We start from the raw sequence: 114862 nt of genomic DNA on the forward strand, positions 1-114862 counted from the left end.
ATAAAGATCTCTTCCAGGGATAGCGGGAGCATATCAAGCACGACAGGATTTTGTGCTGCAAGTATCGCTTCTGCTTCCTGACGCTCCGCTTTGACGATCAGCAGATGAATACTGCCTCGTTTTTCCTGATGAAGGATGTGGAGCTTATCCAAAAAGCTCATATCCTGACCCTTCCGTAATGCGAATTGGACCTTCTGCACCTCTGTTTTCATATCATCCAGGTTGCGCTCCAGCACCATTTTTCCTTTATGTACGATACCGACATCATCACAGAGATTTTCCATTTCCCGCAGGTTGTGGGAAGAGATGATCACGGTCATTTCCCTTTCCGCAACATCTTTGATGAGCAGTCCTTTTATCCGCTGACGCACGACTGCGTCCAACCCATCCAGTGGTTCATCCATGATCAGATAGTCCGGCTTGGCTGCCAAAGCCAGGCAGAAAGCAACTTGCCGCTGCATTCCTTTTGAAAAGGTCGCTACTTTCTTGTTCTCCAGCTTGAATTGGCTGATCAGCTGATCGTAACGCTGCTGATCCCACCCTGCGTACATTTCCGCATAATACTGCCCCATTTGCTTCACTGTATATTGCGGGAAAAAGTAAAGGATGTCCGGCATGAAAATGATGCGCTGTTTCAGCTTCACATTCTCAAATACAGATTTGCCGTCAATCAACACACTGCCTCTGTCCTGCTTCAGGATGCCGGCAAGGATACGCATGATGGTTGTCTTCCCAGCACCATTCGAGCCAAGCAGGCCGTAGATCGTCCCTTTTCTCACTTGGAAACCGACCTGATCCAGCACTTGCTTGTGATCGAACTTCTTACTGATTTCCACTGCTTTGATCATGTGTCGCTCCCTCCCCCATTACGCAGCTGCTGCTCCACTATATCCCGAATTTCATCAGCCGACATCCCGATATACAGCGCTTCAGTCAGCAGCTTTTTCAATTCTTCCTGCATTCGCTTCACTTTTTGCGGATCGACCTTTTCGTTAATCGCATTCACGAAACTCCCCCGTCCCTTCACGGAATAAATCAATTCCTGATTTTCTAATTCACGGTATGCTTTTTGGATTGTATTCGGATTGATCGTCAGCTGCTGGGCAAGTTCCCGTACCGAAGGGAGCTTCTCGTCTGTTTCCAGCACCTGATTGATGATCAATTCCTTGAACTTATCCACGATTTGTTCATAAATTGGTTTGCCGCTTCGCAAGTCAAGTTCGAACATGAATTCACCTCATCCAGGCTTCTGTATTAACTGTATTAGTTATAGTAGTACACATACACCGAAGTATACACTAACGTTCACCAATTGCAAAGAACTTTTTTCCATAAACAAAAAGCCAGATCACATCAATCTGGCTTTTCCAAGAAATCAGCCCTTATAAATGCATGCCTCCCCATTGCGGGTGGTCATTTTCAGATATATAAAAAACCCGCACCAATCAAACGATCAGTGCGGGTTTAAAAATAAATCAGCCGATGCCGATGATGTTGAAACCAGCATCCACATAAACGATTTCACCAGTCACGCCTCGGGATAATGCACCTAAAAGGCCGACAGTCATGTCGCCTACTTCCTCGGCAGATACATTGCGGCGAAGCGGTGCCGTTTCTTCCACCTTGGAAAGAATGTCATTGAAAGATGGTACACCTTTTGCGGCCAATGTACGGATTGGACCTGCAGAAATGGCGTTGATACGGATATTATCCGGGCCAAGGTCATTGGCCAGATAGCGCACGCTTGCTTCCAAGGCAGCCTTTGCAACACCCATGACATTATAGCCTTGAAGCACACGGTCAGCTCCTAGATAGCTCATCGTCACGATTGAACCGCCTTCTGTCATCAGCGGGCGGACTGCTTTCGCTACAGCTACAAGCGAATAGGCACTTGTATCTTGCGCAAATGCATAGCCATCACGGGAAGTATCGATGAAATCGCCGTTCAGATCCTCTTTGTGAGCATGCGCAACAGAATGCACCAGTCCGTGGACAGTTGTGTATTTTTCCTTGATTTCAGCAAATGCAGAAGCAATGCTGTCATCATCATTGACATCACATTGGATGACTGCCGCTTCCATCTCATTTTTCTCCAGCAGCTTGTTCAGCTTTTTGGCGGAACGCTCCTGACGGTATGTAAAAATCAGTTTCGCACCAGCAGCATATAACGATTGCGCAACGCCCCACGCAATGCTGCGATCATTCGCCACACCCATGATCACGATGTGCTTATCCTTTAATTGTAGAAAATCCTTCATATTCATTCTCCTTCTATATGAACAGCCTCGTTCACGTTTTCTACCGCCTATCATAACAGAAAACCGAAATGAAAGGAATGACGCGTCTTTTCAGACAAGTCACACTTCTATATAATGAGATGTGGAAATTAAAACCATCTCATCGTGGGGGTGAAAAAATGGATAATACGCCTCCTGATAAATCCGGGGATCTATTTGAACAGAAGCTCCAGGATTTATTCGCGCAAGGCTACATATCTAAGGAAACATACGGAAGTGTTTTGACAGGTTACCGAACCAAACGGATTGGGGATGCCTCAGCTCAGGCTAAAAAAGCTTCGCCGCCTGAGCAGCAGACAGCTGCAGCCACGGAACAGATGCAAGTTTTGCGAAAACCTGCCATGACAAGTCATGCATCCGTCAGCCCAAAGCCTATAAAACAAAAGACTCCCGAGCAAATCCGGGAACGCAATCTGACAATCATCCTTGTCCTTGGAATCATCATGCTGTTTTTCGGCGGATTATATCTTGGCACTTCCAACTGGGGGAACTTCTCTTCTTTAGGAAAAGTGCTCTTGATCAGTTTGATTCCTTTCCTGTTCGCAGGGCTGAGCTATACCAGCTATAAGGTTGCCATCCCGCAGACTGCCTTCGCCTTCTTGATGCTGGCAGCACTGTTCGTGCCGATTGTTATTTTCTCAGCTTCTTATTATCAGCTGTTCGGCAGCTATTTGTCCTTCGGCGGTGATGGGGCAGCTTTGATAGGGACAATCGCGGCATTCGGCTGTACTGCCTTGTACTATTCCGTGGCAGCGCGTACAGGTTCCAAAGCATTCATTTGGGTGACCTATGCCGGTTTATCGACCACATTGATCTCGGCATTGCTGTATGTGACGACCACGTACAGCGCCTTCTTATTTTGTTTACAGCTGGCCAATATCTTGCTGCTTCTATTCGAGCGAAGGATCCGCAAATCATTCAGACTGGAGGCACTGCAGCACTATTGGCCCTATTATCTGCAAATGAAGCTTGGAACGGAAGCAATCATCACCATCCTTCTCATGAGCAGTGCCATCACTTATGACCTGACTTTGCTGCTGATCGGAATCAGCGCTTTGATCCTGGCTGCCAAGAATTTCAGCAGGCTTTATCATTTCGGGTTCATGGCTTTCACTTTGATTTCAGGTATCCTGCTCCTTCTGGAGATTGATTCTTATTTCAACATGTTTCTTGGTCAATTCCTTTCCATCGGATTCATTTTAGTGTTATTGACTTGGAATTTACCAAGATGGATGCAAATAGTCTATGAATGCTTGATCCATGCTATAAACGGTTTTCTTTTCATTATTTTCACGGTTCTTATCTATTATTTCACTTTTGATTGGGCGTACTTGATCGGAATCTTGTTCCTGCTCCTCCAATATACAGTGTGGACGGCAGCATCACGGAATGTCCATTATAGCTATCCAAGTGTCGGGCTATTATTAGTTGTCGTTTACTGGCTGCTTTATATGGTCGGGGCACCGATTTGGCTGCGCACAAGCATATTTGCAACATTGGCTTTCATCGGGCTGGCATATTGTTATATATGGCCGCAAAAGACGATTTTGAAACCATTCCAAGGAAGCCTCATTTGGACTTCTGTTGGTCTAGTCATTCCTTTATTCCTTGTGAATCATCAGCATGGCTTTTACGAGGCAAACAGCTATCTCCTCTTACTGATGGCTGCAGCCGGCTTCTTTTGTTACAGCAAAGAGAACAACGAAATCGTTCTCATCAGTAAAATCATTACACCTGTCAGCTTGATTGCCGCCCTGTATCTTGGCGGTTACAGACTGTATACGGAAAATGAATTCTATCAGCAGCAATTCGGTATTTCCGGTCATGCAACTTTGATTGCGATGATCGCTTTGGCCATCGCTTTCCTATGCCGCAAATACCAGTATCGTCCCTTATTTCTGTCATTCTTCCTGACCGGTCAGATCCTGCAGGGCTTGGCTGCTTTGATAGCCATCTTATCATGGAATCTGCCGTCCATCACAGTCACGGCGGTCACTCTGGTCAATGTCGGCATCCAGTTCATTGCCCTTGCCATATTCCGCAAGCATCCATTGTGGGCAGCTGTGCTTTGTTCGATGATTGTGTCTTATGCATCCCTTCAGAACTTACTTGGAATCGAAGGTCCTAATGCTGCCGCCGGTTCTATAATTGCATGCGCCTTGCTTTTGTTTGCTGGAAGCTTCTTCATTCAAAGACGAACGCTGATCGGAGCTGTGTATTTCTTCTGGTGCAGTCATGCTGTCGCTGTATTCGCCATCATGTGGGTATTCCTTGCGCAAAGTCTTGAGCTGATTCCGCCAGCCTGGCTGTTCCTACCGCTTGCCCAGTTTGTTTTTTCTGCACATCGGGCACCGAGAGTTGCGGAGAAGTTCATCTTTGCCAATGTCAGTATTTTCATGATCTTCATCCTGGCAATCACACACTTGTATCAGTACACGAGTTTGACCCATCCGATGACATTAGCTGCAGCACTGACAGCGATTTGCACAGCCAGTGTGTATGCACTGCTGCCAAAGTGGCGCAATTTCCTGAGACTCAGCCTTTTGGCCATTTATAATTCCATGCTGCTATTCGCTTTGATGGAGCTTGCCATTTTGTTCTCCTGGCAAATCATTTTATTATCCATCATCGTTGGTTCGATTGCAGTTTATCAGCAGTACAAGTGGCGGTTGGACCTCGTGTCTTCCTGCACATTGTTCCTGCTTCTAGCCATCATCCTTTTGTATGGCACAATAGGCGAGGGCATCCGGACAGCTTACTTACTGCTTGCTGGCGCAATAGGCTTGGCTGTTGTCAGCTTCAGCAACTACCGATCCTTCGTTGCCAAAACTGATAAGGACTCTGTCTGGAATAGAGTGGATATTTACCGGATCTCAGCCATCGTTTATGCATTCATCGGCAGCCTGGCTGGCGTCATTGCTTATGAATCAGGCTTGGCAGATACGTTATTTGGTTTGACCGTACCAGCATTGTTATTTGCAATCGGCAGATACACGGCACCTGCAGCCGAGAAGCGCTATATTCGGCTGTCCGCCATCATATCCTGTCTGTATCCATATATACTTGCGCTTCAGATTGCGGATATCAGTCCATATTTAACGACAGAGTTATACATTGTACCGATTGCCTTGCTAGTGCTGATCATTTTGCGTCTGTTCTTTTATGATCCGGCTGTGACGCCGCATATTGAGCTGATTTTGTTATCCATTGGCTTTGGTATTCTTGTGATAGATGGATTGTCTACAATGACGATTTATGATGCACTGTCCCTTGGCAGCCTCTCCTTGGCAGCAGCTGTCACCGGATTTTTACGGAAATATCGTGCATACTTCCTGACAGGGACCATCACCGTTGCATTTAATTTATTCTTCAACACCCGTATGCTCTGGGGCAGCGCACCTTGGTGGCTTTACCTTATCGGGGCAGGCTTACTCCTGATTGCTTCTGCCAGCTACATGGAATACCAGAAACAAAAGCATGACAAAACCGCTGAATCCTTGCTGAAAGCCGTAAAATCAAAGTGGAGACAATGGCTGAAACAATACAAATAAAAAATGAGCAGCTGTCTGCAAAAGACAGCTGCTTTATTTTGATCAGAAATCAAATTCATCCGGGTGCGGTCCGCTGCGCGTACCATCATCCAATTGGTCCAAACGCTCCATATCCGCTGGATCAATCTCAAAATCAAAGATATCTTTGTTTTCGATGATCCTTCTATCTGTCATCGATTTCGGGATTGTGATACCACCATGCTCGATATCCCAGCGAAGAACGATTTGTGCCGGAGACTTGCTGTATTTTCCAGATAGCTCCTGGAGCAATGGATGTCCTAGGAGTTCACCGTTCATAAGCGGAGACCACGCTTCCAGCAGTATTCCCTTACCTTCCATATACGCCCGAAGTTCTTCTTGGATCAGACGGGGATGGAATTCTACCTGATTGACTGCAGGCACGATGGATGCGGTACTTAGCAATTCTTCCAAATGATGCACTTGGAAGTTGCTGACGCCGATCGCCTTCACTTTCTCATCTTTGTAAAGTTCCTCCAGTGCTCGATAAGGCTCTTTGAACTTATCTTTTCCCGGCCAGTGAATCAAATAAAGGTCCAAATAGTCCAGCTGCATCTTTTCCAGACTTTCGTCATAAGCTGCTTTCGTCTGGTCGGACGTCAGGCCTGCATTCCACACTTTAGAGGTGACAAACAACTCATCCCTTTTCACAATCCCTGCTTCAATGGCCCGATTGATCCCTTCCCCGACACTTGCTTCATTACCATAAATCGCCGCTGTATCAATGCTGCGATAGCCTTGTTCGATGGCAAAATAAACCTTATCAGCCAGTTCATTTCCATCTTTTACACGAAAGACGCCGTAACCTAGCATCGGCATAGAATTGCCATTATTGAGCTTTACTGATTTCATGAGATATTTCTCCTTTGTTTTCCAATTTCCTCGAAATTGCCGTTAAACCGACTGCTGCTGCAACCATGATGGCCGCTACCCAGCTTGTATGGAGGAGATCGAATTGATCCGTGATTACTCCACCCAAATAAGAGCCAAGGGCAATACCGGCATTGAAAGCAGCTATATTCCAAGCAGATGCAACATCGACTGCCTGCGGTGCAAGCCGCTCCGCAAGCACAACGATATAGGATTGCAAACCTGGAACGTTCATGAACGCGAATAATCCCATCAGCAATATAAAGATCAAACCGACCCATTTGACCGGCAGCGTGATATACAAAGCTGCCAGCACGACTGCTTGTATGATGAACATATAAAATAAAGCATGGACGGGCCGTTTATTGGCAAGCTTACCTCCAGCAATATTTCCGATGGCAACTGCCACACCGTACACCAGCAGCAGCCACGTCACTGTCTCTGGCTGGAATCCGCTTATTTGCTGCAGCAGTGGTGACAAATACGTAAAGACGACGAATGTACCACCATAGCCTAGCGCCGTGATGATAAGAACGAGCAAGATAGGCACCGATCGCAAAAGGCTCCCTTGATCTTTCAGATGTACTTTTACACCTTTAGGAAGGTTATTCGGCAGCAAAGCCAAATTAGCCAGCCCAGCGAAAAGTCCAATCACCACTATAAATAGAAATGCCAATCGCCAATCCAGCTGCTGCCCGATGAATGTACCGAATGGAACTCCGGTGATGGTGGCGACAGTAAGTCCTGTGAACATGATACTGATCGCTCCAGCCCGCTTATCCTGCGGAACCAGACTGGCAGCAATCGTCGAGCCGATCGACATGAATACGCCATGTGCCAAAGCTGATATGAAACGCGCCGCAAGTAAAATGGACATACTCGGAGCGGCAGCGGCTATACTATTACCTATCAAAAAGACTAGCACGACCAAAAGAAGCTGCTTCTTTTTCGGTATGCTGGAAAGCATCGGTGTCAGGATCGGAGCTCCGATAACGACCCCGATGGCATATAGGGATACGGTAAGTCCGGCCGCCTGCACTGATGATTGAAAGTCATCCGCAATCAGCGGCAACAGACCGACACTGATGAATTCTGTTGTGCCGATCGCAAAAGCTGTAATAGCCAAGGCGATCAAGGCAAACGTTTGTTTTCCTTTCATACTACGTTTCCTTTCCGTTCTTTTATCTCCCGCTTTTGCTGGAGTAATGATATTATGTCGTATAAGGTACAGCTTGAACAGTACGTACTTTTTTGTGCTATAGGTACCTTTTAGTACCTATTAAAGGAGGAAATAGCTTGAAGAAAAAATATAATATATCCGTGGAAGCAACGCTGGAAGTAATCGGCGGGAAGTGGAAGACTGTCATCCTATGTCATCTGACGCATGGAAAGAGAAGAACGAGCGAATTGAAGAGGCTCATGCCGAATATCTCCCAGAAAATGCTCACTCAGCAGCTTCGGGAATTGGAAGCAGATGGAATCATCAACCGAATTCAATATCACGAACTTCCGCCGCGAGTCGAATATGAGCTTAGTGAATATGGATGGAGTCTGAAAGGAATTCTCGATTCCTTATGCAGCTGGGGGGAATCACATATCGTCAAAGTGTATGGCAATAAAGAGGACTATCTCGAAAAAACATATCTGAACGAATAAAAAACAGCTATAGCAAGAACGCTATAGCTGTTTTATTTAGAATGTATCGATATTCACTTTGTTATGCTGCTCTGCTTTGACTTGCTCGCCTTCTTGGAAAGCAACCCTCTCGGCAGCCCCTAGATTCGTGAATACTACTGGTGTGAGCAAGGAAGGCACTTGTGTTTTCAATTTGGGAATATCCGCTTCTAAAAGCTGCTGGCCTGCAGTGACCCGGTCTCCCTCTTTCACGAAGACCTCGAAACCTGCCCCTTTCAGATTAACTGTTTCCAAACCGATATGGATCAGCACTTCACGGCCGTTATCTGACAGTAGTCCAATCGCATGCTTCGTCGGGAAAACATTGATCACTTTCCCATTCACCGGAGAAACAACCGTGCCATCAATCGGCTCGATGGCGAATCCATCGCCCATCATCCTCTCCGAGAACACCTCATCCGGCACATCCTCCAAGGAACGCAGCGTCCCGGACATCGGGATGACAAAGACATTCGCTTTTGGGTCGAATGGGAGCGGGTCTCCCATGCCGCTCTCGACCTGCCGGCCGCCTTCTGCCGCAGAAGCAGCCTCGATTTGAGATCTTGGTATCTTTCCAAGCATGATATCCTGCATCTGTTCTTTCAGGCCTTCCGATATCGGTCCAAAAATCGCCTGCATATTGTTGCCGATTTCCAGTACTCCTGTGGCACCAAGTTTCTTCAATGCATCTTTATCGACTTTATTTTTATCATTCACTGTTACCCGAAGACGTGTGATACAGGAATCCAAATGTTTGATATTTTCTTTATCTCCCATCGCCTCGAGCACGTGATACGCCAATCCTCCAATATGGGCGTTATTCCCGTTTGCTTCTTCCCCCGTTCCTTTTTCACGACCTGGCGTCATGAGATCGAATTTACGGATGGCGAATCGGAATACGGAATAGTAGATTACCGCAATAGCCAGACCTACTGGAATGACCAGCCACCAATCCGTCCTGTTCGGGAGGATTCCATACAGGAAGAAATCAATGAATCCACCGGAGAATGTCATTCCGACTTTAATATCCAGCATGTACATCGTCATATAGGAGATTCCAGCCAATACACAGTGTACTGCGTACAATAGTGGTGCCACGAACAGGAAAGAGAACTCAAGCGGTTCGGTGATTCCTGTCAAGAAGGAAGTCAGTGCCGCTGAACCCATCAAGCCAGCCACAACCTTCTTCCTTGCCGGGCTTGCTTCGTGATAAATAGCCAAAGCTGCAGCCGGCAAACCGAACAGCATGAACGGATATCTGCCAGTCATGAATGTACCTGCCGTCAGCTCTGCTCCATCCCTGATTTGCGCCATGAAAATACGCTGATCCCCGCGGATCAGCTCTCCTGCCGTATTCGTATAGCTGAAGAACTCATACCAGAACGGCGAATAGAAGATATGATGCAACCCAAATGGAATCAATGCTCGCTCGATAACACCGAAAATGAAGGCTGTAAGCGTCATATTGGATGATAACAGACCGTTTGAGAAGCTATTCAAAGCCTGTTGGATCGGCGGCCAGACAACCAGCATCCCCAGACCGAGAGCCAACGAGGCTATCGATGTGACAATCGGGACAAAGCGTTTACCGGCGAAAAAGCCCAGATACTGCGGCAATTCAATCTTATAGAATTTATTGAACATGATAGCTGCCAGCACCCCGACTATGATACCGCCGAATACCCCGGTGGCGAGCGTCGGTATCCCGAGCATCGTTGCATAGGCTGGATGATTTCCCGTGAAAAATTCTGCCCGTTCCACAGTATCCGCCGGAATGCTCCCATTAGCGATGAGCACCGCACTCATCGTCACGTTCATGATCAGATAACCGATGATCGCAGCAATACCTGCTACGCCATCACCATTGGCAAGCCCGATGGCAACTCCAACCGCAAATAACAGCGGCAAGTTAGCAAAGACGATATCCCCCGCACTTTGCATGACAGAAGCAATGAGCTGGACCCATGTGCTATTAAGGATTCCGATATTCCCTATCAAGTCAGGATTCTGGAGTGCATCCCCCATTGCGAGCAAAATACCGGCTGCAGGCAGTATCGCAACAGGAAGCATGAGTGCCCGGCCGATTTTCTGCAAGATACCAAAAGCGTTTTTCATCCTATTCATCTCCCATCTCCCCAGAGTCATGACAACGGTTTCACCCAAGGTCAATAAAAAAAGACACGAGAGATAAAGATGGTAACACAAAAAGAATGAAATTCTTCTTGCGCATCCTTAATCCCCATGCCTGATCAAATCAGTTACACGTACATTTGCAATGCACATTATATTTTATTGGTCAAACGGTACAGATGCAAAGTGAGATAGACTGCCTCTGCTTCTGGCACTGGACGTTTTAACGTATGCTGTAATATTTTGACTAGCTTCCACGCAGTATTATAGCACAGCGGATATTCGGTTTTCAATAGATTCATGATCTTTTCAGGCTCCCGGACCTCCTCTTCCCGTTTTATCCGGTCGATTGCAAAACGGAGATGGCGGACAAGCCTTATATAATTGATGCTTTCCCGATCCACTGTAATATCCAGACTCGCTTCGATGACCTTGAACATCTGTGCAATCAGCCTTGTATATTGACTGAGCTCCCCTACCGGCTGGTTGATACAGGCACTGTGGATATGCAGGGCAATAAAACCGATTTCCCCCTCCGGCAGGTGGATACCGAGCCTTTCATTCAAAAGGGATACCGCCTCACTGGCAACGCTGTATTCCTTGGGATAGATGAATTTTGTTTCAACAGCAAAGGGATTCTTGATACCCAGCCCCTCTTCCAGACGTTTCATCGCAAAAGCCAAATGATCCGTCAATCCAATGTGGATATGCTCATTCAGCGGCTGGTCCATCCGCTCTGCAATCAAATGGATCACATCATTCATCACCGCAACCAATTCTTCATCGATATGATCCAGCATCTTCTTGTAGCTGTTCTGTTCCTTCTCATCCTGAAGCACAAACAGCTTTTCAAAGTCGCCTTCTACCAGTGTGCTGCCTGCTTTCTTTCCGAAACCGATGCCTTTACCGATCAGCACGACTTCTTTTTTCTCCTCATTTTCGGCAATCAGTACATTATTATTCAATACCTTTTGGACAGAAAAGGATTTCCCCATAGACTTTCTCCTTTTTTATTCATACCGACATTGTAATAGATATTTAGTCCTTTGTGTAACTTTTTTGAATCCGCTTTCTTTCCTATATAGAAAAAATGCATAGCTATTTTCTGCTATACACTTCTTTATACTGGCTCAGGTATCGATGTATGCAATAATAAATCCGCGAAATTACGCGTTACTGGCAAGGCATCATCCAAGCTCCGGGAAGTTCCGTATGCATAAAGGAAGGGACTATGTTTCTTTTTCCTGATTGCAACCCTAAAGCTTGCTTCCTTATATTTTTCCCGGATATCCATACAAGCCAGCAGCTGGTCGAATGTCAGAATGGCGATTTCTCCCCCAAGAAGGTCTTTTTTACTGCAAATCAGGACGAAAAGCTGTTCCCGATCTTCATCGGACCATTGCAGCAGCCGCTCCCTTTCCTCTTCCGAAAACCGAAAATTCCATGTATTGGTCGTACTAGTCGCGTACTTGGAGTACACTTTCATCCGATTCGAGCGTGTCTCAAGCTGGTAGACCCGCCTTTCCTTACTTTCCTCGATCAATGCCGGCACAATCTGCATGGATACCAGTTTGGATAGGAAGGCACCATAATAATAATCATATTTATTCAGCATACTATCATTGCTCCTGTCTACGTTGTTTCAACAGTATAGCATGACAGCAATATATTTTGCAGATCAGTCTGTTACAAATAATAACTCGCTTACGAATGAGCATTTTGTTTGCTACCTTTTTCACAAGTCTCTAGAATAAATTCCATACAAAGGAGGAATAGTTACCAATGAATGAAAAATACGCTTCTCTATTCGAAAGCTTGACATTACCAAATGGCGTTACGTTGAAAAATCGCTTCGTACTCGCTCCGATGACTCATTACTCTTCGAATCCTGATGGTACGATTTCCGATCAGGAGCTTCCATATATCGCACAACGTTCCAAGGATATCGGCATGGTCATCACTGCTGCATCCAATGTATCCGACAGTGGCAAGGCCTTCCCTGGACAGCCTTCGATCGCTCATGATACAGATATTCCCGGCTTGAAAAAGCAGGCGGAAACCATCAAGGCTGAAGGTGCCAAAGCAATCATCCAGCTTCACCATGGCGGACGCGAAGCTGTGGCAGACCTTGTTCCTAACGGAGACGTTGTGGCACCAAGTGCAGTTGAAAAAGAAGGTGCTGCCACTCCGCGAGCACTGGAAACAGCGGAAGTACAGCAAATCGTCGATGATTTCGGCGAAGCTGCCCGCCGTGCCATCGAAGCAGGCTTCGACGGTGTCGAAATCCATGGTGCGAACGGCTATATCATCCAGCAGTTCTACTCTCCATTCTCCAATCGCCGCAATGATGAATGGGGAGAGCGTCTGCGCTTTCCTATGGCTGTCATCGACAAAGTCACAGAAACAGTCAAAAAGCATGGCACCAAAGAATTCATCGTCGGTTACCGTTTCTCCCCGGAAGAGCCGGAAACACCGGGATTGACAATGAAAGAAACGCTTGAACTGATGGATGCCCTGGTGGAAAAACCATTGGATTACCTGCATGTATCTTTGATGGACTTCCATTCCACTGCACGACGCGGTGCTGATACGAATGCAAAACGCATCGATTTGCTTCAAGAACGAATCGATGACAGAATTCCTTTGATTGGTGTCGGTTCCTTGTATTCCGCTGAAGACGTAGCCGCTGCCAAAGCTACTGGTGTTCCGCTGATCGCAATGGGCCGTGAACTGCTGATCGATCCGGAATTCGTCACCAAACTCAAAGAAGGGCGCGAAGACGAAATCATCCGCCTGATCGACCCTGCCCGCGAAGACCGCCACGGCATTCCGGAACCGCTTTGGAATATCATCCTGCAGACAAAAGGCTGGGTTCCGACCAAAGCAGAGTAATAGCGAAGAACATCCTATTATGCTTTAATGGAATAAAAGCGTTCGAAGGAGAGAGCCCAATATGGCAAAAATATCAGCATTGGTACTAAAACCAGAAAGAGATTTCGCTGCCAAGTCCGTACCATCCGACCCGCAAGGCATTCAAAAATATGTAGGCGGCTCACCGATCATGACAAGATTGGTTGATGGTATCGTCGTTGTCAGCAACGAAAATGCTACGGAAAATGATCCATTGAATTTCACCATTTTCCAGCGTCACAATGATCACGTCCATGAATTAGGCAAGCTCCATGGCGATGCTGTTTTTGCAGCAGAATCCGATAAAGGGCTGACTAGTCTCGACAAGGAGCAGAAGCAGACGGTCAAAGGCTGGTTCCAGTTCGGCCGGGATAAATTGTTATTGAACGAATAATCAAAACCCCCTCTCATCGTGAGAGGGGGTTTCATTATGCTTGCCGCTTTTCAACGAAACGCTTGATTCGTTTCATCGCTTCGGTCAGCTGTTTCATGGAAGTTGCATAAGAACAGCGGATATGGCCTTCCCCGCTTTCCCCGAAGACACTGCCGGGCACAACGGCGACCTTTTCTTCCATCAGCAAGGCTTCCGCAAAGGCTTCCGAGCTCATTCCTGTTTCTTGGATGGACGGAAAAATATAGAAAGCTCCGCCAGGTCTGTTTGTCATCAAACCCATTTCTTCGAAAGCTGACGTTACAAAGTTTCGACGTTGGCGATAGCTTTTCTTCATATGCTCAACACTGGCCGATCCGCTGCGCAGTGCTTCAACTGCACCGTATTGAGCCATTGTCGGTGCACACATGATGGTGTACTGATGGATTTTCGTCATCGCTTGAATCAATTCAGCGGGTCCTGCGGCATAACCGAGGCGCCAGCCTGTCATCGCAAACGATTTGGAGAATCCAGAAATGAGGATTGTTCGCTCCTGCATGTGCGGCAAATTGGAAAAGCTGACATAGTCAGCTTCATAGCTAAGCTCTGCATATATCTCGTCGGATAGGACAAGTAAATCATGGGCTTCCACAAGCTCTGCGATCGGCTGCAGTTCCTCCCGATTCAGCATCGTGCCTGTAGGGTTATTCGGATTACAAAGGATGATTGCCTTTGTTTTTGGCGTAAGGGCATCCTCCAGCTCTTCCGGCTGCAGTTTGAAGCCATTTTCTGCCTTTGTGCCAACGGAAATGGGTACTCCGCCTGCCAATGATACAGCCGAGGCATAAGCTACAAAGCATGGCTCGACGATGATTACCTCATCACCAGGATTGAGGATTGCCCGCAATGCAATATCGATAGCCTGGCTTGCCCCAACCGTTACGATCACTTGATCCGCAGGCCGGTAAGATACCGAAAATGTCGTTTTGAGATATTCGGAAATCAATTCACGCAATTCCAGCAGCCCGGCATTGGCCGTATATGCTGTATATCCTTGCTCCAGTGAATGATAGCTTGCTTCGATGACATTCCACGGTGTGACGAAATCCGGCTCGCCGACCCCAAGGGAAATCACATTATCCATTGTCGAAGCCAAATCGAAAAAGCGCCTGATCCCGGATGGTTTCAATGCATCTACGTGATCTGCAATGAAGCGGCTTGTATCGGAACTCATGGACTCACCGGCATTCTGTGATCGTTATCGTCATCCTCACCAAAGATAATGCCATCATGTTTATATTTTTTCAGGATGAAGTGTGTCGTCGTCGAAATGACTGTGTCCAAAGTGGATAGCTTTTCGGAAACGAATCGCGCAACTTGTGACATTGTCTTTCCTTCGACGGATACAGATAAATCATAGGCACCTGACATCAGATAGACAGCTTTCACTTCAGGGAAACGATAAATCCGTTCCGCCACATCATCGAATCCCTTGCCGCGTACTGGTGTCACTTTCACGTCTATCATAGCAGTCACGCCTTCATATCCGCGTACCTCTGCCCAGTCGATCAATGTTGAATAGCCATGGACGATTTGCATCTCCTCAAATTTGCCGATGGCCGCTTCCACTTCCTCTGAGGAGAGCTCCACCATCCGTGCTATCGTATGTACATCCATCCTGCCGTTCTTTTCCAGCAGCTCCAGTATTTCTATCTCTTTCTTATCCAAGTCCCGTCACTCCTCTAATCCCTTAATATTGTACGTTCTATTTTATCTGAAATAAAAAGATTGAGAAACCGAAAACGGATACACCTTCGATTTTTAACCAATGATGACCCGCTCTTCCGGGTTCCTTACTGCTGTCTTCTTGATCCGGAACGCCAAAGCAAACGCAATCGTAATCGGGCCAACCCGCCCCATGAACATAAGGATCGAGAGCAGTATTTTGCCTGCTTCCGAAAGTTCCGGTGTCAGTCCCAATGTCATCCCGACCGTACCGAATGCAGAGAGCACTTCGAATGCAATATAGTTGAGCGCGGCCCCCTTTTCCGTAACGGCCAGCAGAAACACGAATACAGAGACGAGAAGGACAGAATACGTCGTAATGGAAAAAGCACGGAATACCAAATCCCCAGGTATCCGCCGATTCCTGATATTCACTTCCTGTTTCCCTTTTATCAGTGCCCATACCGCAAACAGCAAAATGGCAAAGGTAGTCACCTTAATACCCCCTGCCGTCCCTCCGGTCCCTCCGCCGATGAACATAAGCGCCATCGTCACCAGCTGGGAACCCAAAGTCAGGTCAGCTGTATTCAGCGAGTTGAATCCTGCCGTCCGGGGGACCACACCGTGAAAGTAGGAAGCCAATAACTTATCCTTCCATGGCAGATTCCCGATGGTGTCCGGATTCCCGTACTCCAAAAGAAAGATCAATATCGTCCCTCCAACAATCAGCAGGGCAGACATCCACAGGACGACCTTCGTATGGAGCATCAGGCGTTTTCTTGTTTTCCTGCTTTGGAAGATATCCGCAACCACAATGAAGCCGAGACCTCCCAAGATCAACAGACTCGTCAGTGTAAGATTGACCGTCATATCTCCCACGTAAGCAGTCATACTGCTGAAATCCCCCATGATATCGAATCCCGCATTATTGAATGCAGAAATCGAATGGAACAGCCCATAGTAAAATGACTTCGGATAACCAAACTCGTCTCCCCAATGCATTCCAAGGATGATGGTTCCGAGCAGTTCACAAATAACCGTGAAGAGGATGACAAATCGCACCATCCGGATAATTCCCTCATAGGAATCCTGGCTCAATGATTCCTTCACCAAATGCCGCTCCTCATAGCTGATGGTGCGGCGAAGCAGCATGGCGATGAATACAGTCAGCGTCATGAACCCCAAGCCGCCTATTTGGATGAGGCACAGCAGCACGATTTGGCCGAACAATGTAAAGGTTGTCTGAGTATCAACAACCACAAGCCCGGTTACACATACTGCAGATGTGGCCTCGAACAGCGCATCCACAAAGGATAGATGGTGCCGATCCGCAGTTGCAAAGGGCAGCATCAGAAGAAATGTCCCCAATGCAATCAAAACGAAAAATCCAAGCGCAAAAAATTGCGGAGGATTGATTTTAACGCGCTGGAATAGCTTCCTGCTTCTAGTCACCATATACATACAAGTCCTTTTATTAGATTTTCTTTTGCTTCTTCCTTATACTACATTATCTTTCGAATATGATACTGAAAAAAGCGCGAATATGCTATGGTATATTGTAGCTAAATGAAGAAAAGGATGTTCGATATGCATATTGCAATCATTGGAGCTGGAATAGCTGGATCCGTTACTGCTTATAAACTTGCCAAAGCTGGTATGCAGGTAACTGTGATCGATCGTTTTGATAATGGACAAGCAACAGATGCAGCAGCCGGGATCGTCTGTCCATGGCTGTCTCAGCGCCGGAATAAGGATTGGTATCAGCTCGCTAAAGGCGGTGCCGGTTATTACCCGGAGATCATCGAGGAACTTCGCCTCGACGGAGAAGCAGAAACAGGCTATGCCAAAGTAGGGGCCTTAAGCCTTCATCCAGATCCGAAGAAGCTTGATGCCATGCTGGAGCGGGCAGAGAAACGAAAAGCGGATGCACCGGAAATTGGTACCGTCACCCGACTTGATGAGGACGATGCACGCCGGCTGTTCCCTTTGCTTGCACCTGGATATGGCGCAGTCCATGTCAGCGGAGCAGCTCGTGTCGACGGCCGGGCTTTGCGCAATAGCTTGCATCGGGCAGCCAAGAAATACAACGCACGTTTCATCACAGCCGATGCACGCCTTTCCATGAAAGCAGGACAAATCTCCGTCATTGCCGGCGATGAGGAATGGACTCCTGATCAAGTGGCTGTCACGGCAGGCGCTTGGGCTGATCAGCTGTTGGAGCCATTAGGCTATTCCCTGCAAGTCAGCTTCCAAAAAGCGCAAATCTGTCATTTGCAGCTGCAAGCTGCCAAGACAGAGGAGTGGCCGGTGATCATGCCTCCAAATGACCAATACCTGCTCGCTTTCCCTGATGGAAGGATAGTAGCCGGTGCCACACATGAAAATGATGCAGAAATGGATACAAGCATCACTGCCGGCGGGGTGCACGAAGTACTGACGAAAGCCTTACAGCTTGCTCCTGGACTGGCTGAAGCGAGCATGGCTGAGACAAGGGTCGGCTTCCGGCCATTTACACCTGGCTTCCTCCCGGTATTCGGCCGCATGCCCAAGCATCCGAATCTCTATATGATGAATGGATTAGGTGCTTCGGGCCTTACGATGGGGCCATTTGTTGCTGATCAGCTCACAAAGCTGATGCTGGGACAAGAAACCGACATCGATATTTCCGCCTATGATCCAGAAGGCGCTTTAGCCTGAGACGGAGCCCATGTTCAACTTGGGCTCTTTGTCATAACCATGAATACCAATCCATCCGTTTCCCTCGCAAAACGTCCTGTTTCCCTGAATCCGGACTTTTCATAAAGACGTATAGCCCGTTCATTGAACAAAGCTACCGTAAGCCGGAAACGGTTCTTTTGCGTATTAGCTTCGATCCAACGCTGAATTTCAGCGAAAAACTTTCCTCCTCTTCCCTGCCCGGTCATTTCAGGCGCCATTCCGATCCCAATATCAAGATAGGAAGGATCGCTGTAATCACCGCCAGGCACACGGGCATCCTCCCCGAAACAGAAATAACCCAGCAAAGAACCATTTTCATATACCCCGTAATAGTCACCTACCATGAGCATCATGACCGCACCTTCCGTATAGGTGAGGTTATAAAGATCGTAAGGAGGGGCATAACGCCAATGTAATATTGTATACGCATCATCAGCGGTTAAAGATTTTATCTCATATCCCATCACTAGGACTCCTTCTATCACTTATTGCTTGTATTATAGCATTTCTCATTCAGCAAGAAATGGTATACTTGAATATAAGAAAGGACGGTAACGTTTATGGAATTACGGCAGCTGCGATATCTGGTCGAAATCGTGAAACAAAAAAGATTGACAAAAGCAGCCGAGAGCCTCCATGTATCCCAGCCGGCTCTCAGCAAGGCGATCAAGAGCCTGGAAGAGGAACTCGGCATCACTTTATTCAATCGCACGAACAAATCAAGTACCTTGACGGATGCAGGGAAGGTCGTCCATACCTACGCCCAGCAAGTGCTTGCTCAATTGGACGAAATGCAGACAACACTTCAAGATCTCACCGACTTGAGGCAAGGGGCGGTCACCATCGGGATCCCACCGATCATCGGCAGTCTCTTTTTCCCGAAAGTGATGGCGCGCTTCCATCAGACCTATCCGAATGTCACGATCAACATCACCGAATACGGCGCAGCTCGTGTCGTCAAGGCGGTGGATGAAGGGGAATTCGAGCTTGGGGTGGCAGTCCTTCCTCTTGATGAAACAGAGTTCAACTATTATCCGATCGTCGAGGAGGAGATGAAGCTGATGGTCCACCGCGATCATCCGCTGGCCAAACGGGAATTGGTCGAGCTCAAGGAATTGAAGAATGAAGATTTCATTTTCTATAATGAGGAATTCGCTTTGCACGATATCATGCGGAAACGCTGCATAGAAGAAGGGTTCGAACCGCATATCCTCTTCAAAAGTGCACAATGGGATTTCATCAGCGAAATGGTAGCTGCCGACCTTGGTGTCAGCCTGCTTCCGGAGTCCATCTGTAATCGGACCTATAATGCCGACATCCGGATCATCGATATAACACCCTCCATCCCATGGAACTTGGCAATCATCACAAAGAAAGATAGATATATTTCCTATGCCGGCAGACGATTCATAGAATTTTTCCTCTGACTCAATATAACTATTAGTTATATACAATATGAAATATATGTATTTTACGAATACGTGAGAGCGCAGTATGATGGAGTTATCAATAATATTAGTTATGGATAACTTCGTTAGGAGGAAGAAATATGGTACTAAAAACAATTACCATGCTTTCTCAGCTAGCGCTCATTCACGTTTTTTATTTTGCCGGAGTCGGCTTAGCACATATACTATCACTTCCGGTACCAGGCTCGATCGTAGGTCTGGTCTTGTTATTACTAAGCTTATTTACAGGCATCATCAAACTGGAGTGGATCGAGAAAGCAGGAGGCTGGCTGTTGGCAGAACTTCTGCTTTTCTTTGTCCCCTCCGCCGTCGGTATCCTGAATTATAAAGAGATACTGAACTGGCAAGGCTTGGAGACCGTCCTGCTCATCCTGATCAGTACCTTCATCGTGATGGCCGCTACTGGATTCACTGCTGAGAAGCTGTATAGAAGAAAAAGAAAAGGAGGACACACATCATGACTGCTGCGCTTATCATTTTAATCGGCACCATTGTGACCTATGTCATTTATCGCGCTTCCAAAGTCGTGTATAAAAAATGGCCCCTGCCGTTCTTCCATCCGCTGCTGCTGTGTCCGCTCATTCTGATTGCAATCATTCAATCATCCCATTTGGATCCCAGTGAATACGCCTTGTCTTCCAGCTTGTTGACCCATATGCTCGGACCAGCGACTGTTGCCTTTGCGATTCCCATCTATAAGCATGCTCACTTGCTGCGAAAGAATATCATGATCATTCTTACAAGTATTGCAGCGGGTACATTGGTTGCAATCGGTTCTTCGCTGCTGTTAAGTCTGGTCATGCGATTCAATGGCGATTTACTGATAAGCATCCTGCCACGGTCGATAACAACACCAATTGCGATCGAAGTTTCGAAGACAATCGGCGGCTTACCGACATTGACGACCGTTTTCGTCATCGTCACTGGTGTCACCGGCGGTATCATCGGACCTTATGTCATCCGTCTGATGGCACTTAAATCACCAGTGGCCCGCGGCTTGGCGCTTGGCATGGGCGCTCATGGCGTAGGCACCAACAAAGCAATGGAATATGGCGAGCAAGAAGGGACATTCTCCACGATAGGCATGATCATGGCTGCTGGTATGACATTGATTTGGGGCGGCTTGCTCATCCCTTCCTTGCTGCAGATCACCATCCTATGAAAAAAGCATTTGCCGTTGTCGGCAAATGCTTTTTCTTATGCATGTTTTTTACGAAGGATGAACATGCTTACTGTGATGATCACGAAAGCAGTGAATGCCAGCAGCGGAATCGTAATGAATCCGAGCCAGTTGATATAATAACCTGAACATGGCACTCCGCTGGAGCATAGACTCGCCCCCTGCAGCGCAGGTACTTTCTGATGCAAATAATGATAGCCCGATATGAGTATGCCGAGAATACTGAGCGGCAGCACATATTTATAGATCCGCACATCGTTCTTATAAAACGCGATGCCAAGGATGATGGCAAGCGGATACATGAGGATCCGCTGATACCAGCAGAGCGTACATGGAACGAACTTCATTATTTCACTGAAATAGAGGCTTCCCAGCATGGCAGCGACTGCTGTTATCCAGGCAAATAACAAACCCTTATTCATCAGTTCGCCCCCTGTGTTTCCTCATCCACCATCTCGATCAAATCGTTCATATCCTCGCCTTCGAACAGTTTCCCATTCACAAAGATGGTAGGTGTACCTGTGACACCAAGCTCATCGGCAAGCTCCGTATCCGTTGAAACGGCATCATCGGTGCCATTATCCTGATACACTTGCAGCACCTCTTCGGCTTCTTCGTCACTGACCACTTCACGCAGCTTGTCCATCAGGAAGTCATCGGTGAAACTCGTGTTCAAGTCTTCTGCAAAGAGAACATCATGGAATTTCCAGAATCCATCATCCCCAAGGACTTGGTAAACGGCCTCACTGAAACGTGCACCCTTCTCTGAGTCCGCATTGATGATCGGCATATTCATGAAATAAAAACTAGCTTTACCAGTTTCAATCAGTTCTTGATCGATCACCGGGAAGTTATTATCGTGGAACTCTTGGCAGTGGATGCATTTGTAATCGCCAAATTCAATTATTTTAACCGGGGCATTTTCATCACCGAGGAATGGCTGATTGCTGTAGTCGATGTCCTGTACCTCATCGCTGCCGGAATAGGAATTGATAAGGACCAGCGCCACAACCAGAATGACAATAGCCAGGACAACCCAGACGATGACCTTCGAGGCTTTGGAAGCAGCCTGTGATGTGTTGCCTGCGGATTTCTTCTTTGCCATTTAACTATCGCTCCTTTTACAGAAATAATAGGTTTTATCTATCACATAACATCATAACATTAAAAAGTAAAAATGGATGCCTTGCAACAGATTTGATTACAGGCAAATACTTCACCCGATTGAATTAGTTTGTGAAATGCATTACAATATAATAGTTCTGATTATGACCTTTTTTTATGGGTATCATGAAAGAAAAGAAGGGATTACACTTGAAGGAATATCATTTACCACAAGCGCCGGCGCGCCTGAGTCTGCGGGATGCATTGCGTGTCAGATCCGCAGCCTATCCCTGGAACCGGGCGATCGGATCTGGTCTTGCCACCTGCCTGCCGATATTGATCGGTTTCCTGTTAGGTGACATCACCCATGGATTCTCGGCCGCGCTTGGTGCTTTCACATTCTTATATATAGGAGCAGAGACGTATAAACAACGTGCCAAGAAACTCGCTGCAGTCGCTATCTGCCTTGCTGTATCCATGGTACTTGGAACCTTGCTTGCCCCTCATACGATCTTACTCTCTATTGTCGCGGGCATCATCGGCGTCATTGCCTTTTATGTTTTGAACACCCTGCAGCTCCTCATCCCTGGTCCGATGTTCTTCGTCTTGATATTCTCCATGGCCACAGGGCTGCCTCTGGACCCGCAGAGCGCCTGGGAAAGAGGATTCTACGTCCTGCTCGGAGGTGCACTCTCCTGGCTTTTGGCCATGTCAAGCTGGCTCTGGACAAAAAAAAACCACGAAAAGCAAATGCTTATCAAATCTTACCGTCAGCTTATGGCCTTGCTGCAGTCCATCGGTACACCGTCGTTTTATCAGATGCAGCATCTGACTGTCCTTACCTTGAAGCAAGTTGATCGAATCATCTATGCATCCAAAAGACAGCCAGCGACACTTCGCCTGCACGAGCTGGCTTCCGATATTTTCCAGACATTGACACAGCTCGGGAATAAAGGTTTCCCAATGGATATGAGAAAACCGCTGGAAGATCAGCTAACCGCTGTCATCGATGCACTCGAAGATGCAAAAGGCAATTGGCCTGCATATGCAGCATCTGAACAAACGATATTAAAAACGCTCCAATCCGAGCTGGAGCAAGCATATGATCTCGCCTCACAGCAAACGCCAGCAGCTCCTGTCCAAGTCGAGACCGAATCTGCTTGGAGCGTGCTTCGCAACGGCATTTCCCGGACAAACATCACCGTCCGTCACGCCTTGTTCTATGGACTGTTCATCATGATTGCATCCTTACTGGCACATTGGTTCGGCTTCAATCGTCCATACTGGGTACCAGTTGCCTGTGCGGCAGTACTCATCGGCGCCAATACAACCCTGACCATTCACCGGGCTATCCAACGGTCGCTTGGCACCATTGTCGGCACCTTGATCGGCGGACTGATTCTATCATTGGAACCGTCCGGCTTTTATCTGATTCCTATTGTCGGTCTGCTCCAGCTATGCGTGGAACTGGTGATCGTACGCAACTACGTATTTGCCAATATGTTCATCGCCCCTCTTGTACTTGTATTGGTGGAAACGATGAATCCAGGCAATACTGTCAGCTATTTCGTGACAGCGAGAGTCGTCGATACCATCTTCGGAAGTTTGATTGCCATTCTGGCTGTCCTGTTATTGTGGCGCAGCATCCATACCCGCTTTTTGCCGGTGATATTGAAGGAAACAATTCTGCATATGCAGGAGCTGCTTCATGCAATTCATTCCGGGAAACAGGAAAAGAAACAAACCAAAAAACTGATAAACAGTCTGCTCGAATTGCGTGCTGCTTATGAAAGAAGTCTCGGTGACTTCCCGGGTCCCCAGCAGCGTGCAGAAATTCTATGGCCAGCCATCATGCATGCCCAGCATGCCGGCTATCTGCTCATGTCCTTGCGCAAACATAAGGATAAGCTGACGGAAGCTCAATACGATGCGATCCAAAACCAGCTCGGCGGTATCATGACCAGCCTGGCAACACGGCAGCCTGTTTCCTTTGAACAATACGACGAGCTTGATGTACAGCAGGAACTCAATCAGCTGCAAGCCGCACTTACACAGTTTTATACAAGAAATGATGCGGCCGAGCCCGCACCGAATTGACCTTCTCTGTTACAGGGAAGGTTTTTTCGTGTTACAGTCATCTGAAAGAAGGATAAAGATAACGAAAAGACAGGAGCGTATATATCAAATGCAGACAGGACAGAAGAAAAGGCCGGTCGTCGCCTTGACAGGAGCAAGCAGCCATATCGGCAGTCATCTATTGGATAAATTGAAAGGACGCTTTGATATCATTGCCCTATCCCACAGCGCCGATAAAAGAGAAAGCACAGAACACGTCACTTGGCGATCGTGTGACTTGTTTTCCCAAATCGATACTGAAAAAGGACTGTATGGAGCCGATATCGCTGTCTATCTTGTCCATTCGATGCGCCCTTCCGCCAAGCTTACACAAGCCCGGGATGAGGACATGGATGTCATCTTGGCCGATAATTTCGCCCAGGCTGCCAAAAAGAATGGTGTGAAGCAAATCATTTATTTAAGCGGCATCATACCACCAGAGGAGAAACGATCCCGCCATCTCCGCACCAAATCGGAAGCGGAAAAAATCCTTGGATCGTATGGCGTGTCAGTCACGACTGTCCGCACTGGACTGATTGTTGGATCTATAGGCGCTTCAGCTGAAAAATCGGATAAACAGCTGCCAGTCATACTCTCAAGCTGGACAAGGCACTGCCAGAAAACGAAGCTTCCATCTCGACAGGATGTCCGTTCCATCCAGCGGATGCCGCTTCCTGACGCCAAGGATGCAAATTGGGCAGCCAGACACTATATGAGCTGGCTATCCGACTCACTTCGTCCTTTTGTCCGGACAGCGATTGATGAGCATCTGAATTGCAAGATCTATTTGACAGTCACCAAGAAACCCTTGCTGATTCTTTCCTACGCTAAAAAAAGAAGCACTCCTCATCGTGCGCTTTATTATATTACCGGCGGCCTATTCGCAAACACCAAAGAATCACAAAGCGGACGGATCGAATTCCGCAACATTCCCGGGAAGCAGGAGATGATCATTGCAATCCATGAATATGTACCATCACTTCCTTGGACTGTCTATAAATATACGCAAGCCCCGATCCATATGCTCGTCATGTACTTATATAAGAAACATCTGGAGCGGCTGATCGACCAGAAGCAATCGGATTACCACGCGCCGCAGCATGCCATACAGCATTGAAAGAGGCAGCACATTTGCGCTGCCTCTTCTCATTCCCCTCCTCCATCCGCTGGGAAGGAACCATTATTATTGTGTAAAACCATATCCAATACAATCATGACAGCGATATAGGTAAGCAGATGGGATTCATCCTCTATCTGCATCTCATACGTATCACCCCAAGTGAACCACTTCTTTGTTACATGCATCAGCGGCCCATTCTCATCCGCCAATGTGTACTTGTGGGACCACACATCTCCATCGAGCGTCCAGTTTTGCGGCTTCAATGAAAAGTTCGCTTTGAAAAAGGTGAAATTCTTGGTGACTTCAGCCACCCGCTCGCCATTTTCTACAATGATATATTTTGGCTTCCAAAAGGAAAGCTGCTGCTTGATCGCAACAAGCGGCCGATCATCCATATCGGTGATCGTCAGCCGATCCTGAAAGGAGAAAAGTTTACTTTTGACGCGGTAAACCTCCTGCTCCTTTTCGTCGTATACCGAAAAGCTATCCTTGAAGCTGAATACTTTCTGCTTGATATAATAAGTCCCCATTGCCGCACCTCCGCAAAGATCTCTATTCCCTGCATACGAAAAGACGAAGGCATTAGTTCCACTTTCCAGATAAGTTCTTTTTTCCTTGCTGCCGGCATAACAGAAGCTTGACGCTGCCTCCTGGCCCAATGAGTTTCCCGAATTGGAACACAAAACCAGAAAGGCCATATCAGCCACTAAAAAAGGACTGCAGCAAGCAGTCCTTACGGTTTCAAGATGACCTTGATACAGCCATCTGTTTTCGTATCGAATTTTTCATAGCCTTCCTTCGCTTGATCAAGCGGCAGTATATGCGTGATGATGTCAGCAAGATCGACTTTCTGATCTTGCAGCAGCCCGTGTAAATAGGGCATCGTGTGGATGACAGGAGCTTGACCGGTCTTGATTGTGATATTGCGCTGGAAGATATCACCGAACGGAAAGGCATTATAGCGTCCGCCATACGCTCCTGTCACTTGAATATTGCCGCCCTTGCGCACACACTGCGCTGCCATGACGAATGCACCCAATGCCCCGCCCTGGAGCTTCAGCCCACTGCCGATGAACTCCATTGGCGTCATTTTGCCGTCCATACCGACAGCATCAATGACGACATCGGCACCACCTTTCGTGATCTCTTTCAAATATTCCCCGGTATTCTCATGCTTCTCAAAATTCACGATTTCCACATTATTGGTTCGCTTGGCATGCTCCAGTCGGTAATCGATGTAATCGACAGCAATGACCCTTCTGGCGCCTTTCAGCCATGCGAATTTCTGCGCCAATAAGCCAACCGGCCCGCAGCCGAAAATGATGACTGTATCTCCGGGCTTCACGCCTCCATTATCGACAGACCAAAAAGCTGTCGATCCGGCATCGGCCAGCAAAATCAGCTGTTCATCCGCAACCTCGGAGGTTTCCGGTATTTTAAAAGGAACAAAATTACCATAAGGCACACGCATGTATTCTGCTTGGCCCCCTGGATAGCCGCCATTATTGTCCGAGTAGCCGAAATAAGCACCCACCTGGCCATTTTCATTGCTGTTATCACACTGACTCTCCAAGTGGTTTTGACAGAAGAAGCACTCTCCGCAGCTTACGTTGAACGGAATGACGACGCGATCACCCTTTTTCACCTTTGTCACTTCGGGTCCGACCTCTTCGACGACACCCATCGGCTCATGTCCGATGATATAATTCTCCGGCATATTCGGGATCATCCCATGGATCAAATGCAGGTCAGATCCGCATATCGCTGTGGCAGTCAGCTTCACGATGATATCATCCGGCTTCTTGATCGAAGGTGCTTTCACTTCCTTTACGCGGATATCCTTTATCCCTTGATATGTCACTGCCTTCATGGCTGATTCTCCTTAGATTCGGTATTCGTCGGTGTCGCAAACATACCCAGACGGTCGGTATCATATCGGAATAAATCCATACTGACGATATCGATTGCTGTATTGGCTGCTTTCCTGTCAAACGGAAACTGTGATTTCGGGTCAGCTGGAAACAGCCAGTTGTGCTGCGCCATCAAAGCCGAAATAGCGCCCTGCATCTCGATGGCTTCCTCCAAATGGCGCACCAATATTTGGCGCAATTCCGGATTCACAGCTTCGGTGACCGCTATCGCATAATTGTTCACAGCCGACTTCGCCGTGATGAGCATTTCCGTACAAATGGCCGAATCCATCAAGTCGGGCATCCCTTTTGCATTTTCCGGATCCAAGTAATCATGCATCCGCTTCAGCCCCCTTTACCAGCTGGGACTTGCTGTACAGCTCCTCCAGCTCCCTGATTTGACGCACAGAAGTTTCCACATCTTTCTCCATCAGCTGCTTGATTTTCTGATCGAAGACGACACCTTGCAGGAATTTCGCTTTCATGACTGCTGTCGTCTTAAAGTTAAGCAGCTCATGGACCTCCATCGTTTCATGCGGAGCCAATTGCTGATTATCACTCATCTTCCAACCTCCTTATCTTGTTTCAGCTTGTCCCCTGCACATGTTTTTATGTATAAAGGGGGCTGTTTCTCACAAGCTATCAGTAAAAGGAGGCGTTCTGGTATGCATCATTCCGGTATCCACGAAACCATGGAAGCAATGGAATTATTGAATACAGCGTGTCTTTCGCTGACAAAATCCTCCGGTATGCGCTTTTTGGCAAAAGATGACGGACTAAAAACGCTGCTGAAAGTCCAAGCCGATGCGGATAAGCGTCACATCCATATGCTGCAGCGCTTTCTGAACCAGGAGGAGCCGCATGGATAAGCTTATTGAAATACTTGGATCCGCTCGTGAAATAACGGATCAAGTAATCGTGACGGATTTGCTGGTTACGGTTAAAACGGCAATCATCAATACCGCCAAGGCAATCAACGAAACCAGCAACGAACAGCTGCGCACCGATTTGAAACGGAAGCTTCACGAGCACATCGAACAGCATGAGCGTGTGTTCAGCTATATGATGGAGCATGGCTATTACTATCCGAAGCGACCGGCTCAGCAGCTGCACGTACTGAATGAGACTGCTGAAACAGTGCTTACATTGAATAGGGATTAAGGAGGAAGCATGGGCAAAATGCTCATGCTTTTTGCTTGCAAGCTGTTCTTTTGCTTTCTTTTCTTTCACCTACGTATAATATTCCGTATAGCATGTAAGTCGCATGACGAATAGGAGGCCATTATGAACGATTTCATCAATCAATTACACAATCACCGTTCTGTCCGGACATTCACCGATAAAAAACTGACTCAGGAGCAGCTGGATGCCATCATGGTCGCAGCCAACCAAGCTCCGAACTGGATCAACGGGCAGCAAGTATCTGTCATCGTCGTCACGGATGAGGAAAGGAAGCGCCAGTTAGCAGAGCTGTCCGGTAATCAGAAACATGTCGATGACGCTGCTGCTTTTCTCGTTTTCTGCATGGATTACAGCCGCGCCAAATACGTAACAGATCTGCACGATAAGACACTTGAGGTCATGAATGACATCGAGGCTGTACTAGTCGGCTCCACCGATGTCGGCATCGCTCTCGGAACTGCTGTTGCAGCTGCGGAATCCATGGGCCTGGGCACCGTACCAATCGGCGGTGTCCGCAGAAGTCCGGCAGAAATCTCAAAGCTGCTCGGACTGCCGGAGCTTGCTTTCCCGATTTCCGGCCTCGCCATCGGCTATCCGGCCGACCCGCTGCCGCCGCAAAGTCCGCGGATTCCATTGGAAGCTTTCTATCATAAGGAAACTTATGTTCAAAACCAGGAAGAAGCTGTCAAAGAAATGGATAGAAAACAGCAGGAGGCAATCAAATCCCGCACCGGCGAAGCAAAAGCACATCCTTGGTCGGAACGGATTGCAGCCTTTTACTCAGAGCGGTATAAAGAATATGGAAAAGTGACAGATGTTCTGAAACAGAGCGGTTACGATTATAAATAAAAGGATCCAAGCAGAAAGGAAGAATGAATGATGACCAGAACACCTTTATCGGTTTTGGACCTATCTCCTGTACCAGATAATCAAACACCAAAAGAAGCTTTCGAGAACAGCAAACAGCTGATCCAGCATACAGAAAAACTGGGTTATAAACGCTATTGGGTCGCCGAGCATCACAATATGCCAAGCATTGCCAGCTCCGCCACCTCCGTATTGATCGGCTACCTTGCAGGGCATAGCTCGACCATCCGTGTCGGCTCCGGCGGTGTCATGCTGCCGAACCATTCTCCGCTAGTCATAGCCGAGCAGTTCGGAACACTGGCAACGATGTACCCTGACCGAATCGACCTTGGACTCGGACGTGCCCCCGGTACGGATTACATGACAAGCCGCGCATTGCGCCGGGACGCGCATTCAAGCGCTGAGAACTTCCCGGAAGACGTCCAGGAGCTGCTGCAATATTTGGGTGATGCCAATACGCCAATCAAGGCATATCCCGGACATGGAACGAATGTGCCGGTCTACTTGCTAGGTTCCAGCACCTTCAGCGCCCAGCTCGCTGCCATGCTCGGCTTGCCATTTGCTTTTGCCAGCCACTTCGCACCAGGAGAGCTCCATAATGCTTTGCGGTTATACCGCGAAAGATTCCAGCCATCTGCTTATCTGGACAAACCATATGCGATGGTGACTGTAAACGGAATCGTCGCCGATACGAATGAGGAAGCAGAATTCCTATCCACGACATTGAAGCTGAAATTCCTCAGCATCATCCGCGGCCGCTCCGGCGCATCCACTGCACCGGTCGAGAGCATGGATCATATCTGGAATGAGCACGAAAAGCTGCATGTCACCAACACACTGACTTACTCCTTCGTAGGAGACAAAGCCAAGGTAGCCAGTGAACTGGAAGCCTTCCATGCCAAGACGCAGTTTGATGAACTCATCGTCACTGCCGATATTTATGACCAGGAAAAACGCCGAAATAGCTATACGCTGCTTTCCGAGCTTTGGAAGTAAGCATGAAGAAAGAACCTCAATTCAGAGGTTCTTTTTTCATGCTGCTATTTTTAATACAATACAAAGCAATAAAAAAAGACCGCTGTATGTAGCGGCCTTCCTTCCTAATTTTTTTAGTTATAAATATCCTCAACCGGGGTATCTCCCGCCAGCAAAGAAACGATTTTGCCTTCTGCTTTTTCATTCCCGATCGCAGCAACGATGGCACGTGCAACATCTTCACGCGGAATCTGAGTCGTCTTGAATCCCGATGGATCCGTTGTGACTTTACCAGTTCCTGCTTCATCCGATAATCCGCCCGGACGCAGGATGGTGTAGTTCAGCTTGCTGCCTCGGACTATCTTGTCAGCATAGTGCTTGGCGATATAATAAGGCTTCATGCTCTCGCTCCATTCGTCGGGAGAGTCTGCATGGATGGCACTGACCATGATGTACTGTTTGGCTCCGATTCTCTCAGCTGCTTCCACGGATTTGGCCGCTCCATCCAAGTCGATCGCAAGTGTCTTATCTGCTCCAGTGCTGCCGCCGGATCCTGCGGTGAATACCACGACATCCGATCCGCTTATAGCGTCTGTAATCGCGTCTACATCATCTTCCAAGTTCAAGAAGACAGGATTTACGCCTTTCTCTTCAAAATATCCGAATTGTTCTTCCTTGCGCAGTCCGACGGATACTTCATGCTCTTTCTTCTCATTCAATACATTGACCAGGTTTTTCCCTACTTTACCGTTTGCTCCGATAATGAAGATTTTACTCATGTTCATCCCTCATTCTTTGTTTATTTCAAAAAGCTGTCATAATCCGTGCACTCGTTTTGGACACCGATCCATTTCGTTTCGGTGAATTCCTCCAATGCCCATTTGCCATTGAAACGGCCAAGGCCGGATTGCTTCACCCCGCCAAATGGCGCTTGCGGTTCATCATTGATGCTCTGGTCGTTGACATGAATCATTCCCGTTTCGATCCGTCCGGCAATCGATTCACCATGCCCCACGGTAGAATGCACAGCACCGGAAAGACCGTATGGATGCTCATTGGCCATCTCGACCGCTTCCTCTTCTGTTTCAAATGTAATGATCGGTGCAATCGGTCCGAAAATCTCTTCTGCCGCAAGCGGAGACTGGTTGTCCACTTGGTTGACGACAGTAGGCTCCAGCACATTGCCGCTCCAATTGCCGCCGGTCAAAACGTTTGCTCCAGCATCAATCGCACGCTGCAGCTGCTCCTTTATGCTTTCCACTTGCTGCTCATTTATGATCGGACCTACTTGTGTATTTTCATCTGCAGGGTCACCGTATCGCAGTTCCTTGACTTTTGCAACAAACTTGCTCGTGAACTCCTCTGCAACGGAGCCCTGAACGAGAATGCGATTCAGTGCGATACAAACCTGTCCCTGGTGATAAAATTTACCATAAACAGCAGATTCCACTGCCGCATCGATGTTGGCATCTTCCATCACGATGAGGACATTATTCCCGCCAAGTTCCAATGCGGTGCTTTTCAGCTCGCCAGCAGCAAGGGATGCGATATGCTTACCGACCCCCGTGGATCCTGTAAATGAGATCAGCCGAGGAATCGGATGCTTCACAAAGGCATCCCCGATTTCGGAGCTCTTACCGCTGACAAGGTTGATCAGACCTTTTGGCGCACCGGCTTCCTCGAACAAGGCCGCTACAAGCGAACCTGCTGTCACGGTTGTATCCTTGGAAGGCTTGATGACGACTCCGTTACCTGTAGCCAGGGCTGCCGCAACAGAACGCATCGTCAAATGAAGCGGGAAGTTCCACGGACTGATGACACCGACTACCCCCAGCGGTTCCTGATAAACTTTATTCACCTTGCCGGGAACATGGGAAAGGAATACTTCCCCTTTCATCCGATTCGGATAAGAAGCCGCTTCCTTCATGAAATTGACCGCAGTCGTGATTTCGCCGACTGCCTTTCGATACGTGCTGCCCGCCTCCTTGATCAGCCACTCGATAAACAGTTCTTCTTCCCGAGCCATGATCTGGATTGCCTTCTCGATCAGCTCCCGCTTCACCTGCGGCGGCTGCTTTGCCCATTCTTTCTGTGCCCTTGCCGCTGCTTTATAAGCCTCATCCACGTCAGCTTCATTGGCTCCTTGGATCGTAAGCAAAGTTTCACCTGTATATGGATCGATATTTTCAAACGTCTCTTCACTGTTCCCTCTACGCCATTCACCATCTATAAAAAGTAACTCGAATTGCTTTTGCATGATAGACCTCCTCGATAATTGCCTCGACTTAGAGACAATTCCCCGCCTGTACGAGTTTAAACAAGTGCTCTGTGAAATGTCTTCTCCATTTCTCAGTGTTTTCTAATTTTCACTTCATGCTGCTCTAAGATGTGTTGGATATAGTAGAACCATAACAACGAATAAGGAGATGGATTAATATGAAAAGAAAGAATCTGCTAGCAAGCGGTCTGGCACTGACATTGGCAGCAGGATTGGGGTTCGGTTTCCAGCATGTGAGCGCGGACGATGATAAAGTACCAACTGATACAAAAGTGAATCTGAATCAAGCAATCGATATTGCAAGCAAAGAACAAGCAGGAACCGTCACTGGCGTAGAGCTGGATACTGCACGAAATGGGCAGGCTTATTACGAAGTGGATGTAAATGACGACAAAGCTGAATATGATGTCCGTGTAAATGCAGAGGATGGTTCCGTCGAGTCCTGGAAAGATGACGATGACGATGATGATGACCATGATAATCAAGCAGCACAGCCAAAAATAGATATCAAAACCGCAGCTGAAACAGCCCTGGCCCAGGAAAAAAACGCCATCCTGACAGATATCTCCCTCGATGAAGATGATGGCAGATTGGAATATGATGCGGAGCTTCGTACCGATAAGCAAGAAATCGAGGTCACTATCGATGCGGAGTCCGGCGAAGTGACTTATACAGAAAAAGAATCGATCGATGATGATGGTGATGATGACTAAATAATTATCCGGGTCTCCTATGGGAGGCTCTTTTTTTGTTTCATTTTTCCCAAACCGGTTATTAATAGAAGGAGTCTTATATACGAAAGGAGAAATCCAATCATGAAGGAAAATATCCAGGATAAGATTGTCATCATCACAGGCGCTTCCAGCGGTATTGGAGAGGCCACGGCGAAGGAATTGGCCGGGCACGGAGCCAAAATTGTCCTTGCCGCCCGCCGTGAAGAACGTTTGCGGGAGCTCGCAGAGTCGATCAAGCAGGATGGAGGAGAGGCCGTTTATCAAGTGACAGACGTCACCAAGCAGGAAGAAGTCGAACAGCTGGCCCAGCTTGCCATCGATACATATGGTCAAATCGATGCCATTTTTAATAATGCCGGTCTGATGCCGCTGTCCTTTTTGCACAAAAAACGAATCTCTGAATGGGATACGATGATAGACGTCAACATCAAGGGTGTACTGTATGGTATTGCTGCTGTGCTGCCGCATATGCGCGAGCGGAAACAAGGCCATATCATCAATACCTCATCAGTTGCCGGACATAAATCCGGTCCGGGTACAGCGGTTTATTCCGGAACGAAATTCGCTGTGCGCGCTATCACCGAAGGCTTGCGCCAGGAAGAAGCGGAAAATAATATCCGTACCACGATCATTTCTCCAGGTGCAATCGAAACGGAGCTCCCAGACAGCATTACAGATACTGAAATCCGAGAAAGCATGGGAGAAACATTGGAAGCAGCTGTCACTCCGGATAGTATCGCCAGGGCCGTTCGTTATGCCTTGAGTGAGCCGGATGATGTTGCAGTGAATGAGCTATTGATCCGTCCGACGAAGCAAAGTCTCTGAAATCCTTATGAATAAAGCCGCACCCCCGCCAATCATTTGGTGAGGTGCGGCTTCTTTATTCACTATTCACGTAAGCTTGCGCCATTTGTTTCAATAACTTTCTTGTACCAATCGAAGCTGCTCTTTTTGATCCTCTTAAGTGAGCCATTTCCGCCATTATCCTTATCGACGTAGATATAGCCATATCTCTTCTTCATTTCCCCGGTACTTGCGCTGACGAGATCGATCGGTCCCCAGCTTGTGTATCCGAGTATCTCCACACCATCTTCTATCGCTTCCCCCAGCTGCTCCAAATGTTTCTGAAGATAGTCGATCCGATAAGTATCTTCCACCTTACCCGCTTCATCGACAGTGTCCACAGCACCCAAGCCATTTTCCACTACAAACAATGGTTTCTGGTAGCGATCATAAAGCTGATTGGCAGTGATACGGAAGCCTGTCGGATCTATTGTCCAACCCCACTCCGACTTCGGCAGATACGGATTCTCCACCGATCCAAACACATTTCCGGCAGTGGTCTTCGCGAGCACTTCAGGATCCGTGCTTGTCGTACGGCTTGCATAATAACTGAAACCAATATAATCGACAGTATGGCGCAGTATTTCTTTATCGCCCGGCTCCATGGCGATGACAATATCATTATCCTTGAAAAAGCGCTTTGCATATCCTGGGTATGCACCGCGAGCCTGTACGTCGATAAAGAAGAAGGAATCCCTGTCCCGATCCATCGCTTCCAGGTAATCGTCCGGATTCGCCGAATACGGATAAGTCGTACCCGCAGCCAGCATACAGCCGATTTTTGCGCCGGGAATGATCTCGTGACATAGCTTCACAGCCAATGCACTCGCCACCAGCTGATGATGAGCGGCCTGGTACTGGATTTGCTTTTTGTCATCCCCTTCATGGAAGACTAATCCAGCACCGACAAACGGCAGATGCAGAAGCATATTGATTTCATTGAATGTCATCCAGTACTTCACCTTATCTTTGTATCTGGTGAAAATGGTTCTGGCGTAGTTTTCAAAGAAAGTGACAAGCGCCCGATTCCGCCAGCTTCCGTATTTCTGCACAAGATGAACCGGTACATCGAAATGAGCCATAGTCACGACTGGTTCGATTCCATATTTGAGCAATTCATCAAATAAATCATCATAGAATTGCAGTCCAGCTTCATTCGGCTGTCCCTCATCTCCTTTTGGGAAAATGCGGGCCCAGGCAATCGAAACCCGCAGCGCCTTGAAGCCCATTTCAGCGAACAGCGCAATATCTTCTTTATAGGTATGGTAGAAATCAATTGCCTCATGCGAAGGATAATATGCTTCCGGCACGGGTTCCAGCTTCTCGATATTCCCCTGCATGATTGTAAATCTATCTTTTCCCATCGGCAGCAAATCCACCGTCGTCAATCCTTTGCCATCTTCCTGGTAGGCACCCTCCACCTGATTGGCAGCAAGAGCTCCGCCCCATAAAAAACCTTCTGGAAATCCAGTCATCTCGTTACTCCCCTTTCCCTCTCCGCATCATATATTCAAGGTAAGCAGCGGCTCGCCCCATTTCACTTGCTTTTCCTCGGTAGCCGCAATCATATTGTAACCCCTTACATCCGTGATCACAACGGGAGTGGTGATATCAAAACCAGCTTCTCGGATATTGTCCAAATCAAACTCTATCAATAGTTGGCCTTTTTCAACTCGATCCCCTTGTTTTACTTTTGCATCGAAGAATTTCCCATCCAGCTGTACAGTATCCATCCCGATATGAATCAGGATCTCAGCTCCGTTATCCGTCGTGATCCCGATGGCATGCTTGGTGGGGAATAATGCCGACACAACCCCGGATGCAGGTGCAAACAGTTTTCCTTCTGAAGGGATGATTGCCACACCTTTGCCGAGCGCTCCGGATGCAAATGCCTCATCCTTGATCTCGGATAAAGGCTGGATGGAACCTTGGAACGGACTAGCGATCACTTCATTGCCAATTGCCAGCTTCTCTTCTTTTTGAATTGGTGCTGCCGGCTCGTTCACTGTATCCGGCTTGTTGTTTTCCTTTGTGAAACCGAATAGCATCGTCAGTACGAATGCAGCTGCAAACGCCACGGCAATTGCTGCGAATGAACCCCAGAATCCCATATCAAAACCATTTGGACCAATGAATGTAGGGATCTGGAATATACCAAGTCCTCCTGTCATATATCCAGTTGTTTTGAAAATGCCTAACACAGCTCCGCCTAAAGCCCCGCCAATACAGCTAATGATAAAAGGTCGTTTCAGCGGCAATGTGATACCGTAAATCGCTGGCTCCGTCACGCCAAAGATCCCGGAAATAAAGGCTGGTATGCTTAATGTTTTAAGCTTTCTCTGCTTGATACGGATCCAAACGGCCAAAACGGCACCAATTTGAGCAAAGGAAGCAGCAAAGACAAGTGCCAAAACAGGATCTCCGCCATATACAGAAAGGTTATTGATCGAGATTGGAACAAGTCCCCAATGCAAACCGAAAATAACGAAAATTTGCCAAAAGGCCCCTAGGAACAAACCAGCAATGATTGGGCTTAAATCATAAATACTGAGCGTTGCCTGCCCGATCAGCTGCCCAGCCCAGGTTGCGACCGGACCGATAATCAAAAAGGTTAACGGTACTACCACCAGCAATGTTAAAAACGGTACGACAAAGGTCTTGATGACACTGGGTACAATCTTCGCAAAGCCTCTTTCCACTTTTGCAGCAAAGAATGTCGCCAAAATGATGGGAATTACGGAAGATGAGTATGTCATCAAGATTACCGGGATTCCCAGGAATGTAATATGAACGGGGGATTCAAATAAAGTACCGCTAAAAAGCGTATAGAGCGGCTCACCTGTTGTAAGTCCGGATAAAGTCGGATAAACGAGAGCCGCCCCGATTGCCATCCCGATAAAATGACTGCCGCCGAACTTCTTCATCGCAGTATAACCCAAGAAGATTGGGAAGAAGTAGAACAAGGAATCACCAACAGCATTAAGTATCTGATAGGTCCCGGATTCTTCCTTAAGCCAGCCAAAGGCCAGAAACATCGCGTTAAATCCCTTGATCATACCTGTCGCAGCCAATACACCAAGTACTGGCGTAAAAATGCTTGAAATAATATCGATGAATTTATTGAATGGATTTGTATCTTTATCTTCTTGTGATGATTGTTCGTTGGCACTAAAGCCTCCGACATGAGCTACTGCTTTATAGACATCAGGCACATGATTGCCGATGACAACCTGGTACTGCCCTCCGCTTTTTAAAACCGTAACAACATCGTCCATGTTTTTGAGTGCATCGGTATTTGCTTTAGCTTCATCCTTCAGCTTGAAGCGCAAACGAGTGATACAGTGGACAACGCTGTTGACATTCTCACGGCCGCCGACATGTTCGATGATATCTTTAGCCAATTGCTCATACTTCATCTTAATCCCACCTTTATTGGAATTTGGCAAATAAAAAACCTGATTAGCTTTGGCGCACAAAGGCTGTGCTGCCAAACTAATCAGGTTATGCCCTATTAAGGTAACATTCCTTCGAAGGATATTCAGCTGATGGTTAAAATGTATCATCTTGCCCGAAAAATGTCAACGCTTACATTTACAATTCATTTACTTTTTATTTACTGTAAACATTCTGTCAGCCGATGTATATGAACAGTCAGATACAATTGCTCGTCTTTAGTGAGCCCGGAATGAAAGCGTTCCTTTAAATAAATATCCATCCTTTCCGTACATTCGAAAGCCCGCCTATATTTCAGCCGGACTTGATCGTAAAGAAATGATTCTGCCAGTTCCGGTAATCTTTCATCCCGCAGAAAGCGTATCGCAAAAAAACGTAAATGTGTCAAAAATCGTTCGTAATTGATTGAGCTGTCATCCAGATTCCCTTTGAAGAAATAGGTTACGATATTCAGCAGATCGCTGACCATTTCCGTGACTTGCACAGCTCTGAGCATATGCTCCCCTGTCAACTGGCTATTGACCAAATACAAAGCAATCGAGGCGGCTTCATCTTCTCCCAATGCATAACCTGTTTCCTCTTCGACGATCTCCAGCGCTTTCCACGCAATCTTATATTCCTGTTGATAATATTTTCGAATCTCCCATAAAAGCGGATTTTTCAGTACGATTCCCTGTTTCTCTCTGCTGATGGCAAAACTTAAGTGATCAGTCAGCGCTATGTAAAGATATTCATCCAAATCATAAGGAAGATGCCCGCGTGCATATTCCACTACCTTGGCTGCAATATTGAGATACACGGGGGAAACATCACGCAGAAGTGTCTCCAGTTTCTCAGTCATACCTGACTTTTCCAAGATGAACTTCTTCTCTATCCCGGATGGATCAATGGTATCCCCGATTTTCTTTTTGAATGCCAAGCCTTTTCCCATTACAACCAGCTCTTGATTAGCATCATTCCTTGTGACTACCACACTGTTATTCAAGATCTTTTCTATCCTCATCGATTTCCCCCATTTCCATAGCAGAATGAAAAAAACCCAAACTCACGCATAGCCTTTCTGCTTGCGCAAATTCAGGTTTTGCCCGCAACGCGGTAACAATCCTCGATTGATTTGTAAACGCTTCACATCGAAAATATCATAGCAGAAATTCCCTGTCAATCCAATCGCGCAAGGACGCTCGTCACTTTCTTTATTGACACTAAAGATTATTTTAATTTAAAAATGGGAATTACAAGCCAATTAATCGCTTTCCCCCTTCTCTGAAAGGTATAATCAAAACTGGTATAGAAATCTAACATAGATATTGACATATACAGAAGGGATGTAAGAGGATGAGCAATCTACGAGAAGATGCATTGAAAATACACCGTGAAAACAAAGGGAAACTGACAATGAAGTCGAAGATTCCGGTTCGCAATGCGACGGATCTGAGCCTTGCTTATTCACCTGGTGTGGCGGAGCCTTGTAAGGAAATCCACCAAAACAAGGATGACGTCTACGAATATACAATGAAAGGCAACATGGTTGCGGTTGTCAGTGACGGCTCTGCCGTGCTTGGCCTTGGCAACATCGGTCCGGAAGCAGCGCTGCCGGTCATGGAAGGGAAATCCGTCCTTTTCCAAAGCTTCGCAGGTGTCGACAGCTTCCCGATCGTTTTGGATACAAACGACGTGGATGAAATCGTCCGCACCGTGAAATTGATGGCGCCGACATTCGGCGGTGTGAACCTGGAAGATATCTCCGCTCCGCGCTGCTTCGAAATCGAAGAACGTTTGAAAGCTGAAACGGATATCCCGGTATTCCACGATGATCAGCACGGTACTGCAATCGTAACGGTTGCTGGTTTGCTGAATGCATTGAAATTGGTCGGCAAAAGCTTTGATAACATCAAGGTCGTAGCCAACGGTGCCGGTGCTGCCGGTATCGCGATCATCGAGCTCCTTCACAGCCTTGGCGTGAACAACGTCATCATGTGTGATTCCAAAGGGATGATCTACGAAGGCCGTCCAGAGGGCATGAACAAAATGAAAGACCGTGTGGCGAAAATCACGAACCGCGACCGTCAGGCTGGCAGCCTGTCCGACGCGATCAAGGATGCGGATGTGTTCATCGGGGTATCTTTAGCCAACCTATTATCCAAGGATGATGTGCGCAGCATGGCAAAAGATCCGATCATCTTCGCGATGGCGAACCCGGATCCGGAAATCCTGCCTGATGATGCGAAAGCAGCAGGTGCCCGCGTCATCGGAACCGGCCGTTCCGACTTCCCGAACCAGGTGAACAATGTACTTGCCTTCCCTGGTATCTTCCGCGGTGCCTTGGATGTCCGCGCGACTGGCATCAACGAAGAAATGAAAATCGCCGCTGCCAAAGCGATTGCCGAATTGATCGATGAGAGCGACTTGAACGAAGATTACGTCATCCCGGCTCCATTCGATCCGCGCGTTGCACCAGCAGTAGCGAAAGCAGTGGCAAAAGCAGCGATGGATACCGGCGTCAACCGCATCACGGTCGATCCGGAAGAAGTGGCCGAAAAGACTCGTCAGCTTACAATCATCGACGAAGACTAAAAACGACACAAAAAAAGAGGAATCCCATCGGATTCCTCTTTTTTATTACTTATCCAAGTTCAATACAGTCAATTTCTCCCTTGTCATGGAAAGGATGCTGTTCGCAATACCTTGGGTGCCCATGCCAGAACCTTTCACACCAAGGAATGGGAAGTGGTCAGGGCCGCGCTCTGTGCGTCCATTGACTTGCACAGCGCCAGTTTCCAATTCATTCGCGATATAAAAGGCTTTGTCCACGTCACGTGTGAAGATGCTCGCCTGCAAACCGTACTCGGATTTATTCGCAATCTCAATTGCTTCCTCATCAGAACCAACACGGATGACAGGCAACACTGGTCCGAATGGTTCTACCCATGCAACATCCATATCCTCCGTCACATGATCAAGCAATGTAGGATGGATCAGATTGCCTTCACGTTTGTTACCTGCAACAAGTGTTGCACCTTTTTCCAATGCGTCATCGATCAATCCTTGTACGAGATCTGCAGATTTGCTGTCGATCAATGGGACGACAGTATTTCCGTCTTCCGGGGATCCCACAGCCAGTTTTTCCACTTCAGCCTGTAATTTTGCAACCAGTTCATTTGCCACATTATCGTGAACCAGGACGCGCTTGATTGCAGTACAGCGCTGACCTGAATAAGAGTATGCGCCGCTGATGATATTCTTTACAGCTTTATCCAAATCAGCGTCTTCGCGGACGATACCGGGATCCTTACCGCCAAGCTCAAGGACGACTGGCTTCATGCCAGCAATTTTGGCCAGGTTCTCACCTGTTTGGGTTCCCCCGGTGAAGGAAACCATGCTGATATCTTTATGCTCTACAAGGAAGTCACCAATGACAGAACCACGGCCTGTCACGATGTTGACGACACCTGCCGGGAAACCAGCCCGATCGAGGGCTTCCACCATTTTGATGCCGCTTAAAGCGCCTTGCGTTGCAGGCTTGAAGATGACTGTATTACCGGAAACAAGTGCTGGAGCCAGTTTGGATGCTGCCAAGTTTACTGGATAGTTGAAAGGCGAAATTGCCAGGACGACACCTAATGGCACTCGGTCCACAATCGCAACCTTGGAACTTGAACCACCCGGGAAACGGTCGCCTCTCATGCTTTCGCCATTGGAATGCAATGCTTCCTGTGCCGTATAACGGATATAATCATATGTCCGCTGCACTTCGCTTTTGGCATCCTTCAGGCTCTTACCGACTTCAAGCATCATTGTCTGTGCAAGTTCATCCTGCATGGCAAGCAGCTCATCAGCCCATTTATAAAGCAGATCCGCCTTTTCCTGCAAGGAAACTTTCGCCCATGCTTTTTGTGCTTGCTTCGCCGATTGGATGGCAGCAGCCGCTTCTTCCTGGGACAACGCCTGTACAGTACCAACGACGCCATCTTTGTACGGAGACATGATTTCCACTACGTTTCCGGTAGTGCTTTCTTTCCATTCGCCATTCACATAATAGCGCTGTGCTGTTAATGTTGACTCCATTACTTTTTCCTCCTTGTGTTGCAGTTAGTTTATTTAATTAAAAAACTTAAAAAAGTTTCTGACACTCATTCTACTACTAACATTTTTATAATGGAATCATTTTGCTCAAAAAAATTAAATTAATTTTTTCCGTAATATCAAGGTTTCTAAGTATATAACATATAAAATTAGTGTGTCATTATTATTATCCAATCTGTCATCATAACGAGACCGAATCTATGATATTCCGGATAATGACACATCCTTTTTTAACTAAAAAAAGAGGGGCATCAATCGCCCCTCTCCTTTTCCTGGCATAAATCATCTACATATTCAGTCAAAATCTCCGCCGTATACTCACCAGAAAATTGCTCCGGATTAAGTAATCGGTGAATAGCCAATCCATCTATCAGCGCATATAATTTTTCCGTTTCCTTGTTTATATCTTTTCCTCTGCTTAAAGCTTCATTATCAGACAGCAATACCAGTAAGCGCTGTACTATTTCACGGATTCCGTCCTCCTGGCGAAAGGATTCTCCTTGCTTATATTTGAAATGCAGGGTGAACACAAACCAAACCTGCATCTCCGCCATCGTTTCCGAATCTATCGGAAGAAGTTCCAACAATACTTTTTTCGCAAGCTCTTTTGGCGGCAACGGCTGACGAATGACTTCCATGATGCGATCTTTACAACGACTTTTCACAAGCTCCATCGCATAATTGAGCAATTCATCCTGCGTCGTGAAATAATGACGCAAAGAGCCTAATGACAGATTGGCTTCTTTGGCTATGTTACGGACAGAAGCCGCTTCCACTCCGCCTTCCATAATGACTTTCCAGGTTGCTTTGGCTATCTCTTGCTTTCTTGCTTTATGATCGATTTTCTTTGGCATAACCTTACTGTAGCAAATGCCGTATATAAAATCAATTTTTTAATACACTTGTATCACAAAGAGTTACGTGTTAGCATAATAATACAACTGTACTAAAAAGGAGATGAAATAATGAACGCCATCATTGTATTGATCATCCTATGCGAAGTAGGTTTCTGGGTCTTTATTGCAGCTGGATTGATAGCCCGCTATGTGCTCAAGCTTCCCAAAGCAGGTTTGATCCTGCTCAGCGCAACCCCTTTGATCGACCTGGTTTTACTTGTAGCTACAGGCCTTGATTTGGCGCGTGGGACGACAGCAACAATGGCACATGCAATTGCTGCCATTTACATCGGTGTCAGCCTGGCATATGGAAAATCGATGATACGCTGGGCAGATCAGCGATTTGCTTATTACCTCGCGAAACAAGGCGAAAAGCCGAAAAAACTCTACGGGAAAGAACATGCCTTGAAAGAAGTGAAAGGGTGGCTGCAGCATTTGCTTGCGTACATCATCGGTGCCGGGCTGCTGCTTGCTGTCATCTATTGGATCAACGATGCAGAAAGGACAGCAGCACTCACCAGTGTCCTGCGGGTTTGGTCAATCATTCTGGGCATCGATTTCCTCATCAGCTTCAGCTATATCCTGTTTCCCAAAAAAGAAAAGCATGCCGGCTCCTAGAGCTGCATGCTTTCCTTTTAAAAATCTTCCTTTTTCGATTTTTCATTAGCCAGATTCATTATAAAGTAGCAGATGACCAGCAAGAGGATCGCTCCGCAATAATACAATGTGTAAAGGGCACTCTCATGATAGACAACAATGAGACGGATCAGGGCTGTTATTCCGATATATAGGAAATATCGGATCGGGAAATGATAATCCTCCTGAAAGTACTTCACTATCATGGCGATGAACTCGAAATACAGGAAGAATACCAGGATATTATTCAGGAATTCCAGTCTTGAAGTATTGCCCTCATTGAATAGGGAATTGTTGATGATATCAATCAATTCCTTCACTAACAGGATGGTAATGGCGATAGCCAAAAGGATCAGGGCTATATTCAATACATACTGCAGAGCTTTCGCAATCGTTGCCTTTGTCCGCTTCTTCTTTGTATGGGTCTGCATTCGCATTGTATCACCTCTAACGTTACTATTCCCTACCTTTTTACCAGATAAGCGGAACTGATCTCAGCAGTGCGTGTCACTCCGGATAACGCATATGTCAATTCAAGCTCTGTTCGTAAATCCCCGATCACTCGGCTTACCCCGGCTTGTCCATCAGCTGCGAGTCCATATACATAGGGCCTGCCGATCAGGACACTGTCAGCCCCCAAAGCGATTGCTTTGAACACATCAGCACCGCTCCGAACACCGCCGTCCATCAATACAGGCACTGCCCCATCGACTTCCTCCGCGATAGCTGGCAGCGCCCGCAAAGATGCAATGGCCCCATCAAGCTGCCTGCCGCCGTGATTTGAAACAACGATAGCATCGAACCCCAAATCGACCGCCTGTCTCGCATCAGCTGGATGCAGGATACCCTTTACAACAATCGGCAATTTCGTCTGTTTCTGCAGAAATAGCAGATCGTCCCATGATAGATTCGGATGATGGATGTTCTCCAAAATCGCATCCCTTATATGCTCTTCGGTAAGCTGCGGCACCAATTCTTGAAAAACAGGATCATTTATGTAATTGGCTGCTCCTTTCAATAGTTTGAGCGGCGAATATCCATTTCGGTAATCCCGCTTCCTCCAGCCCAGCAGACCCGTATCGACCGTCACTACAATCGCCCGATATCCTGCCTCTTCTGCCCTTCTTGCCATGCTGGCCGTCAAAGCACGATTCTTCGACCAATACAACTGGAACCATTTCACTGCCTCTGGCGCTGCTTCAGCGATTTCTTCTAATGAAGCGGAGGTGACCGTACTTGCAACAAACGGAATACCTGCCGCTTCTGCAGCCTTCACACTGCCGATTTCCATATCCGCATGAAAGATCCCTTGGAACCCTACTGGAGCAAGCATCACCGGCAGGCTTTGATCCTGGCCGAACAGCCGGATGGAAGGGTCCACATCCGAAACATCGCGCAAAACCCGAGGCAGGATATCGTAGTCGCTGAATGCGTCTCGATTCTGCCCTAATGTCACCTCATCCCCAGCCCCGCTTTGCAAAAAACCAAAGGGGCCATTCGGGAGGACTTCCTGTGCCCGTTGTTCCCACTCCGCTGCAAACAGCGGATAATCCCCTATTGATTCCCCGATTCTCGTAAAAACATTTCCCACTTTATATACCCCCTGCCATTTCTTTGTAATATTAATAGAATAATCCGAACACATTGGGAATTCCAGACTTTTCGTGTTAAGATTATCTTTGAAAACACGCAGACGGAGGCAGCAACCATGGCTAAATATCAAGACCTTTCGAATGAAGCATTACAACAGAAATACAATGCGCTGCAGGATGCATACGAGGCAATTGCCAGTCAGCAGCTGCAGCTGGATATGTCACGCGGGAAGCCTTGCACCGAACAGCTTGACCTTTCCCAGCCGATGCTCGACATCCTGACATCAGGCAGCACAGTCAAAACCGAAAACGGAACAGACGCCCGGAACTATGGTGGTTTGGACGGGATTCCAGAAGCAAAGGCATTTTTCGCCTCCATTTTGGAAGTTGAACCGACCAAAGTGATCGTAGGCGGGAACAGCAGTCTGACAATGATGCATGATTCAATCGTTCAATTTTTGCTGCATGGTGTTTCCGAGGAAGCAACTCCATGGATGAAACAAGGGAATGTGAAGTTCCTCTGCCCTAGCCCTGGCTATGATCGCCATTTCACAATTTGTGAGGCATTAGGAATTGAAATGATTCCAGTAGCAATGACGCCAAATGGCCCCGATATGGATGAGGTGGAGAAGCTGGCAGCTGCCGACCCGCAAATCAAAGGTATCTGGTGCGTACCTAAATACAGCAATCCGGATGGTTTCACCTATTCCGATGCCGTGGTCGATCGACTTGCCGGAATGCAGACAGCCGCGGATGATTTCCGGATATTCTGGGATAATGCATATATCGTCCATCATCTCTCGGACGAACCAGATGAATTGAAGAACATCATGACCGCAGCAGCAGATGCAGGGCATCCGGACCGTGTCATGGAATTCACTTCTACATCAAAGGTGACCTTCCCAGGCTCGGGTGTGGCAGCCTTAGCTTCCAGCGAGAGAAATATTGCGTTTTATAAGAAGAATCTTTCCGTTCAATCCATTGGTCCCGATAAACTGAATCAAATGCGCCATGTCGCATTTTTGAAGGATAAGGACACACTTATCGCCCATATGAAAAAGCATGCAGCAATCATCGCCCCCAAATTCCAAACTGTCCTGTCGATCCTGCAGGAGAAGCTGGGCGGAAAAGGGATTGCTGATTGGACCAATCCCAATGGCGGCTATTTCATCAGCTTGAACACGATGGAAGGATGCGCCAAGGATGTCGTGGAGCTTGCCAAGAAAGCCGGTGTGACATTGACTGGTGCAGGTGCAACCTACCCGTACGGTAAAGATCCATACGACCGTAATATACGCATCGCGCCAACACTGCCGCCGACTGAAGAACTGAAAAAAGCTATCGAAGTGCTATGCTTGTGCGTAGAAATGGTAAGCATCGATCGTCTGCTGCAAAAATAAAATCAGGCCGCCCTATGGCGGCCTTTTTAATTGGAATAAAGGTAATAATCCTGCTGACTTTCTTTAATGAAGCCAATGGAGGTATATAGAGATAGCGCTTTTTCATTTTCAGGCTGGACATCCAGATACACACGCTGTCCCAGGCTCGTTTCCACCCGCACCGCTTCCTGCAGTGCCTTCCTTCCGTATCCTTTTCCTTGGAATTCCGGCAGTACCGCAAACCCGTATATCCCGCTTCCCTCTCCGTCTCGATGGATTCTCATCTTCCCTACTGTCTTCCCCTCAGCCTCGATCATATAAAACTCCTTCTGAAAACCATCCTTCTCCAAGCGGCCATTATAAGCGAGTGCTTCTTCCGCTTTGAAATCGAAACAGACGATATCCAATTGAACCTTCATTCCGATATCCTCTGGAAGGGAAGGTCGCAAACGGACCGATCCACCGGAATCAGGTAATGCTTCTCCATCCCACTTCATCATGTATTCCGATTCTTCAAAAGTACAATTCACTGTTTCCAACCATGCCTTGCCTGATACACTGTCAGCCGGCACATTCAGTAATATTTTCACAGCCTTCCCCATTGCAGGAATGCTTTCCCGGAAAAGCCCACTGAATATACCCTTCCTCCGGTAATTCGGATGCACCATACCGCATACCTCGATTTTACTCCCGAAGCTGTATAAACCTAGAAAACCAACAAGCCTGCCAGAGTCATATGCCATGAAATCTGTCTGCTCGGCATCACTCCTGTTCTCAAGCATGTCCCAATTCAGTTTGAGCTCGATTCCATCATACTTCTCCACCGCTTGCTGAAGCGCTTTAATTTCATTTAATTGTGTCACTGTAAGCCTCATCATCATCCCCCATATCCATATCTCCACTTATCATACCTTATTTTCCCAAACAAAAAAATCCCGCCGTATAAACGGCGGGACCTGATTAATCCGCTTGATGATCCACTTTCACTCGTCTGATGAAGAAGCTGATTACAATACCGACAATCGCAGCAATGATACCAAAGATAAAGGAACTTTGGACACCTTCTGTGAAAGCTTGAATAGCGGTAGCCGGGTCTTGCGGATTGGCTGCATCTTCCATATATCTTTCCTGTCCAGCTGTCATGATGGAAATCGCTACAGCTGTGCCGATTGCACCGGCAACCTGCTGCAATGTATTCATGATGGCTGTTCCATCCGGATACAAATTAGGAGGAAGCTGGTTCAGACCATTTGTCTGAGCCGGCATCATGATCATGGAAATACCAATCATCAGAGCGATATGCAAACCGACGATGTAACCAGTGGACGTTTCCAGTGAAATGCCGGAGAAACCGAACATAACCAATGTGACGATGATAAGACCAGGCGTCACAAGGAATCTTGGCCCGAATTTATCGAACAGGCCGCCCATCACAGGGGAAAGCAATCCATTGATGACACCGCCCGGAAGCATGGTCAGACCGGCAACCAGCGGAGTGAGCGCCAATGATGTCTGCAAATACAACGGCAGCAGGATCATGGACGAAAGCATGACCATCATGCTCACCAAGATCAACAACAAACCTACTACGAACATCGGATACCTGAAGGCATTCAAGTTCATCATCGGCTGTTCCATCCTCAGCTGGCGGACAGAGAATAAGATCAGGCTCAAGACACCGACGGCAATCGCAACGATGACGACCGGATCACCCCATCCGCCGCCTTCACCGGCATGACTGAAGCCGTAGACTACGCCGCCAAATCCAATGGTCGACAGGACGATGGACAGGATATCGATTTTTGGCTTCTTCAATTCGGTGACATTTTGCATGAAGAATGCTCCAAAAATAATGGCAATGATCAAAAACGGAAGTGAAATCCAGAAAATCCAATGCCAAGTCAATTCATCAATGATCAGGCCTGAAAGCGTCGGCCCGACTGCAGGTGCAAACATGATGACCAAACCGATCAATCCCATGGATCTGCCGCGTCGATGCGGCGGGATGATATTCAATATCGTGTTGAACATGAGCGGAAGCAACAGTGCCGTCCCAACTGCCTGCACAACACGGGCGATCAGCAGCAGTGAAAAGGATGGTGCGATTGCAGCGATTAACGTACCGATGATGGAGAACACCAAAGATGTGAGAAATAGCTGCCGAGTCGTAAACCATTGTAAGAGCAAACCAGAAACCGGCACAAGTACACCAAGCGTCAATAGATAACCTGTAGTCAGCCATTGAGCCGTCGAAGGTGATATACCGAAGTCACTGATGATATTCTGAAGCGCAATATTCAGCGCAGTTTCACTGAACATCCCGATAAAACCAGCAATCAAAAATGAAATAATGATTGGCATAGCCTTGATATTGCTTGTATCTACAGCTGCTGCAGCTGTATTTTTACTATCCATTTGCAAAGATTTCTCCTCCAATGCGGAATTTATTTTTTAAGTAATGACGGAAGCTGTTTCGCGACACAATACAACGGACTTCCCGAAGTACTCGTGAGCGCCAGGATAGCTGCTCCTTCCACCAAGGCATTTATCGTAACGGCCAATTCTTTCGCCATTTCTTTTTCATAGCCGAAGGCGATCAATCGATCTGTATATAATGACTGCCAATCCGCATAGGCATGCTGACAGCTGTTTCGCAGTGCTTCGTGCGTTGCTGCAGTCTCAGACGCAATCAGCCCGATTTGCACACCTTCCATTTGATGTTTTTTTTCAAATTCGGAAGCGATCTTGCAGATATGATACTGAAATGCCTCTGCAGCCGTATCCTTGGCTTCCAAATCCCTCGCAGCTCCTTCCAGGACATGCTCCTTCATGAGCCTGATTGCTTCAACGGCGATCTCTTCCTTTCCATTCGGGAAGTGATAATAGAGCGATCCCTTGGGAGCACCGCTTTCTTCAATGATTTGATTCAGGCCCGTGCCATGATAACCCTGCCGCTGGAAAAGCTCCGAAGCGGTACGTAAGATGATTTCTTTTGTACTTTCCTTCTTTTTCACTGTGCCATACAACCTTGCACTCCTTATATTATGACGATTGGTCTAGATAATAATAATTTTTTTTGTTAAGCATGTCAAGAATGAAATCTGCGATTTTGTTTATAAAATTAATGTAAATTTTAAAGCACCAAAGTAAAGTAGATGTTATAGTACAAATGAATTTTTATAACACATACCCTCTCATACCAACGATCAATATATGGAAAGGAGTACAAAATATGACGAATAACCAAAAGAAAGCATCAACTCTCATCGAAATTTTTCTCGTTTCCCTTCGCTTAGGCTGTACATCATTCGGCGGACCGATTGCCCATCTGGGTTATTTCCAAGAAGCATATGTACGCAGCAAAAAATGGCTGGATGCACAGGCATATGCCAATCTGGTTGCCCTGAGCCAGTTCCTGCCCGGTCCCGCCAGCAGTCAAGTCGGCATCGGGATCGGCATCATAAGAGGAGGGATATTAGGAGGGATCGTCTCATTCATCGGCTTTACCCTGCCTTCTGTCCTCCTGCTCATGTTGTTCGCCTTCTTCCTCGGGCAAATGAATATGGCGGATGCTGGATGGATTCAGGGGCTGAAGTTAGTTGCTGTTGCCGTCGTCGCTCATGCTGTATTGGGGATGAGTCAAAAGCTTACCGCAACTCCTGCAGCGAAGGGGATTGCATTGGGGGCTCTCGTGCTTACACTTATATGGCCCCATCAATTCGCACAGCTGCTGGCTATATTGATCGCAGCCGTTGCTGGGTATATTCTGCTGCATCCTGATCAAGGCGATAAAGAAGCTGCCAGCCTGCATATCGCTATCGATAAAAGAATCGGTGCCATCTGCCTTGCTTTATTCTTCATTTTATTGGCAGGCCTGCCTGTGCTGCGCACGATCACAGACAATTCTTTTGTTATCATGGCCGATAGTTTCTATCGGGCCGGTTCACTCGTATTCGGAGGCGGTCATGTTGTCCTTCCTCTCCTGGAACGTGAATTCGTCCCAACCGGATTGATAAGTCAGCAAGACTTCCTTGCCGGTTATGGTGCTGCCCAGGCAGTGCCCGGACCTTTATTTACATTTGCTGCGTATCTCGGCACTGTCCTCTACGGCTGGCAGGGTGGATTACTAGCGACCATCGCCATTTTCCTCCCGGCCTTTCTGCTCTTGATCGGTGCTTTGCCATTTTGGACGAGCCTGCAGCGAAACGCCGGCTTCCGCAAGGCGTTTGCTGGAATCAATGCTGCTGTCGTCGGGATATTGATCAGCGCTTTCTTCATTCCCATTTGGTCAACAACCATTCACAGCGCCTCCGATATTGCCCTGGCAGCCATTTTCTACAGCCTGCTTGCTTTCTGGAAAGTTCCTGCCTGGATCATTGTAATAATCGGCGCCATCAGCGGTATTGTGCTATAGTTTTACCAATCATCCACCGAGGGGGCATGTGTGTGCCATCCCCCCTCGGCGGATTTCATTTCCAGACGATATCAACCTTCATTCTTCACATTCCCCTTGAAACCAACGATTCCCAGCAGAATGGCAAGCAGCAGCATGATCAAACAGCCCGTCTGTACCGCCGCTGCCACGCCAATCACCTGATTGATGGCGGCCAAGGCTGCTGTCATCCCGATGATCAGCAGGGCTTCAACCGATTGGTACATACTTAGCATGCGACCCATCTGCCCGACCGGAATACGTTCCTGCATATAGGTCACATAACCAGCATTGGCAAAAGCCAGCGCCCCGGATAACATGAACACACCGACACTCGCTGGAATGAAGTCCTTCGAAAAAGCGAACAGCAAATAACCCGAAGCCCCTGCTGCCGTACCATATACGAGCAATTGGATCGATCGAAAATGTCGGGTGACAGCAGCGAGCAGGACAGAGCCAGAGATAAAACCGATTCCAGCAATACTTACAAGCAAGCCATATGCGGCTTCTGAAAGCCCAATCGCTTCCGCGGTAAAAGCTACCTCCATGGAATCGACAGCTGCGGTCATGACGGTAATGCAGCTGAACAGAAGAAGCAGGAATGTCAGCATGGCAAATTTCTTACTGTAATCGATGATTAGGCTCCAATCCTCTTTCCAAATCCGCAGCCATTTCCACTCGTTTTTTTCCTCCAAGACAGCTTTGACAGATGGTAAAGCAATGCAAATGACAGCCGCCGCCAGCAGCAAGAGTATATTCATGATCAATGCAGCCTCGACGGACCCCATGCCGACCAGGATTCCCGCCGCTGCCGGACCTAATACAAAGCCGCTTCCATCCGCAATAGCCCGGTAGGAATTGAATTTCTGCCAATGCCGTTTTTCGATCAACCCTGTTATATAGGGCAGACTCGCAGGCTCAAAAATAGTTCCAGCTGCTGCAACGAAGAATACCAGTACATAGATTTGCCAAAGGGAATCGGCCATCATCATCCCTGTTATCCCAAAAATCCTTATAAAGTACAGCATGATCATCAACTTTCGATTATCCAGCCGATCAATCATGCTTCCTGCCCAGCTGTTCATCAGCAGCCCTGCTGCAGGTTTGATCATATAAAGGATCGCGACAGCTGCCGCAGACTGATCAGCTTGCTTGTACACTTTCAAATTCAAAGCAATCAAATACAGCCAATCCCCACAGGATGCACAAGCCATTGCAATCAGCATTCCAATGGCACGGAAACGGTATTTACCCATCTTTCCTCCTCCTTACCCGAAATGAAGCAAATAAAAAAATCCCACCCCCAAGATTGTCATCTTAGGGGCGAGATTCCGTCGCGGTGCCACCCTAGTTACTCTGACAGGTCACCCTGTCAGACTCAAAAGGTACACGCCAAAATGCGTAGACCTTCGTGCAATAACGGGCACTCCCGGTCTGCCATCAATTTATCCGGCAAACAGCTCCATGGTTTGTTCCAGCTGGACTCCTTCACCCTTCACACCACATCAGGGATTCTCTGCAGAAGGAACAGTCAAGCTGTACTGCTCCATTTCATCACTTGTAAATTTTTTCTATGATAGCATGCATTGAACCGCTGTACAATATATAGCTTTTATTTATAGCCCTCTATAAAAGATACGCCATATCGATTTGGGATATTATGGTACACTTAAACTCAGCATATAACTGCTCAGATGAGGTGAAACTCTGTTTAAAATATTCATTCTGATCATTTTTCTTATTTATATATGCCCTTCTAAGGGGAGAAAAAAGAGTCAGGTTTATCATCCTTACCTGCTTCCTATTGATTTCCATCCTGTTCATATCTGGAATCCTATTCATTTCAAACAAATATAATATACATGATAGCCCTGTATTAGAGAATGGTTTCAACATCCTTTACGATTGGGTCCATGTATTTTCCTATTTATTTGTCATTCCAACGGTCTTGCTTACTGCTTATACATTACTGAAAATGATTCCGAAGCTATCCGCACGCATGTGGATAAGAGTCACTATGTACATTTTCTGGATTGCTTTACTGGCGGGATCAGCTTATATATCCTTATGGGTTTGCACCTTGATCAAACTGGCAGCACAAAAAAAGACACTTCCCGCGGGAAGTGTCTTTGTCTTATCTTAGTAAGCTAAGCTGAATAGACCTTTGACGTGAGTCAAGTAGCGAATGTTACTTGCCTCTTTCATCATTGTTGCTGGAAGACCTTTCAATGGTGTTTGGTTAGCACCGACGAACGCTACGGCATCCTTGCGGCCAAGGCTTGCAAGTGTACCGGAGTTGATCGGGCTGAAGCTTTCCATTGTTTTGCCTTCAAGGTAAGCGAATAGATTATAACCTACTAGCTCGCCCATTTGCCAAGCGATTTGTGCTGTTGGCGGCCAAGGACGACCGTCTTCACCGAAGTATACCGCACTGTCACCGACAACGAAGACATCCTGATGGCTCTTGGACTGCAAGTATTCGTTAACAGTCGCACGCCCGCGATCAGTTTCCAAGCCGGACTCTGCCACCATTGGAAGGGCTTGTACGCCGCCAGTCCAAACGAATGTGTTTGTTTCGATTTTCTGACCATCTTTCAATTCCACGACATTGCCTTCCACGTTCGTTACAGGCAAGCCAAGCAAGAATTCCACGCCGCGTTTTTCCAAGCTGGATTGTGCGCGATCGATAAGATGCTGCGGAAGCATTGGTAGGATCTTCGGACCAGCTTCAACAAGCTGAAGCTTGATTTCTTTTGGATCCACACCAAGAGGCAAGCAGTAAGAAGCAAGCTTGTCCGCGATTTCGCCAACCAGTTCGACACCAGTCAAACCGCCGCCACCGATAAGGATCGTTCCATCTGCAGGGTTTTTGGAAGCTGCATATGCTTTGATCTTATCTTGGATTTGGTTGAATACTTTATTTGCATCGTCTACGGATTTCAGGACAAGGCTGTTCTCTTCCAATCCAGGGATGCCGAAGTAAGCAGTCTTGCTTCCAAGACCTACTACCAAAGCGTCATAAGAAAGGGTACTGCCGCCTTCAAGGACAACTTCTTTCTTATCGACATTGAAGCTTTCCACTGTTGCGACTTTGAAGTCTACATCCAGACCTTTCAAAAGCTTTGTCACAGGCATTGCCACTGCTTGCTCGGAAATGCTGCCCGCTGCAAGACGGTGAAGTTCCGTGATGATTTGGTGTGTCGGTGTTTTATTGATAAGTGTTACGTTCGCTTGTGCTTTGCTGTAATACTTACGTACGGTTTGAGCGGCTAAGACTCCGCCGTAACCGGCGCCTAAAATAACGATATTCTTTGCCATACTTAATCCTCCGTCCTTACCTTTTAGCTCTTATTTTTGTTTTTGTCTTTCTTTTTCGTTCGCTACTTCCAAATAGCTTTGAACAAAACGGAACATCTTCTGTGCTTGCGGGTCCTTCATCAGACGAAGCAAACCGAACAGACCGATTGTTTCATTGCTTGATTCCGCACGATCCTTTGCTTCGATTGCAGTTTGGGCGACTGTTTTCACAGAATCCGTCACAGGATGAAGCACTTCTGTAATTGCATTAACTGTATCGGATTTCAACACATCATCTGTTGCTACAGAATGTGCAAAGTCGTAAGAAGCAGTCAAAGCATTCACAAGTTCATTGATTTTCGGCAGCTGTTCGATCAGGGAAGTCAATGATTCTTGCACTTCAGGTTTTAGCAATTGGTCAACTAGATCTTGTTGGCGCTGGCTAACACTTTCGTTTGTTTCTGACATAACGTATTCTCCTTTGCTATGGCAATGCATTATATTTATACGTAAACATTATACTTCGTTGTGAATTTGTTCACAACTGTACGTTCACAAATTGCTCAAAATATCCACCTACAACTTTACTCCTACTTAAGGCACTTGTCAAAAGTTATTTCACATGAGTTAATGTTTTTTTTCATTTCCTATTATATGTTCAAAAAAATGACATAGTAAAAGCCCTTTCATACTTCCGCTTCCGTAGCTTCCCCTTATTTCGGCAAAGTATTAATATTTTTACTTATTTTCCCGAAATCTTTGCTGGCAACTATCGCCTCCCAGCATCGATATTCAAACAATCCAACTCCGAATCCCTGATTCGTTTATCAGCCACGCTCATCCCCTGTTAGCAGAGCTATACCCAGCGTGAAGAGAAACCGTAAAAATAGGTTAGGCAAGCTACCCTTACACAGGTGCCTACATACGATGAAGAAGAAAGCAAGAAGGGAGAATGATGATGTACAACGAAAACGATGATAAGCAAAACCAGCAACGGCAGATCCAGTTTCCAGGCGGACCTGGATTTGGCGGTCCCGGCTTCGGCGGTCCGGGTTTCGGAGGCGGGCAAGGCGGCTTTCCATTCGGACCTCCCCCAGGAGCAGGCGGACAGCAAGGACAATTCGGGCCGCCTCCCGGGCCGCCTCCATCCCAAATTCCGCAGCTGCAGTCAGTGAGCGGCGGTCCATCTACTTTCGCAGTAGATCCAGGCGGAATCAGATTTTGCCTTTTCCGGTACACTTATATAGAGCTTGAAAACGGACAGCGGTTCTGGTACTACCCAGTATTTGTGGGCCGCACCTCCATTGCTGGTTTCCGCTGGCGGCCGCAGCAGTTCCGCTGGCAGTATTTTGGTATCGACCTTAGAAGAATCGCTGCATTCAGCTGCTAATCGAAGAGGCCGGGCTTGCCGCCCGGCATTATACATAGCATGAAATATATCCAGAATGGCTAACAATCAGCCTCGTGAAAAACAATACGGGAAAACGAAGAGCTATGGCGGCGTGTCCTGCCGAAGCGGCGCTCAAGAATAAGGTTCGGTTTTAAGCACTGGAAAATTAGTTATGTCCCAGCCTCTTCCCCCTCATTTATCAAGCACACCCATGAGCTCTGGCAGCCAGAGGCTTAACGCCGGAATATAGGCGACTGCCAAAAAGGCTAGAATGACCGGAATATAAAAGAGCAGAAGCGGTTTGGTCACTTGTTCGATTGTGACATTTCCTACCTTCGCACCTATAAAGAGTACAGTACCTACCGGCGGCGTGATTGTACCGATTGCCAGCCCCATAGACATGATCATTCCGAAATGAACAGGATGAACACCCAGCTCCAATGCAATCGGCAAAAGAATCGGTGTAAAGATGAGCAAAGCTGGGGCGATATCCATAAATGTTCCGACAAGCAGCAGCAATAATACCATTATCAATATCAATATCATCGGACTGTCACTGATTTGAAGGATGCCTGAACTGACCACCTGCGGCAGCTTGGAGTAGGACAGTATCCAGGACATTGCTGATGAAGCCCCGATAAGCAGTAAGATGACACCTGAGAAAATGACCGTGTCCCGCAATATTATGGGGACATCTTTCCATTTCAGGCTTCTGTAAATCAAGCAAAGCACCACTGCATAGAGAATAGCCACAGCCGCTCCCTCTGTCGCGGTAAAGACACCGAACGAAATGCCGCCGATGACGATGACGATCAGCAGCAGACTCGGGATGGCGTCCAGGATTACTTTGGCTGCCTGGGAAAAACGGATCGGTTCGGAGACTGCATATCCTTTCCGCTTGGCAACGATGAAAGCTGTGGCCATGATCAAGATGGACATTAGTATCCCTGGCACATAACCAGCAATGAACAAGGCACCGATCGAGGTCCCCCCGCTCAGGACTGAATATAAGATTGGTGTGCCGCTCGGCGGAATGATCAACCCTGCTGGCGCAGAAGCTACGTTGACAGCTGCCGAATAGCTTGGGTCATAGCCCTCTTTCTTCTGCATCGGCGCCATTATTTTTCCCATTGTGGCAGCTGATGCGATGGCTGATCCCGACAAGGCACCGAACAAAGTATTACCAATGACATTTGTGTGCGCCAGGGAACCAGGCAGGCGTCCGGCCAGCAATTTCGCCAAATTGATCAGCCGCTGTGCAATCCCTCCTGTATTCATGATGCTTCCAGCCAATGTGAAGAAGACAAGTGATAACAGGACAAAGCTATCGATTCCAGCGATGAACTGCTGCGAGACGACCATTAATATTTCATCGAATGGCAGCAGCATAGCCCCGGCAGCCAATGTAGATAAGCCGATACTGATTGCGATTGGAACACCAAAGAAAATGAGCAGGAAGAAAAGCGCGAACAAAACAATACCCGCAAGAGCCACACTCGTCATGCTGCGTCCCTCCCCCGGGCAGCTTCCTTACGTGCCATGAATCGGTTCGTGACGATGTAATAGACACTCAACAAGCCGGATAATGGCAGCGCAGCATATACATAACCCATCGGCAGCCCCAGGACCGGTGAAGTCTGTGTCATGGAAGCAAGCATCAGCTGCGTGCCTCCTGCAATAAAGACAATCACCATGAACAGCAGTACCGTCACTTCGATGACCAGCTCGGCTGCTTTTTTATCCTTGGCATTTTTCCATTTGGACATCAGGAATGTCAGTGCAATATGCTCCTTCACACCGAATGCATAACTGGCACCGAGCAACCCGACCCAGATGAAGGAAAAGCGCAGTACCTCTTCTGTGAACACGCTCGGATTCTGCAGGACAAAGCGAGTGAAGACTTGCCAGATCGCCCCTGCAACCAGGAAGACAGTCAATGTGCACGTCACCAGCAAAATACATTTATCTATCCAATACCGTACTTTTTCCACCTCGTTCAGCTCCTCTTCATTTACTGTAACGCCGCGATGTCATCCAGTACTTTGGCTACGTCCGGGTCTTGACGCTTTTCTTCAATCAGCGGCTGCACCAATTCCTTGAAAGGCTCCTGATCAAGCTCATTGAAGGTCACACCCATCTCGTCCTCAGCCTTTTGGATACTTTCTTCAATCAGCTGGTCCCATCGGGCATTATGATTCTCAGAAGAAATCGCCGCAGCTTCCTCGACAGCCTGCTGCTGCTCCGGTGTCAGGCTGTCCCATGTCTTTTCGCTCATGATGAGAAAATCCGGAATTCTCGTGTGTTCATCATACGAAAAGAACTTGGCTACCTCACCATGGTTCGCATCGGTAAGTGCGATCGGACTGCTTTCCGCCCCGTCAATGACACCTTGCTGAAGCCCGGTGTACACTTCCGGCGCAGGCAGCGGCGTCGGCGAGGCACCCAGGAGCTCCATCGTCCGGATCGATGTTGTATTCGTCATTGTACGGATCTTCAGTCCGTTCAGGTCTTCCGGTTTTTCAATCGGTGTATCTGCCGTATAGAAGCTCCGTGCCCCGGCATCGTAATAAGCGATGCCATGAAGACCGATTGCCTCCAGCTCTTCATAAAGATCTTTCACGATGTCCGATTGCATAACCCGCTTGAAATGCTCTTCATCCTCGAAAACATAAGGCAAACTGAACACAGAGAAATCATCATAAAAACTCTCCAGAACCCCGCCATTCACTTTTGCCATATCGATGACGCCATTTTGGACAAGCTCCAGCATCACCCTTTCATCACCAAGACCGCCTTCGGTATAGATATCCGTTGTCAGTACCCCATTTGTGCGCTGCTCCAGCTCTCCGCTGAATTCCTCCAGACTGGCATATACCGGGCTATTCGGATTATGGATATGCCCCATCGTCAGCCTTTTCGGCTCCTGGCCAGCGGCATCCGAAGCCGGAGCGACAACCATGACCACACCTATGGCAAGCAGCAGAACAGCAAGAATTAGCCATGTCGTTTTTGCTTGATTCATCGTTCACCCTCCACCTATTAAAAGCGCTTACAATTCACGGCATGCGACAGCACGCTATTCAGGCGTCCCTTTCGGCAGTGCCGAAATAACGTCAGCCTGAATAGCAGGCTTACTCCATGTTACTTGTAATTCATATGGCAGCTTCCCGCTCCTATAACACGTATTCAACGTCTGGTCCAAATCCATGACAGCCCGGATATTCGTCTCTGTCTTTCGAATCACTTCGTCGGGGAACGGTTGTCCAGCCAGTGTATCTTGATGTAATGCTTCAATGATTGCCGCATGTCCCAGAGCAGTTTCGTATGTGCACGGAATCTCCCTGCCATCCGTCAGGGCAGCAATGCAATAATCCAATTTATCCAAATGATTGGCCTGCGGATTACCATAGACCTTCTCCTGGCCATTTTCCGTGCAGGCAGTGATGATACCTTGATCAAGATTGCAATCATAGACGATGCAGCCTTTTTCAAAGTTGTATTGGAACTGCGGTCCCTGCTCCGTCCCTGTAGCATGCGATCCGTAAAAAAGCAGCTCACACTCTTCGTCTGTATACATTCGGATGGCACATGTATCAAATGTTTCCACCTCATTGGCTCGGTACAGCTCCGCTTCCAGACTTTTTATACACACCGTCTCCTGCTGCTCCTGCCCCAGCATGTAAAGCATATTGTGGATAAAATGAGCCGCGGCATTATTGGCTACACTATCGCGGATCAGACGCCCATCCTGCGCCTTCAGCTTCCCTGCCCACGCCGATCGGGAAAAATAGGCTTCATCGCGCGGCCACAGCACCAAGGTCTTCAGCTGCTTCGGCTTTCCGTAGATTCCATTCAGGATATCTTCCTTGAGCTCCAGGATTGGCGCAGTGAATGACCAGTTAAAACCGATGGCTGCCCATTTTCCCGATTCCAGGATTGCCTCATCCCATTTCTTTTTATCACGCATATCGGCGAAAATCGGTTTTTCACAAAGGACATTCGAGCCATGCCGAAGTGCAAAAATTGCCTGCTCGGTATGCAAATGGATAGGCGTTGCAATAATCGCCAAGTCCGCTTGCTTTTGCTGATAAAAAGCGTCCATCCTTGTATAGATCGGGATCCCTTGCTGCTTCACCAGTTGCAAAAGGGGGCTTTTTTCCGGATGGATCTCGACGATGCCAGCAAATACAATATCCTCCCGCTGCAGCAAAGCCTTCAAATAATGCTCCCCGTATCCATTCATCCCAATTAAAACGACTGCTTTCTTCATCTTCTCTCCCCTGCCTTTGTCAGGCTGATTGCCTGTTCCTGCGCTTGGATTGCCAGCGCCGCTGCCCGGAAAGTATGTTCCTGACTCATTGCCGTCTCCGTCCCCAGCACACAATCATCAATCAACTGTCTGAAATACGGGATCCCAACCTTTCCTTTGGCAGGGAAATAGATCTCCTCTTCGTCCGTGACCACGTACAGATGATCTCCTACGGCCGATCGTGCCACATCCGTATATTTGCGCAGTTCCACAAACCCGTTGGTACCGTGCAGCACCGTTCGTCCGTCTCCCCAGACCCGCAGTCCTTCGGGTGTGAACCAGTCGACACGGAAATATTGGCTGACGCCTGTATCCGTCACAAGTGTTGCATCACCGAAATCCTGCCAGTCACCGTACTGCGGATGGGCATAATTCGCCACCTTGCTATGGAGCACCTTCGCATCCTTGCACCTCGCATAATGAAGCAGCTGCTCAATTTGATGGCTGCCGATATCACAAAGGATGCCCCCGTTCTTCCCTGGATCGAAAAACCATGCCGGTCTCGTTTCTGCCTGCAGCCGATGCGGACCGGAACCAGTGAGCTGAAATAATTCCCCGATCAGTCCCTCCTGCACAATCCCATCGGCAAGCAAAGCAGCCTCCACTGCTAATCGCTCGCTGTAAAACACGGCCCATTTCTTTCCCGAGCGCCGCACGGCATCTTCCGCTGCATGCAATTGAGCCATCGTCGTGAAAGGAGCTTTGGCAGACAGAAAATGCTTATCATGTTCCAAGACCTGAACACCTAACGCTCCCCGCTTGGATGGCACGATACTTGTAGCCACCAGATCGACTTCGCTATGCAATATCGCAGACAGCTCTTGGACGACCTGCCCTGTTTGGAATTTCGCCCTAAGAGCATTCGCCTGATCTGGATTTTCATCATAGATGTGCATCAGCTGTGCCCCTGCATCCAATAAGCCCTGTACCATACTGTGGATATGCGGATGATCCAGGCCTGCAGCGGAAAAAGTAAAAGGCACCCTTTCCCGTTCAGCAGCAGCCGCTGCCATTCCTCGAGCCAGCTCCTCCAGCTGTTTCAGCAGTGCCATGCAGCCTCCCCCCCTTCTACACATGCGCTTGATAGCATTGCTTCATTTGATGGAGCACCTCATCTCCTGGCTGATCCCAAATTTCCTGATTGATGATTTCCACTTCGATCGGACCACGATAACCTGCTTCCTCCACCATATTGCGCATTTCACGCAAATTGATGACACCGTCTCCCATCATGGCTCTTCCTTTGAACATATCCTCCATCGGCACCTTCCAATCCGATACATGGAAACCGAGGATCTTACCCTTGGCACGGTCGATCTGTTTTTTCAGTTCTGGATCCCACCAGACATGGAAGGCATCGACCACTACCCCGAGATGATCGGATTGCAGCTGCTCTGCCAATGTGTTCGCCTGTCCCAGTGTATTGATCACGGAACGGTCTGCGGCATACATGGGATGAAGCGGCTCGATTCCGAGCCTTACCCCCATTTCTTCTGCATACGGCAGGATCGCTTCGATTCCTTCCCGCACCCAATGACGAGCCTGCGCAATATTTTTATCGGATGCAGCACCGCATACGAGCACCAGCACATCGGTACCCAATGCCTTTGCATCTTCTATTGCCCGTTTATTATCGTCGATGCGCTGTTGCCTTTCCTGCTCGGTCGCTGCCGGGAACATACCGCCTCGGCAAAGACTGGATACTTGCACACCATATTCAGTCAATAGCTTCTTCGCTTCTTTCACAGCGATTTTTTCCAGCTTATGCCGCCAAATGGAAATCCAATGGATATCATGCCGGGCACAGCCTTGGATCGCTTCGGTCAGGGACCAGTTTTCCGTCGTAATCTGATTGAGACTGAGAAGCTGCAAATCAGCCTTTGTCATGACATCACCTTCTGTTCGATGCCTGCAAGCTTCAATACCAGCTGCATCCGTTCTGACGCAAGCGCTGGATCCACCAGGACACCCGCCTGATCAGCCAAACGGAATAATTCACTCAAATGGAGGACAGACCTGGCCCCTTCCGCTCCGCCGATCATCCGGAAATGTGATTGATACCCATTCAGATAAGCCAGGAAAACGACTCCTGTCTTGTACGCGTACGTCGGCGTTTCGAAGATGTGCCTTGCCAGCGGTACCGTTTTATCGAAAATTCCCCCATATCCATCCAGATCGTCCGAATCGAGCGCACGCAGCGCCTCGGAAGCAGCTGGTGCAATTGCATCGAATATCCCGAGCAGTGCATGGCTGTATCGATTGCCATCGCCTTGAATCAGCTCTGGATAGTTGAAGTCGTCCCCTGTGTACATTCGGACAGATGCCGGTAATTTGGATCGCATCTCGATCTCCCTGTCTTTATCCAGCAAAGAAATCTTGATCCCATCGATTTTCGCTTCATATCGGTGGATCAAATCAAGACAAGCATCCATCGCATGGCTGACCGTCTCCGATCCCCAGTAGCCTGTCAATTTCGGGTCGAACATCGGTCCGAGCCAATGCAGGATGACCGGCTGTTCCACCCCTGCAAGCACATGTCCGTAGACGTCCTTGTAATCTTCTGCAGATCGGGCGCTGGCAGAAAGCGCACGGCTCGCCATCAAGATGACCCGGCTGCCAGTGCCTTCGACAAATGTACACTGCTCCTCATAAGCTTGCTTGATTTCCGACATCGTAAACGTCCTGTCTGCAGGCAAATGATCCGTCCCGGCACCGGAAGCAAGCATTGCTTTTTCCTTTTTTGCTTCCGCTGCACTTACCGAAATCAATTCCTTTGCCATCTCCCATGTCAGCCCCATGCCGCGCTGCGCCGTATCCATCGCTTCTGCCACACCAAACCCGAGCTTCCATAATACCTTGCGATACGCCAAGGTGGCCTCCCAATCAATAGCCCCGCCAAGAACCGGGTGCGCTTCGGAAGCCGCATCTGCAACCACGTGAGCTGCAGAATAGGCTGTCCTCGTCCGGAAGGATCCCTCAGCCGGATAAGCAGAAGCCGGATGGACCAGCTTGTATTCCTCCAGCTTGCGCCCTTGCTTCGGTAAAAGAATCGTTGTCATGCAGCTTCCTCCTTTTAAACTTCCAGACTCGGAACAGTGACCCATTTCTTCTCTCGCCAAGCTTCCAGTCCCAAATCGGACAGCTGGGTGCCTTTTGCACCTTCCAGCAAGTCCCATGGAAATTCTGCATCCTCTTCCACATGCTTAAGGAATAATTCCCATTGAATCTTGAATCCATTATCATAAGTGCGATTTTCCGGCAATGTCTCCCACTGGGAGCGGAAATCGATTGTATTCGGAATATCCGGATTCCACACTGGCTTTGGCGTCGTCACCCGATGCTGGACCTTGCAATCACGCAGGCCTGCCACTGCGCTTCCATGGGTTCCATCCACCTGGAACGTGACGAGATCATCACGATCGACCCTTGTCGTCCAGGAGGAATTGGCCTGGACGACTATCCCGTTCTTAAGGGCGAAAATGGCGTAGGCTGCATCATCTGCTGTCGCTTTGTAGCGATTGCCCGCTTCATCCACCCGATATGGGATATGTGTCGCTCCAAGACAGGTCAAGCTATCGATTTCACCGAAAAGATGGTCGATGACATATCGCCAATGCGCAAACATATCGACGATGATACCGCCGCCGTCTTCCGCTCGGTAATTCCAGCTTGGGCGCTGCGCCTCCTGCCAATCGCCTTCGAACACCCAGTAGCCAAAGTCCAGTTTTACCGACAGGATTTCACCGAAGTAATTGCTATCGATCAAATGCTTCAGCTTCAGCAGACCTGGCAGGAAAAGCTTATCCTGCACAACACCATTCTTCACACCAGCCTCGCGCGCCAATCTGGCCAGCTCCAAGGATCCTTCCAGGCTGGTGGCAGTCGGTTTCTCGCAATAAATATGCTTCCCCGCCTCTATTGCCTGCTTGATGCTTGCTTCCCTGCGATTGGTCGTCTGGGAATCAAAGTAAATCTGGTTATAGCCATCAGCTAAAGCCGAATCCAAGTCGGTGCTGTAGCGCTCCACATCATTTTCCCGCGCAAGCTTCGCCAGCTTCTCCTCATTCCGCCCGATAAGTATCGGATCCGGCATCAATCTGTCTCCGCTGGAAAGCAGCACCCCGCCTTCTGCTCGTATCGCCGCAATGGACCGGATAAGATGCTGATTCGTCCCCATCCTGCCTGTTACACCGTTCATGATTATCCCTATTTTCTTTGTCGCCATTCCGCGCCCTCCCACTATCCGATTTAAGGATAGTATAAGTAAAGCGTTTACATTTTTTCTTATCAATCTTTTCCCTCATTCTCAATTTCGGAAGTCATCTGTCGTGCGCCGATAAACATTCGGCGTGACACCCACATATTTCTTAAAGACACGATAAAATGTCGATACCGCTTCAAACCCTACCTCAAAGCAAATCGAGACGATCTCCCTGTCGGATTCACGCAGCATTTTCTTTACCTTCAAAAGCCGTACCTCCGTCAGGAATTGATAGGGCGTCATACCATACATTTCTTTGAAGATCTGATTCATGTAGCGGCTGCTCACACCTGCCTTGGCAGCGACTTCCTCCATGCTGGCAATCTCGAAATATCGTGTTTCCAAGTAATGCTTGAGCCATTTTGCCCGTCTCGTATTAGTATCCTGTGTTGTATCCTCCCGCTGCATGATGGCAAGCTGATAAAGCACCTGCGAGAGCAGCAGTTTCAGCCCCATCGCATGAATCGGATGCCTCTGCGATTGCTCGAACAGCATCTTCCGCAGCAACTGCCGAAGCTCGCTGCTCTCGAACAGGGATAAATTCAAGACGCGGGACTCTGCAAATACTGGTTCCACAAGATAAGAAACGACATCTTCGGATAGATGCCGGAAATCGAATTCCAGGACAAGCACGGTCATTTTCGACTGCGCTTGGATGGCATGATTTGTATGCGGGGAGATCAGCACGATACTATCGGGATGCAGCTTCCGACCTTCCGTATCCAATTCGCATTTCCCCTCCCCATCAAGTACGTAGAGCAGCTGATGCGTGTTGTGCTTATGCCTGGCAACTTCATTTTTTTCCTGATGCTTATTTTCAAAGAGTCTGATCAATATACATTCACCTCCAATAAAAAAGGCCGGGATGCATTCGAGGCATCCCGGCCTTTTTCTTTATTCATCTATCAAGCTTCCAGGCGCGGAAGCTGTTCTTGTTCCAGGATGCGCAGTTCCACCATAATGATCTGGTGGTTATCCATTTCGATAACCTCCCACTCATTTCCTGCTGCATCCACCACAATGGTCTGTGAATCCACATCGTCATTCTTAACAAAAATCCAGCCGCCGACTGTATCCACGTCCTCCCGGTTGTCGAATACAAAGCCGAATCGATCCTCCAAATCATCCAGCAGCACACGGCCATTGATATGATAGGTAAGATCGGAAATTTCCTGGACATCCGGCACTTCATCTTCGTCGAATTCATCATGGATTTCCCCCACGATTTCCTCAAGGATGTCCTCCATCGTCAGGATCCCTGCGGTCCCGCCATATTCATCCACGACAAGTGCAATATGCACGCGTTCGGTCTGCATCTTCATCAAGGCATCCTGCAAGGATGTCCCCTCATGGATGAGCGGCAGCTCATGAATGAAATTAGGCAGGCTCTGTCTTCTGCCTGCAGCAAAATCCGTCAGCATTTCCTTTACATTGACGAAGCCGATGATATGGTCCTTATCTCCATCCTCTGTCACGAGATAACGAGTGAACTGGTGTTCATCGATGATCCCGATCACTTCGGATGCTGTCATGGATTTCTCCAACGTGACCACCTGTGTCCGCGGTACCATGATATCCTTGGCTACACGCTCGTCAAAGGTAAAGATATTTTCCATATAACTAAGTTCCGTTTTGTTGATTTCACCACTTTGATAGCTTTGCGTCATGATGATGCGCAGCTCTTCTTCCGAGTGTGCGGATTCATGGGCTGCCGGTTTCACACCGAACAGCTTCAGAAATACACGAGCAGAACCATTCAGCAAATAAATGAATGGCGCCATCAGCTTACCGAACCAATACAGCGGCGGGCCCAGAATCAATGTCAATTGCTCCGTGTACTGGATTGCCAATGTCTTTGGCGCCAATTCCCCAATCACTACATGCAGGAATGTGACCGATGCGAAGGCAATCGCATACGACAATATCGTAGACAAGGACTCGGACAGCCCGAATTCGTGGAATAACGGATGAAGCATCTTTTCCACCGTCGGTTCACCCAATGCACCCAAGACAAGTGCTGTTACAGTGATACCAAGCTGACAGGCTGACAAGTAATAATCCAGGTTATCCACTAGTTTCTTTACGATGATTGCCCGTTTATTGCCCTCTGCCACCAGCTGATCGATCCGCGACATGCGCACCTTCACAACCGAAAACTCCGCACCTACGAAAAAGGCCGTAAAAATGATGAATAACACAACTAAACTTAAATTAATGACTATTGATGGGTCCAATTAATTCCCTTCTCTAACGGAAGGGACTCACCTCACTTATTTGATTGATAGTTTACAAGCCGATTAATAAAATAGCCGGCGACGCCTCTGCGAGGAGCAGCGCTAGCAAAACTTCTGTCATGACTGGTCGTTATTCTCAGCAAAGCCTTCCCAATGCAATCTCCTCCTTTATGGCATCTACGCTAAAATCCGTACTTGCCTATCATCTTTCGCACATTTTTCATTGGCGAATATAAGCTTGGTCTGCAGCTCATAAATCAATGAATCAGAGCTTGGTTCAAGTTCCTCTGGCAAACGGAACTTGAACGGCTTATCAATCAGTTCATTCGATTTCAGCTGCTTGGACATGAAAATGCTTATTACATTCTTTATATTCACTATTTTATCGGTTGCGCTGTTTTTTATAACCAAATCGCAATCCAATCTATTCAGATCTTGGTCCTTCCAGCCTCCAAGAAGCCGAAAATGCCCTTCGATCTTATCACCTGCATGATAGCTTGCCTGATTCAGTTCGAGCCTGATCGATGGTGCTCGCAACTGCATCAATTCTAAGCACTTCTTCAACATGGAAATTATTCCTCCATTAACGTTTACTAAACGAAAAGGACCCTCACATTGTGAAGGTCCCGTCTGTAATCAGCCTTCACCAAATTGGCAAAGGTCTGGCAAACAACATGACGTTGTCAGTTAAACCGGCGACAGCAAGCTATCACGTATTGTCGACTTAACTGGAAGCTACTCCCCTTTGGAGCAATCACAATCCTATTCTATTAATCTGCAATATAGTTTACACGATTGCCTTTTCCCTGTCAATATGCCCCAAATCACATGCGATTGACCGGGTACATGGCAGAGGCGAAATAACGGTCATGAAGAACTTCGTGGTGATGACGTTCATGACCAAGCATGATATAAGCCAGCGCCCGGACAGATGTAGCATGACCGTTTGCCATTCCCTGCCTGACCCAGTCCTGCTCGCCCAGAGATTCCAGCAAGGCGATCGTCGAGGCACGCACCGCCCTGTATTGCGCCAGAAGGCTCGCCACTGTCATCTGGGTGAACTTCGCTTGCTGCACATAGGAATCCTCATCAAAACCCGGCAAAGGCGTCACATCGCCTCGGGCAATGGTCAGAAGACGGTAAGAAAGGATCCTTTCCGTATCCGTAAGATGGCCGATCACTTCTTTGATCGTCCATTTTCCAGCTTCGTAGGCAAAACAAGCCTGCTCGTCAGTCAGTCCTTGCAGAAGATTCGTGGTCTGCCGCTTTTGTTCCTTGAACAAAGCTGCAATATTTCCCTCTGGAACGAGTTTCATGTAATCTTGGTAATAAGCAGGATATTCCGTTGTACTAGGTTTCTCTTGCATGGGATCACCTTTTTCTTTAACTGATTTCGTTTAGGCTGTGAAAAATAAGAAGCTTCATAAGAACACGATATCGTTATTTTCCCAAAGAATAAAGGAAACAGTCCATATTTTGGTGAAACAGCCCAAAGCAGGAAAAGCCCGCTGAAATCACGAAAGGCGGAAGCTTTTTACTATTTTTATGCACCTGCTTCCCGATTCTTGCGTATAAATGACTGTACAAGCCTTTGTTCCAAAGAAAAGGAGTGCTGGAAATGGCTGATTTTGAGCAGCTTGCCAAGCAGATTCAAATGTCAGGTCCTGATACAATGCCCCATTTGACAGCGTATCCCGCCTCTTTGGTCCTGATCGGGACCGGCAGGAGCGCGTTTGCATTCCGCCTTATCGATTCTTCCAAGGTCGTGAAGATATTCTTTCCTGCTTTCCGTCACATTGCAGCAGAGGAAGCGGAAATCTATAAAGCACTTGTGAACAACCGCTACTTTCCGACGCTGCACGAAGCAGGTGACGGCTACTTGGTGATCGATTACATCCCTGGTCATACCCTGTACGATTGTCTTCGCGAGGGCATCCCGATAACTGATCATCACATTGCAGCCATCGACAGCGCCTTGACCCATGCCGCAGCAGAAGGATTGAATCCATCGGATATCCACCTCCGCAACATCCTGATCACACCGGCAGGAGATATCCGATTGATTGATCCAGCACGATTCCGGCAGCAAAAGCATTGCACCCAATGGGAGGACCTTCACCGAGCCTATGAAAGATTCTACAAGAAAAAGCTCTTCCCAAAAAAGATGCCCGGCTTTCTGCTGGAGCTGATTGCCTACCTGTACAAAAGACGGAAATCCCTCACCCTTCAAGCACCGTCGAATAAAGTCATTCACTAAAGGAGAAGCATTCATGACAATAACCATATCCCAAGCAGAAGCCTATCAAATCGAACGCATCGTCCATAGCGGTCTGGGACGGGAACAAACAGCTGAATTGATTGAAGCAGGCGATGTAAGTACCATTCAGCAAAGCTATCCAAAAGCTGACCCCGAGATGCTGCAAGAACAAAAAAACAAGCTTGCAGCCGCTTTGAAAGACGGCTACAGCATTTCATTCCCCACCTTCAATGGCGTACGAAACCTTCTGCATTTGCGCTTTGGCTTGGAGGAAGACAAGGACTACGTCACAGAAGACAAGACAATCCGCGGATTGAAAGCAGACGAGGCGGCAGCCGCCATTCTGCGTACGATGTTTGAACCCTTATGGAAAGTGGAGAGAAATGGCGGTCAACTTTCGATCACCCATATCAGCAAATCATAAAAAAATGCCGACGCACGTATGCGCCGGCATTTTCATTCCAAAAGGAAGTCTCTTATTTAACAGCTTCTTTGAAATCTTTACCTGCTTTGAAAGCTGGAGCTTTGGAAGCAGGGATAGTGATTTCTTCACCAGTCTGCGGGTTACGGCCAGTACGTGCCGCGCGCTCTCTTACTTCGAAAGTACCGAAGCCTACAAGCTGTACTTTTTCATCTTTTGCAAGTGTTTCAGAGATTGTTTCAAGTAGTGCATCAACTGCTTTGCTTGCATCTTTTTTAGATAGTTCTGCTTGTTGTGCCACTGCTTCTACTAATTCTGCTTTGTTCATGAAAAACACCTCATTTAATAAATTTATACATAACCTTCACCTGATGTAAAAGCTGTATGTTTGCGTTTAATATGCAGGAACATTGCTGCTCCCGTATTTCCTTATTATAGCATGCATTCTTGCTTTCATGGCTATTAATCTGCATTCTTAACATTGCTGCAACAGCATTTTCACAGGTTTTCCATTTGCGAGATAATGATCGGATGATACAGTTATTCCCAATAAACAGAATTGTAACCCTATTAAGTCGTTTTATGCAAAGATTTTACATGATCTTTTACTCTCTGGATATTTTCCATCTTATTATCCCAGCACTTTTGACTGAGATCGACAGGGTATTCCTCCGGCGATTTCGGACGCTTATATTCATCCCATAGCAATGACAGATTTTCTTTCGCATAAGCCTTGATGTCATCGATAGCCGGAAGCTCATAGACCAGCTCGCCATCCTTGAAGATTGTCTGATGCAAATCAACCGCATCGTAATCCGTCACAAACTTACTGACGTAAGTGTGGACCGGATGGAACATCTTCAGATGATCCTCTTCCTGGGGATTTTCATCCTCCATGGCAATGTAGTCCCCTTCGGATTTCTTATTGATCCGATTGACGATTCGATAGACCTTCTTCAAGCCAGGCGTCGATACCTTTTCGGGATTGGCACTGATTTTGATTGTATCCTGCATCGCACCATCTTCCTCGATGCTCACAAGTTTATACACCGCACCCAAAGCAGGCTGATCATACGCTGTGATCAGCTTTGTCCCGATGCCCCAAATGTCGATCTTCGCTCCTTGCGCCTTCAAACTTTGGATCGTTTCTTCATCCAAATCATTCGATGCCGATATCTTTGTCTCCGTAAATCCAGCTTCATCCAGCGCCTTCCGCGCCTTCTTGGACAAGTAAGCCAAATCACCGCTATCGAGCCTGATTGCACGGAAATTGATATTATCGCCTTGTTCTTTAGCTACTCGAATGGCATTCGGTACGCCTGAACGGAGTGTATCATATGTGTCCACAAGGAAAGTACAATCCTTATGCCGTTCTGCATACTTCGTAAATGCCGTATATTCATCACGATAAGCCTGAATCATGGAATGCGCCAAAGTACCGGCAACCGGAATGCCGAATTTCTTGCCTGCCCGGACATTCGAAGTCGCCTCGAATCCGCCGATATATGCCGCTCTCGTGCCCCATACAGCCGCATCGAGCTCATGGGCGCGCCGGCTTCCCATTTCCAAAGCAATCTCATCGCCAAGCAAGAGCTTGATTCTCGATGCTTTCGTCGCGATCAATGTCTGGTAGTTGACGATATTCAAAATCGCCGTCTCCACCAGCTGTGCTTCCGCCAGGGGAGCCTCGATCCGCATGAGCGGTTCATTGCTGAAAACAAGCTCTCCTTCCACGACAGAATAGACCGTGCCTGTAAAGCGCAGATCCTTCAGAAAGCCAAGGAAATCCTCCCCGTAACCAAGCTCATCCTTCAAGTAAGCCAAATCGCTTTCCGTTAATCGGAATTGCTGCAAATACTCTATGACACGTTCCAACCCCGCAAATATGGCAAAGCCGTTACCGAACGGCAGCTTGCGGAACGAAACCTCGAACACTGCTTTTTTATCATGGATCCCATCATTCCAATATGTTTCCGCCATATTGATTTGATAAAGATCTGTATGTAAACTCAGTCCATCATCTGGATATTGCGAACTCATGCTTGAAACCTCCACTAATCAGCCCGTTCTTCTGACAGCTGTTTTCCCGTATCCGTTTACATAAGGGAACGGTATCTTATTCGTTCCATCTATTGTACCGCAAAACTGGTAAAAAACATAAAAAAATCGCCGAAAACATCGAAAGATGCTTTCGGCTGCTTGATCAATGTATCTGCTGAATACCTGCGATATGGATTATCATTCGTTTCTTTTCATCATTTTCCAGACAAAGCGTTTGGTCCAAGAGATTCAGATTATGATATCTTCCGGTAAAGGTATGCAGCGTCCCGTTCTCATAATAAGAGATGGTCATATCACCATTTTCCTTGAGCGCTTTCAAAATCACCCTCAGCCTCTCCTTTCTGTATACCTCACACTTTATACTGTTAGTATACGCCATAAAGTAACCGCTTACACCATACAGTGTGACCAATTTGTGAAGTTTTATACATAAAGAAAGGTATCTTTCAATTTTCGTTGTACAAGGAAATAATTCTTTTAAAAACAATCATTTATATTACCTGTTTTCATAAAAGAAGCTGCGGTGATGCTCAATCCGCAGCTCCTGCCTTTTCCTCCAGCACAAGGGAGTACTCCCCCACCTGTCCTTCTTCGTAAAGATTGGTGATACTTGTGCTATATTGTTTGATTGTGGCCTCGAACGCAATCTCATCTTCAGGAACCTCCACCTGAAAGTCATCTTTATAAAGCAAAACCGCCACATCATGATAAGCCTCACTTGTCACCGGGAATTTAAACCTGATCTCATGAAGCTGCTGTCCGCCTTTATCGACATATTGATGAACATATTCATATGCCCCCAATTCCATACCGTTCACAATCACTTTTCTATCCATGTCATCTCTCCTTTTACCAATAAGTGTATCACCTCCTTGTTAAACAATACAAAAACGGAGCATAGCGCTAAGATTTCGTGTACTGCTCGATGCAATCACGAAGAAACTGAGCCGCGCCCTTTCCAGCCTTGTTTTCATAATAAGCCGTGAAACGTTCATCCTGGACGTACATCTCCGCCAACCCCGCATGCGCTTCCTTTGAATAGGCAGGCCATGTAAAAGACAGCCATTCCCGATGCAGCCCAGCGGCTCGCATTGCTGCCTGTCCGGCAGAATCCCCTTCCTTCATCGCCTTACGCAGCGTTTCGAATACGCGCTGTTCCACTTCCTCCATCTGCTTGTACTGCTCCTCCGACAATCCACGGAATTTCTGATAGGAAGCTTCGACTGTTTCCTCGCCATATGCTTCTCTGATTTCCTCTCCATAGGCTGATTCATTTTCAGCCAGCAGCTTTTCCTTGAAGCCTGTGAACTTCTCGCTATCCGTCATCTGTACCTTCCCTTCCAACGCTTGAATGCTCTTCTCGACATTTCCAAGGAGCCTCCGAATACGTTCCTGCTTTTCCAGCAAGCTGTCCCGGTGCTCCTTCAGCGCCTTTTCCCTATCGAATCCCGGCGAATGAATGATGGACTTGATTGTATCCAGATCCACGCCCAACTCCCGATAAAAGAGGATCTGCTGCAGCAAATCCACCTCTTTTTCCGTATAGATCCTATAGCCGCTCGCATTGATCTCAGCTGGATGCAACAGGCCGATTTGATCGTAATAGCGCAGCGTACGCTTGCTTACACCGGCAAGCTCAGCCAGCTTCTGAACGGTATATATCATCAAGATCCCTCCCTTCTGCTTTACACTCTAAACGTTGACGCAGCGTAAACCGCAAGCCTTTTTTCAAAGAAAAAGACAAACCGATGAAAATCAGTTTGTCTGATAGGTGCTCCGCCATATGGAAGCGGGAAGCTGTTTTTCACGCAAGACCTCGATCAGGGGATACGGCTGCAGGTCCAGCTGGTCGAATTCTTCCGGCTTTGCCCAAAAGAAACGCAGATGCGGTTCCTGGCTCTCGATCTGCATATCATCGATCACTGCTTCAAAAACATGTGTCAATTCAAAGTGCGTGGTAGCTTCGTGCTGCCAGCTATGCTCAAAATCACCAAGAAAACGGACCACTTTCCCTTTCACACCCAGTTCCTCCTGCAGCTCCCGCAGCAAAGCCGATTCTGCCCCTTCCCCGATCTCGACATGACCGCCGGGCAGGAAGCTGTTTTGCCATCCGTCTGCCTTAGCAAGCAGAATGCTGTCTCCCTTCCGGATGACAGCGCGGGCAAGACGGTGAAATTCTTTCTTTTTCATATAATGCCAATCTCCTTAAAAGAAATCATAAAAATACGGTTCACGCCTTGGGATACTGTGCTCCAATTTTTGGATCATCTCTTCCGGTCCATCGATCAAACCAGCCTGCCACAGGACAAGCGGACGCTTGTAGCCGAACACAATAGCTGAAAGCATATTGATCGATAGCTTGATGCCGACGGTTTCAGAAGAAGCTGCTGCTTTTCCTTCCTGAAGCGCAAATATCCCGTTATTTTCCTTGATGACTGGGTCTTCCACTTGAAGCACAATACCAGCAGGATCAGCCTGCCACTCATATTTTTGGAAGAAAGCCGGAATATCCACAACCCGCGCCATGAAGTATGGATAATGCTTCACGGAAAGCTCAGGATCCGGCAGCATGAAGACGAGCGGATCATGCGGTGCAAGATCAAGCGTAACCTCTTCAAACATCGAATCATGCTGCGCAATGAAATTCCATAAACCGATACGTGCATCTGCCGTAAGGGCAATGAATTCTGAAATATCAAGTTTGTCACGAGAAGCAATCTCATAAATGATATATCCTTGTGCCTTGCCATCCTCATCACGGTAAATGGCGATGAAATCATGGTCACCATAAAAACGCTGCTGCCACCAGGAAGCTTCCCGTGCCAGCATACCGCTGTATGTAGCTGCATAAGCCGTATAGATATCCTCGATTTCTCGTGAATGCTCTTCCTTCTTCACGCGTTCTATTGTACCCTGGACTGTCTTCATCCGGACGAGATCTTTCTTCTTCAGCGTATAAATCGTACGATCCGTGAATAGCTCATACCCAAATCGACGATAAAAATCGACATAGAAGGGATGCAGCATGGAAACAGACATCCCTTGCTCGCGCATGTGATAAAGCGTATCGGATAAAAGCCGCTTGATATAACCATTCCGTCGATATTCAGGATAGGTGGCTACACCAGCAATGCCGCCCATTGGAATCGTCTGTCCGCCAAGTCTGACCGCAAGCGGCAGCAGATGCAGCTTGGCAGCGAGCTTCCCATTTTCCTTGATTCCGTAAAGCTGCTGATGCCGGTCCATATGCTCCAGTCTCTCCGCCCGCTTATCTTCCGTGATGCGGTACCGGAAGGCATACTCCGACATTTGAATTGCCGCTTCCAAATCCTGCGTTTGTAACCGTTCTGTCTTCATCCTGATCCCTCCTCTATTTTTTCCTTTTAACTATAGCATAACCAATCCCAGCAGATTACCATTAACCCGTGTTTGTTTTGGATTGATCGGCCGTTTGGTTGTAAGAAGGAAAATAGACAATAACATGATGCCTGCTCCTAAATCCTTTGTCAGGTGACTTCCACCGAAAAAACGGAAAGGAAATGGCTGAAAGCGCGTATCGTATTGACAAATGAAAACGCGCAAAAGTCCATGCATGCAGCGACTTTTGCGCGAAATTTCATTTTTCCTTTATAAAGGCCTACACTCAACCTGCCGACCTTTCAGAACGTGCTCCAAGCTCTGCCTCTATTTGTTCCAGACTGCGCCCCTTTGTTTCGACCACTACAAATCGAACGAAAAGCAGCCCCAGAACACATATGATGCCGAAAGAGGAGAAAATGACGCCAAAACTGTATTGATCGGCAAGAATCGGGAAGACCAGACCAACCAGCAAGGAACCGGTCCAGTTAAAGGCAGAGGATATTCCCGCCCCGATTCCGCGTACCGATAACGGGAAGATTTCCCCGACAATGATCCATGTAAGCGGCGCCCAAGAAAATGAATAGAAGAGGATGAAACAGCACAACGATACTAAAGTGATCCAATTGAGTGCGCTTTCATTTATCCCGATAAGCTCCAGGATTGCTGGTGCAAAGAAGGAAAGTGCCATACCTGCACCACCCACCGTAAGGATGGCACGCCGATTGAATTTATCTACAAATTGCAGGAATATAATTGTAGTCACAACGAAAATCACACCGACTATCACCGTAAAACCCGCAGCAACTTGCGGTGCCAAGCCGACATCGCGTGCAATACTGGTGGCATAGTAGACAATGGAGTTAGAGCCTTGGATTTGCTGGAAGGTAGCAATCCCAACCCCGATGATCAAGGCCATGCGAAATCGCTTTTGAAATAATTGGCCAATTCCTGTCTTTTCTTGCTTCGCAATTTTTTTGATTTCCTGAATTTCTGCCTCTGCTTCCGATTTCGAATCCCTCAGGGAAGACAATACTTCCCGCGCTTTCTCCCCCATCCCCTTCTTAATCAAGTAGCGTGGAGATTCCGGCAGCTTTAGCACCCCAAAGTATAGCACCACTGCAAAAATCCCTGCACTTCCCAACATCCAGCGCCAGCTGTTCGGAACTGGTTCAAAGATAAAAGACACAATGTAACTTAAAAGCATACCGCTTACAATCATCAATTGGTTCAACCCTGACAATTTCCCGCGAACCTTTGCCGGAGCTATTTCGGACATGTACGCCGGTACCAAGGACGAAGCTGTCCCGACAGCAATCCCTAAGATGACACGCGCAATCGTCAAGGTTATCTCTTCTGGGGCAATTGCCGATCCGATCGCACCCACAAAGAAAATCACCGAGGACACCAGGATGATATTTCTGCGCCCGAATCTATCTCCGAGCAATCCGCTTAGAATCGATCCTATTATCGCCCCGCCCATCAAGGAAGACACAACGATTCCCAGCCATAATGGGCTTAAGTCAAACTCGTCGTGAATGGGCCCTTCTGCACCAGCGATAATCCCTATATCATAACCAAACAAGATACCAGCAAATGATCCGAAGAAAAAGATAAATTTACTTGAAACTTTATTCATGCTACTAACTCTCCTTTATGTTGGCTTCTCTATTTCGCACAAGACTTTTTAAGCGCTTTCATTTTATGCAACAAAAGGAAAATGCACTTCTGACACAATCATCATCCCCAAGGGAGCATCACTCCCTTGGAGACACGATCTTACTTGATCACGACATATTCCAAGCCGACTAGTTTGGCATACGTTATGATCTGATCTGTCGTCAGATTCAACGACACCACGGTATGGTGACCGCCGCCGTTTTCAATCCATGCCTTGACGCCTTCGTGGAAGTTTGGCTTGATTTTCCAGAGGACCCGGGCCACAGGCAGTTTCGGAGCAGGGATCGCAGGCTCGAATGCCGTCACTTCATTTATGAGAAGTTTGTAATGGGTACCAAAATCCGCCATGGAAACAACGATTCCTTCTCCCGCCTTGCCATCAAAAACAAGACGCGCGGGATCCTCACGATCACCGATGCCCAACGGAGATACCACAATTTTTGGTTTATTGCCGGCTAGACTCGGATCGACTTCAAGCATATGGGACTGAAGGACAGATTCCTGACCCGGAGTCATTTCATAGGTGTAATCCTCCATGAATCCAGTGGATTGGTTATGACTCATGACTTTGAGCAGACGATCCAGCGCTGCTGTTTTCCAGTCGCCTTCCCCGGCAAATCCGTATCCTTGCTCCATCAATCGCTGGACAGCAAGTCCCGGTAGCTGCTTCATGCCATATAGATCCTCGAAATTGGTCGTGAAAGCAGAATAGCCCCCTTCATCCAAGAAACGTTTGATGGCAATTTCATAGCTCGCCTGCACTTTGACACTAGCTTCCCATTCCTCCAAATTATAGTCACCATACTCGAATACATAAGCATCTCTGTATTCACCGAACAATGCATCCACTTCTTCTTCCGAAACCGCATCGACATATCGGACCAAGTCCCCGATGCCGTAGTAGTCCACTGTCCAGCCAAACTGTATTTGTGCTTCGATTTTATCTCCCTCGGTAACTGCTACATTACGCATATTGTCACCGAATCGGGCAACTTTGATGTTGAAACTCTCCTTATACGCAACCGCTGCATCCATCCAAGCTGCAATTTCCTTTTGTACTTCTTCACGTTTCCAGTGACCAGTCACCACTTTATTCCGTTTATTCAATCGGGCATTGATAAAACCATATTCCCTGTCACCGTGTGCAGCTTGGTGAAGATTCATGTAATCCATATCGATCGTATCCCAAGGTATACTTTCCTTAAACTGTGTCGCTAAATGAAGCAGAGGCTTCTGCAGCAGTTTCGTTCCTCGTATCCACATCTTTGCTGGAGAAAATGTATGCATCCATGTAATCACACCGGCTACTTCATCCCGGTAGTTTACTTCTTTCATGATGTTTGTGATTTTGTCCGCGCTTACAGCTAAATCCTGCAGAACTATTGAATAAGGCAAGACACCGCTTTCATTCAATGCGTCTGTAATCGCTTGTGCATTTGCCTTCACCTCCGCCAAGGCTTCTTCCCCATATAGATGCTGCGAACCCACCACAAACCAAAATACATTGTTATTTGTTTCCATTGCAGACTCTCCTCCTCATCATTTGGTATTGCGTCACTTCTGCCCGTAATAAGCATCTTTGCCATGCTTTCGTAAATAGTGCTTATCCAATATCCGCTGCGGCAGCTCCTCCGCAAAATGATTTAGTTCCCGAGCGAATAAATTCATCTTTGAAACTTCATCCAGCACCACACTGTTCATCACTGCCGTTTTGGCATCCTTGCCCCAAGTAAATGGACCATGCCCGCGCAGCAGCACTCCAGGTATCGACATAATGTCCAAATCCCGCTCTTTGAATGTCTCGATGATGACATTGCCTGTTTCAGCTTCATAGCCGCGATCGATCTCTTCCTGTGTCAAGAAACGCGCACATGGTATAGAGCCATAAAAGGTGTCTGCATGCGTGGTTCCCATTGCCGGGACATCCAGGCCAGCTTGCGCCCAGATGGTTGCCCAAGTGGAATGCGTATGGACGATGCCGCCAATTTCCGTATAATGCTTATACAGGACCGCATGTGTCTTTGTATCCGAAGATGGATTCAGCTCCCCTTCCACCACATTTCCTTCCAGATCAACAACGACCATGTCACTGGCTGTCATCGTGTCATAATCGACGCCGCTTGGCTTAATGACAAACAAGCCGCTTTCACGATCGATTCCACTCGCATTTCCCCAGGTATACTTCACCAGTCCATACTTTGGAAGGTCCAGATTGGCTTGAAAAACTTCTTCTTTCAAATGTTCTAACATGTCAGATCCTCCAATCCTTAAATTAAATGATCAACTGCTGCCCGCTCGATTGCCAACCCACGCTCATATCTCGTAATGAAATCCTCAAAACCCCTCACATCAAATGCGTCGGGATACATTTCCTGCTTATGAACGGAATCAAAAACCTTCTGGTCGAGGAAATGACCGAGGCTTTCCTGTTCCTCTCGATGCGCCATATACGCAGCAAGCAGGGCAATACCCCACGCTCCGCCATCATCCGCTGTAGGCATTACCGACACAGGAGCATCCATCGCAGCGGCCACCATTTTCTGCCCCACTATAGGTGTCTTGAAAAGTCCGCCATGCGCAACGATATTGTCGATTGCCACTCTCTCCTGCTTATTCAGGATATCCATTCCTATTTTCAATGCCCCGAAAGCACTGAACAGCTGCGTTCGCATAAAATTAGCAAGATTGAAATTACTCTTGGGTGAACGGACAAATAAGGGACGCCCAGTTTCAAAACCAGTGATATTTTCGCCTGATAAATAACCATAGCTAAGCAAACCGCCGCCATCTGGTTCTGCGCGCAAAGCTTCATGCAGCAGTACCTCGAATAATAAATCCGATTTCACTTCCATTCCCAGCGCCTCGGCAAATTCGCGGAATATATCGACCCAGGCATTCAGGTCACTTGAACAATTGTTTGCATGGACCATTGCAACTGGGCTTCCTGTCGGCGTAGTCACTATATCTATTTCTGGGTACACCTCCGAAAGCTCCTTCTCCAGCACTACCATGGCAAAGACGGAGGTCCCGACCGAGACATTCCCTGTCCGTTTTCTTATACTGTTTGTCGCGACCATGCCTGTACCCGCATCACCCTCCGGAGGGCAAACAGGAATTCCCGGCTGCAAATTTTGGGACCGATCCAGGATCCTCGCTCCGACATCCGTCAATGAGCCCGCTTGATCGCCAGCTTTGTATACCTTAGGGAGAATATCCTTTAACTTCCACGGATAACCTTTTCCTGCAATCATCTCTTCAAACTGCTCCATCATCCGCTCGTTATAATTCTGTGTCCTCTCATCAATCGGGAACATTCCCGATGCATCACCTATCCCGATGGCTTTGTTGCCTGTCAGGAGCCAATGTACGAATCCCGCTAATGTAGTGATCACATTTAAACGCGGCAGATGTTCTTCCTCGTTTAAAATTGCCTGATAAAGGTGCGCTATGCTCCATCTTTCAGGAATATTGAATCGGAATGCATCGGTCAATGCCTTTGCGGCAGCATGAGTTGTTGCATTGCGCCAAGTCCGGAACGGAACAAGCAGTTCACCAGTTTTATCAAAGGCCATGTATCCATGCATCATGGCCGAAAACCCGATGGAACCGATTGTGCGGATGGTAACACCATAACTTCGTTCAATTTCTTGTTTCATTTCACTGTAAGCAGTCTGCATACCGGTAATGATATCCAACAGATTGTACGTCCAGATTCCACCTTCCAAGCGATTTTCCCAATCATAGCTTCCGGACGCGATCGTCTCAAAACCATTGTTGATCAGCACTGCTTTTATGCGAGTGGACCCAAATTCAATACCAAGTGACGTATCTCCCCTTATGATGGCTTGTGTGATAGCATCTCGATTCATAGGATCTGAACCCCCCTATATTGAAAGCACCCCCTTTGAGAATGCGCTTTCATTTAATGACTTCAGTATATTTTCTGTACGTACAAATGTCAACAATTTTTAAATATGTACTTACAAATAACTCATTCACCCGCTATCAAGATCAGAGGATAATCAAAAATCCCCTAACACCATCTCTTTAAAATACGGATTTTGTTTTCTTTCCAGGTTGCAAATGATAGAATATGTCCATACAAATATCATTCGTAATTAAATTAGTCCGCTAATAAATCTTGGGAAGTGATAGAAATATGAAAACAAAATATCAGGTCATTATAGAAGAATTAAAGAGTAAGATTTTATCAGGAGATTATAGCGTAGGAGAACGGATTCCCACTGAATCGGCTTTGCAAGAAACTTATAACGTCAGCCGCCACACTGTACGCAAGGCAATCTTGGAATTAGCCACCGAAGGATTCCTGAGAAGCGAGAAAGGATCCGGGACTTATGTCAGCGGTGAGTACAAATCCTCCGGTAAACCCACCAATAAAACAATCGGCGTCATTACAACCTATATATCCGATTATATCTTCCCTTCGATCATCCGCGGGATTGAAGGGCGTCTCAATGAAGAGGACTATTCCTTGCTATTAGCTAGTACCAATAATGATGTAGAACAGGAAAAAAAAGCTTTGGAAATGATGTTATCTTATGGAGTGGATGGTTTGATAGTCGAGCCTACCAGGAGTAATTTATACAATCCCAATATTGCTTATTACCTATCATTCAAGGAAAAAGATATACCATTTATCATGATCAATGCTCATTACGAGGAATTGGATGTACCTTATCTATGCCTGGACGATGTACAATCCAGTTATCTTGCTACAAATCTATTGATAAATAAAGGACATACACAAATTGGTCTTGTTGCAAAAATGGATGATTTACAAGGAAAGTATCGAATGAAAGGGTATATAAAAGCGCTCGGTGAAGCTAAATTACCTTTTCAGCCCGAGCATGTACTCTCTTTCGATACAGAAACCAAACAAGATTTGCGTATGAATATGAAAAAATTCCTCACAGAATATAAGGAGACGCTGACTTCCATCATATGCTACAACGATGAAGTCGGATTAGAAGTAGTGAATGTATGCAGACAACTAGATATAGCAGTACCAGACAAATTGTCCATCATCGGTCAGGACAATTCCTATATTGCCAAAAATGCCAATATCCAATTGACTACATTGACCCATCCGCAAGAACTGATGGGGCGTGATGCCGCTGATTGGATCATCATGAAGCTTCAAGGAAAGAAAGATTTACCGAATGAAATTTATTATCAGCCGGAAATGATCGAAGGGGAAACAGTCAAAGAACTCACATGACTGAAATGCTTCCGAGGAGTCTCTGTTCTGTCCACCCTAATTTAAATCAACGCAAAAAACCCGAACTTACGCGTATCTTCATTTCAAGATTCACGTCCTCGTTCGGGCTTTCCTGTTACTGGAACTCTTTTGTCCCAGCCTCTTTCCGTTTTCCTTATCGTACGTTCATATCATTTGGATGTGCACCTTTGCGGCGTCCGGCATCCAATTTGTTGATGGCATCCATATCCTCAGCAGAAAGCTCGAAATCGAATACTTGGAAATTCTCTTCGATGCGGGATGGTGTCACGGATTTCGGAATGACGATTGTGTCATTCTGAAGATGCCAGCGAAGCACGACTTGGGCTGCTGTTTTGCCAAGCTTTTCAGCGATAGCAGTTACGACTTCATCCTTCAGCACATCGCCGCCTTGGTCAAGCGGGCTCCATGCTTCAACGAAGATATCGTGCTTCTTGCAGAATTCTTTCAGCTCGTTTTGTGCCAAGTACGGGTGGCATTCAACCTGGTTCAATACCGGTGTGATTTCTGTTTCTTTCATCAGACGCTCGAGATGCTCAATCTCAAAGTTACATACGCCGATCGCTTTCACGCGGCCGTCTTTGTAAAGCTTCTCCAATGCTTTGTAAGTATCTACATACTCGTCATATTGCGGTGTCGGCCAGTGGATAAGATAAAGATCCACATAATCCAGGCCAAGGCGCTCCAGGCTTGCTTCAAAGGCAGCGATTGTGTTGTCATATCCTTGATCGGAGTTCCACACTTTTGTAGTGATGAACAAATCTTCCCTGTTCACATTCGCTTCCTTGATCGCTTTGCCGACACCTTCTTCATTTTTGTAAATCATGGCTGTGTCGATGCTGGTATAACCAACTTCAAGTGCTTTTGCTACTGCAGCAGTTGCTTCTTCGTTTCCTACCTGCCATACTCCAAAGCCAAGCTGTGGCATTTTCAAGCCATTGTTTAGTGTTACATAGTTCATCCAAAGCACTCCTTTAGCGGTTTTTATCGTATTTAGTATAGCGTTGCCTGCATAGGCTGTCATGTAAAATGCCTATGCATTCACACGACCTCCAACGGTACTTTCGACGCTGGCGGCGGGAATTCCTTGTCTATTTTTGCAAGATCATCTTCATTCAATACAAGATTGCCCGCATCAGCGTTTTCCATCACATGCGCAGCTTGTCCGGATTTCGGTATGCTGAGAACCTGGCCAGACCGGATCGTCCAAGCCAAAGCAATTTGGGAAACAGATACATCATATATTTTTGCCAGTTCCCGGACAGCGGCATTTTGCAGGATTTTCTTCCGGTCCCCTTGTGCCAATGGACAATACGCCATGATCGGTATCCCTTTTTCCTTATGCCAAGGCAGCAAATCATATTCGATTCCTCGGGCTGTGAGATTATATAGTACTTGGTTAACTGCGCAATTCTTTCCATCCTCGATCTTCCACAGCTCTTCCATATCATCTGTATCGAAATTCGATACACCCCAGCGCTTGATCTTCCCTTCTTCCTTCAGCTGTTCAAAAGCAGCTACCGTTTCCTCAAGCGGGACTGCTCCTCGCCAGTGCAGCAAATACAAATCCAGATAATCAGTGCCTAAACGCTCCAGGGAATGATTGCAAGCTTCCAATACATCATCGAATGCGGCATTGGAAGGTAGAACTTTTGAAACAAGGAAGACTTTTTCCCTTCTATTAGCAATAGCTTCCCGTACAAGATGCTCTGACCGGCCGTATCCGTACATTTCGGCTGTGTCGATCACCAGCAGCCCCTGATCGATCCCTGTCCGCAACGCTTGGATTTCATCATGCCGTTTCGACTCATCATCCCCTACATTCCATGTTCCTTGTCCGATTGCCGGAAGTTCGGTTCCATCTTGGAGTGTAATCATCTTCATCGTTTTCTCCTCCTCATCACTTACTTTTTCCCGTCAGACATCATTTATCAAACGTTTGTTCAAGAACGATGGATGGCAGCTTACATGCTCTTATTGGCAGGATACGCCAACTGCCATTGTTTTTCCTCAGCTGAACTGTCCCGACCCAATCACGAAATTTTTTCATCCATGGGCACATTGATCGGGACCTTATCCGGCTTTTCTGCTCGGCATCTACATCCCGATCAGACAGCTGCCTGGATTCGTCCAGGAAATCACGAAGTTTTTCCCGCCGACATATGGTGTTGCAGCCTTGTGTGATGTCCTGATCTGCAATGGAAATCACCTTTGCCAAAGCCCCAAACTCCATATTGGACGAATTCAAGGAAACATTCGGCTTGCGAATTAATTTATTCGATTCTGTCACACAGCTGCCCGGCATCCGCAGCATACTCTTCCTGACTGGCATGATTTTTTAAGCTTTGGCATTTGGATGCGTTCTGTCCGGATGTGATTTGAGTTTTTACCCAAGGAGCAAAAAAGACAGTATCCTGTTTAACGAGGAGTACTGTCTTTTTTTGTTTATTGCCTATTATTCAAACGCTTGTTTGACTTCCTTCTTCGACATAATCTACTCCTGCAGATAACGATATAACGTTGTCTTGCTTATGCCCGTTTCAATGGTAATTTCCGCTATCGTATATTTTTTGCTGCGATACATATCAATCGCCCTCTGCACATTCCTGTCCGGCTTCCGCGGTCTTCCCCCTATCCGATTCCTCGATTTGGCTTCAGACAGGCCTGCTTTGGTCCTCTCCCCGACCACTTCTTTCCGAAAATCGGCAATCTGTTCCAGATGCTGAAAAAACGAATCTTCCCTGGTATCGATCCCGTCTTCTATCGATACCAGGACAGCTTGCTTTTCCTTCAGATTCCGGCAAATTTCGATCAGATGCTTTGTCGAGTTAGCCAAACTGTACAATTTGCGTACAACCACCTCATCTCCTGGCTGCAGCTTCTCCAATAGTTCCTCGAGTAAAGGCTGTCCTTGTACATCCTCCCTTTCTTCTATCACTGTTTCACAGCTTTTTATTTCTTTTGGCTGCAGCGCCCATTTTTCTTGTACAAATTCCCTTATATATGCGATTTTCATTCCGGCTCACCCCAAATATGGTACCAAAAACGTTTGTTTTGGTTCACAAAATACTTCCATCATGTTACAGTAAGCTTAACAAAATTCGGACGCGACTTCTATGAGACTTGGAAGTCAACACATTATATATAAAATGAGGTGTATGTAGATTGTCAGCAACAAAACTGAATAAACAATGGTTTGGCAATATCCGCGGTGATCTCCTATCCGGTATCGTCGTGGCCTTGGCCTTGATTCCCGAAGCAATCGCTTTTTCCATCATCGCAGGTGTAGATCCGATGGTCGGTTTATATGCATCCTTTTCCATGGCTGTGATCATTGCCATCGTCGGCGGAAGACCTGCGATGATTTCTGCTGCCACAGGCGCGATGGCATTATTGATGGTGACATTGGTAAAGGAGCACGGCTTGCAGTATTTATTTGCCACCACCATCCTGACCGGTGTCCTGCAGCTCCTATTTGGCGTCTTAGGTATTGCCCGTTTCATGAAATTCATTCCGCGTTCGGTCATGATCGGATTTGTGAACGCACTTGCCATCCTGATATTCATGGCACAAGTTCCGCATTTCATCGGGATCAATACGACCACTTACATCATAGTAGGTGTCACACTTGCCATCATCTATCTGTTCCCTTACGTCACGAAGGCCGTGCCGGCACCCCTGGTAGCCATTCTGGCAATGACCATTCTGTCCATCGTATTGCATCTCGATGTCCGGACTGTAGGTGACTTGGGTGAAATCAAACAAGCATTGCCTTCTTTCTTGATTCCTGATATCCCCTTCAGCTTGGAGACCTTGCAAATCATCTTCCCGACGGCATTGGCGCTGTCGATCGTCGGGCTGCTGGAATCCTTGCTGACAGCATCGATTGTCGATGACATGACAGATACCGATAGCAATAAAAACAAGGAAGCTCGCGGACAGGGCATTGCCAATATCGTGACAGGCTTTTTCGGCGGCATGGCAGGCTGTGCGATGATCGGACAGTCCGTCATCAACGTCAAATCCGGCGGGCGCGGACGTCTTTCCACCCTTGTCGCAGGTATATTCCTGATGTTCCTCATCCTTGTTTTGGGAGACTGGGTCGTAATGATTCCAATGCCTGCACTTGTCGGTGTCATGATCATGGTTTCCATCGGTACATTTGATTGGCACTCACTGCGCAGCCTCACACGCGTGCCTTTGTCGGATTCGGCTGTCATGGTCGTGACCGTCATCGCGGTGGTAGCCACGCATAATTTATCCATCGGTGTATTCATCGGTATCCTGCTGAGTGCCATTTTCTTCGTTGCCAAGATTTCAAAAGTGAAAATCGAAGAAAGTACTGGCAAAGACCATATCCGATATGCTATCACAGGCCAGCTTTTCTTTGCCTCCGTGACCGATTTCATGAATGGCTTCTCTTATGAGGATCCAGTAAAACAAGTGACCCTTGATTTTACAAATACGCATGTCTGGGATGACTCCGCAGTGGCAGCGATTGACAAAGTCGTGCTAAAATTCAGGGAGAAAGGGACGACTGTCACCTTGGAAGGCTTGAATAATGACAGTCAGGCACTGATGCACAGATTGACAACCAGCGATTCGGCATATGTGAAAGTATCAAACCATTAAAAGGCGGTGCATCCATGTATAAGAAAATCGTAGTGGCAATCGACGCTTCCGATCATTCTTTTCTCGCAGCAGAGCACGCAATCCAGCTGGCAAAGCTGCAGCCTGAAACACATGTCGAGGGAATTCAAGTCCTGGATTATGAAAAGACAAAAGCGGATGTCCTGCACAGCAGCGATCCAATCCAGCTCCAGAGCAAGCGCGAGGAGAAACTCCAGCGATTCCGCGATGCATTCGAAGCTGCATCCATCCATTACAAATTGATCATGAAGCATGGCGAGCCAGCCTCAATGATCCTTGAGCACGCACGTGACACGAAAGCCGACCTCATCATCATCGGCAGCCGCGGACTGAATCCTCTCCAGGAAATCGTACTCGGCAGCGTCAGCAGCAGTGTCGCAAAACGAGCCAAATGCTCCGTGATGATCGTTAAATGACAAAGGCTGCCGGATACCGGCAGCCTTTTATTTTACTAAGGAAAGGAGTAAGACAATGAAGATAAGAAAGCTCCAGCCAACAGAAACGCCGCCAATGGATCTTCTCCTCGAAGCCGATCCCTCTAAAAATCAAATTGCCGCTTACCTTCGCGAAGGCAGCAGCTATGTCGCTGAAAAAGAAAATCACATTCTCGGCATCTATGTCCTGGTGAAGAACAGGGAAGACACTGCAGAAATAATCAATATCTCAATCAGAGAAGCCCATCAAGGAAAAGGTATCGGAAAAAAACTCATCCGTCATGCGATGGAACAGGCCCGCGCAAAAGGCTTTGCCTTCTTGGAAGTGGGAACAGGCAACTCCAGCATCGATCAAATCGCCTTCTACCAGAAATGCGGCTTTCGCATGACTGGAATCGACCGGGATCATTTCCTCCGGCATTACGACGAACCGATTCATGAAAATGGCATCCAGTGCAGGGATATGATTCGTTTTTCATATGAGCTTTAAATTTGAGTGTCCACACTATGATAAACAATCGCTTCATCGATTTCCTTGCGTAATAAAGGGCAAGCGCAGAAGATCAAGCCTCCGCCTTAGCTGGTGCCCTGGAAGCAACCCGATAAAAGTGTCCATTGGATTCTACGCTTTCTGCGTGTATAGAAACAGTCTCACCAGTCGGTAAATGGACGAAAGGTACTTTCTCTTTTTTCTCGGTAAATCGGATTTCCCGTTTTACAACGACCTCTTTTCGCTTATGGACGAGATTAGCCAAATCCTCGACAATGGCGCTTGCTGTCGGCAAGGCACCAGCACCCGGACCCTGGAGCTTCAGCTTGCCAACCAGGTCACCTTCGATACACACGGCATTATCCACTCCATCGACACTGTACAGCGGATGATCTGCAGATAATATCACCGGTTCGACAGAGGCTGTGACTTCCCCTCCTGCATTTTCAAGCGTTGCAACATGCTTTATTTTCCAGCCTCTTCCTGCTGCCTCCTGGATATCCTGCGCGGAAACGGACCGGATTCCCCTGCGCGTCACTTTTTCCCAATCCGGCTGGGCCTCGAATAATAAATCACTCAGGACCATCAGTTTATAAAAAGCATCCCAGCCATCCACATCGTTGGCTGGATCCGCCTCTGCAAATCCGGCTTCCTGCGCAAGCCGCAGTGCATCTTCAAATATCAATCCTTTATCGGCCATTTCAGTCAGGATGAAATTGGAGGTGCCATTCAATATCGCCTCCACTTTGACAACACGATTGATATGCAGGAGCTGCTTCAGTGTGCCGATTACCGGGACACCGCCTGCCACTGCTGCTTCATATTCCAGCCTGACACCTTTTTGCTTTGCCAATCGCTTTAGTTCTGCCCCGCGGGATGCAATCAGCTCTTTATTCGCCGTGATGATATGACAGCCGCGATGGATTGCCTCACTCAGATAGCTGAAGGCAGGCTCGATGCCCACACTCGCTTCGATGATTACATCGAGCTTTTCGATTGCAAAAAGCTCCGCTGCTTCGTCGGTGAGAAGTGTATCCGAGACTTGCCCTGCATACTTCTGTTTATCGCGCACCAATACACCCGCCACCTGTACTTCTTTCCCGAATATCGTCTGCAGATTCTCCTGATGGGAGCGGATTGTCCTCCCCACTGCGCTGCCTACGGTACCATAACCTATCAATCCAATTTTAACTGCTGTCATCCTTGTTGCCTCCTTCGAGTGATTTTACGCATAAAAAAAGCCTCCCTGAGAGGACAGGGAGACGAATGAACCGCACTGTGTCTTCTCTCATCTGCAGGAATTAGCACCTATACAAGTCTAAGATTAACTTGCAGGTTGCCGGGCATCATCGGGCCAGTCCCTCCGCCACTCTTGATAAGAGTTTTGTATTCGTTTGTTATGAAGGAGTTTAGCATGAATAAGATACATCGTCAACTGAAAATTCACACAATATCAGCCGACCAGACTGTCATAAAGGGAACGCGCCCGGGCGATATCATTTACGCCATGAACGATTGCCCGCCCATCGGCAAATAACACAATCCGATGGCCTTTGTAGTGCAAGGCGAGCAAATGTTCATTGGCAGTGACATGATCGACCGCAGAAGCCCATTCCTCTGACAAAGCCGGCAGATCCAGTGATTTCTTGGCACCAGGCCGGATATGGACAGCTTCCCTGCCGCATAATACATCCATCCTCGTCTGTCTGGCACCGTCCAGAAAGGGCAGTGTGGCATTTGTGCTGCAGCTGGGACAGCTTGAATCCCTCAGCCCCCGTACGTCCACTCTCGAGTAATCACCCGTCCAAATATCAAACGCAGATAATTCCGGCGTTACTTTTTGACCGGATAGAAGCCGCAATGCCTGTGTCACCTGCATGGACGCCACCCATTGGACAATGGGACTGATGATTCCTGCCGTATCACATGTTTCACTTTGCTCAGGAAGCTGCTCGAGGAGACAATGCAAACATGGGGAAGCTTTGTCTCCCAGCACCGGATATGTCACACCATAGCTTCCGACACAAGCTCCGTATAAGAAAGGGATATCATGCTTCAGCGCTGCATCATTTACAATCAGCCGGGTCTCAAAATTGTCTGCAGCATCCAGAATCACATCCGCACCTTCCATCAGCTGCTCGATATTATGATGATCGACATTTTCGATTACTGGTTTTACCGTTACATGCTGATTGATAGCCTTTAGTCGTTTCGCTGCTGCTGCTGCTTTTGGCAAATAGGCAGCAGCATCTTCTTCCGTATACAGCTGCTGGCGCTGAAGATTATGAAGCTCGACATAATCCCGATCAATGAGCACCAGCTCCCCGATGCCTGCCCGCACTAGCATTTCTGCTGAAGCAGAGCCCAATGCGCCCATGCCGATCAACACGATTCTACCGTTCTCGACCCGTGCCTGCCCTTCCTTGCCGATAAACAATTCCTGCTTCCGATAACGATCCCGCATCAGGTAAACAATCCTTCACTCGGGCTGCTGGCTGCAGCATAGTCCTTCTCCGGGATTCTGCCTGCTTCGAACCCCATTCTGCCCGCTTCGATTGCCAGCTTCATTGCACGCGCCATCTTCACAGGGTCCCGGGCACCGGAAACTGCTGTATTCAGCAAGACACCATCAGCCCCGAGCTCCATGGCATAAGCAGCATCCTTCGGAGAACCAATGCCCGCATCGACAATCACTGGTACGCTGCTCTGTTCCACGATCATACGAAGATTGAAGGGATTGATGATACCTTTTCCCGAACCAATCGGCGATGCACCCGGCATGATGGCATGCACCCCCAAATCGATGAGCCGCTTGGCCAGCACAACATCATCCGACGTGTAAGGAAGGACAATGAAACCCTCCTCCAACAACATTTCAGCTGCCCGCAGCGTTTCGACTGGATCAGGAAGCAACGTCCTATCACAGCCGATCACCTCCACCTTCACCATATCGCATAAGCCGGAGGCCTTCGCCAGCCTGGCGATACGGACAGCCTCCTCTGCCGTTTTGGCACCTGCCGTATTCGGCAGCAAGGTATACCGTTTCAAATCAAGCTGCTCAAGGAAATTCGGCTGGGACGGCTCGAAAATATCCATCCGGCGTACCGCAAATGTCAGTATCTCCGCCTTTGAAACATCGACAGCCTCTTTTTGAACCTCGAATGACGGGTATTTACCTGTCCCCAGCAGCAAACGGGAAGCAAATGTCTTATCTGCGATTTGTAACATCGTTCATCCTCCTCCGACAAAATGAATCAATTCGACTTTATCGCCATCTCTTATAGGCTGATCTGCATAGGCAGATTTATCGATGATTTCGTTGTTCAGTTCGACAATCACAATCCTATTCTCCAAAGAAAGGGATGACAGCAGCTGGGCGATATTCCGGATGTCAGCGGATAATGCATGCTGCCTGCCATTCAGTTGAATGCTCACATCAATACCTCCTCATCGGTATGCAGTCGGTCGACTCGAAACGCTTCCGTCCATACTTCAGGAACTGCCTTACCGTCAATCAAGTCACAGATCATCTTACCTGTAACCGGCGCAAGCAGAATCCCATTGCGCTGATGACCAGCAGCAATGAATAATCCCTTCATCTCTGGATGCTCCCCGATCAGCGGCTTGCCATCGATCGTCTGAGGTCTGAGACCGGCCCAGCTTCTGAGAAAAGGCATCTTATCTATCCCCGGCAGCATCTGTCTCGCCTTCTCCATGACCCTGTGTATACCCCCGGATGTCGGCTCTGTACTCCAATCTCCCCTGACCTTTGTTGCACCGATGATCAGCTCATCATTGTTCCGAGGAACAATATAATGCTGGTCATGGAATAAACTGCAGGAGAGCGGTATCTCTGTATTGGTGACAGCGATGCATTCCCCTTTCACCGGATATACCGGTGTCCCCAAGCCAATCCGCTGCAAAAGGGCATTACTCCATACCCCGCCGGCAATGACCACATACTCCGCCTGCCATTCTCCCTTGGAGGTCTGTATCCGATATTGCCCATCTTCCTTTGCAATGCCTTCCACTCGAGTGAACGCATGTATACGGGCTCCTGATATTTTGGCTGCCGAACAGAATCCTCTGCAGGCAATGGCTGGTGTGACATGTACATCGTCCGCTATATGGATCGCTCCTTCCAGGGACTTGGTCAGCCCCGGCACTTCTTTTTCCGCAGCAGCTCGGTCCAGCCACGTCACACCTTCCAAGGAACAAATATCGGATAGCCTTGCTCTTTCTTCTGCCGTAAAAACAAGCTGCAGTAATCCGCCTGTACGCCGTTCGATATCTATCCCTGTAAGCGCACGTATATCGGCTTCCGCTTCTTCGTACAGCTGTTGGCTAGTCCGGGCAAAGGAATAAAGCAAAGCACCGAACTCTTTATACTCCGAATGGGCGCCTAGCATGCCCGCTGCGGCTCGTGTCGAGCCTGACCCAATCTGTCCGGCTTCGAATAAATCGACCCGGTGCCCTGCCTTTGCCAAATAATAAGCGATTGCACTGCCGATGATACCCCCTCCAACCACAGCTACCTCACTGGATTGCTTCAAGACGTGAACACTCCTCCCTTAATTCCTTTACAGCCTCAAGCGGTTGTTTTGCTGAAAAAATACCGCTCATTACAGCAGCGCCATCCAATTCAAGCGCTTTCAGCACAGCTAACCTCTCTGCCGTGATTCCTCCTATCCCATACATCGGCACTTGGATGCTCTGCCGGATTCGCACTGGATTGGATAGCGGCTGAGGGGCTTTCCCCTGCTTGCTTGCCGTTGGAAAACAATGACCATATAACACGTATGCCGCACCAGCTGCTTCTGCCTCCATGGCTTCCTCAAATGAATGGACGGGAGCCCCGATCCGCAGCTCCGGATACTGCCTTTTCAACTCTTTCAATGGCAGTCCATGCCCTGGTACATGCACCTGCTTCAAGCCAAGCAGCAATGCTGCATCAACCCGGTCATTGATCCAAAGCTTTTCCTCTGGCAGTCCTTCCTTCACTAACTCCCGGCATAGCTGATACACCGCTCCAGCCGGCTTGTTCTTTTCCCGGATCTGTACATGATCGACATAAGGATGAATATCCAGCAAAATACGCAGCAAGTCGGGAATATCATGCCTGTCATCTGTTACTGCCATCAATTTGATTGCTATCACCTTCCTTGACGAACAGTCCGGAATACATAAAAAACACCACTCCCCAAAAGGAAAGTGGTGTGTACTGTCTGCGAAAAATACATACAAAAGAGCATGTAAACTCGAGTGTCTACACTTTCCTACGCAGGTCCGAACCTGTTCAGGTTATGAGGGTTTAAAGAGTCACCACTCTTAATCTCAGCCCTTATGAAGGGATCCCCTAGTGTGAAAATAAACTATGAACTTACCCATATCGTAGCATAATCAGTATAATTTGCAAGATTTTCTCAATATAAAAAAGACCATCCGAATCGGTCAGATGGCCTCCAAAGAAAATATAAATCAGTATTTATAAGATTGTCCGCCGTCAATCGGCACAACAGTAGCATTGATGAAGTTCGCTTGATCGGAGAGAAGGAATGCAACAAGATAACCGACTTCTTCCGGCTTACCGAAGCGCTTCATCGGGTTGACGCTGACAAATTCTTTGCCTGCCTCTTCCCAGTTATCCCCGCCGATTTGACGCAAGGAACCTTCTACCATTGGAGTCATAATGGCACCTGGTGCGATGGCTTTGATGCTGACGCCGAATTGCCCGTATTCGATTCCGGAGTTCTTCGTCAAACCTACCACACCATGCTTACTTGCTGCATAGCCAGACTGGTTGCCGATTCCGCGGATTCCGCCTACGCTAGCTGTATTCACTACAGAACCATGACCTTGCTCCTTCATTACTTTCAATACATGACGCATACCGTAGAAAACACCATTCAAGTTGATGTTCACAACGCGGTCGAATTCATCCACAGGATACTCTTCCGTTAGATTCTGTGTTCCCTCTACACCAGCATTGTTGAAGAAACTGTCGATCTTGCCAAACTGATCAACTGTTTGTTTTACATACGCCTCAACTTCCGGTTCGTTTGCACAGTTTGCCACAATTGTAAGAACTTCTGCTTCCGGTGCTGCTGCAAGGACTTCCTGCTTTGTTTCTTCCAAGCCTTTTTCACTTATATCAACAAGGGAAAGTTTTGCGCCTTCTTTTGCTACTTGAAGTGCTGCTGCACGGCCCAGTCCAGAACCGCCGCCTGTAATCAATACTACTTTATCTTCAAACCGTTCCATGAGAATCTCTCCCTTTTAGTTTTTTAGATTGCCGTGAACCCACCATCGATCGGCACCACCGCGCCATTGATATAAGATGCCTTTCCAGTCAGCAGGAAGGTGACAAGCTCCGCCACTTCTTCCGGCTGGCCAAGACGCTTCTGCGGGATAGGCTCTGTCGCATTTACGAATGCTTCCGGATTCTTTTCCTTATATGCACGAACCATTGGTGTTTCCGTTGTGCCTGGGGCAATTGCATTCACTACGATGCCTTGCGCCGCATACTCAGCAGCCAATGTTTTCGTGATGCCGACCATTGCATGCTTCGTCGCGGAATAGGTGCCGACTGTCGCTTGACCGACAACACCAGCCGTGGACGATGTATTGACAATGCGCCCGCTGCCATTGGCAAGCATCACTTCCAAAACGTATTTCAAACCATAAAGGGCTCCATTCAGGTTGATACCCAATACCATATCAATCTGTTCAATGGTATTGTCCACAAATTTGACGCCCGGTCCGGAGATTCCAGCATTATTATAGAACATATCGATAGTTCCAAATTCCTCTACCGTTTTATCTACATAATGTTTTACTTCCTCTGCTTTGCTGACATCCGCTTTTATAAAAATCGCTTTTGATCCCTTCTCCCCCACTAAACGGACCGTTTCCATACCAGCTGCTTCAGATACGTCAACAACGCTGATTGCGATGCCTTCTTCTGCTAATCGCAATGCGACAGCTTGCCCAAGTCCGCTGCCGCCTCCTGTAATCACCGCTACTTTCTGTCCACCCACAAGCAAACCCCACCTCCTACAAATTGAGTAGGTTTATTTACCTACCTTATATGTAAGAGGTTACACCTTTTACGAAAAAGCAGTCAAGCAATTTGAATGCTCAGAAAACTTTTTGAACAAATATAATCCATTTGTTCAATGACGCAAACGGTAGTATGTTTCACAGAATTGACAGTGATGTTGTTCATGGATGCCTTTCAAATGTAAGCCCTGGATCAAGTTGGGGTAATGTGCGAGTGGATCTGGGCGGCAATTTCGCTTCTATTCCAGCAGCCGTCTTTTCGAACCGTAATGTTTCACTATGCAAGCCCAGCAGCCACAAGGCAGATCCATTCTGTTTCTTTATATCCACGGTATTGCTGTTCAACTTCTACCTTCCTATACCTGCATCTCATTCCGTCCTTTCTCTATGAATGAGATGCACTGGTACAGCAGGCAGGTCTGCCAGCTTCTCTGGTAAAAAATCGGGCCTTAACGGGAGCTCCTTGATTCCAGCAAAAGAGATCCATTCATAAGAAAAATCGCATCCTTCAGGAGATACGATTCCCCCGGTCCCTAAAAGCCTATCTTCCACATCCTTGACCAAATAAATAAAGCAATATTCATGATATGGGCGACCCCGATAGGTAAAGAAGTTCTCCACTATCCACAGCAGCCTCTGTGCCTTTGCAGGAATGCCAAGTTCTTCCTTGAATTCCCGTTCCACGGCTTGTGCAGAATCCTCCCCCAGCTGTATCCTGCCTCCGATAAGCGCCCAAAATGGCTCTTTTTTATTTTTGTGAAGCAGTACGTGATCATCTTTTATTACAATGCCAGCCGTCCGGCAATTCAATACTCGTTCGCCTAGCTCAATCGTTAAATCCTCCACCGCGGCCACCCCCCTCGATTTCCCGAACAATGTAAAACGGACCAGCACCATGGTTGGACGGGACCACTATCTTCCGTCCACTTTTCGGATAATAAGCAGCATGGAAACTCACGCCAGGGTCAAAACCGATAACATAGAACTTCTTGATTTCACCCGCTTCTTTTTTCATCCAAATACCATAGCCATAATATGTTTCTTCATCCACTTGAACGTGCGATGTCAGCAGCTTGTCCGTAAGTCCTGCGTTCAGCAGCTCATGCTGGAACAGCGCATCCCAGAAACGCATCATATCAGACGCACTCACATACACACCGCCATCAGCTCCCCCTCTGACCGGCAGTGCATAAATATTGGAACGATATCCTTCGTCCTCTTTTATGTAACCGACTGCCGTATTACCCGGCAATTTATCAAATGGAAAGTAACCAGCTTCCGTCATTCCAGCTGGATCGAAAATATAGTCCTGAACGAATGCCGTAAAAGGCTGACCAGCCAGCTCTTCCACTACCAATCCCAAAACGATGAATGCTGCATTGTTATAATGGAACCGCTCCCCCGGCGAAAACGCCATCTTTCTATCCTGGAATAAAGGCAGAAAATCCACACCGGATCGCATCCGATACATCGGCAAGGTTCGCCACAACTCTTCGAAATCATCCATTACCTCTTCATCGAAATAATCAGGAATTCCCGACGTGTGTGTCAGCAAATGATGAATCGTAACATCCTGGTGGAAATGAGGAAATGGAATCGATAGGCAATCTGCCAATTTCGTATGGAAATCCAGTTTCTTTTGTTCTACCAGCTTGGCAATTGCCACAGCAGTAAAGACCTTTGCACCGGAAGCTATTCCGAACCTTGTTTGCTTATCAAAAGCCAGCTTTTCTTGCTTATTGGCATACCCATTTTGGAAGAAACAGCTTTCCTGATCCTGTTTTATATAAGCAACTCCCGAGAAATCCATTTCCTCTGCTGCCTTTTTCAATCTATTCTTCAAATCTTCCAACACAAACCCTCCCCGACTTTCGAATCTTCAAAATACTCAAAGCGAACCTGAGTCCTGCAATCCAAGCCATTTTATCTCTCACTTCATGGTACCATAATTGGAAATATATGATGGATATAGAAATAATGAATGAAGCCGATTGTATGTGCATGGCTGTCCTGCAGATATAGGATGAGTTAAATGTGTAAATACGCATCCTTTAAAGATAACGGCAGACAAGTGATTTGTCCGCCTTTCAATCAGTATCCATACCTAATCCCCCCAATGTTTGCAGGGTATTCAGTCGTTCCATTCCAGTTATAAGGGGCTTTGCCCGATGGATTAAAGTTTGTGTCACTTCCAGGGCAAGTGATGCCTGATGAGCTGCTTCATCTTTCCATACCTCATATACATATACTGCTTGCGGCTCCTCATTGGACAAACTGACCTGATATACTTCGCATCCCTCTACATCCCCCATGGCCTTTGCTGCCTCCAGAAGAATCTCACTCAATTCTTCTCTATCTTCTTTATCTACCAGGAACCTGCCAAACAAGCCGAACTTCTGCATCCGATCCAACCTTTCCTTGTAAGAAATTGTTTAAATGAGGAATACGACAAGCTTATACAAAATCCTTTATCCATAACAAGCGGTCATCATGACAATATTTAAACAAAAAAAGCGGACAATTGACTTGTCCGCTTACCACTATTGATTTTGTACTGTCTTCTGAACTGCACTCCGCAAAGACCATACCGCAAAAGCAAGCGAGATGATGACCAGGATACTTCCGACATGCGCTGTCGTCTGCATGGAAGAAGTTGCTCCATTCACCACTCCGCCGACTAAGGACCCCAGTGAAATCCCGATCTGCAGTGCCGAGTTGTTGAAGCTTTGATGAATGCCGGCAGTCTTTGCATCGGTTTCCACGATATAATTCTGCAATGGCGGTGCCAGACTCCAGCTTAAAGCGGCCCAGATTACCATCACCACCAGGAATAACGGGAAGGAAGCAGTGGAGAAGGGCAGCACGAACAGGATGATGGCGAATGATGCGACTACAAGGATGATACTCACCTTGGAGCCGAATTTATCCGCCAGGCTTCCGCCGAAGGCTCCGCCGGCAACTGCTGCTATACCGAAGATAAAGTAGCAAATACTGATCCATTGTGTGTTCAGATTCAATTCGGATTCCAGGAAAGGCGTGAAATACGCATATATTGTATAGTGACCTGCAAGCAGGAACAGCATCGTCAAATGCGCTGTCAGCATTTTTTTGTTCCGCAGTGCTTTCAGCTGGGATTTCAAGGACTGTACCTGCTCGACTTCGATCCTATCGAGCGTGAACGCAATCAAAATCATGGAAAGCAAGGCCATCAAGCCAATGAATAGAAACAGCATCCTCCAGCCGAAAGCATCACTGATGATGATACCGATCGGAACCCCAAGCACAAGCGAGGAACTGATACCCATATAAATAAGACCGATTGCTTTTGCGCGATGCTGCGGCTGGACGATTTTTGCCGCGATAGTCAAAGAAAGAACAATGATCAATGCTGTGCTCATTGCTGTCATGACACGAGCGATCATGACAAAAAGAAATGATGGGCTCACATAGGTAATGACATTCCCCAAAACGAACACACCCAGTGTCAGGAGCAAGAGCTTCTTCCGCTCGATATTTGACGTCAATGTATATAAAATCGGACCGGATAATGCGTAAACCAAAGCAAACACAGTGATCAGCTGACCAGCCTGGCCGATCGAAACATGCAAATCAGCTGCAATCGTCGGCAATATCCCCCCGACAATCAACTCTACTAACCCTACCGATATTACAGAAATAGCTAATATAAAGACTCTGAAATTCAATTTCCATTTCCTTTCTATATCCTGAATTCGAAAATGGCACATAAAAACTCCCCGATTACAGATAGATATCTGTAATCAGGGAGTTATGGCTCCTGGTAGAGACCCTCAAACCAAATTATTGAGGTTATACAGTGTGAAACGAACATATTCCATTTTCTTAAAGCATTATAGCAAGATAGAGCGGTGACTGCAAGATGGACCAAGCCTCCATGAACATCCCCATAAACCAGGTAAACATGTCTAAACATCAGGAAATTTAACAAAGACGCAATAACGGTATTCATACATTCCAAGTTTTTATGGTTGCTTTATCGGAAAAACTCGATATACAATGGATTCATGAATACAATCGAATTATTCAAAGCTTTGTCGAATGAGAAACGACTGCAAATCCTGCATTGGCTGAAAGAACCGGAGAAGCATTTTCCCAAGCAGCAGGCTCATCTGCCGAAGGAGGTCCATTACAAGGGCGGCGTCTGCGTCGGGGACATTCAGGAAAAGGTCCAAGCTTCCCAATCCACGGTATCCCAATATTTAGCCATGATGCAGCGCGCTGGGCTGCTGGAATCGATCCGTTATAATCAATGGACCTATTACCGCAGGAACGAAGAGACGATCCAGAAGCTGGCAGCATACTTAGATAAAGAGTTGTAATCGAATTGCAAGAGATCCTTCAGGGATTTCTTTTCTTTCTGCATTTAATATCGATTTATTCCGATATACAAATATAACGATTGGAGTGACACGATGGCTTTAACAAAAAGACAAACATTTTTAGCATTCACCCTGACATTACTGACATTCGTCATGGGGACAAGTGAATTCGTCATTGTCGGCTTGCTGACAGAAGTCGCTGCCGATCTGCATGTAACCGTCGCTTCCGCAGGGACACTCGTTTCCGGATTTGCCATTGCCTATGCAATCGGCACTCCGCTATTGACTGGCTGGGTAAGCAGGTTTCCGAAATACCCGCTCATGCTGACACTGATTATTGTTTTTATCCTTGGTAATATCATCAGCGCGTTGACATCATCCTTCGGCATCCTGCTGGCAGCACGCATCGTCACAGCAGCCGCAAGTGGCGTCCTGACTGCCTTGGCAATGACGATAGCAAGTGATACCATGCCGGCAGCAAAGCGTTCTTCTGTCATTGCACTCATTTTTGCCGGTTTTACGATAGCCAATGTCCTTGGCGTGCCGCTGGGTACCTTCATCGGTCAGTTAGGCTCCTGGCACCTGACATTTTGGACAACAGCACTGCTCGGGGCGATTGCGTTCCTCATCAGTCTGTTTATTTTGCCAAAGACGACAGCCGGGGAGAAAAGTTCCATGCTCAAGCAGCTCGTTCTTTTCAAAAATCCCAAGATACTCGTCGGCTTCTTCATTCCGACATTCAGCATTGCAGGGACATATACAATCTACACGTATATCACCCCGATCATCGAGGATGAATTGGGAATTGCTTCCAGATCCGTTGGAATCGTACTGCTCGCTTATGGGGTCTTCTCCATCGGAAGCAACTTCCTGGCTGGTAAAATCGCCGGCCGGAACGGAATCGGGGATTTGCGTTACGCATTCATCATCCAAGCGATCATCATCGGCTCCCTTTATGTGACAATGGATATTACCATAGCTGGATTGATCAGCATCATGCTGATGGCCGTCATGATATATGTCATGAATGCCACCATCCAAATCTATTTGATGGACCAGGCAGCAGCCTACTCGACAGCAGCCAGGGACTTCGCTTCCTCCCTTACACCTGTGTCAGTAAACATCGGTATCACACTCGGTTCAGCTTTGGGCGGATTGGTCGTGGCCCATGGAAATCTGCCTAACCTTGCCATCGTAGGCGGGGGTTGTGCCCTCATCGCCTCCGCGCTGTCATTTGTAAGTTATCGCATGAAAGACTGAAATATCATTGAAAAAAGACAGGTGCAAGCCTGTCTTTTTTCTTATCCACTGTCCCATCAATATTAAAAACTCCCCGTATACATTGTCTGTACACAGGAAGTCCCGTAATGAGATTCATCCATAAAATGCCCGATACATATTCTTGCCATCCTTCTTCGCTTGATACAAGGCGGTATCTGCACTCCGCATCAGCTCATACCCTTTCTTCCCATTTGCCGGATAAAAGGCGATGCCCATACTGGAGGTTGTGTTAAACAAATTCCGTCCTATATTCCAAGCTTTCTGAAATCAACCGAACAGCCGATTACCTCGACGACTTTTCCGCTCCTGACGACAGGACGAAGCGAGGTGACATATCTCAATCCATTTACACTCGATTCATAAATGACATTTTCTTCTCCATTCCACGCACGCTCATAGTACTTCTTTTTTCTGTCTGCCTCCGGAAGAAAATCCTGCATTTCCTTACCGATGATTTGCTCCGGAGTAAGCTGCAGCCGATAAATCAGCTCGCCATCACTGAAGACATGGATGAATTCCCCATTTTCCTTTCTATATTTGAAAATCATACCCTGCTGCTTCCGGACAATCTCCTGCAGGTCCTGATGTGATTGTTCCAAGCCCCGTTGCAGCCATGACTGTCTGGAAGACTCCAATGATAGGCCTTCATTCGGGATGATTTCTTCCAAATGCGGAATGCTTGATACGATTTCATCCGGCGCAACAGGTTTACTGAAGAAATATCCTTGTGCTTCATCACATAGATTCTGCTGGAGAAAAACAAGGTGATCCTTGAATTCCACACCCTCGGCATTGACTCTGAGCTTCAATTGGTGCGCCATTCCAATTATCGCTTTGACAATGGTGGCATCCTTGGAGTCAATCGTGCAATTTTGGACAAATGACCGGTCTATTTTGATACTATCTATCGGAAATTCCTTTAAATGATAAAGGGAACTATATCCGGTGCCAAAGTCATCCATACTGATCCGGACTCCTATCCGCTTCAACTTATGCAAAACAGGCAGCACAAATTCGACATCCATCGTCATCGATTCCGTGATTTCCAGCTCCAGGAACTCCGGGTCGAGCCCAGATGTGTCCAGGATCGATTGCACCTTCTCCGCCAGATCATGCTGATACAGCTGGGAAGCAGAAAGATTGACCGCTATGACAATTGGCGCAAGCCCCAACTCCTGCCACTCCTTGTTCTGTTCACAAGCAGTCCGGAGCACCCATTCACCGATTGGCAGAATCATGCCTGTCTCTTCAGCTGCAGGGATGAAATCCAGCGGCGAAATCATTCCATGCCCAGGATGCTCCCAGCGGATCAGCGCCTCTGCACCAATCAATCTGCCCGTCTGCAAATTAAGCTTCGGCTGGTAAACCAGCCGAAACTCCTGCCTATCAAGCGCTTGAAGCAAATCTTCTTTTCCTATGTATTCATTCGTAATCTTTTGGTCCATATCACTGCACCTCGTTATCTAAGGTCTATACGCATAGTTGCCCGGTTCCTTAGTGATAGCTCGATTTGCTACATATGCATCATGATTATACAGCCAACCCCTGCTGCATACGATACTTTCCCATGTACCAATTACAGGGAATCCGCCAAAATCGCCCCTTGGCAGACACTGCATGATCAAGCCCGGATCCTGCATCCATCCCCATAGACTCTATTAAGCAAAAAACTATCAGCGGTTGCTGCTGACAGTTTTTGGTTTTGACTCATTCATAGCAATGCCGTCCAGATCATCTTTCTTGTTGATTTACCTGCATCTCCTGACACACCAAATTTCAACTAGCTGGATTCATGATCGTCACTGCCGTCACGCTACTCGACATTTGCTTTTTGCATATTTCGGTTCATTACCCGTTCCAACCATTTCGTAAACGTTTGCAGAAATTCGCGGAGACTTGCGGAAGCTTTCCCCTCCAACTTCCCGAAAGCCGAAAATTACCCAAGATTACAGAATAACACACGATTTTGCCAGCTTTCCGCTGTAAAGTTTATTTTTACATTACCTTAATAGTAAATTGATACTAGTCTGATAGTATTTACTTGAATTTAGCATGTACCGACATTTTCAAATAGACAACCTTGGAGGATTAAAACATGGATATCCGTATTGATCAGCTTTCAATGGTTTTTGATAAAACTACTGCCGTCCGGGAAATGACGACAACCATCAAGGATGGGGAGCTTGTATCTTTACTGGGGCCGAGCGGCTGCGGGAAGAGTACGACCTTGATGCTCCTATCCGGCTTGTACAAGCCCTCTTCAGGCACCATTCATTTCGGGGATAAGGATGTGACGAAGCTGGATGCAGAAAGGCGCGGGATCGGCATGGTGTTCCAGAGCTATGCCTTATATCCGCATCTGTCTGTCCTGAAAAACATCATGTTCCCATTGAAGATGCAGAAAGTGCCCAAAAAAGAAGCCGAAGCACGCGCAAAAGAAATGGCTGACCTGGTCCAGATCGGCCACCTTCTCGATAGGAAGCCCGGACAATTGTCTGGCGGCCAGCAGCAGCGGGTTGCCATTGCCAGGGCGCTAGTCAAAAAACCGAATGTCTTATTGCTCGATGAGCCGCTCTCCAATCTTGATGCAAGGCTGCGACTGGAGATGCGGGAAGAGATCCGCCGCATTCAGCAGGAGATAGGCATCACTGCCATCTTCGTTACGCATGACCAAGAAGAAGCATTGAGCATCTCCGATCGTGTCATGCTGATGAAGGACGGCGTCATCCAGCAGGAATCCGCTCCGCAGACAATGTACAAAAAGCCGGAAAATGAGTTCGTTGCCTCTTTTCTTGGCAACCCTCCCATCAATCTTATGACCATCACCAAATCAAAAGATGCAAATTCCTACCGGCTGGCCGATACGGAACAAACGATAGCATTGCCAGCATTGCCGCCTAAAGATCTCCACACAGTTCGATTAGGCATTCGCGCAGAGGATTTATATATCTCTCACGAAAACCCGATTTTCCGAGGGAAGATCATACATATCGAAACGATCGGCCGCGATACATTAATTCGCATGCAGGTAGGCAGCATCACAGTGAGAGCGCTGGTCGATCCCAATCAGCAGCATCGAATCGGCGACATCCATGGCTTAGGAGTCCATCCGGATAACATCCATTACTTCCACCAGGAGCACGGAAAGCGGCTTCCACACCAAAAGAGAGGCGGGATGCAGCATGCAAAAGCCAACATGGAAGAGCACGCTTAAGGGCTATCTTTATCTGTTGCCTGCATTGGTCATCCTGGTCGTATTCAGCATCTATCCGATCATCAAGTCCTTCCTGATGAGCTTTTATACGGATTATGACTTCTTTAATGACACAGTCCATGCTTATGGCTTCGATAATTTCACGAAATTATTCCAGGACCCTAACTTCATCACCGCCCTGAAGAACACAGGAATATTCGTCATCGGCGTCGTGCCCCTGTCGATCATCATTTCCCTGGCGATTGCTGTATTACTGAATAGCAAGATCAAGATGAGCGGATTCTTCCGCACCATCTACTTCCTGCCATTCGTCACTTCCGTTGTGGCCGTGGCGATTGTCTGGAGCTGGATCTTCCATTCTGATTATGGGCTGCTGAACTATGTGCTCGGCTTATTCGGCATCGATCCGATCAATTGGCTGACGAATCCGACTTACGCAATGCCTTCGTTGATCATTTTAAGCATCTGGAAGGGCCTTGGATTCAATATCATCATCTTTTTGGCCGGACTGCAGAATATCGGCAGCCAATATTATTTAGCTGCAAAAGTGGACGGAGCCTCGGCATGGAACCGGTTCAAGAACATTACCTTGCCGCTGCTGTCCCCGACGATGTTCTTTGTATCGATCATCTCCATCATCAATGCCTTCAAAGTCTTTGATGAGATATTCGCCTTGTTCAACGGAAGGCCCGGACCAGCCAACAGCGCCCTGACCGTTGTCTATTACGTGTATCAGAAATTCTATGAGGAATGGGAATTCGGCTTGGCATCTGCTGCTGCCTTCGTTCTCTTCCTCATCATCTTCCTATTCACCATCATCCAATTGGTAGTCGGGAAGAAATTCGTACATTACAACTAAGGAGGGCCCGGGATGAATAAAGAAGCTTTATCCAAAGGAACAATCTATATACTTCTGTCATTGGGCGCCATCCTCATGCTGCTGCCCTTCGTCTGGATGATCAGCACCTCGCTGAAGGCTCCCAATGAAGTGATGGCGATGCCGCCGGTCTGGATCCCTTCCGAATGGCAATTCGGCAACTACAGCGAGGCGAGTGAAGCAGCTCCATTCGGCACTTATTTCTTCAATAGCATTGTCGTGACGGCATTGACTACAATCGGGGAATTACTGACAACCATACTGGCTGCTTATGCCTTTTCCCGGATCGACTTCCATGGCAAGGGAATCGTGTTCGCGGTGCTGCTCGGAACGATGATGGTGCCTGGGGAGATGCTGTTGATCCCGAACTTCGTCACGGTCTCCAATCTGGGCTGGATCGACTCCTATGAGGGATTGATCATCCCATGGATTGCGAGCATCTTCTCCATCTTCCTATTGCGCCAGTACTTCTTCTCGGTACCGCAGGAATTATCCTATGCTGCAAAAGTGGATGGATGCAGTGATTTCAAATTCCTATGGTACGTAATGGTACCCTTGGCCAAGCCCGCGCTGATCACCATTGCCTTACTGAAAATCATCGGCAGCTGGAATGCTTTCCTGTGGCCATTGATCGTCACCAATTCACAAGAACTCCGGACGCTGCCTGTCGGACTGTCGGCATTTACAACCGAAGCCGGCATTAAATATGAATTGCTGATGGCAGCCTCGACGATGGTCATCCTGCCTATGCTGCTTCTCTTCTTCATCATGCAGAAATATGTCATCTCCGGTGTTGCCAGAAGCGGCTTGAAAGGCTGAACATGACAGTACTTATTGGAGGTGATGCACAGGGAATCTGCTGCAGAACACGATAACAGTCGGTAAGTGAAAAACATCCAATTCCTTAAAGGAGGAAGACAAATATGAAAAAAGTAATATCTGTACTGTCCTTATTTTTGGTCCTGTTTTTAGCTGCTTGCAATAATAGTTCCGGTGCCAATGCCAACGAGGGAAATGATGCAAAAGGGCCGGTTGAAATCGAATTCTGGCACGCCATGAGCGGCCCGCATGAAGAAGCAATCAAAAAGTTCGCGGACGATTTCAATAGCACCCATGAAGATATCAAGATCAAACCAGTCAACCAAGGAAGCTATGACGACCTGGAACAGAAAATCATGGCCGCAGCCAAAGCTGGGAATCTGCCCGATATGGCACAGGCTACCACAAATGTCATCCCTGAATACATCGACAATAAATTCATCACTGCCTTGAACGACTTCATCGAGGATCCGGAAATCGGCTTGTCTGAAGACGAATTGAATGACTATATCGAGGTTTTCCGCAATTCCAGCACATGGGATGATACGTACTACAGCCTTCCTTTCAGCAAGAGTACCCGCGTCCTTTATTACAACAAGACAATGTTTGAAGAAAACGGTCTGGAAGTCCCGCAAACATGGGATGAGCTGCAAGAAGCTGCGAAGGCATTGACAAAAGACGGTGTTGTCGGGATGGGCTTCGAGAACTCCTATGAAGCGGAATTCCAAGGCATCCTGAAACAAATGGGCGGTACGTACATGGATGAAGAAACTGGCGAACCGCAATTTGCTTCCAAAGAAGGGCAGGAAGCAATGACATTCATCAAGGATATGATCGATGAAGGGATCGCCCGTACAGCTGGTGAAGATGAATACATGTCCAACCCATTCGGCCGTGGTGATGTGGCAATGTATATCGGTTCTTCCGCGGGTATCCCGCATGTTGATGGCGCGATGGAAGACGGCATTGAATGGTCCACTGCCCCGATCCCTACTTTGGACGGCGAAGCCGCAACAACATTCGCCGGAAATGACATCGTGATCTTCAACCAAAGCGAAGAAGCGGAGCAAAAAGGCGCTTGGGAATTCATGAAATATCTGACCAGCCCTGAAGTCACTTCCGAATGGTCCATGCTTTCCGGCTACTTGCCGATTCGCCAATCTGCATTGGATACAGAAGAATATCAGAAGTTCCTTGAAGAAAATCCAGCCTACAAAGCAGGCACAGAGCAGTTCGATGCCGGATTCTTCATTGCCCGCGTCCCTGGCGGAGATGCAGTGCGCAACATCGTACTTGAAGAAATGGATTATATCCTCCAAGGCATGAAGACAGTAGAAGAAGGTTTGACAGAAGCACAAGACCGAGCAAAAGCTGAATTACAATAACGGGATAAGGCAGGGTATCCCCTGCCTTTTCTTTTTAAGAGGTGACGGACATGAAGACAACGATCAAATTTTGGGGTGGATTACACACCATTGGCGGCAATATTGCAGAAGTGACATACGGAACAGACCGGATCATCTTCGATTTCGGACTTGTCTATGATCCTGCCAGCAGCATCATAGATACAAAAGAACGCAAGCAATCCTATGTCCTTGATATGCTGAAACTAGGTGCTATTCCCTCCATAGATGGGATATACAGCAGAGAATCTTTAGAAGGAGATAGTTTTTCTGCAGCAAAACCACAACCGCAGGAAGACTCATCCTATCAAACAGCGGTATTCATATCCCACCTTCATCTGGATCATATGGGTGCCATGGATACATTATCAGCACAGATTCCTATTTATATGACAGAAGACTCGAAGCAGCTTTATGATGCGCTGGAGCGTGTCGGCGAGGGATTATCACTGCATAAGGAAACAATCGGTATGTCTTTCGGCCAAACCATTGAAGTAGGTGAGATACGCGTCACGCCAATTCCAGTAGATCACGATGTAATCGGCGCTGCTTCCTTCCTCATTGAAACACCTGATCTAACAATCGTGAACTCCGGCGATTTACGTATGCATGGTGCACATCCAGAATACACGGAAGACTGGCTGACTTTCATGGCCACACGGGATATCGATGTATTACTCATTGAGGGCACCACTTTCAACCCGGACAAAAAAGACACAGAAACAGCATGCAAGGAAGATGCAGATATTCTTAAGGTGGGAAAAGATGCACTTTCCCAAAAGCAAGGTCTAGGGATATTCAATATTTATCACCGGAATATCGATCGTATTCAGACGTTCCTGCAAATGGCTGAACTAACAGGAAGAACACCAGTTTTAGAAGCACCAACAGCTTATCTGGCAGATCATTTCTTACATGATGTTCAGTTCATGATCTACTTGGACGCTAGCTGTAAAAGTGCTGTGACTACCGAGCAGCTGCTGACAAAATATAAAGGCGTATCTGCCTCTGAGATCAATCAGAACCCCGCTTCCTACTTGTTGCAGAATAGCTATCACTCTATTCAAAACTTGCTTGATCTTGATTTGAAGGACAGCATCTACCTGCATTCCAATGGCATGCCTTTAGGTTCCTTCGATCCCGCTCACCAAACGATGCATGCACTGTTGGAACGCTTCGGCGTTACCTATCAATCTCTCAATGTATCAGGGCATGCCAAGCATGAAGACATACTTTATATCATCGATCGAATCAAACCTCGTGTGCTTGTTCCATGGCACAGTCATTATCCAGAACTGATTAAGCCGCTTGATTCGAAGCAGGAGGTGTATTATCCGAAGTTGTATGAGACATGGGAGCCTAATTCCTTGACCATAACTTAATGCAAATTAAAAGAATCCGCCGGCAATGCTAGCGGATTCCTCTTAATATTACTATGATATTTCCTCTGAGTTACCACCATCCACCTCTTACCCTGATACTTTCTCTTAATATGACATACGAACGCTCAATACCTTTTAAAAGGAGAATATTCTTCTCTAGCCTCTGTCTTAATGCCTTATTTGCTTTTCCATCAAAGCAATCTTCCAGCACATCCTTGAGCTTTATATGTTCCTCTGAGAGGGATTCAATATGGTTGCAGCGCTCTAAATATTTCTTATAAAACTTCTCATCTGCTTCTAAATCGTCTTTGATACTTCTTTCCAACTCTTTCTTTTGCTTTCGTCTCTCTAGGAATTCATCAAATTCATCAAGTATTTCTACCATTCTATCATGCCTTCCACTAATGAATCAGAACCTCAGCCAACCAGCCAGCATTTCGTCAATATGCGCAAAGTCCTTCGCCATCTTGTTCATATTGTATGCGATTTCCCCAGTGTCAGATTGTGCATCCTTCAAGAATCCAATCAATTCGTCAAAGTAATCCATCTCAAATAACATCGGAACGCCTTTTGGGCCAGTCACAGTCAGATCCCGATAGATATCATCTACATCGGATCCATTCAGCTTATCGTATCTACCTGATCCAACTTGCCCTTTGAATTTACTCTTCGCATATTCCATCGCTGAGAGATAGTCATCCAAGAACTGCATCATCTCTTTTTTAGTCTTCGCAATCAGATCTTCGCTAGCTTCTACTTGTGCCGCATAGGATTTCATTAATTCGGTCTGAATAACGATGTGGAAATCTGAAACACCACTATTTTTTAAGAAGAGAGGTGATGTGGAGATAGCCGCGCGAAGTTTTTCATCAAATAATAAGTCTGATTTGTAGTAACCATCTTCATTATAAAGACTTACATCCGTATAGTTCTTTATACCATGAGATCCCAGCATGTCGGCCATTTGGTCACCTAAGCCATCTTTTCCAGCTGGATCTTCCATATAATAAAGGGAGCCGATTGTTTTGTCATGAAACATAGCAACTGCATCACTCGGGTAGGCATATGTAATAATCTTGTCCTTATAATCCCCCTGGCTGACGCGCTTCTGCTTATCTTCATCCAAAAGACCGTAAGCATCCGCTGCAGCAAAGGTCACTGCGTTGGAATCATACATCACGGCACAATATTGAGCCAGTCCCCCGCCAAGAGAATGCCCAGTAAAGGTTATATTCTCTGCACCATATTTCTCTATGTACTTTTTCACAGCTGCCTCCGCTTCAGTAAATTGGTTCTTATTCGTAAACGTGATTGTACCATTGGCATTCAGCTTTGCATTCCCCGTCTGCAACGCCGCATCCTGAGATGGTGTCGCTACATAAGCTGTGGTCCCATATTCCTTTTTGCTATAATTGGAATTACCACCGACTACGCCAAAGGCATCTTCGTAGACATCCTTAAGAAACCCTGAATAGTCTACCTTTCTATCAGATTCATAGATTATCGTATCTCCTTTCAGTGTTGCTTTATCTCCCGCTTCACTCATGATGGCATTTTTAGTGGGTTCGTCCAGACCTTTAAGTTCCACTTCTTTTGTGGTAGTTTTAGGAGGTTCAGTACCACGGAAGCTGATAACGATTTCCTTGGTTTGGGGGTTTTCTAGTACATAGCCGTATAAGCCTGTTTCTTTGTCTTCTATGATTTCAACTGTATTCCAATCGATAATTTCATTGGGTGTTTCACTTTGGAAGTTCTTTCTATTAGATTCATATGAATCATCAGAAATATGGCTTGCTTCAAAATCCGTTAACTTACGGGACATTTTAAAATCCTTTCTTGATATAATTTTACAGAAGAGGTGTTTATGTGAGAAAAAGTGTTTTGTTTATAACTGTTACTATTTTTTCCATTATACTATTAGGAGGTTGTGGAGTGAAGGATAATTACGATGAAGAAACTGTCACTAACGCCAAGGAGACTGCAAGAAGTTATGTTGAAAACAATTTCAAAGATATAGAAACTATAGAATTAAATGAACCTCGCGAATCACAAATGGGCAGTTTAAAGATAGACGGCACAGTTAATGGAGAATCAGAGTTCACAATTAGTTTTAATCAAGACTTTACAGTTGCTTCAATCAGTTTAGGTGAGGGATTTCCTGAAAGATTTGAAGAATGTAGCAAAAAGAGTTGTGATTACTAGAATCAGAATCCTTTTATCGATATATTAATCTCATTAACATCATCTATTCTATTATTATAGTGAGGTATTATGAAAAAATGTACATTTTCTATTAGTTTCTATATTTTCCATTATACTACTAGGAGGATGTAATGTGAACGGGAGTAATTCTGAGTTCGATGATGACACAATAACCAAAGCCCAGAATACAGCTAAAAATTATATAGAGAGCAATTTTGAAAATGTAAGCTCTATTGAAATGGACGAACCTTATACAGCTCCTATGGGTAGCATGACTATAGATAGAACAGTGAATGGTAATGCTGGTTTCTCAATAAAATTCAATAAAGATATAAGTGTAGCAGGAATCAGTACAAATGAAGGTTTTCCTGAATTTAAAGAAGAATGTAAGGAATCAAGTTGCGATTACTAGGGGATAAGAGAAAATATAAGTTGACAACTAATCTAAAATTAGACAGTTACTCACCAATAGCACCTATATTTTTTTATCCTGTACTATACCTTTTCATTATCTGATTCTTATAGAAGCATGCGTCTAAGAGAAATCAATGGTAGAATACTCGTTCCGTGATTCGAACGAATTAAAGAAAATTTAAAATGATAGGAATTCGCCTTTTAGTTGTATATTACATGAAACGAAACAAGAGGACGGGCACCTAATCTATTCTTCGCCTGCCTTTTACAGTTCATCTTACAGTGATTAAACAGACTAATTACCCATCATAGGGCAGTTAGTCTGTTTTGTTACTGTATACCATCCCCTTACCTCTAATTGATATACGCGTTCTTCCCCGCTCCCATACCAACAATCCAAAGTACTACAGCCACCGCAACCAATAATGCCAATGGCACTGTCCAGCTTGACGTAACATCATGCAGCAAACCAAATAACGTCGGCCCTACTGCCGCCAATAGATACCCGATAAACTGCGCCATACCTGATAATTCTGCGGATTCCTGAGCTGACTGTGTTCGCAAGACAAAAAACATCGTCGCGAGACTGAACACACCGCCTCCAGCTAATCCGAACAGCAATACACTGATGACACTGATCCATGTAATACCTGTCAACAACCCTGAGAAGCTCATAACGAAACACAAAGCTATGATGCTCACTATTCCCCTTTGTCCTGCAAAACGCCCTGCTAGGATCGGGAGTAGAAATGAAGTCGGCAAGCTGCAAAGCTGCATGAGAGCTAAGAGCCATCCAGATATTGATTCACTAAAGCCCTGGTTTTGCAATATAGTCGGAAGCCAGGTGATCATGATGTAAAACAATAGCGATTGTAATCCCATGAATCCTGTTACCTTCCAGGCAAGACCTGAGGACCATAGCTTCTTCCCTTTGTTAGGAAGGGAAATCGAGACTTTCACACGCTGGCGTAGCTGCGGTATCCAAGCAATCATTGTGACAAGCGTCAAAATCACCCAGACAGCGAGTGAACCATGCCACCCGCTGCCAAGCCCATTCGAAAGAGGAACACTGATTCCAGAAGCGAGCGCAGCCATCCCGTTCATGGTCATCGCATAAGCTCCAGTCATCACACCTACATTTTTAGGGAATTCCCGCTTGATCAAGCCCGGCAAAAGTACATTCCCCATCGCGATTCCGATTCCCGCTAAAGCAGTACCAACGAAAAGCATCCATACTGGGGTAAAAAACCGAAGTATAAGTCCAACAGCTATGATAATCAGACCAGTAAACAAAGTTCTTTCAATACCTGCACGCCTGGCAATTCTTGGCGCAACTAGCGCAAATACAGCAAAAGCAATCAATGGCAAAGTAGTCAGCATGCCTGTTGAAGCATTGCCAATACCTGTATCTGAACGAATGTTGTCTATTAAAGGACTTAACCCTGTTATCGGCGCACGCAAATTAGCACCGATAAGCAGAATACTTAAGACTAGTACGACCACCCCAACACGTGAGGCGTTCTGTTTTAATTGATTAGATTGTTCCATATGTCTTCTCCTTACTCTGTCCAGCACACTGGGAGAATTCCCAGCAAAGAAACACCATTTAGAGGTGTTTTCCATTCACTTTCATTATTTCCGCCAAAAAGTCGTACAGTCTGCCTTGTCTGTAATATTGAACTCTATCATTCTTTCTAATAATGAATAATCCACCGGCCCATCCCATTTGATACGAACCAGCTGCTTCGTATGATCATAGCCCGCCTGAACAATATCATCAGAAAAATGATCTATTCCCGCTTTTTCCGGTGCAACAGCCAAATGCTGTTTGGCGATGCTAAAGCCAATAATAAATGTGCCATGATCAGTAAACATCGGCTGATTCCAGGCAATTTTCGGCTCTAAGTTGGGATACTTCTCAGCTACCCAATTCAGAACTTCTTCTGTTCGTTCTTGATGCTGCGGGTTGTCAATTTGAGCTAGATAATCTGCGAATGCTTCCATTTCATTTTCTCCTTTTTAATTTTTTAGCAATCTATTCTTAAGATGATATACCTGTCTTTACTATCGCAACACAACCTACATTACTACTATAACCACAAGCGTATAAAAAGAGAAGTCGGCTTTTATTTATCCATGTGCTATAACTTATCAGCAACTCTGTAAGAGAAACTTAAATAAAATTACTTAAGAGACCGATAACACTGCATACCACACCCGCTTTCATGAAATTCCTGCCTTTTAAGTTGCGCTTTTTAATCTCTGAATGGGCAATATACGCAAATATCAAACCTGTTACACCTTGAATTGCTCCCTTACCAACAAGAATGATTCCTACAATTGATATAACTCCTAAGATAAAGGAAAAGACAGCTTCAAAACAGCATCCTTATTTTCCTAATCATTTCATTTCTGAACATTTATGTATACCAATCAAATCATTCCTAACAGCTTTATGCATTATTTGGTTATAATAATCATTAAAGGAATATTATCCCTCAATCAACATGATGCTGAGTAAAGCTTGAGACACTGATTTTTTGACCCAATGAAGGTAAAGGAAAGTGATTCAATGGAAATTTTATGGAGTTTTGTAGTGGATATTGTATCTTTTATCCTAGAGGCAATGATTCCCTCGAAGAAAAGAAGAAGATACAAAAAGAATGTAAGAACTCTTAAAAAACAAGACTGGTTCAGGAAGCTAGCCAAAAACCATGGACCTATGTTTTATAAGACTCTATCTATACGTGCAAAAATCACGGATTATAATGATAGCTTGAACCTCCAGGACTACAGACAGGAATTGGAACAAACCGCTAAACGTGAAATTAGCAGATGATTCCTATTCTGTATGCAAAAGCACCTTTCTGGAAGAAGGTGCATTCATTTGTCTTATAGTGAAAACTGTAAGATGACTCCTTGTAACACAATACTTATTCTCTTGGAAAGAAATTGCTTAGCATATGCATGAGATGAGGAAACCCTAATAATCAACCACGCATTATCTTTCCTTTACAGCGACAAGGATTCCCAACCCAATAAAACGACAAAAAATGGTAAAATCAATCTGTAATTATCTTAAATAAAGGAGCTTTGCAATATGGGACAAAATATCTCTGAGCACATAGATATTGCAGCTCAGCTGGATAATTGGTCCATCAGTATCCGGCTGGATAAGAAAGAAGCAGCTGCCAGTATCCACAATGAGTTAAAGAATTATATCCACGATTACGCCATCGATACTCTCATCACCTACCTGCTGCTAGAATGCCGCTATTATTTGATTCAAAGAGACTTTGTAAACAGCGCCAAATCAATTGATAATGCCAAAGCACACCAAGACCACTTCAATGATACCCACCGATACTACTTCCACTTAGCAGAAGGCATGCTGTTTTACGATGAGAAACATTACCAGGAAGCACTTCACTGCTTTGAGAAAGCTGAGAAGTATGTTAAGAAATTAGAAGATCCGGTAGAGATTGGGGAATTTCACCTCAGGAAAGCCATGACTTATAATTTTCTCGATATCACCACTCTTTCCGCTCTCCATGCTGAGCGAGCCATTGAAGCATTCAAATCATTCAAGACTTTTGAATTCTTACTTGCCCGTGCAGAAATGCTTCAGGGAGTAAACTATCTGGACCTGCTTAACTATGAACTTTCAGAGGAATATCTCCATAGAGCTGTGACATCATTTAAAAATATCGGGAATCAAAACTTTATATCCTCCGCAAACCTTAACCTTGGCGCTCTTTATGCAAGACGAGATTTACCAGCTACGGCTATTCGTTACTTGGAGGCAGCCCTAAATGGCGGACAAGATCGAATTCGATTGAAGATTTTATACTTATTAGCAGATTGCTATTGGAAAACAAATCAACCTTCCAAAGCTATCAAAGTCTATACAGAAGGATTCGAAACCAGCATCAAAGAAGATGATGTAACGAAAAAATGGGAATTTGCCATGCTGCATAAGAAATATGAAGATAGATTGAACTTTGAAAGCGTATGGCAGGAAGGAATAGAATATTTTCAAAGAGTTAAAGATTTTTACAACGTAAGACTCTTTTCAAAAGAACTCGCTCAGTACTATACTGAAAACAAGCAGCATGAACTTGCAACAAAGTATTATCTGTTAGCTCTAATATAAACGGGAGGGATTCTCTATGAAAAAGATTGTCTGCTCATTGGTGCTAGTTGGTGTGATTGTTGTAAGTGGCTTGTTCGGGTTCGCTGACCAGAATAGTACAGCTGAAAAGCAAACCGATCTTGGCAGCGCAGTATTTTCCCTGAATATTCTTGATAAATAAATCAAAATACGAATGGAAACCATCAAACGGGAGGCCATAAAGAGACAGCCATAGAATATTAATTATCATCCGCCTCCCAAATGATGGTCTTCACTTTGTCCAAAGTGGTATAACTTACAAAATAAGACCCGACAATTGTCGGGTCTTATTTCAATGAGCCAATTCCTTAATCTCTGATTCACTCAAAGCTTCCCGATACACCCACACATCGTCCATCTGCCCGCCAAAGAATGGGTCTGCATCGTATCTGCTTCGTCCGAGATAGTTTGTGTTTCCAAGAATATCGGCTGGGTTAGCAGTAATATTCTCGTTTGTCCCTGCAAGCTCTCCATTCACGTACAGCTTTCCGGTATCTCCTTCAAGCGTCACTGCAAGATGCACCCATTTCCCTGTAGCTAATGCCTCATCAGCAGTAATATTCTGATTCGCTCCATCATGAATGGTAAACCGTAGCTTGCCGCTGCCGTCCGATGGGGTAAGGAACATATTTTTGCCGTTGCTTTCACCTATGTCGAAGATTCGCTGCCAGGCCGATCCGCCTTGCCAATTGATCCAGGCTGAGAAGGTGAAGTCCTCCGCATCGGCAATCAGCGGGGAAAGTTCCACATAAGCATCCTTGCCATCCAATGCCAGCTTGCCATCATCTGTTTGGATGGCAGCGCCTTTCAGCTGCGCTGGCAGATTGCTGCCGGAAGAATCCGCTGCTTCCTTGCTGCCTGGATTGCCGAAGCTATAGCGCGCAATTTCCGGCTCGGAAGCTTGCTGCTTCACGGTCACTTGAAACATTTTCGTATCTTTCTTTTTTCCTGCTTGAATACTTGCAGTCAGCGTAGCTTTGCCATCTCCGTTTCCTGCTTCTGGCCGGTGTATCGTGCCATCAGCCTCAACCACTTTTGGATTGGAGGAAGTCCATTTAATTGTGGATTCATGG

At 46.9% G+C, this 114862-nt stretch carries 118 protein-coding genes, 3 riboswitches and 1 other annotated feature (2 of these 122 cut by a window edge); of the genes, 39 read left to right on the top strand and 79 right to left on the bottom strand.

All coding sequences use genetic code 11. The features are described from left to right. The 3 genes from MHI54_RS06865 to fabI all read right to left on the bottom strand — a co-directional run. Positions 1-848, bottom strand: the 5' portion of a protein-coding gene (locus MHI54_RS06865; protein WP_095217119.1) for an ABC transporter ATP-binding protein. Its footprint begins 49 nt before the window's first position; the window shows 848 of its 897 coding nt (coding positions 1-848); the start codon lies at positions 846-848; its stop codon lies off the left edge, out of view. Continuing rightward, the gene (locus MHI54_RS06870; RefSeq protein ID WP_095217118.1) at positions 845-1228 is read right to left on the bottom strand and encodes a GntR family transcriptional regulator; all 384 of its coding nucleotides are present in this window, start codon (positions 1226-1228) and stop codon (positions 845-847) included. Before MHI54_RS06870 ends, MHI54_RS06865 begins: the two co-directional genes overlap by 4 nt. 247 nt (positions 1229-1475) lie before the next feature. Then, entirely contained in the window at positions 1476-2258 is a 783-nt protein-coding gene (gene fabI / locus MHI54_RS06875; RefSeq protein ID WP_095217117.1) for an enoyl-ACP reductase FabI, read from the bottom strand. Between the two features lie 158 nt (positions 2259-2416). Here fabI and MHI54_RS06880 point away from each other — a divergent pair, with 158 nt between their 5' ends. Then, positions 2417-5848 (top strand): hypothetical protein, encoded by a 3432-nt coding sequence (locus MHI54_RS06880; RefSeq protein ID WP_340082711.1) that lies wholly within the window; start codon positions 2417-2419, stop codon positions 5846-5848. A 42-nt stretch (positions 5849-5890) separates the two neighbouring features. Here MHI54_RS06880 and MHI54_RS06885 read toward each other — a convergent pair whose 3' ends face one another. Both MHI54_RS06885 and MHI54_RS06890 read right to left on the bottom strand, forming a co-directional pair. Further along, positions 5891-6718, bottom strand: coding sequence for an aldo/keto reductase (locus tag MHI54_RS06885; RefSeq protein ID WP_095217115.1), 828 nt, complete (start codon positions 6716-6718; stop codon positions 5891-5893). After that, the gene (locus MHI54_RS06890) at positions 6696-7895 is read right to left on the bottom strand and encodes an MFS transporter (protein ID WP_095217114.1); all 1200 of its coding nucleotides are present in this window, start codon (positions 7893-7895) and stop codon (positions 6696-6698) included. The genes MHI54_RS06885 and MHI54_RS06890 overlap by 23 nt, the downstream gene beginning before the upstream one ends. 137 nt (positions 7896-8032) lie before the next feature. On the opposite strand from MHI54_RS06890, the gene MHI54_RS06895 reads away from it, so the two are divergent. After that, positions 8033-8392 carry a helix-turn-helix domain-containing protein gene (locus MHI54_RS06895; RefSeq protein WP_095217113.1) on the top strand — a complete coding sequence of 120 codons (360 nt, stop codon included), beginning with the start codon at positions 8033-8035 and terminating at the stop codon, positions 8390-8392. A gap of 36 nt (positions 8393-8428) precedes the next feature. Here the strand turns inward: MHI54_RS06895 and ptsG are convergent, their stop codons facing one another. The 3 genes from ptsG to MHI54_RS06910 all read right to left on the bottom strand — a co-directional run bounded on the left by ptsG (position 8429) and on the right by MHI54_RS06910 (position 12155). Beyond that, entirely contained in the window at positions 8429-10525 is a 2097-nt protein-coding gene (gene ptsG, locus MHI54_RS06900; RefSeq protein WP_095217112.1) for a glucose-specific PTS transporter subunit IIBC, read from the bottom strand. 167 nt (positions 10526-10692) lie between these two features. Beyond that, positions 10693-11535: a transcription antiterminator gene (locus MHI54_RS06905; RefSeq protein WP_095217111.1), complete on the bottom strand. Its 843-nt coding sequence runs from the start codon at positions 11533-11535 to the stop codon at positions 10693-10695. Positions 11536-11660: 125 nt separating this feature from the next. Further along, on the bottom strand, positions 11661-12155 hold the full coding sequence (locus MHI54_RS06910) for a hypothetical protein (RefSeq protein ID WP_095217110.1): 495 nt from the start codon (positions 12153-12155) through the stop codon (positions 11661-11663). 167 nt (positions 12156-12322) lie between these two features. On the opposite strand from MHI54_RS06910, the gene MHI54_RS06915 reads away from it, so the two are divergent. Together MHI54_RS06915 and MHI54_RS06920 are read left to right on the top strand one after the other, a co-directional pair. After that, positions 12323-13432 (top strand): NADH-dependent flavin oxidoreductase, encoded by a 1110-nt coding sequence (locus tag MHI54_RS06915; protein ID WP_095217109.1) that lies wholly within the window; start codon positions 12323-12325, stop codon positions 13430-13432. Between the two features lie 61 nt (positions 13433-13493). Further along, a complete protein-coding gene (locus tag MHI54_RS06920) occupies positions 13494-13844 on the top strand; it encodes a hypothetical protein (RefSeq protein WP_095217108.1) in 351 nt (116 codons plus the stop codon). A 34-nt stretch (positions 13845-13878) separates the two neighbouring features. Here the strand turns inward: MHI54_RS06920 and MHI54_RS06925 are convergent, their stop codons facing one another. The 3 genes from MHI54_RS06925 to MHI54_RS06935 all read right to left on the bottom strand — a co-directional run bounded on the left by MHI54_RS06925 (position 13879) and on the right by MHI54_RS06935 (position 17006). Next, on the bottom strand, positions 13879-15054 hold the full coding sequence (locus MHI54_RS06925) for an aminotransferase (protein ID WP_095217107.1): 1176 nt from the start codon (positions 15052-15054) through the stop codon (positions 13879-13881). Continuing rightward, positions 15051-15548 (bottom strand): Lrp/AsnC family transcriptional regulator, encoded by a 498-nt coding sequence (locus MHI54_RS06930; protein ID WP_095217106.1) that lies wholly within the window; start codon positions 15546-15548, stop codon positions 15051-15053. Before MHI54_RS06930 ends, MHI54_RS06925 begins: the two co-directional genes overlap by 4 nt. Positions 15549-15641: 93 nt before the next feature. Next, complete coding sequence (locus MHI54_RS06935; protein WP_340082715.1) at positions 15642-17006, bottom strand: TrkH family potassium uptake protein; 1365 nt, start codon at positions 17004-17006, stop codon at positions 15642-15644. A gap of 126 nt (positions 17007-17132) precedes the next feature. On the opposite strand from MHI54_RS06935, the gene MHI54_RS06940 reads away from it, so the two are divergent. Next, positions 17133-18242: an FAD-binding oxidoreductase gene (locus MHI54_RS06940; protein WP_095217105.1), complete on the top strand. Its 1110-nt coding sequence runs from the start codon at positions 17133-17135 to the stop codon at positions 18240-18242. A 14-nt stretch (positions 18243-18256) separates the two neighbouring features. Here MHI54_RS06940 and MHI54_RS06945 read toward each other — a convergent pair whose 3' ends face one another. Continuing rightward, a complete protein-coding gene (locus tag MHI54_RS06945; RefSeq protein ID WP_095217104.1) occupies positions 18257-18727 on the bottom strand; it encodes a GNAT family protein in 471 nt (156 codons plus the stop codon). Positions 18728-18823: 96 nt separating this feature from the next. Between MHI54_RS06945 and MHI54_RS06950 the strand changes: the two genes are divergently transcribed. The 3 genes from MHI54_RS06950 to MHI54_RS06960 all read left to right on the top strand — a co-directional run bounded on the left by MHI54_RS06950 (position 18824) and on the right by MHI54_RS06960 (position 20894). Further along, complete coding sequence (locus tag MHI54_RS06950) at positions 18824-19690, top strand: LysR family transcriptional regulator (RefSeq protein WP_095217103.1); 867 nt, start codon at positions 18824-18826, stop codon at positions 19688-19690. 122 nt (positions 19691-19812) lie between these two features. Continuing rightward, positions 19813-20193, top strand: a complete 381-nt coding sequence (locus tag MHI54_RS06955) for a CidA/LrgA family protein (protein ID WP_095217102.1) — start codon at positions 19813-19815, stop codon at positions 20191-20193. After that, complete coding sequence (locus MHI54_RS06960) at positions 20190-20894, top strand: LrgB family protein (RefSeq protein ID WP_095217101.1); 705 nt, start codon at positions 20190-20192, stop codon at positions 20892-20894. The genes MHI54_RS06955 and MHI54_RS06960 overlap by 4 nt, the downstream gene beginning before the upstream one ends. A 35-nt stretch (positions 20895-20929) precedes the next feature. On the opposite strand, the gene MHI54_RS06965 is transcribed toward MHI54_RS06960, so the two are convergent. Then, a complete protein-coding gene (locus MHI54_RS06965) occupies positions 20930-21334 on the bottom strand; it encodes a disulfide oxidoreductase (protein WP_095217100.1) in 405 nt (134 codons plus the stop codon). After that, positions 21334-22017: a DsbA family protein gene (locus MHI54_RS06970; protein WP_095217099.1), complete on the bottom strand. Its 684-nt coding sequence runs from the start codon at positions 22015-22017 to the stop codon at positions 21334-21336. Before MHI54_RS06970 ends, MHI54_RS06965 begins: the two co-directional genes overlap by 1 nt. Before the next feature lie 209 nt (positions 22018-22226). Between MHI54_RS06970 and MHI54_RS06975 the strand changes: the two genes are divergently transcribed. Continuing rightward, positions 22227-24113 (top strand): FUSC family protein, encoded by a 1887-nt coding sequence (locus tag MHI54_RS06975; protein ID WP_340082721.1) that lies wholly within the window; start codon positions 22227-22229, stop codon positions 24111-24113. 88 nt (positions 24114-24201) lie between these two features. Continuing rightward, positions 24202-25248 (top strand): NAD(P)H-binding protein, encoded by a 1047-nt coding sequence (locus MHI54_RS06980; RefSeq protein ID WP_340082723.1) that lies wholly within the window; start codon positions 24202-24204, stop codon positions 25246-25248. Positions 25249-25277: 29 nt separating this feature from the next. Here MHI54_RS06980 and MHI54_RS06985 read toward each other — a convergent pair whose 3' ends face one another. From MHI54_RS06985 to MHI54_RS07000, 4 genes are all read right to left on the bottom strand, one after another. Then, positions 25278-25781, bottom strand: a complete 504-nt coding sequence (locus MHI54_RS06985) for an LURP-one-related family protein (protein ID WP_340082725.1) — start codon at positions 25779-25781, stop codon at positions 25278-25280. 203 nt (positions 25782-25984) lie between these two features. Further along, positions 25985-27121, bottom strand: a complete 1137-nt coding sequence (locus tag MHI54_RS06990) for a zinc-dependent alcohol dehydrogenase (protein WP_340082727.1) — start codon at positions 27119-27121, stop codon at positions 25985-25987. Beyond that, positions 27118-27501 (bottom strand): spore coat protein, encoded by a 384-nt coding sequence (locus MHI54_RS06995; protein WP_095217279.1) that lies wholly within the window; start codon positions 27499-27501, stop codon positions 27118-27120. Before MHI54_RS06995 ends, MHI54_RS06990 begins: the two co-directional genes overlap by 4 nt. Next, positions 27494-27724 carry a spore coat protein gene (locus tag MHI54_RS07000; protein ID WP_093727409.1) on the bottom strand — a complete coding sequence of 77 codons (231 nt, stop codon included), beginning with the start codon at positions 27722-27724 and terminating at the stop codon, positions 27494-27496. The genes MHI54_RS06995 and MHI54_RS07000 overlap by 8 nt, the downstream gene beginning before the upstream one ends. A 102-nt stretch (positions 27725-27826) precedes the next feature. On the opposite strand from MHI54_RS07000, the gene MHI54_RS07005 reads away from it, so the two are divergent. The 4 genes from MHI54_RS07005 to MHI54_RS07020 all read left to right on the top strand — a co-directional run bounded on the left by MHI54_RS07005 (position 27827) and on the right by MHI54_RS07020 (position 30206). Continuing rightward, a complete protein-coding gene (locus MHI54_RS07005; RefSeq protein WP_095217280.1) occupies positions 27827-28030 on the top strand; it encodes a hypothetical protein in 204 nt (67 codons plus the stop codon). Next, positions 28023-28322: a spore coat protein gene (locus MHI54_RS07010; protein WP_095217281.1), complete on the top strand. Its 300-nt coding sequence runs from the start codon at positions 28023-28025 to the stop codon at positions 28320-28322. The genes MHI54_RS07005 and MHI54_RS07010 overlap by 8 nt, the downstream gene beginning before the upstream one ends. Positions 28323-28445: 123 nt before the next feature. After that, positions 28446-29192, top strand: a complete 747-nt coding sequence (locus tag MHI54_RS07015; RefSeq protein ID WP_340082731.1) for an NADPH-dependent oxidoreductase — start codon at positions 28446-28448, stop codon at positions 29190-29192. Positions 29193-29222: 30 nt separating this feature from the next. Then, a complete protein-coding gene (locus MHI54_RS07020; RefSeq protein WP_198946072.1) occupies positions 29223-30206 on the top strand; it encodes an LLM class flavin-dependent oxidoreductase in 984 nt (327 codons plus the stop codon). A gap of 113 nt (positions 30207-30319) precedes the next feature. Here MHI54_RS07020 and MHI54_RS07025 read toward each other — a convergent pair whose 3' ends face one another. Together MHI54_RS07025 and MHI54_RS07030 are read right to left on the bottom strand one after the other, a co-directional pair. Then, the gene (locus MHI54_RS07025) at positions 30320-30964 is read right to left on the bottom strand and encodes an SDR family oxidoreductase (protein ID WP_095217284.1); all 645 of its coding nucleotides are present in this window, start codon (positions 30962-30964) and stop codon (positions 30320-30322) included. A 20-nt stretch (positions 30965-30984) separates the two neighbouring features. Beyond that, a complete protein-coding gene (locus tag MHI54_RS07030) occupies positions 30985-32442 on the bottom strand; it encodes an aldehyde dehydrogenase family protein (protein WP_340082734.1) in 1458 nt (485 codons plus the stop codon). Between the two features lie 179 nt (positions 32443-32621). On the opposite strand from MHI54_RS07030, the gene MHI54_RS07035 reads away from it, so the two are divergent. Together MHI54_RS07035 and MHI54_RS07040 are read left to right on the top strand one after the other, a co-directional pair. Beyond that, the gene (locus tag MHI54_RS07035; RefSeq protein WP_340082736.1) at positions 32622-33176 is read left to right on the top strand and encodes a PepSY domain-containing protein; all 555 of its coding nucleotides are present in this window, start codon (positions 32622-32624) and stop codon (positions 33174-33176) included. Positions 33177-33278: 102 nt separating this feature from the next. Continuing rightward, on the top strand, positions 33279-34022 hold the full coding sequence (locus MHI54_RS07040) for an SDR family oxidoreductase (protein WP_095217286.1): 744 nt from the start codon (positions 33279-33281) through the stop codon (positions 34020-34022). 62 nt (positions 34023-34084) lie between these two features. Here the strand turns inward: MHI54_RS07040 and MHI54_RS07045 are convergent, their stop codons facing one another. From MHI54_RS07045 to MHI54_RS07055, 3 genes are all read right to left on the bottom strand, one after another. Then, positions 34085-35515: a 6-phospho-beta-glucosidase gene (locus MHI54_RS07045; RefSeq protein ID WP_340082738.1), complete on the bottom strand. Its 1431-nt coding sequence runs from the start codon at positions 35513-35515 to the stop codon at positions 34085-34087. A gap of 27 nt (positions 35516-35542) precedes the next feature. Further along, on the bottom strand, positions 35543-37456 hold the full coding sequence (locus MHI54_RS07050) for a beta-glucoside-specific PTS transporter subunit IIABC (RefSeq protein ID WP_095217288.1): 1914 nt from the start codon (positions 37454-37456) through the stop codon (positions 35543-35545). A 197-nt stretch (positions 37457-37653) separates the two neighbouring features. Further along, positions 37654-38496, bottom strand: a complete 843-nt coding sequence (locus tag MHI54_RS07055; RefSeq protein ID WP_340082740.1) for a PRD domain-containing protein — start codon at positions 38494-38496, stop codon at positions 37654-37656. Positions 38497-38828: 332 nt separating this feature from the next. On the opposite strand from MHI54_RS07055, the gene MHI54_RS07060 reads away from it, so the two are divergent. Further along, positions 38829-40067 carry a malic enzyme-like NAD(P)-binding protein gene (locus MHI54_RS07060; RefSeq protein ID WP_340081953.1) on the top strand — a complete coding sequence of 413 codons (1239 nt, stop codon included), beginning with the start codon at positions 38829-38831 and terminating at the stop codon, positions 40065-40067. A 45-nt stretch (positions 40068-40112) separates the two neighbouring features. Here MHI54_RS07060 and MHI54_RS07065 read toward each other — a convergent pair whose 3' ends face one another. Then, the gene (locus tag MHI54_RS07065) at positions 40113-41558 is read right to left on the bottom strand and encodes an NADP-dependent glyceraldehyde-3-phosphate dehydrogenase (protein WP_095216346.1); all 1446 of its coding nucleotides are present in this window, start codon (positions 41556-41558) and stop codon (positions 40113-40115) included. Positions 41559-41827: 269 nt separating this feature from the next. Further along, positions 41828-42430: a TetR/AcrR family transcriptional regulator gene (locus MHI54_RS07070; RefSeq protein WP_095216345.1), complete on the bottom strand. Its 603-nt coding sequence runs from the start codon at positions 42428-42430 to the stop codon at positions 41828-41830. Positions 42431-42541: 111 nt separating this feature from the next. On the opposite strand from MHI54_RS07070, the gene MHI54_RS07075 reads away from it, so the two are divergent. Beyond that, the gene (locus MHI54_RS07075) at positions 42542-43090 is read left to right on the top strand and encodes a hypothetical protein (protein WP_340082747.1); all 549 of its coding nucleotides are present in this window, start codon (positions 42542-42544) and stop codon (positions 43088-43090) included. A gap of 17 nt (positions 43091-43107) precedes the next feature. On the opposite strand, the gene psiE is transcribed toward MHI54_RS07075, so the two are convergent. Both psiE and MHI54_RS07085 read right to left on the bottom strand, forming a co-directional pair. Then, positions 43108-43539 carry a phosphate-starvation-inducible protein PsiE gene (gene psiE, locus MHI54_RS07080; RefSeq protein ID WP_095216349.1) on the bottom strand — a complete coding sequence of 144 codons (432 nt, stop codon included), beginning with the start codon at positions 43537-43539 and terminating at the stop codon, positions 43108-43110. Between the two features lie 32 nt (positions 43540-43571). Continuing rightward, positions 43572-44699, bottom strand: coding sequence for an alpha-hydroxy acid oxidase (locus MHI54_RS07085; protein WP_340082749.1), 1128 nt, complete (start codon positions 44697-44699; stop codon positions 43572-43574). A gap of 117 nt (positions 44700-44816) precedes the next feature. Between MHI54_RS07085 and MHI54_RS07090 the strand changes: the two genes are divergently transcribed. Next, positions 44817-46100, top strand: coding sequence for an aminotransferase class I/II-fold pyridoxal phosphate-dependent enzyme (locus tag MHI54_RS07090; protein ID WP_095216342.1), 1284 nt, complete (start codon positions 44817-44819; stop codon positions 46098-46100). A gap of 26 nt (positions 46101-46126) precedes the next feature. Here the strand turns inward: MHI54_RS07090 and MHI54_RS07095 are convergent, their stop codons facing one another. The 3 genes from MHI54_RS07095 to MHI54_RS07105 all read right to left on the bottom strand — a co-directional run bounded on the left by MHI54_RS07095 (position 46127) and on the right by MHI54_RS07105 (position 49093). Next, positions 46127-46942, bottom strand: a complete 816-nt coding sequence (locus MHI54_RS07095; RefSeq protein ID WP_340082753.1) for a GNAT family N-acetyltransferase — start codon at positions 46940-46942, stop codon at positions 46127-46129. Between the two features lie 97 nt (positions 46943-47039). After that, positions 47040-48494 carry a DHA2 family efflux MFS transporter permease subunit gene (locus MHI54_RS07100; protein WP_095216340.1) on the bottom strand — a complete coding sequence of 485 codons (1455 nt, stop codon included), beginning with the start codon at positions 48492-48494 and terminating at the stop codon, positions 47040-47042. 29 nt (positions 48495-48523) lie between these two features. Continuing rightward, a complete protein-coding gene (locus tag MHI54_RS07105; RefSeq protein ID WP_095216348.1) occupies positions 48524-49093 on the bottom strand; it encodes a TetR/AcrR family transcriptional regulator in 570 nt (189 codons plus the stop codon). 218 nt (positions 49094-49311) lie between these two features. Between MHI54_RS07105 and chrA the strand changes: the two genes are divergently transcribed. Then, entirely contained in the window at positions 49312-50493 is a 1182-nt protein-coding gene (chrA, locus tag MHI54_RS07110) for a chromate efflux transporter (protein ID WP_095216339.1), read from the top strand. Positions 50494-50564: 71 nt separating this feature from the next. Here the strand turns inward: chrA and MHI54_RS07115 are convergent, their stop codons facing one another. The 3 genes from MHI54_RS07115 to MHI54_RS07125 form a co-directional block, all read right to left on the bottom strand. Then, entirely contained in the window at positions 50565-51767 is a 1203-nt protein-coding gene (locus MHI54_RS07115; RefSeq protein ID WP_095216338.1) for an MFS transporter, read from the bottom strand. A gap of 60 nt (positions 51768-51827) precedes the next feature. Next, positions 51828-52075, bottom strand: a binding site (T-box leader). 575 nt (positions 52076-52650) lie between these two features. Beyond that, positions 52651-53829, bottom strand: a complete 1179-nt coding sequence (locus MHI54_RS07120) for an NAD(P)/FAD-dependent oxidoreductase (RefSeq protein WP_095216336.1) — start codon at positions 53827-53829, stop codon at positions 52651-52653. Positions 53830-53859: 30 nt separating this feature from the next. Beyond that, entirely contained in the window at positions 53860-54276 is a 417-nt protein-coding gene (locus MHI54_RS07125; protein ID WP_095216335.1) for a DUF1641 domain-containing protein, read from the bottom strand. Positions 54277-54763: 487 nt separating this feature from the next. Here MHI54_RS07125 and MHI54_RS07130 point away from each other — a divergent pair, with 487 nt between their 5' ends. Next, positions 54764-55198 carry a transporter gene (locus tag MHI54_RS07130; RefSeq protein ID WP_340082931.1) on the top strand — a complete coding sequence of 145 codons (435 nt, stop codon included), beginning with the start codon at positions 54764-54766 and terminating at the stop codon, positions 55196-55198. 192 nt (positions 55199-55390) lie between these two features. Here the strand turns inward: MHI54_RS07130 and MHI54_RS07135 are convergent, their stop codons facing one another. From MHI54_RS07135 to MHI54_RS07190, 12 genes are all read right to left on the bottom strand, one after another. Then, positions 55391-56701 carry a TRAP transporter large permease gene (locus MHI54_RS07135; protein WP_095216327.1) on the bottom strand — a complete coding sequence of 437 codons (1311 nt, stop codon included), beginning with the start codon at positions 56699-56701 and terminating at the stop codon, positions 55391-55393. Continuing rightward, entirely contained in the window at positions 56698-57189 is a 492-nt protein-coding gene (locus tag MHI54_RS07140) for a TRAP transporter small permease (protein WP_158221550.1), read from the bottom strand. The genes MHI54_RS07135 and MHI54_RS07140 overlap by 4 nt, the downstream gene beginning before the upstream one ends. Before the next feature lie 20 nt (positions 57190-57209). Then, the gene (locus tag MHI54_RS07145) at positions 57210-58220 is read right to left on the bottom strand and encodes a TRAP transporter substrate-binding protein (RefSeq protein WP_095216325.1); all 1011 of its coding nucleotides are present in this window, start codon (positions 58218-58220) and stop codon (positions 57210-57212) included. 54 nt (positions 58221-58274) lie between these two features. Then, entirely contained in the window at positions 58275-59468 is a 1194-nt protein-coding gene (locus tag MHI54_RS07150) for a Gfo/Idh/MocA family oxidoreductase (protein ID WP_340082765.1), read from the bottom strand. After that, entirely contained in the window at positions 59465-60559 is a 1095-nt protein-coding gene (locus MHI54_RS07155; protein ID WP_233135062.1) for a Gfo/Idh/MocA family oxidoreductase, read from the bottom strand. The genes MHI54_RS07150 and MHI54_RS07155 overlap by 4 nt, the downstream gene beginning before the upstream one ends. A gap of 16 nt (positions 60560-60575) precedes the next feature. Further along, positions 60576-61394 carry a sugar phosphate isomerase/epimerase family protein gene (locus tag MHI54_RS07160; RefSeq protein WP_095216323.1) on the bottom strand — a complete coding sequence of 273 codons (819 nt, stop codon included), beginning with the start codon at positions 61392-61394 and terminating at the stop codon, positions 60576-60578. Next, a complete protein-coding gene (locus MHI54_RS07165; RefSeq protein ID WP_095216322.1) occupies positions 61391-62566 on the bottom strand; it encodes a dihydrodipicolinate synthase family protein in 1176 nt (391 codons plus the stop codon). Before MHI54_RS07165 ends, MHI54_RS07160 begins: the two co-directional genes overlap by 4 nt. 14 nt (positions 62567-62580) lie before the next feature. Then, positions 62581-63732 (bottom strand): Gfo/Idh/MocA family oxidoreductase, encoded by a 1152-nt coding sequence (locus tag MHI54_RS07170; RefSeq protein ID WP_095216321.1) that lies wholly within the window; start codon positions 63730-63732, stop codon positions 62581-62583. An 81-nt stretch (positions 63733-63813) separates the two neighbouring features. Then, entirely contained in the window at positions 63814-64602 is a 789-nt protein-coding gene (locus MHI54_RS07175) for an AraC family transcriptional regulator (protein ID WP_233135061.1), read from the bottom strand. 71 nt (positions 64603-64673) lie between these two features. Further along, positions 64674-66002, bottom strand: coding sequence for a hemolysin family protein (locus MHI54_RS07180; RefSeq protein ID WP_095216319.1), 1329 nt, complete (start codon positions 66000-66002; stop codon positions 64674-64676). 177 nt (positions 66003-66179) lie between these two features. After that, positions 66180-66569 carry a sporulation protein gene (locus MHI54_RS07185; RefSeq protein WP_095216318.1) on the bottom strand — a complete coding sequence of 130 codons (390 nt, stop codon included), beginning with the start codon at positions 66567-66569 and terminating at the stop codon, positions 66180-66182. A gap of 257 nt (positions 66570-66826) precedes the next feature. Further along, the gene (locus tag MHI54_RS07190) at positions 66827-67369 is read right to left on the bottom strand and encodes a DinB family protein (RefSeq protein ID WP_095216317.1); all 543 of its coding nucleotides are present in this window, start codon (positions 67367-67369) and stop codon (positions 66827-66829) included. Between the two features lie 251 nt (positions 67370-67620). Between MHI54_RS07190 and MHI54_RS07195 the strand changes: the two genes are divergently transcribed. Both MHI54_RS07195 and MHI54_RS07200 read left to right on the top strand, forming a co-directional pair. Continuing rightward, complete coding sequence (locus MHI54_RS07195; protein WP_095216316.1) at positions 67621-68259, top strand: serine/threonine protein kinase; 639 nt, start codon at positions 67621-67623, stop codon at positions 68257-68259. Positions 68260-68272: 13 nt separating this feature from the next. Continuing rightward, entirely contained in the window at positions 68273-68683 is a 411-nt protein-coding gene (locus tag MHI54_RS07200) for a hypothetical protein (RefSeq protein ID WP_095216315.1), read from the top strand. Positions 68684-68735: 52 nt separating this feature from the next. On the opposite strand, the gene MHI54_RS07205 is transcribed toward MHI54_RS07200, so the two are convergent. From MHI54_RS07205 to MHI54_RS07255, 11 genes are all read right to left on the bottom strand, one after another. Next, positions 68736-69008 (bottom strand): HU family DNA-binding protein, encoded by a 273-nt coding sequence (locus MHI54_RS07205; RefSeq protein WP_093727965.1) that lies wholly within the window; start codon positions 69006-69008, stop codon positions 68736-68738. 242 nt (positions 69009-69250) lie between these two features. Next, a complete protein-coding gene (locus MHI54_RS07210) occupies positions 69251-70720 on the bottom strand; it encodes a nicotinate phosphoribosyltransferase (RefSeq protein WP_095216314.1) in 1470 nt (489 codons plus the stop codon). Positions 70721-70883: 163 nt separating this feature from the next. Further along, positions 70884-71066 (bottom strand): YolD-like family protein, encoded by a 183-nt coding sequence (locus MHI54_RS07215; RefSeq protein ID WP_095216313.1) that lies wholly within the window; start codon positions 71064-71066, stop codon positions 70884-70886. A gap of 205 nt (positions 71067-71271) precedes the next feature. Continuing rightward, complete coding sequence (locus MHI54_RS07220) at positions 71272-71577, bottom strand: DUF3219 family protein (protein ID WP_095216312.1); 306 nt, start codon at positions 71575-71577, stop codon at positions 71272-71274. 67 nt (positions 71578-71644) lie between these two features. Beyond that, positions 71645-72406 carry a MerR family transcriptional regulator gene (locus MHI54_RS07225; protein WP_095216311.1) on the bottom strand — a complete coding sequence of 254 codons (762 nt, stop codon included), beginning with the start codon at positions 72404-72406 and terminating at the stop codon, positions 71645-71647. A 90-nt stretch (positions 72407-72496) separates the two neighbouring features. Further along, positions 72497-72931, bottom strand: coding sequence for an NUDIX domain-containing protein (locus MHI54_RS07230; protein ID WP_095216310.1), 435 nt, complete (start codon positions 72929-72931; stop codon positions 72497-72499). 15 nt (positions 72932-72946) lie between these two features. Next, a complete protein-coding gene (locus MHI54_RS07235) occupies positions 72947-74098 on the bottom strand; it encodes a GNAT family N-acetyltransferase (RefSeq protein WP_340082781.1) in 1152 nt (383 codons plus the stop codon). Between the two features lie 286 nt (positions 74099-74384). Next, positions 74385-75737 carry a sugar porter family MFS transporter gene (locus tag MHI54_RS07240; protein WP_095216308.1) on the bottom strand — a complete coding sequence of 451 codons (1353 nt, stop codon included), beginning with the start codon at positions 75735-75737 and terminating at the stop codon, positions 74385-74387. 140 nt (positions 75738-75877) lie between these two features. Then, positions 75878-77299: an L-arabinose isomerase gene (gene araA / locus MHI54_RS07245; protein ID WP_095216307.1), complete on the bottom strand. Its 1422-nt coding sequence runs from the start codon at positions 77297-77299 to the stop codon at positions 75878-75880. 33 nt (positions 77300-77332) lie between these two features. Next, a complete protein-coding gene (locus MHI54_RS07250) occupies positions 77333-78028 on the bottom strand; it encodes an L-ribulose-5-phosphate 4-epimerase (protein WP_095216306.1) in 696 nt (231 codons plus the stop codon). 17 nt (positions 78029-78045) lie between these two features. Continuing rightward, positions 78046-79647, bottom strand: coding sequence for an FGGY-family carbohydrate kinase (locus MHI54_RS07255; RefSeq protein WP_340082782.1), 1602 nt, complete (start codon positions 79645-79647; stop codon positions 78046-78048). A gap of 290 nt (positions 79648-79937) precedes the next feature. On the opposite strand from MHI54_RS07255, the gene MHI54_RS07260 reads away from it, so the two are divergent. Then, a complete protein-coding gene (locus tag MHI54_RS07260; RefSeq protein WP_095216304.1) occupies positions 79938-81017 on the top strand; it encodes a GntR family transcriptional regulator in 1080 nt (359 codons plus the stop codon). A gap of 154 nt (positions 81018-81171) precedes the next feature. Here the strand turns inward: MHI54_RS07260 and MHI54_RS07265 are convergent, their stop codons facing one another. From MHI54_RS07265 to MHI54_RS07280, 4 genes are all read right to left on the bottom strand, one after another. Further along, the gene (locus MHI54_RS07265) at positions 81172-81996 is read right to left on the bottom strand and encodes an aldo/keto reductase (RefSeq protein ID WP_095216303.1); all 825 of its coding nucleotides are present in this window, start codon (positions 81994-81996) and stop codon (positions 81172-81174) included. An 80-nt stretch (positions 81997-82076) separates the two neighbouring features. Continuing rightward, positions 82077-82919: an aldo/keto reductase gene (locus MHI54_RS07270; protein ID WP_095216302.1), complete on the bottom strand. Its 843-nt coding sequence runs from the start codon at positions 82917-82919 to the stop codon at positions 82077-82079. A 40-nt stretch (positions 82920-82959) separates the two neighbouring features. Further along, positions 82960-83349 (bottom strand): hypothetical protein, encoded by a 390-nt coding sequence (locus tag MHI54_RS07275; protein ID WP_095216301.1) that lies wholly within the window; start codon positions 83347-83349, stop codon positions 82960-82962. 180 nt (positions 83350-83529) lie between these two features. Next, the gene (locus MHI54_RS07280) at positions 83530-84051 is read right to left on the bottom strand and encodes a recombinase family protein (RefSeq protein WP_095216300.1); all 522 of its coding nucleotides are present in this window, start codon (positions 84049-84051) and stop codon (positions 83530-83532) included. A gap of 149 nt (positions 84052-84200) precedes the next feature. Between MHI54_RS07280 and MHI54_RS07285 the strand changes: the two genes are divergently transcribed. Genes MHI54_RS07285 through MHI54_RS07295 form a run of 3 tightly spaced genes read left to right on the top strand, consistent with a single transcriptional unit; the run spans position 84201 to position 86609 of the window. Continuing rightward, complete coding sequence (locus MHI54_RS07285) at positions 84201-85667, top strand: SulP family inorganic anion transporter (RefSeq protein WP_095216299.1); 1467 nt, start codon at positions 84201-84203, stop codon at positions 85665-85667. Positions 85668-85681: 14 nt separating this feature from the next. After that, positions 85682-86101, top strand: a complete 420-nt coding sequence (locus MHI54_RS07290; protein ID WP_340082783.1) for a universal stress protein — start codon at positions 85682-85684, stop codon at positions 86099-86101. Positions 86102-86156: 55 nt separating this feature from the next. After that, positions 86157-86609: a GNAT family N-acetyltransferase gene (locus MHI54_RS07295; RefSeq protein ID WP_095216297.1), complete on the top strand. Its 453-nt coding sequence runs from the start codon at positions 86157-86159 to the stop codon at positions 86607-86609. Positions 86610-86682: 73 nt separating this feature from the next. Here the strand turns inward: MHI54_RS07295 and MHI54_RS07300 are convergent, their stop codons facing one another. The 12 genes from MHI54_RS07300 to MHI54_RS07355 all read right to left on the bottom strand — a co-directional run bounded on the left by MHI54_RS07300 (position 86683) and on the right by MHI54_RS07355 (position 97372). After that, entirely contained in the window at positions 86683-87810 is a 1128-nt protein-coding gene (locus MHI54_RS07300) for a homoserine dehydrogenase (RefSeq protein WP_340082786.1), read from the bottom strand. A gap of 84 nt (positions 87811-87894) precedes the next feature. Further along, positions 87895-87991, bottom strand: a riboswitch (SAM riboswitch). Positions 87992-88062: 71 nt separating this feature from the next. Beyond that, positions 88063-89073, bottom strand: a complete 1011-nt coding sequence (locus MHI54_RS07305; protein ID WP_095216295.1) for a ThiF family adenylyltransferase — start codon at positions 89071-89073, stop codon at positions 88063-88065. Further along, entirely contained in the window at positions 89073-89837 is a 765-nt protein-coding gene (locus MHI54_RS07310; protein WP_095216294.1) for a thiazole synthase, read from the bottom strand. The genes MHI54_RS07305 and MHI54_RS07310 overlap by 1 nt, the downstream gene beginning before the upstream one ends. A gap of 3 nt (positions 89838-89840) precedes the next feature. Next, the gene (thiS, locus tag MHI54_RS07315; protein WP_095216293.1) at positions 89841-90044 is read right to left on the bottom strand and encodes a sulfur carrier protein ThiS; all 204 of its coding nucleotides are present in this window, start codon (positions 90042-90044) and stop codon (positions 89841-89843) included. Further along, complete coding sequence (gene thiO, locus MHI54_RS07320) at positions 90041-91162, bottom strand: glycine oxidase ThiO (protein ID WP_340082787.1); 1122 nt, start codon at positions 91160-91162, stop codon at positions 90041-90043. Before thiO ends, thiS begins: the two co-directional genes overlap by 4 nt. Beyond that, positions 91146-91766, bottom strand: a complete 621-nt coding sequence (locus MHI54_RS07325) for a thiamine phosphate synthase (protein WP_233135056.1) — start codon at positions 91764-91766, stop codon at positions 91146-91148. The genes thiO and MHI54_RS07325 overlap by 17 nt, the downstream gene beginning before the upstream one ends. Before the next feature lie 99 nt (positions 91767-91865). Further along, positions 91866-91977: riboswitch (TPP riboswitch) on the bottom strand. Positions 91978-92087: 110 nt separating this feature from the next. Then, positions 92088-92870: an SDR family oxidoreductase gene (locus MHI54_RS07330; protein WP_095216291.1), complete on the bottom strand. Its 783-nt coding sequence runs from the start codon at positions 92868-92870 to the stop codon at positions 92088-92090. A 23-nt stretch (positions 92871-92893) separates the two neighbouring features. Then, positions 92894-93646, bottom strand: a complete 753-nt coding sequence (locus tag MHI54_RS07335) for an SDR family oxidoreductase (RefSeq protein WP_095216332.1) — start codon at positions 93644-93646, stop codon at positions 92894-92896. Between the two features lie 391 nt (positions 93647-94037). Beyond that, positions 94038-94514 (bottom strand): NUDIX hydrolase, encoded by a 477-nt coding sequence (locus MHI54_RS07340; protein ID WP_340082789.1) that lies wholly within the window; start codon positions 94512-94514, stop codon positions 94038-94040. Further along, positions 94495-95478 (bottom strand): serine hydrolase, encoded by a 984-nt coding sequence (locus MHI54_RS07345; RefSeq protein WP_095216331.1) that lies wholly within the window; start codon positions 95476-95478, stop codon positions 94495-94497. The genes MHI54_RS07340 and MHI54_RS07345 overlap by 20 nt, the downstream gene beginning before the upstream one ends. 277 nt (positions 95479-95755) lie before the next feature. Next, positions 95756-96070: a putative quinol monooxygenase gene (locus tag MHI54_RS07350; protein WP_095216288.1), complete on the bottom strand. Its 315-nt coding sequence runs from the start codon at positions 96068-96070 to the stop codon at positions 95756-95758. 138 nt (positions 96071-96208) lie between these two features. Beyond that, positions 96209-97372 carry an MFS transporter gene (locus tag MHI54_RS07355; RefSeq protein ID WP_095216287.1) on the bottom strand — a complete coding sequence of 388 codons (1164 nt, stop codon included), beginning with the start codon at positions 97370-97372 and terminating at the stop codon, positions 96209-96211. A gap of 52 nt (positions 97373-97424) precedes the next feature. After that, positions 97425-97524: riboswitch (purine riboswitch) on the bottom strand. A 187-nt stretch (positions 97525-97711) separates the two neighbouring features. On the opposite strand from MHI54_RS07355, the gene MHI54_RS07360 reads away from it, so the two are divergent. Together MHI54_RS07360 and MHI54_RS07365 are read left to right on the top strand one after the other, a co-directional pair. Further along, positions 97712-98026, top strand: coding sequence for a metalloregulator ArsR/SmtB family transcription factor (locus MHI54_RS07360; RefSeq protein WP_038565330.1), 315 nt, complete (start codon positions 97712-97714; stop codon positions 98024-98026). 93 nt (positions 98027-98119) lie between these two features. Continuing rightward, on the top strand, positions 98120-99286 hold the full coding sequence (locus tag MHI54_RS07365; protein WP_095216286.1) for an MFS transporter: 1167 nt from the start codon (positions 98120-98122) through the stop codon (positions 99284-99286). Between the two features lie 114 nt (positions 99287-99400). Here MHI54_RS07365 and MHI54_RS07370 read toward each other — a convergent pair whose 3' ends face one another. Further along, positions 99401-99544, bottom strand: a complete 144-nt coding sequence (locus MHI54_RS07370) for a diguanylate cyclase (RefSeq protein WP_143594494.1) — start codon at positions 99542-99544, stop codon at positions 99401-99403. An 8-nt stretch (positions 99545-99552) separates the two neighbouring features. Beyond that, complete coding sequence (locus MHI54_RS07375) at positions 99553-100752, bottom strand: EAL domain-containing protein (protein ID WP_095216284.1); 1200 nt, start codon at positions 100750-100752, stop codon at positions 99553-99555. A gap of 650 nt (positions 100753-101402) precedes the next feature. Between MHI54_RS07375 and MHI54_RS07380 the strand changes: the two genes are divergently transcribed. From MHI54_RS07380 to MHI54_RS07400, 5 genes are all read left to right on the top strand, one after another. Further along, positions 101403-102521: an ABC transporter ATP-binding protein gene (locus MHI54_RS07380; protein ID WP_340082794.1), complete on the top strand. Its 1119-nt coding sequence runs from the start codon at positions 101403-101405 to the stop codon at positions 102519-102521. Continuing rightward, a complete protein-coding gene (locus MHI54_RS07385; protein ID WP_340082795.1) occupies positions 102490-103380 on the top strand; it encodes a sugar ABC transporter permease in 891 nt (296 codons plus the stop codon). Before MHI54_RS07380 ends, MHI54_RS07385 begins: the two co-directional genes overlap by 32 nt. A 12-nt stretch (positions 103381-103392) precedes the next feature. After that, positions 103393-104217, top strand: a complete 825-nt coding sequence (locus MHI54_RS07390; RefSeq protein ID WP_095216281.1) for a carbohydrate ABC transporter permease — start codon at positions 103393-103395, stop codon at positions 104215-104217. Positions 104218-104321: 104 nt separating this feature from the next. Next, positions 104322-105602, top strand: coding sequence for an ABC transporter substrate-binding protein (locus tag MHI54_RS07395; RefSeq protein ID WP_095216280.1), 1281 nt, complete (start codon positions 104322-104324; stop codon positions 105600-105602). A 50-nt stretch (positions 105603-105652) separates the two neighbouring features. After that, positions 105653-107002 carry an MBL fold metallo-hydrolase gene (locus tag MHI54_RS07400; protein ID WP_095216279.1) on the top strand — a complete coding sequence of 450 codons (1350 nt, stop codon included), beginning with the start codon at positions 105653-105655 and terminating at the stop codon, positions 107000-107002. A gap of 70 nt (positions 107003-107072) precedes the next feature. Here MHI54_RS07400 and MHI54_RS07405 read toward each other — a convergent pair whose 3' ends face one another. Then, positions 107073-107387: a hypothetical protein gene (locus MHI54_RS07405; protein ID WP_095216278.1), complete on the bottom strand. Its 315-nt coding sequence runs from the start codon at positions 107385-107387 to the stop codon at positions 107073-107075. A 24-nt stretch (positions 107388-107411) separates the two neighbouring features. Next, a complete protein-coding gene (locus MHI54_RS07410) occupies positions 107412-108824 on the bottom strand; it encodes a lipase family protein (RefSeq protein WP_340082798.1) in 1413 nt (470 codons plus the stop codon). 110 nt (positions 108825-108934) lie between these two features. On the opposite strand from MHI54_RS07410, the gene MHI54_RS07415 reads away from it, so the two are divergent. Then, complete coding sequence (locus tag MHI54_RS07415) at positions 108935-109204, top strand: hypothetical protein (RefSeq protein WP_095216275.1); 270 nt, start codon at positions 108935-108937, stop codon at positions 109202-109204. A 133-nt stretch (positions 109205-109337) separates the two neighbouring features. Then, the gene (locus MHI54_RS07420) at positions 109338-109616 is read left to right on the top strand and encodes a hypothetical protein (RefSeq protein ID WP_095216274.1); all 279 of its coding nucleotides are present in this window, start codon (positions 109338-109340) and stop codon (positions 109614-109616) included. Positions 109617-109972: 356 nt separating this feature from the next. On the opposite strand, the gene MHI54_RS07425 is transcribed toward MHI54_RS07420, so the two are convergent. Together MHI54_RS07425 and MHI54_RS07430 are read right to left on the bottom strand one after the other, a co-directional pair. Beyond that, a complete protein-coding gene (locus MHI54_RS07425; protein ID WP_095216273.1) occupies positions 109973-111166 on the bottom strand; it encodes an MFS transporter in 1194 nt (397 codons plus the stop codon). A gap of 84 nt (positions 111167-111250) precedes the next feature. Next, a complete protein-coding gene (locus MHI54_RS07430) occupies positions 111251-111622 on the bottom strand; it encodes an iron chaperone (protein ID WP_095216272.1) in 372 nt (123 codons plus the stop codon). Positions 111623-112190: 568 nt separating this feature from the next. Between MHI54_RS07430 and MHI54_RS07435 the strand changes: the two genes are divergently transcribed. From MHI54_RS07435 to MHI54_RS07445, 3 genes are all read left to right on the top strand, one after another. Then, a complete protein-coding gene (locus MHI54_RS07435) occupies positions 112191-112457 on the top strand; it encodes a hypothetical protein (protein ID WP_095216271.1) in 267 nt (88 codons plus the stop codon). 261 nt (positions 112458-112718) lie between these two features. Next, complete coding sequence (locus MHI54_RS07440) at positions 112719-113771, top strand: tetratricopeptide repeat protein (protein WP_095216270.1); 1053 nt, start codon at positions 112719-112721, stop codon at positions 113769-113771. Between the two features lie 16 nt (positions 113772-113787). Beyond that, a complete protein-coding gene (locus tag MHI54_RS07445; protein ID WP_158221547.1) occupies positions 113788-113931 on the top strand; it encodes a hypothetical protein in 144 nt (47 codons plus the stop codon). 150 nt (positions 113932-114081) lie between these two features. Here MHI54_RS07445 and MHI54_RS07450 read toward each other — a convergent pair whose 3' ends face one another. Beyond that, a protein-coding gene (locus MHI54_RS07450) for a LamG-like jellyroll fold domain-containing protein (protein WP_340082800.1) crosses the window boundary here: on the bottom strand, positions 114082-114862 show its 3' end. 1565 nt of this gene lie beyond the right edge of the window; only the last 781 of its 2346 coding nucleotides appear in the window; its start codon lies beyond the right edge, outside the window — the gene reads right to left on this strand; its stop codon occupies positions 114082-114084.

Source organism: Terribacillus sp. FSL K6-0262 (assembly GCF_037977385.1).
Lineage (GTDB): Bacteria > Bacillota > Bacilli > Bacillales > Amphibacillaceae > Terribacillus.

Bases quoted from the DNA above. Each gene is read 5' to 3' on its own strand.
- MHI54_RS06870 (WP_095217118.1), bottom strand. From the start codon at position 1,228: ATGTTCGAACTTGACTTGCGAAGCGGCAAACCAATTTATGAACAAATC.
- fabI (WP_095217117.1), bottom strand. From the start codon at position 2,258: ATGAAGGATTTTCTACAATTAAAGGATAAGCACATCGTGATCATGGGT.
- MHI54_RS06880 (WP_340082711.1), top strand. From the start codon at position 2,417: ATGGATAATACGCCTCCTGATAAATCCGGGGATCTATTTGAACAGAAG.
- MHI54_RS06885 (WP_095217115.1), bottom strand. From the start codon at position 6,718: ATGAAATCAGTAAAGCTCAATAATGGCAATTCTATGCCGATGCTAGGT.
- MHI54_RS06890 (WP_095217114.1), bottom strand. From the start codon at position 7,895: ATGAAAGGAAAACAAACGTTTGCCTTGATCGCCTTGGCTATTACAGCT.
- ptsG (WP_095217112.1), bottom strand. From the start codon at position 10,525: ATGAAAAACGCTTTTGGTATCTTGCAGAAAATCGGCCGGGCACTCATG.
- MHI54_RS06905 (WP_095217111.1), bottom strand. From the start codon at position 11,535: ATGGGGAAATCCTTTTCTGTCCAAAAGGTATTGAATAATAATGTACTG.
- MHI54_RS06910 (WP_095217110.1), bottom strand. From the start codon at position 12,155: ATGCTGAATAAATATGATTATTATTATGGTGCCTTCCTATCCAAACTG.
- MHI54_RS06915 (WP_095217109.1), top strand. From the start codon at position 12,323: ATGAATGAAAAATACGCTTCTCTATTCGAAAGCTTGACATTACCAAAT.
- MHI54_RS06920 (WP_095217108.1), top strand. From the start codon at position 13,494: ATGGCAAAAATATCAGCATTGGTACTAAAACCAGAAAGAGATTTCGCT.
- MHI54_RS06925 (WP_095217107.1), bottom strand. From the start codon at position 15,054: ATGAGTTCCGATACAAGCCGCTTCATTGCAGATCACGTAGATGCATTG.
- MHI54_RS06935 (WP_340082715.1), bottom strand. From the start codon at position 17,006: ATGTATATGGTGACTAGAAGCAGGAAGCTATTCCAGCGCGTTAAAATC.
- MHI54_RS06940 (WP_095217105.1), top strand. From the start codon at position 17,133: ATGCATATTGCAATCATTGGAGCTGGAATAGCTGGATCCGTTACTGCT.
- MHI54_RS06945 (WP_095217104.1), bottom strand. From the start codon at position 18,727: ATGGGATATGAGATAAAATCTTTAACCGCTGATGATGCGTATACAATA.
- MHI54_RS06950 (WP_095217103.1), top strand. From the start codon at position 18,824: ATGGAATTACGGCAGCTGCGATATCTGGTCGAAATCGTGAAACAAAAA.
- MHI54_RS06955 (WP_095217102.1), top strand. From the start codon at position 19,813: ATGGTACTAAAAACAATTACCATGCTTTCTCAGCTAGCGCTCATTCAC.
- MHI54_RS06960 (WP_095217101.1), top strand. From the start codon at position 20,190: ATGACTGCTGCGCTTATCATTTTAATCGGCACCATTGTGACCTATGTC.
- MHI54_RS06965 (WP_095217100.1), bottom strand. From the start codon at position 21,334: ATGAATAAGGGTTTGTTATTTGCCTGGATAACAGCAGTCGCTGCCATG.
- MHI54_RS06970 (WP_095217099.1), bottom strand. From the start codon at position 22,017: ATGGCAAAGAAGAAATCCGCAGGCAACACATCACAGGCTGCTTCCAAA.
- MHI54_RS06980 (WP_340082723.1), top strand. From the start codon at position 24,202: ATGCAGACAGGACAGAAGAAAAGGCCGGTCGTCGCCTTGACAGGAGCA.
- MHI54_RS06985 (WP_340082725.1), bottom strand. From the start codon at position 25,781: ATGGGGACTTATTATATCAAGCAGAAAGTATTCAGCTTCAAGGATAGC.
- MHI54_RS06990 (WP_340082727.1), bottom strand. From the start codon at position 27,121: ATGAAGGCAGTGACATATCAAGGGATAAAGGATATCCGCGTAAAGGAA.
- MHI54_RS06995 (WP_095217279.1), bottom strand. From the start codon at position 27,501: ATGCATGATTACTTGGATCCGGAAAATGCAAAAGGGATGCCCGACTTG.
- MHI54_RS07000 (WP_093727409.1), bottom strand. From the start codon at position 27,724: ATGAGTGATAATCAGCAATTGGCTCCGCATGAAACGATGGAGGTCCAT.
- MHI54_RS07005 (WP_095217280.1), top strand. From the start codon at position 27,827: ATGCATCATTCCGGTATCCACGAAACCATGGAAGCAATGGAATTATTG.
- MHI54_RS07010 (WP_095217281.1), top strand. From the start codon at position 28,023: ATGGATAAGCTTATTGAAATACTTGGATCCGCTCGTGAAATAACGGAT.
- MHI54_RS07015 (WP_340082731.1), top strand. From the start codon at position 28,446: ATGAACGATTTCATCAATCAATTACACAATCACCGTTCTGTCCGGACA.
- MHI54_RS07020 (WP_198946072.1), top strand. From the start codon at position 29,223: ATGACCAGAACACCTTTATCGGTTTTGGACCTATCTCCTGTACCAGAT.
- MHI54_RS07025 (WP_095217284.1), bottom strand. From the start codon at position 30,964: ATGAGTAAAATCTTCATTATCGGAGCAAACGGTAAAGTAGGGAAAAAC.
- MHI54_RS07030 (WP_340082734.1), bottom strand. From the start codon at position 32,442: ATGCAAAAGCAATTCGAGTTACTTTTTATAGATGGTGAATGGCGTAGA.
- MHI54_RS07035 (WP_340082736.1), top strand. From the start codon at position 32,622: ATGAAAAGAAAGAATCTGCTAGCAAGCGGTCTGGCACTGACATTGGCA.
- MHI54_RS07040 (WP_095217286.1), top strand. From the start codon at position 33,279: ATGAAGGAAAATATCCAGGATAAGATTGTCATCATCACAGGCGCTTCC.
- MHI54_RS07045 (WP_340082738.1), bottom strand. From the start codon at position 35,515: ATGACTGGATTTCCAGAAGGTTTTTTATGGGGCGGAGCTCTTGCTGCC.
- MHI54_RS07050 (WP_095217288.1), bottom strand. From the start codon at position 37,456: ATGAAGTATGAGCAATTGGCTAAAGATATCATCGAACATGTCGGCGGC.
- MHI54_RS07055 (WP_340082740.1), bottom strand. From the start codon at position 38,496: ATGAGGATAGAAAAGATCTTGAATAACAGTGTGGTAGTCACAAGGAAT.
- MHI54_RS07060 (WP_340081953.1), top strand. From the start codon at position 38,829: ATGAGCAATCTACGAGAAGATGCATTGAAAATACACCGTGAAAACAAA.
- MHI54_RS07065 (WP_095216346.1), bottom strand. From the start codon at position 41,558: ATGGAGTCAACATTAACAGCACAGCGCTATTATGTGAATGGCGAATGG.
- MHI54_RS07070 (WP_095216345.1), bottom strand. From the start codon at position 42,430: ATGCCAAAGAAAATCGATCATAAAGCAAGAAAGCAAGAGATAGCCAAA.
- MHI54_RS07075 (WP_340082747.1), top strand. From the start codon at position 42,542: ATGAACGCCATCATTGTATTGATCATCCTATGCGAAGTAGGTTTCTGG.
- psiE (WP_095216349.1), bottom strand. From the start codon at position 43,539: ATGCAGACCCATACAAAGAAGAAGCGGACAAAGGCAACGATTGCGAAA.
- MHI54_RS07090 (WP_095216342.1), top strand. From the start codon at position 44,817: ATGGCTAAATATCAAGACCTTTCGAATGAAGCATTACAACAGAAATAC.
- MHI54_RS07100 (WP_095216340.1), bottom strand. From the start codon at position 48,494: ATGGATAGTAAAAATACAGCTGCAGCAGCTGTAGATACAAGCAATATC.
- chrA (WP_095216339.1), top strand. From the start codon at position 49,312: ATGACGAATAACCAAAAGAAAGCATCAACTCTCATCGAAATTTTTCTC.
- MHI54_RS07115 (WP_095216338.1), bottom strand. From the start codon at position 51,767: ATGGGTAAATACCGTTTCCGTGCCATTGGAATGCTGATTGCAATGGCT.
- MHI54_RS07120 (WP_095216336.1), bottom strand. From the start codon at position 53,829: ATGGCAAAGAATATCGTTATTTTAGGCGCCGGTTACGGCGGAGTCTTA.
- MHI54_RS07125 (WP_095216335.1), bottom strand. From the start codon at position 54,276: ATGTCAGAAACAAACGAAAGTGTTAGCCAGCGCCAACAAGATCTAGTT.
- MHI54_RS07130 (WP_340082931.1), top strand. From the start codon at position 54,764: ATGATGTACAACGAAAACGATGATAAGCAAAACCAGCAACGGCAGATC.
- MHI54_RS07135 (WP_095216327.1), bottom strand. From the start codon at position 56,701: ATGACGAGTGTGGCTCTTGCGGGTATTGTTTTGTTCGCGCTTTTCTTC.
- MHI54_RS07145 (WP_095216325.1), bottom strand. From the start codon at position 58,220: ATGAATCAAGCAAAAACGACATGGCTAATTCTTGCTGTTCTGCTGCTT.
- MHI54_RS07150 (WP_340082765.1), bottom strand. From the start codon at position 59,468: ATGAAGAAAGCAGTCGTTTTAATTGGGATGAATGGATACGGGGAGCAT.
- MHI54_RS07155 (WP_233135062.1), bottom strand. From the start codon at position 60,559: ATGGCACTGCTGAAACAGCTGGAGGAGCTGGCTCGAGGAATGGCAGCG.
- MHI54_RS07160 (WP_095216323.1), bottom strand. From the start codon at position 61,394: ATGACAAAGGCTGATTTGCAGCTTCTCAGTCTCAATCAGATTACGACG.
- MHI54_RS07165 (WP_095216322.1), bottom strand. From the start codon at position 62,566: ATGACAACGATTCTTTTACCGAAGCAAGGGCGCAAGCTGGAGGAATAC.
- MHI54_RS07170 (WP_095216321.1), bottom strand. From the start codon at position 63,732: ATGGCGACAAAGAAAATAGGGATAATCATGAACGGTGTAACAGGCAGG.
- MHI54_RS07185 (WP_095216318.1), bottom strand. From the start codon at position 66,569: ATGTTGAAGAAGTGCTTAGAATTGATGCAGTTGCGAGCACCATCGATC.
- MHI54_RS07190 (WP_095216317.1), bottom strand. From the start codon at position 67,369: ATGCAAGAGAAACCTAGTACAACGGAATATCCTGCTTATTACCAAGAT.
- MHI54_RS07195 (WP_095216316.1), top strand. From the start codon at position 67,621: ATGGCTGATTTTGAGCAGCTTGCCAAGCAGATTCAAATGTCAGGTCCT.
- MHI54_RS07200 (WP_095216315.1), top strand. From the start codon at position 68,273: ATGACAATAACCATATCCCAAGCAGAAGCCTATCAAATCGAACGCATC.
- MHI54_RS07205 (WP_093727965.1), bottom strand. From the start codon at position 69,008: ATGAACAAAGCAGAATTAGTAGAAGCAGTGGCACAACAAGCAGAACTA.
- MHI54_RS07210 (WP_095216314.1), bottom strand. From the start codon at position 70,720: ATGAGTTCGCAATATCCAGATGATGGACTGAGTTTACATACAGATCTT.
- MHI54_RS07220 (WP_095216312.1), bottom strand. From the start codon at position 71,577: ATGGATAGAAAAGTGATTGTGAACGGTATGGAATTGGGGGCATATGAA.
- MHI54_RS07225 (WP_095216311.1), bottom strand. From the start codon at position 72,406: ATGATATATACCGTTCAGAAGCTGGCTGAGCTTGCCGGTGTAAGCAAG.
- MHI54_RS07230 (WP_095216310.1), bottom strand. From the start codon at position 72,931: ATGAAAAAGAAAGAATTTCACCGTCTTGCCCGCGCTGTCATCCGGAAG.
- MHI54_RS07235 (WP_340082781.1), bottom strand. From the start codon at position 74,098: ATGAAGACAGAACGGTTACAAACGCAGGATTTGGAAGCGGCAATTCAA.
- MHI54_RS07240 (WP_095216308.1), bottom strand. From the start codon at position 75,737: ATGAATAAAGTTTCAAGTAAATTTATCTTTTTCTTCGGATCATTTGCT.
- araA (WP_095216307.1), bottom strand. From the start codon at position 77,299: ATGGAAACAAATAACAATGTATTTTGGTTTGTGGTGGGTTCGCAGCAT.
- MHI54_RS07250 (WP_095216306.1), bottom strand. From the start codon at position 78,028: ATGTTAGAACATTTGAAAGAAGAAGTTTTTCAAGCCAATCTGGACCTT.
- MHI54_RS07255 (WP_340082782.1), bottom strand. From the start codon at position 79,647: ATGAATCGAGATGCTATCACACAAGCCATCATAAGGGGAGATACGTCA.
- MHI54_RS07260 (WP_095216304.1), top strand. From the start codon at position 79,938: ATGAAAACAAAATATCAGGTCATTATAGAAGAATTAAAGAGTAAGATT.
- MHI54_RS07265 (WP_095216303.1), bottom strand. From the start codon at position 81,996: ATGAACTATGTAACACTAAACAATGGCTTGAAAATGCCACAGCTTGGC.
- MHI54_RS07270 (WP_095216302.1), bottom strand. From the start codon at position 82,919: ATGAAGATGATTACACTCCAAGATGGAACCGAACTTCCGGCAATCGGA.
- MHI54_RS07275 (WP_095216301.1), bottom strand. From the start codon at position 83,349: ATGCTGCGGATGCCGGGCAGCTGTGTGACAGAATCGAATAAATTAATT.
- MHI54_RS07280 (WP_095216300.1), bottom strand. From the start codon at position 84,051: ATGAAAATCGCATATATAAGGGAATTTGTACAAGAAAAATGGGCGCTG.
- MHI54_RS07290 (WP_340082783.1), top strand. From the start codon at position 85,682: ATGTATAAGAAAATCGTAGTGGCAATCGACGCTTCCGATCATTCTTTT.
- MHI54_RS07295 (WP_095216297.1), top strand. From the start codon at position 86,157: ATGAAGATAAGAAAGCTCCAGCCAACAGAAACGCCGCCAATGGATCTT.
- MHI54_RS07300 (WP_340082786.1), bottom strand. From the start codon at position 87,810: ATGACAGCAGTTAAAATTGGATTGATAGGTTATGGTACCGTAGGCAGC.
- MHI54_RS07305 (WP_095216295.1), bottom strand. From the start codon at position 89,073: ATGCGGGATCGTTATCGGAAGCAGGAATTGTTTATCGGCAAGGAAGGG.
- MHI54_RS07310 (WP_095216294.1), bottom strand. From the start codon at position 89,837: ATGTTACAAATCGCAGATAAGACATTTGCTTCCCGTTTGCTGCTGGGG.
- MHI54_RS07330 (WP_095216291.1), bottom strand. From the start codon at position 92,870: ATGGAACGGTTTGAAGATAAAGTAGTATTGATTACAGGCGGCGGTTCT.
- MHI54_RS07345 (WP_095216331.1), bottom strand. From the start codon at position 95,478: ATGGATTTCTCGGGAGTTGCTTATATAAAACAGGATCAGGAAAGCTGT.
- MHI54_RS07350 (WP_095216288.1), bottom strand. From the start codon at position 96,070: ATGCAGAAGTTCGGCTTGTTTGGCAGGTTCCTGGTAGATAAAGAAGAT.
- MHI54_RS07360 (WP_038565330.1), top strand. From the start codon at position 97,712: ATGAATACAATCGAATTATTCAAAGCTTTGTCGAATGAGAAACGACTG.
- MHI54_RS07365 (WP_095216286.1), top strand. From the start codon at position 98,120: ATGGCTTTAACAAAAAGACAAACATTTTTAGCATTCACCCTGACATTA.
- MHI54_RS07375 (WP_095216284.1), bottom strand. From the start codon at position 100,752: ATGGACCAAAAGATTACGAATGAATACATAGGAAAAGAAGATTTGCTT.
- MHI54_RS07380 (WP_340082794.1), top strand. From the start codon at position 101,403: ATGGATATCCGTATTGATCAGCTTTCAATGGTTTTTGATAAAACTACT.
- MHI54_RS07385 (WP_340082795.1), top strand. From the start codon at position 102,490: ATGCAAAAGCCAACATGGAAGAGCACGCTTAAGGGCTATCTTTATCTG.
- MHI54_RS07390 (WP_095216281.1), top strand. From the start codon at position 103,393: ATGAATAAAGAAGCTTTATCCAAAGGAACAATCTATATACTTCTGTCA.
- MHI54_RS07395 (WP_095216280.1), top strand. From the start codon at position 104,322: ATGAAAAAAGTAATATCTGTACTGTCCTTATTTTTGGTCCTGTTTTTA.
- MHI54_RS07400 (WP_095216279.1), top strand. From the start codon at position 105,653: ATGAAGACAACGATCAAATTTTGGGGTGGATTACACACCATTGGCGGC.
- MHI54_RS07405 (WP_095216278.1), bottom strand. From the start codon at position 107,387: ATGGTAGAAATACTTGATGAATTTGATGAATTCCTAGAGAGACGAAAG.
- MHI54_RS07410 (WP_340082798.1), bottom strand. From the start codon at position 108,824: ATGTCCCGTAAGTTAACGGATTTTGAAGCAAGCCATATTTCTGATGAT.
- MHI54_RS07425 (WP_095216273.1), bottom strand. From the start codon at position 111,166: ATGGAACAATCTAATCAATTAAAACAGAACGCCTCACGTGTTGGGGTG.
- MHI54_RS07430 (WP_095216272.1), bottom strand. From the start codon at position 111,622: ATGGAAGCATTCGCAGATTATCTAGCTCAAATTGACAACCCGCAGCAT.
- MHI54_RS07435 (WP_095216271.1), top strand. From the start codon at position 112,191: ATGGAAATTTTATGGAGTTTTGTAGTGGATATTGTATCTTTTATCCTA.
- MHI54_RS07440 (WP_095216270.1), top strand. From the start codon at position 112,719: ATGGGACAAAATATCTCTGAGCACATAGATATTGCAGCTCAGCTGGAT.
- MHI54_RS07445 (WP_158221547.1), top strand. From the start codon at position 113,788: ATGAAAAAGATTGTCTGCTCATTGGTGCTAGTTGGTGTGATTGTTGTA.